The following is a 110,859-nucleotide window of genomic DNA, read 5'->3' on the forward strand; positions in this document are numbered from 1 at the left end:
CGCCAACGGTCCTGCCTGCCCATGCCACCCCACCTCTGACAGATTTCAGCGATCTGATGGATCCACGCCATGCGTGGATGAATCTCCATCGAGTTCGAGTATTTCGACAATTGATCGAAGAGCATCCACGCATGGCGTGGATCTGCCGTGTCGACCAAGGTCGACACCTACCAGCAGCAGCGGAAACTGTCGAAGGCGGGGTGGGTCCGGTTGCGGGAGTGTCCGCGGCATGGATGCCGCGGCCAAGCCCCCATGGACGGGTTTACGGCGTCTCCCGCAGCCGGACCCACCCCGCCATCTCACGGAATGCACGCTGTTGCTGTTGCTGTTGCTGTTGCTTTGGCCTCGGCGGGTGCAGGGCGCAGCCCTGCCGTACGCCTACCCCCTGGCCATTGCCTGCCACCACTGCGACAGCAGCTCCGGCCTGCGCAGGCGCTCCCGCCACCAGCGCAGGGCAGCGCCCTCCTCACCGGTGCGCCAGGCCAGCCAGAAGGTCTCTTCCGGCTTGTGCTCCTCCACCTCACGGATCACCAGCTGGCCGCGCGCCACTGCAGCGCGCGCGCACGGCTCGGGCAGGAAGCCGAAGCCCACGCCTTCGCACTGCAGCTTCAATTTACTGGCCATGTCCGGCACCGTCAGCATCTCCTGCCCCATCAACAGGCCCACCGTGCGCGGCAGCAGCCTGCGCGCCGAATCGGAAACGGCGATCGCGCAATGCTCGACCAGCTGCTCACGGCCCAGCACGCCCTGCACGTTGGCCAACGGATGATCGGGTGCCACCGCGAACACGAACGCCACCGTGCCCAGCGGCTCGACCACATAGCCGCCACCACTGGGCCCTTCGCCCGGCGCGCCGACCAACAGGTCCGCACGGCGGTCGAGCAGGGCCTCCCAGGTGCCGGACAGGGCCTCGCCGATCAACCGCAACCGGGTCGGTGCCTCGGCCTCACGGAATGCGGCGATATCCGGCCCAAGCAGCCAGGTCGGGAACACCGAATCCACCGCCAGGGTCAGTTCGGTCTCCCAACCCGACGCCACCCGGCGCACCCGCAGCTCCAACTCGCGGGCCGCGCGCAGCAGATGCCGGCCTTCGTCCAGCAGCGCGCGCCCGGCCTCGGTCAGCTCTGCACGTGGGCCGACCCGGTCGAACAGCTGCACGCCCAGATCCTCCTCCAGCTTGGCCACGGTATAGGAGATGGTCGAGGGCACCTTGTGCAGGGCCTTGCCGGCGGCGGCAAAGGAGCCACGGCGGTCGATGGCATCCAGGATCTGCAGGGCATCGAGGCTGAGCTTGAGCATTCGAATTTTTCGATGATGGTCGTCAAAACTATCCGTTTTTCAAACCCCGGGCGCAAGCGGATACTTCTCTCCAACGGGGAAACACAGCGGTCACTGGCCCACCCCGCCCCATCGAAACCATCGAACAAGGAGATTCCCTCATGCTGCAGATCCGCAAGAGCGCTACCCGTGGCCTGGCCGAGCATGGCTGGCTGTCCTCGCGCCATACCTTCTCCTTCGCCAACTACTACGACCCCCGTTACGTCAGCTTCGGCCCGTTGCGGGTGATCAACGAAGACAGGGTGATTGGCGGCCAGGGCTTCGGCACCCACGGCCACAGCAACATGGAAATCATCTCCTACGTGCTGGGCGGTGCACTGGAACACAAGGACTCGATGGGCACCGGTTCGGTACTGCGCTACGGCGACGTGCAGCGCATGAGCGCCGGCAGCGGCGTCACCCACAGCGAGTTCAACCACTCCGCCGACGAGACCGTGCATTTCCTGCAGATCTGGATCTTCCCGGACACCGAGAACATCGCGCCGTCCTACGAGGAGACCCACTTCACGCCGGACAGCAAGCGCGGCCAGCTGCGCCTGATCGCTTCGCCGGACGGTGCCGAGGGTTCGCTGCGCATCCACCAGGATGCCCGCATCTTCGCCACCATTCTCGATGGCGGCCAGAAGCTGCATCACGCCCTCGGCAACGGTCGTGGCGCCTATGTGCAGGTGGCGCGTGGCCAGCTGCAGGTCAACGGCATCACCCTGGAAGCCGGTGATGCGCTGCAGGTCAGTGACGAAGCCCAGCTGACCCTGGAAAACGGCAACGACGCCGAAGTGCTGGTGTTCGACCTGCCGCTGTAACGACAACGCCCGCGATGCTGCAGAGCATCGCGGGCGTATGTGTAGAGCCGAGCCCACGCTCGGCTGCGGATTGACAACCAGCCGAGCGTAGGCTCGGCTCTACACGACCCGCGTCAGAACCTGTAATTCAAGCTCAACCGCACATTGCGCGGCTCGCCCCAGGTGTAGGTGCTGTACCAGCTGAAGATCGTGTAGTAGCGCTTGTCCAGCAGGTTGTTGACGTTGAGCGTGGCCGACAGCCGATCATTGAATTCATAGCGTGCCATCGCATCAAGCAGCCAGTACGGCTGGGTGCGATGCACGACCTGCGCGCCGGTGGCCGGGTTGCTGATCTCGCCAAAGGTGGAATCCTGCCAGCGCGCGCCACCGCCCAGCATCAGCCCTTTCCAGTCACCGCGCAGGCGATAGCTGCTGTGGAGGCTGAACTGGCTTTCCGGTTCCAGCGTGGTGACCTTGGCACCGGCCTGGCGGGCGATCTTGTGCGAGAACCCACCCTGCACCTGCCAGCCTTCTGCCAGCTGGCCCGACATCTCAAGCTCGTAGCCCTTGGTCCGCACGCCCATCAGGGCGCGATACGCATCCTGCCCGTCCGGCGTCTTGCCACCGGTGGGCTGGGCGAAGTTGTCCTGGTCGAGCTGGAACAGCGCTGCACTGGCGTTGAAGCGGCCATCGAGGAACTCGGCCTTCAGGCCCATCTCGTAGCTGCGACCCTCCAGCGGATCCAACGCCTTGCCCTGCTCGTCGCGCTGCCCCTGCGGCTTGAAGATGGTGCTGTAGCTGGCGTACACCGAATAGTGCTCGCCGAGGTCATGGACCACGCCGGCATACGGTACGAACACGCCGGTCTCGTGCGTGCCCGGCGAACGATAGCTGGCCAGGCGGCTACCGACGATCAACTTCAGTGGATCGGCGACGTCGAAGCGACCGACCACGTACAGGCCATTCTCGCGGGTCACTTCATTGTTGTCGTAGCTGCGCTGCCATTGCGGCTCGGGAATGTCGCCCTGCCATGCGCGGTAATCGGGCACCTCGGTCGGATAGCCGGACTGCGGCGCGTAGCCGGTATTGGTCCAGCGCTTGCGCGAAGCACTGCCGCCCACCACCAGTTCATGCTCGCGGCCAAACAGGCCGAAATGACCGCTCAGATAGAAGTCGACCGCATTGCTGACGGTCTTGCCGACGTACTTTCCCAGCCACAATGACACGCCTTCGCCGGTAACCGGATCGGGATTGCCACCGGCGGCTCCCGCCAATGCGGCGTCATAGCCGTTGACCTGGTGGTTGATCTGCAGCTTGGCCACCCAGTCGTTGTCGAAGGTGTGCTCCAGCGTGGCAAAGCCGGTGCGCACATACTGGCGCCACCCGCTCCAGCGGGTGCCGTTGTTGAACGAACGCGGCATGTCGTTGAAGTTGCCGGCACTGTCCAGCAGCGGAATACCGCCCCAGGTCGAGCCCTTCGGGTCGCTGTCCATCGCATCGCCGCCTACGGTCAGCAGCGTACGTTCACCCAGATCGGCTTCCAGTACTGCGTAGCCGACCTTGCTGGTGCGCTGGTAGTAATCGAGATTGGAATGCTTGTCCTGCCAAGCGCCCACCGCACGGCCCCGCACGCGCCCATCGGCTGCCAGCGGGCCGCCGACATCGATCTCGGCGCGGTAATCATCCCAGCGCCCCACACCCAGCGTCGCGCTGCCAGCGAAGTCCTTGCCCGGCTTCTTGCGCACCAGGTTGATGGTCGCACCGGGATCGCCCATGCCGGTCAGCAGGCCGGTGGCGCCCTTGAGCACTTCGATGCGGTCGTAGATGGCGGTGTCGCTGAGCGTGTTGCCGGCCGAATAGGCCGAGTCGCGCGACATGGGAATGCCGTCGTACTGGAAGTTCTGCACGGCAAACCCGCGTGCGTAGTACTCGGTGCGTTCGCTGTCATAGGTGACGATGCTGATGCCAGGGGTCACCCGCATCACATCATCGATGCCGTGCAGGCCGAAGTCATCCATCTCGGCGCGGGTGATCACGCTGATGGTCTGCGGCGTCTGCCGCGGCGTCAGCACCAGGCGGGTGGCGGTGGCAATGGTGCCGGGCGTGTAGGCGCCGCTGCCCTCGGTGATGGTGCCGAGCAGGTTGGCAGTGACCTGCACGGTCTGCAGGGTCTGCGAGGCGGGTGCCGGTTTGGCCTTGTCCTCGTCCTGGGTGGACTGGGCAGCGGCGGTGCCGCTGCTCAGTGCAAGCAGTAGCAGGCCTTGGGCCAGTGCATGCGGCAGCGGCAGGCGACGCGGGAACAAGAGCGGAAAACGGACAGGCACAGACAGCACGGCGGGACCTCCACGATAGGGTGGGATCCTCTGGCGGCGGCTTGAGGGAAGAGAGGGGAGCGGCCGGATGGCCGCAGGCGCAGGAGTGTACTCCCCTGCGCCCCGGCTGTCGTGCGGTGTGCTGCGGCGGTCTCAGCCGCCGATGGCGGCGCAGGCCTCCAGGATCAGCGCGGTCACTTCCTTCGGCTGCGAGGCCAGCGAGGCATGGCTGGCATCCAGCTCCAGCAGGCGCTTGGGCTGCATGCGCGTGGCCATGGCCTTCTGGTTGTCCGGCGCGATCATGCGGTCATGGCGGGACAGCTGGTACCAGCTCGGCTGGTGTTTCCACGCCGGGTCGCTGACCGTGTCGCCGAAGGTGCTGGCCAGCGGCGCCTTCTGGGTCACCGCCATCACCCGGCCTTCGTCGTCGCTCAGGTCCTGGCAGAAGCTCTCATGGAACTTGTCCGCACGCAGCCACAGGTAGCCATCGCTGTCCGGTGCCAGGTTCGGCGCCGCTTCCGGCAGGTGCTGCTGGGTGATGCCACCGGGGCTCTCGCCTGCATCAGGCGCGAAGGCAGCGATGTAGACCAGGCCCTTCACGTTGGGCTCGTTACCGGCCTGGCTGATCACCGCGCCGCCGTAGGAGTGGCCGACCAGCAGCACCGGCCCGTCGATCTGCCGGATCATTTTCTGGGTGCGTCCTGCGTCGTCGGCCAGCGAGGTGAGCGGCAGTTCCACCGCCTGCACACGGTCGTGGCCGTTGCGATGCAGTTCCAGGATCACCTTGGCCCAATGTGCGGCCCCGCCCCAGAATCCATGGACGAGGAGGATGGTGGGTGTCGTGCTCATGTACGGGTCTCCGGGAGCGGCCGGCGGGATGCGGGCCGTGCAGCCACTGTCCGTGTGCGGCGTTAATCGCTAGTGACGCAATCGAATCACTGCAATCGTATGCGTCGTTCAATGTCATGCATGGCACTTGCCGATCCGCCCTGAAAACGATTTCATGGAGCCCCCCGGATCTCGCATCGCGCATGACGCCTTCATCCCCACGTGCCCAACAGCACGCTACCCGTGCCGCCTTCTTCATTCCCGGATTCGCCACCGCCGCGTGGGCGCCGATGGTGCCCTATGCCAAGGCCAAGGCCGGGCTGTCCGACGCCAGCCTCGGCGCCGTGCTGCTGTGTCTTGGGCTGGGTTCGTTGCTGGCGATGCCACTGGCAGGTGCACTGACCGGGCGATTGGGTTGCCGCCGGGTGATGGTGATCACCTGCGCGATGATGCTGTGCGCCCTGCCCTTGCTGGTGCTGGCACCCTCGCCGGTGTCGCTGGGCGCGGCACTGTTTGTGTTCGGTGCCGGCGTCGGTGCACTGGATTGTGCGATGAACATGCAGGCGGTGGCGGTCGAGCGCGATGCCGGGCGCGCGATGATGTCCGGCTTCCACGCCTTCTACAGCATCGGTGGATTCGTCGGTGCTGGCTGCATGACCGGGCTGCTGATCCTCGGCACGCCGCTGTGGCTGGCCGCGCTGGTTTCGGTGGTGGCGCTGCTGCTGGTTGCGATGCTGTCGGCGCCGCATTGGCGTCCGCAACGGATCCTGCACGAAGGCCCCTTGCTGGCACTGCCGCATGGCGTGGTGCTGTTCATCGGCGTACTGGCCTTCGTGGTGTTCCTCGCCGAGGGCTCGATGCTGGACTGGAGCGCCGTGTTCCTGGCCGAAGTGCGGCAGGTGCCGCGTGACCAGGCCGGGGCCGGCTTTGCGTTGTTCACCCTGGCGATGACGGCAATGCGCCTGTTCGGTGACGGCATCGTCGAGCACCTCGGCCGCACCCGCACCCTGGTCTTCGGCGGTATCACGGCCGCGGCAGGCTTCACCCTGGCCACGCTTGTGCCCTCGTTTCCGGTGGCGCTGGCCGGCTACGTGCTGGTTGGGCTGGGCTGCGCCAACATCGTGCCGGCGCTGTTCTCGATGGCAGGCCAGCAGCGGGTGATGCCGGAAAGCATCGCCATCACTGCCGTGACCACACTGGGTTACGCCGGCATCCTCGCTGGTCCGGCGGCGATCGGCGCAGTGGCACATGCCACCAGCCTCGGCTTTGCCTTCCTGTGCGTCGCCCTACTGCTGCTGGGCGTAGCCGCCTCCGCCCGCTCACTGGCCCGACGCGTGGCCTGACAGAAAAAGGGGACGGAGGGGATTAAGTCGCATCTGCCCCGAGTGTGCTGCAAACGACTTAATCCCCTCCGTCCCCTTTTTTCAGCCGTGTGCCAGCCATTCGGCCTGGGCCGGCAGCTGTGGGGCTGGGCACGCGCTCTGCGGGTGGTGCTCGTCGCGCGCCATCCAGTCATCGACCACGCCGGCCAGCAGGTCCAGCCGCAGCGGCAGGGTGATGTGGTCCTCTCCACGCATTTCGATGTAGTGCGCGCGCGGGTTGGCCTGCGCAAGCTGCCGGCCCTGGCTGACCGGAATGTGCTGGTCACCCTGACCGTGCAGCAACAGCACGCAGGCGCGGGTATCGGCCAGCGCACGCGCGACGTCGACGCGGTCCAGATCGACATCGATACGGCGGCTGGCGGCGGCGATCACCTGGTTGATGTCCTGGCCCCCATAGCGCCAGCGTGCGTACGACGCCACCGCCTGCGCCTTCAGGCCCTCCGGCTGCAGTCCCATCAGGTGCGGGATCATCGTGCGGATCGCCGCACCGGCATTGGCGAACGATTCCATCGCCACCACGCCGGCCACCTGGTCACCCAGCTTGTCGGCGGTGAACACCGCCGTGGCCGCACCATAGGACACACCGAACAGGTACAGCGGGCCGGTCACTTCGCCGCGCGCGCGCAGCTCGCCGATGACATCGACGACGTCATCCGATTCATAGGTGCCATAGCCGGACGGACCTGCACCGGACTGGCCATGGTTGCGAAGGTCGAGCGTGACCACGCGGTAGCCGGACTCGGCCAGCTGCAGCGACCATGGCAGCATCGAATCACCATTCATCATCCACCCATGCAGCAGCACCACGGTGCCGCGTGGCGCCTGCGCGCGGAACGGCTGTGGCACGGCCAGACTCAGGCCGGTATCAAGAGGCAGGCCGTTCTCATGACGCTGCGGAAGGTAGTGGTACCGCGCGCCGTAGTCGCCGGGGTCGAACACGCGCCAGAAGATCGGCACGCCATCGCGACCCGCTGCGAAGCCATGGCGGTTGGGCAGCCCGGCAATGGCCGCGGCGATGCGCGGGCGATCGAGCAGGGTCGACACGCCGCCTGGCGCGATCAGCCGGTCGGCAAGCGAGGTGGACGAGGCGTTGATCGAGGATGAGCATGCAGCCAGCCACAGGCCGGCGCACGCCAGCAGCAACAGCAGCAAGCGCTTCATGGGCAATCGGGAAAGGATGCGACAGCGTGGCAGGTTAACGACGCGGGCGTAGGCCATCTATCGCGCGTGGATGACGGCTTGATGACAATGCGGGATCGATTCAGGTTGTCACAATGGCGCGATCGACCTCGGCATTGATCCGGATCAATGAATACGCCGGCATGCTTGCCCACAGTGCCCGCATGCGCACCTCGTTCAAGCTCGCCATTGCCCTGGCCGCCACGCTGGCCGCCGCCTATGGCATCGCCCGCAGCACGCCCTACTGGTTCGCACCTCGGCAGGCCGCGCAGGTCGACATCCACGACCCGGCGCTGATCGCACAGGGGCAGTACCTGTCGCGCGCCGCCGACTGTGCGGCCTGCCACACCGCGCCGGGCGGCAAGCCGTTCGCCGGTGGCCTCGGCATGCAGACGCCGATGGGGACGATCTACTCGACCAACATCACCCCCGATCCGGAAACCGGCATCGGCGCCTACGACTACGCCGACTTTGAACGCGCGGTACGTCGCGGCATCCGTCACGATGGCCAGCCGTTGTATCCGGCAATGCCGTACGCCTCGTACGTGATTGCCCGCGACGCCGAGATCAAGGCGCTGTACGCCTATTTCATGGGCTCGGTGCAGCCGGTGAAGCAGGACAACGCCGACAGCACGATTCCATGGCCCGCCAACATGCGCTGGCCTCTGGCATGGTGGCAACTGCTGTTCGCACGCCCACGCAGCTTCAGCCCGGATCCGTCGCTGGACGCCGGCCAGCAGCGTGGTGCCGAACTGGTGGAAGGCCTGGCGCATTGCGGTGCCTGCCACACGCCACGCGGGCTGGCGTTCCAGGAAAAGGCGATGGCCGATGATGGCAGCCGCCAGTTCCTGTCCGGTTCGGTGCTGGAAGGCTGGTACGCGAAGAACCTGCGCAACGAATCGACCGGCCTGGCCAGCTGGAGCGAAGGTGAGATCGTCGATTTCCTGCGCACCGGGCGCACTGATCGATCGGCGGCCTTCGGTGGCATGGCCGACGTGGTCGAGCACAGCACGCAGTACCTGTCCGATGCGGACCTGCTGGCGATGGCGCGCTACCTGAAGCAGCTGCCCGCCCGCGAAGGTCGCAGCGCACAGTGGTCGCCCGGCACCGACACCACCACCGCCGCACTGCGCAGCGGCGACTACCGCGTGGCCGGTTCGCTGGCCTATGCCGAGCACTGCCAGGCCTGCCACCGCGCCGACGGCCGCGGCATGCCTCGCGTCTACCCGGCCCTGGCCGGCAACTCGATCGTGTTCGCTGACGATCCCAGCTCGCTGGTGCAGGTGACCCTGATCGGCGGCCGCACGCCACAGACCCCGCACGACCGCATGGCCTTCACCATGCCAGGCTTCGAGCAGCTGCCGAATGCGCAGCTGGCACAGATCCTGACCTTCATCCGCAGCAGCTGGGGCAATCAGGCCAGCGCAGTGAGCGAGGTCGACGTGGCGCGCATGCGCCGGGTGGTGCGCGACAAGCCGGTGCACTACGTTCCGCAGGAGACCGCACAATGAAGCGTTCGCGCACGCGTTCCCGCCTGCTGATCGGCAGTGCGATCACCGTCGTGCTGCTGGCCGGCGCCGGTACCCTCGCTTACCGTCATCTGTACCCGGATCTGGATGCCGCCGTGACCGGCACGATCGATATCCTCGATGCACAGGGCAAGGTGGTCGGCCACTACCACGCGCCCAGCGCCGAAGAAATCGCCGGGCTCGGCAATGCCGAGTCGGTGATGCTCGGCCGCCGCCTCCTCAACGAGACCGCACGGCTGCTGCCGGACAACGTCGGCAACGATCTGAACTGCAACTCGTGCCATATGGCCGAGGGCAAGCGACCCTTCGGAAACCACTACTTCAACACCGGTGGCGGCGCTTATCCGCGTTACATGCCGCGGCCTGGCAAGGTGATCGGGTTGACCGAACGCATCAATGGCTGCCTGCAGCGTTCGATGAACGGCAAGCCGCTGCCGAAGGACGCGCCACAGATGCGCGCGATGCTCGACTACATGGCGTGGCTAAACAGTGCAGTGCCGGACGGTGCAAAAGTCGCCGCGCCAAGCGAAGGGCCCATCGACAGCACGCTGGCCCCGGATCCGATCCGCGGCCAGGCGCTGTACGCCGCGCAGTGCGCTGCCTGCCACGGCGACAACGGCGAAGGCCGGCGCGACGCCAGTGGTGACATCGCCTTCCCGCCGCTGTGGGGCGACCACAGCTTCAACATCGGCGCCGGCATGGCGCGCCTGTACAAGGCGGCCGGTTTCGTCAAGCACAACATGCCACCGGCAGTGACCCGCGAACCTCCGCTGGGGCAGCAGGTGATGCCCGACCAGGATGCGGTGGACATCGCCAGCTACTTCATCAACCAGCCGCGGCCGGACTTCGCCAACAAGGGCAAGGACTGGCCGCGCGACCCGAAACCCAAGGACGCGCGGTACTGATGCCGGCAGCAGGTGCCGGCCGTCGTACAACACGATTCCTGCATCGCCACGTCATGCCGATGTCATTGGCGCTGCCGACACTCCGGGGTTTCCTCCCTCTGAAGGTCCGGTTTCGATGCGAACGATTGCGCGTTTTCCCCGTGTTTCGCTGCTGGCCCTGCTGATCGCCCCCGCACTGGACGCCCTGGCCGAAGCACCGCAGGGCGAGGCGGCCGAAGCGCGCAGCAGCGATGCCCGCACCCTCGATCAGGTGCAGGTGATCGGGCAGGCCACCAGCTACGCCAAGACATCGGTGCGCGCGGAAACGCTGAACCGGCAGACCGTGATGAGCAGCGTCAACGATGCACTCAACGAGGTGCCCGGCGTGGTGGTCAGCGAAGCCGATGCCACCGGCTCATCGGTGTGGGGCACGCAGATCAGCATGCGTGGCTTTGTCACCAACCGCGACACACAGCAGATCGGCACTACCATCGACGGCCTCCCCAACGGCGGTTCGGGTTACGGCGGCGGCTCGCTGGCCAACCGCTACATCGACATCCTCGACCTGGAAACGGTGGAAGTCAGCCAGGGCACTGCCGATATCTCCTCGCGCTCGAACGAGGCCCTGGGCGGCACGCTCAACTTCCTTACCAGCGACCCGCTGCAGGACAGCCGTCTGCGCTTCGTGGTCGGCGCCGGTGACAACGATGCGCGCAAGTACTACGTGCGCTACGACACCGGCCTGCTCGGCGGCCACACCCGCGCCTGGGTCAGTGCCTCGTCGGCGCGCGTGCATGACTGGATCGATGGCAGCGGCAAGACCAGCAACGACCACATCGCCGGCAAGTTCATCACCGAACTGGATCGCTGGACCCTGACCGGCTACCTGTCCTACAACGATGCCGACGAGCCGGAATACACCAGCGTCTCACCGAAGGGCTTCGCGACCAATCCGGATCGCGACAACCTAGTCGGTACCCTCACCGGCATTCCCTACCTGGACCAGAACTACCGTTCCGGCTCGCGTGCGTTGCGCGAGAACACCTTCGGTTACCTGCGCGCGGCCTTCGACGGTGCCAACGGCTTCAAGGCCTCGGTGGCCGCCTACGGGCACCGCATGCAAGGTCGTGGCGACTGGCTGCCTCCCTATCTGGCGCAGGTCAGCGATGACGGTGCGGGCCGCCCCGAGTCGGAGTACATCGGTGGAAAAACCGTGTACGGCGGCAGCAACCGTGGCCAGATCTTCTTCGTCAATCCCGACGGCAGCGCCGCGCAGCGCCTGGCCAACTGCACGCCGCGGCTGGGCTTCACCGCCGAATACGATCCGAACTGCTACGCCGGCAACGTGCTGGGCGCGCAGTCGTATCGCCACACGCACTACGACAACGACCGCATGGGCGTGACCGCCGACGTCGAGTGGCGGCAGACCTTCGGCACGGTCGACAACACGATCCGTGGCGGTCTGTGGGTGGAGAAGCTGGACCGTTCGGCGCGCCGCGACTGGCATCGCCTGCTCAACGTCGGCCAGGACATCGCCTTCGACCACCAGCCGTACTGGGTACAGTTCGAGGACAAGTACAAGGTTGACGAGCAGATGTACTACGTCGAGGACGTGGCGCGCTTCGGGCCGTTCAGCGCACGCCTGGGCGTGAAGCAGTTCTTCGTCGACCAGTCGCGCCGCCGCGTGATCGGTGCCAGCGAACACGTCAGATCCGATTCCAGGTCCGACCCGCTGCTGTCCACCGGCTTGACCTGGGCACCGGGCGTGGAAGGCATGGAGCTGTTCGCCGGCTTCTCGCAGAACTTCGCCGCGATTCCTTCCGGCGTGCTCGGCGAGACCGACCCGCAGCGCTTCCGCAACGTCGAGCCGGAGACCGCCGACAACATTGAAGTGGGCATGCGCATCAGCCGCTGGCCGCTGACCGCCTCGGTGACCCTGTACAACATCAAGTTCGACAACCGCATCGTCTACCTGCCGGCCGGCTTCGTCAGCGGCATCGACTACCTGGGCGAGACCGACGGCGTCTACGAGAACTTCGGCGGCGTGGAAAGCAACGGCCTGGAAGCGGCGTTCGGCTATGGCTGGGACAACGGCTGGCGCCTCAACGCCGCCTATACCTACAACCGCTCCAAATACCTGGGCAGTGGCGATGCCGCGCGTGATACCCAGCTGGGCATCGTCGACGGCGCCAAGGTGATCGGCCAGCCCGAACAGACCCTCGTCCTGTCGGCGGACTGGCAGGGTGAGAACTGGAACTTCGGCCTGTCCGGCCGTTACCTGGGCACGCGTTATCTCGACGCCGCCAACGTCAACAAGCTGCCGTCGGCCACCGTGTTCAACGCCAACATCGGCTTCGACCTGCAAGGCCTGTCGCCGCGCCTGAAGGGCATGGGCGCCAACCTGGTGGTGAGCAACCTCACCGACAAGCGGTATCTTGCAGGGGTGGACGGCCGCGACAACGCCTTCATCGGCGCTCCGCGCACCGTCGGCATCTCTTTCCGCGTGGACCTGTGAGTGAGCCCGTGACCGATATCGGCCGACGCCGGTTGTTGCAGGCCGGCGTTGCCGCCGGCTTTTCTCCACTGCTGCCCAGCATCGCCCGGGCCGCCGCGATCGCCCCCGCCGCGCAGACGCGCAGCCTGGAAGACCTGCAGCACATCGTGGTGTTCATGCAGGAGAACCGTTCGTTCGACCACTACTTCGGCACGCTGCCAGGGGTACGTGGTTTCGGTGATCGATTCGTGGCCCCCGCGGCGGCACTGCAGGCCGGTGGCAGCACCCGCAGCCTGTGGCTGCAGCCCGATGCCAGCGGCACGCGCGCGATCGCGCCGTTCCCGCTGGATACCGCCGCGCACTTCGGCTACATGCGGGTGGAAGGCACGCCGCATACCTGGCCCGATGCCCATCGGGCGTGGGACCACGGGCGCATGGGGCAATGGCCGAAGGCCAAGCACAACCACTCGATGGGCTACTTCCAGCGCAGCGACCTGCCGTTCCAGTTCGCCCTGGCCGATGCCTTCACGATCTGCGATGCCTACCACTGCGCAATGCAGGCCGGCACCAACCCGAACCGGGTGTTCCTGTGGACCGGCCACAACGATGGGCATGCGCGTGCCGGCGGCCCGGTGATCGCCAATTCGCACGACAACTTTCCCGAACAGGGCGGGTACCCGGCGTCGTACCGCTGGACCAGCTATGTCGAGCGCCTGCAGAGGGGCGGCGTGTCCTGGCAGATCTACCAGGACATGGCCGACAACTTCACCGACAACCCGCTGGCGGGTTTCGAGGCCTTCCGTCAGGCCCACCGCGCGGCGCCAGGGCATGACCCGCAGCTGCGCGCTCGCGGGGTCAGCACGCGGGGCCTGACGCAGCTGCGCCAGGACGTCATTGACGGGCGCCTGCCGCAGGTCAGCTTCATCATCGCCGACGCGGCCGGCAGCGAACATCCCGGCCCGTCCAGCCCGGCACAGGGCGCGGCCTATACCGCACGCGTGCTGGATGCGCTGACCGCCGATCCGGACGTGTGGAGCCGCACCGCCCTGCTGCTGATGTTCGACGAGAACGATGGCTTCTTCGACCACATGCCGCCCCCTGCCCCGCCTTCGCCGGTGGACGGTGGCTGGGCGGGTGTATCCTCGGTCAGCACCGAAGGCGAGTACCACCGGCACCCGGCACCGGGTGACGAAAAGTACGATCTCGCCGAACTGCGCGGGCGCCCGTACGGTCTGGGACCGCGCGTGCCCCTGTACGTGATCTCGCCGTGGAGTCGCGGCGGCTGGGTCGATTCGCAGGTGTACGACCACACCTCGGTCATACGGCTGATCGAGCGCCGCTTTGGCGTGGCCGCACCGGACATCTCGCCGTGGCGCCGCGCGGTCTGCGGCGACCTCAGCACTGCGTTCGACTTTGCCCAGCGCGATACCCGCCCGTTCGTCCGCGGCCTGCCCGACGTGAGTGCGGTTGCCGCACGCGCCGCTGCCTTGCCGGGACGCACCGTGCCCACGCTGCCAGAGGGGCTGAAACCAGCGAAACAGGAAAGCGGTGTACGCCCGGCGCGCGCCCTGCCCTATCGTCCGCAGGCATCGATTGCCGCAGTCGATGCCTTGGGTGTGGATCTGACGCTGTCCTGCGAAGGCGCGGCGGCCGTGCTGCATGTCTACGATCGGCTGCGGCTGGATGCGGTACCACGCCGCTACACGCTGCTGCCAGGTACGCCACTGCGCGAGCGCTGGCCGCTGGACGCCCAGGGCCGCTATGACCTTTGGCTGCTTGGTCCGAACGGCTTCCACCGCCACTTCCAGGGTGCGGTCAAGGCGCCTGCCGTGCAGGCTTCGATCGAGCGCGCGGACGGCCAGCTACGGCTGCAGCTGCGCAATCTGCACAACAGCGCGCAGAATGTGCGGGTGCAGGCCGGCGCCTATGCCGGGCACATGCCGGAGCAGGCGCTGGTGCTGCCGGCGCATGCTGAGGCCACGGTGGCGTGGGACGCGGCGCCCACCGCAGGGTGGTACGACCTGCGCATCGGTGCGGGCGACAGTGCACTGCGACTGGCCGGCCGCGCCGAGGATGGGCGCCCCGGCACCAGTGACCCGGCAATGGGCAGCGAGCCATTGCGGTTCGAGCACGATTGAGGAGCCCTCTGTAGAGCCGAGCCCACGCTCGGCTGCTTCTCGCCCTGGTCGCATTGCCCCGACAAAGCAGCCGAGCATGGGCTCGGCTCTACGCGGCAGATCGGCAGATTCAGGCCTCCTGCAGCCCCGGCCGGCCGTGCTCCACCGCATAGCGTTTCCAGCTCTGCAGCACGCCATTCGGCTGCATCACGGTATCCAGCGTCTTCATGTCGCCGATCCACGCATCGCGGGTGACATCACACAGCACGTAGCCACGCTTGTCGGTGGTCGCCCTCAGAAAGGGGCTGTGCGCTAATTGGTTCCTGGCATACGCATCCACACCCTGACCATCGGCGCCAGAGGTGATCGACGTGGCGAGGAACTCGCTGGAGATCACGCCCGAGTCACGGTGGTCCTGCACCAGATCGCTGGCATAGTGGCGATGCGCGTCGCCGCAGGCGGTCACCACGTTGCCGAAGCCCACCTTCTGGATGTGCTCGAGCAGGCGCCGGCGGCTGTCCAGGTAGCCCGACCACTGGTCATCGGACGACTGCACTACCCCGTCCTTCTCGCGCATGTAATTGCCCAGCGCCACCTGGTGGGCGATGGTATGCCAGCGCGGTGCCGCATCGGACAGGCCGTCGAACAGCCAGCGTTCCTGCTTCGCCCCCACAATGCTGCGCTCCGGCGATTCCACCTCCTCGCGCAGCGTCATGTTCACCTGCTTGCTGCGGTACTGGCGCGTGTCGAGCAGGTGCAGGTCCATCAGCGTGCCGTAGCGTGCGCGCCGGTACATCTGCATGTGGCCGTCGCGCGGGAACGCCGAACGGCGCAGCGGCATGTTCTCGTAGTAGGCCTGGAACGCCTGCGCGCGCCGCAGCAGGAACACTTCGCTGGGCGTATCGTCCTGGTCTTCGGCGCCGGCCCAGTTGTTGTCCACTTCATGGTCGTCAAAGGTGACGAACCAGGGAGCCGATGCATGAGCGGCCTGCAGGTCGGCATCGCTCTTGTACTGGGCGTAGCGGCGGCGGTAATCATCCAGCGTATAGATCTGCGGGCCGACGTGGTTGCGCAGGTTGGTGAACGGCTGGCCGTTCATCTTCCGCAGGCCCGGCTGGCTTTCGCCTTCGTAGATGTAATCGCCGTAGTGGAAGACGAAGTCGAGCGGTTCCTCGGCGATGCGCCGCCACGCGGTGTAGTGGCCTTCTTCGTAGTGCTGGCAACCTGCCACCGCAAAGCGCACGCGATCCACCGCTGCCGTGGCTGCCGGCAGCGTGCGGGTGCAACCGACCGCACTGGCATGGCCACCCACGGTGAAGCGGTACCAGTAGGGCCTTCCGGGCGCCAACCCGTCCAGCTCCACGTGCACCGCGTGGCCGAGTTCGGGATGCGCCATCGCCGCCCCCTGGCGTACCACCCTGCGCATGCCTTCGTCTGCGGCCAGTTGCCATTCGACCAGCATCGGCCGGGTCGGCATGCCGCCGCCGAACACCAGCGGTTCGGTCGCCAGGCGCGTCCACAGCACCATGCCATCGGCCGAGGGATCACCCGAGGCCACGCCCAGGGTGAAGGGTGTGCTGGCAAAGCGCGGCTTGGCCAGCAGGTTGCGCGGGTTCAGCGCGGTGGCATCGGCCTGCGCGGCCAGCGCGTGTGCCGTGCCCATCCAGGCACCGGCAGCGGACAGGCCGGCCAGGGCCAGGAATCGCCTGCGATTGATCGTCTCCACGGCTGTGCCCTCAGTTGTAGATGATGTGGAAGTAGAAGAAGCGGCCGTAGTCGTCGATCTCGGTACGGAAACGCCCGTTCGGACCGGTGCTGTAGGTTGGCTGGGTGTTGAACAGGTTCTTGGCCTCGTACTTCAGCGTCACGTGCTTGCCGACCTTGTGGCTGAAAGCCATGTTGAACGTCAGGTATGGGTCGTAGTACGAATCCAGCCATTCGGTGTCACCGAAGTCGACCAGCATCCGGCTGCGGTAGGTTCCGGACAGGCGCAGCTGGGCGCTCCTCCATGGCATGCGCCAGATCACCGAACCATTGAGCGACCAGTCCGGCTGGTACAGCAGGCGATCCAGGCGACGCTCGGTGCCGTCGCTGATGCGGTAGTTGGTCTGGCCTTCCAGCCGGGTTGCATTGAAGTACATGTCGAAGCGCTGGCGGCCCCACTGCAGATTGCGATTGGCCACCGCGAACTCGACGCCACGAAGCTTCGACTCGTCGGTGTTCATCGGCTGGGTGACCCGGTAGCGGGTGTCCCCCACGTTCTCGAACGTGGTCAGTGTGTAGATATCGTCCTTGATCACCTTGTCGAACAGCGCCACCGAGACCAGGCCGTTGTTGCCGTTGAAGTACAGGTCCCACGCCAGGTCGATGTTGGTGGAACGGCGCGGCTGCAGGTTGGCGTTGCCCTGCTTGATGCTGCAGAAGCCCCTGCCCTCCTCGTCATCGCCACAGCTGGTGCTGGTGGCCTGGGCGATGTTGCTCGGCGTCGGCCGGCCCAGCGTGCGACTGGCGGAAAAGCGCAGGCGCTGCTCCTCGCTCAGCTTGAACGTCGCATTCAAAGACGGCAGCAGGTTGTTGTAGCCACCGCTCGTGTTGCGGAAGGCGGAGGTGTACGTGGTGCCACCATCATCGCTGAACGGGCTGTAGGCATCGAAGCGGGTGTGGTCGTAACGCAGGCCGCCGATCAGCAGCAGCCGGTCCCAGGCGTAGTGAGCGGACACATAGGCATTGGTGATGTCCTCCACGTACTTGTAGTCGCTGGTGAAGTTGGCATTCGGATACGCCGCATTGTTGTTGCCCAGCTTCGGCAGCAGTTCCTCGTTCCACTTGCGGTTGTCGATCAGCGGGAAGCCCGGCACGCTGCCCAGCAGCGTCGACCCCGGGTAAAGGTAGTCGTTGAGCGTGGCGCTGCTCCTGAAGTAGTCGAAGTCGATGTCCTGCCAGATCTTCAGGTGGCGGTACTCGGCACCGGTGGCCAGGCCGAAGCCACGCGCATCGGCGTCGATGTTGTAGCTGAAGTCCGCGCGCAGGTTGTCGATGCTCTCCTTGGCATCGCGCGGAGAGACATAGGCCTGCGCCGGATTGAGCTTGAACGCGGAGCTGGTCAGCAGGCTGGAATCGGAAACCGCCACCGCATTGGGGAAACCGTGGCTGTCGTTTTCGTAGTCGACGAACAGATTGCTCGGGTAGGCGCGCACTCCCCAGTAGACCTGGCTGTTATGGAAGGTCTCTTCGGTGTGGCCACCGCGCAGGGTCAGGCGCGAACGGTCGCCGATGTCCCAGTTGAAGCTGGCGATGGCGCCACGGTTGCTGCGGTCCCAGCGGTCGTGGCGGTTCTTGATGTAGATGCTGTTGATCTGCGTGGTGCCGCTGTCCTCGGTCTGGTTGCGGATCGGAAACTTGGCGTTTCCATACAGATCCGTCTTGTTCATCGTCGAGTTCTCGTAGAACCGGTACGAGTACAGCAACAGCGATGCGTAGAACGGATCATCCGAGGGCTTCCACTCAAGCTTGGCGGAGCCACCGAAGTTGGTGATGAAGTTGGTATAGGTGCCGGTGCTGAAGTTGCCAGGCGCACGCAGGCCGTTCCAGCCCTTGGCCTCGTCCGGACCCGTGGTGCCGTCGGTGAGGTATTTTCCAGCGTCGTTGTAGTAGTAGTTCGACTCCACCCAGCGCTTGACGCTGTTGCGTGAACGCTGCTCATAGCGTGCCACCGCAACGATGCCGAACTCCTGGTCGGCGCCGAACTGGTCGGAGAACACCATCTTGGCGCTCTTGCCGAAATGGCCCAGGGTCTCGTGGTTGCCGCCAGCGCTGCGCTCGACGTTGGTCTCGGCTGTGGAATAGATGCCTGCCACGTCGGCAAACACGTACCTGCCGGACCGGTCGAAGGCACTGCGGCTGATGATGTCGATCACACCGCCGATCGCATCCGGTGCCTGCTCCGCGCTGAAGCTCTTGTAGATGTCGGTACGGGTGCCGATGTCGCTGGGAATCAGCTGCAGGTTGTTCATGCGCTCCCCGGAGCCACTGCCACCCACGCTGGCAATCGCGATGCCATCGATGGTGGTGTAGTTGAGGTTGGCCTGCACGCCGCGTACCGTCACGTAACGTGGCTCACCAGCATCCTCCACCGCACTCAGGCCTGGAGCGGCCATCAGGCTCTCGGCCAGGGTCTCGTCGCCGTAGCTGTCCATCTCGTCGTAGACCACCGAATCCTTGATCACCGGCGACGACTTCTTCTGGTCGATCACCTCGTGCGCGGCAATCACCTTCACCGTATCCAGGGTCGGCGCCACCACCGCTCCGGCCTCGCGCGGCATCGGCGCGGCTGGCTTCGGCGCGTTGCGTGCGGGTGCCGGATCGATGGCGATGACATTGCCATCCACCACGGTGTAGCCCAGGCCGGTACCCGCCAGCAGTGCGTCCAACGCCTGCTTGACGGTGGCGCCACGTGGCACAGCCCCGGCCATGTGCGCTTCACCGCTACCCGAGTACAGGAACTGCACGCCGGAACTGCGCGACAACTGCTCAAGTGCACGGGCCAGCGGTTGCGCCGCGATCGGCGCCGACACGCGGGCTTCAAGGCCATCGGCAGCGGCCGCGGCCGCCATTGGCACGCTGCAGGGAGACAGGGCGAGGATGATCGACAGGTAGAGCGTGTTGCGCATCACGGGTCCTTGGAAGAGAGAAGGCAGCAGGCGCCGCTGCGTGGCTCGGCAGCGGCTTCTTCCAAGTAAGAGCCCGCATCCACCGAAGTGGAGAACGCGGATTCGATGAATTTTTTCTGACAGCCCACCACCGCGCGGGCCTCAGCGACTGCCGACCCGCACTGTGTCGCCTTCGCGCCTCACCACGAAGCGTGGGTCGCGTTCGAGGAAGGCCTGCAGCGCACCGATGCGATGCGCATCGAGGCTGCCGGACAACCGTGCCGATGCCGCGCCTTCGTCCAGCACGCGCACCTGCACCTGGTTGTGCCGGTTGAAGGCAGCTGCCACCTCATCGAGCCGCTCATCGAGGAAGGACACTTTGCGCTGTTGCCAGTCCAGCAGCATCGACAGCGGCATGTCCACTGACTCGACGGCATGGCTTCGCGCATCGACCTGCACCACCCGGCCCTGCTCCAGCTGGGCCAGGCGGTGGGCACCCGCGCCCTGGCTCCAGACCTCGACCTCGCCGGAGACGACGCCGATGCGTGTGCTCTGCAGCCGTCGCGATACATCGAACACCGTGCCGATATCCCGGATCTCCAGGCCGTTCACTTCCACCTCGAACGGACGACGGTCGCGGGCGATGTCGAACGTGGCCTCCCCCTGCAGCAGCTCCACCTTTCGGCTGAACCAGCCCATGCGTACCCGCAGTCGGCTGTCCGCGTTGAGCCGCACCTGGGTCTGGTCGGGCAGCACCAAGTCGCGGAGTTCACCATGCCCGGCACTGTAGAGCTGCTGGGTGGGCATCACCTGCGGAACCAGGCCCACGCCGATCAGGGCAACACAGGCCGCGGCAGAGACCATCCACCAGCGCACGCGACCGCGACGCAGCACGGCGCGGGGCGGCGCGTGCGCACGACCGAACAGCGGCACCACCTTGGCGGCGACCTGCCGCGGTGGCACCAGCGCCTCATCAGCCAACGGCGATTGCAGCGCCTCGCCCACCTGCCGGTGCAACGCGAGCGCGCGCATGTACGCGCGAACATGCTCGGGCGAGCGCTTCATCCAGTCCAGGAACGCGACACGCCCGGCCTTGTCCAGCCCCCCCTCGCGATTGCACAGGAACCAGTGCGCCGCCTCACGTGCGACCTCGTCGTCAGGCCTGCGTGATGGATACCGATTCATGTGAGCTCCCTGGCGCCCAGCGCCTTCCTGCAGGCGTCAAGCCCCTTGCCGATATGCTTGCGCACCATGTGCACCGACACCTGCAGCTGCTGGCTGATTCCCGGGCAGTCCAGCCCGTCGCGGTAGTGCAGCTCCATCACCCGGCGCGTGGTCGCCGGCAACCGCGCGATGGTGCTGCGGATATCGTTCCAGCGCTGCGCACGCTCGAATTCGCGCTCGATGTCTTCTTCGCTTTTCAGCACTTCGGCCAGCAGATCGATGTCTTCCAGCGGCGGCAGCGACGACCTCACGCGGGCGTGCTCGCGCGCCAGGTTGGCCGCCACGGTGAACAGGTAGGCTTCCGGGTTCTCGACCGCGTCGGCATCCTCGCCGGTGCTGCGCAGCAGCCGCAGATAGACCTCCTGCGCCAGGTCTTCGGCATCTTCGCTGGCCGAACCGCGACGCAGGAAGAAGCCACGCAGCAGCCGGCGCCGCAGTTCGTAGCTCTTCTCCCAGATCCTCACGCTGTTCACGGCCGGCCAACCACCCCGAGGCTGGAAAGCCCAGCAGGGTGACCGCCATCGATGACAGTGGCGTTTCAACGACCGGCAGGCAGCCGCTAGAATGCCGCCCCTGCAATGTCCCGGCAGCCGGCACAAGGAGTGCCCAGCAATGAACGCACGCACCGCCATCCACACCTTCAGCAGCCTGCTGTTCCTGCTGCTGGTCGCCCACACCACCGCCTACCAGCAGCAGATGTGGCCGCCCAGCCGGGTCATCCATGTGCATCCGGTGATCGTCGCCCTCGCCTATGCACTGGGTGTGCTCACGCTGCTGCTGTGGATCGGCGGCGGTCGCGTACCAGAACCGGCCCAGCGTCTGGCGCGCTGGCTGCCCATCGTCGCCTGGTGCCTGCTGTGCGTCGGCGTGGCGGTCATCCCGATGTTCCTGCCTGGACTGTACCCAGCCTGATCAGCGGCGGTACGCAGTGCATCCGCGCATGATGCGGCGCCCGGCACCAACCCTTGCTTGCCAGAGACCCAAGGCGGGCCCGCCTATCGAAGCCGCGGTGCCAGGCCTACGCTTGTCTTCTCGGTGGCCGCCACGGTCGCCCTTCGCGTCACGGCATTGCCGTTGCGACCCCGCTCCAGTGCTGTGCGCCCTGATGGTGTTGTCGCTCAGGCAGACGTCCAAACGGCGCCCTCTGGAGACAGTCATGAACCAAGCCCTGATCCCCTTCGATACCGACCCGCTGGAAACGCGGGAGTGGTGTGAATCGCTGGAGGCGGTGATGCAGGCCGGTGGCCGGCCACGCGCGCACTACCTGATCGACCAGCTGAGCGATCTGGACGCGCAATAGCACGGCGACCTGCATACCCGCGCATGGACGGCCTACGTCAATACCATCCCGCCCGAACGCCAGCCGCCCTATCCCGGTGACCTGGCCATCGAGCGCCGCCTGAACGCGATGATCCGCTGGAACGCGATGGTGATGGTGCAGCGTGCTGGATGCAGGACACCGTCGACAAGTACGGCATCGACACTGGCAAGCACGATCCGGCCGCGGTGTAAGGCGGCTGCGTTCACCACGCCCGTTGTGCGAGCCTGGTGAACGCAGCATCGCTACGGCATGCGCTTGAACAGATTGGTCTGCAGGATCGGCGTGCCGTCGTGGCCGTAGAACGCCTTGGTCTCGGTCATCGTCGCCCGGTCATCCGCCACGGTGTAGATGCGGGTGGAGGCGGGCGTCCCGTGATCCACCAACTGCATCACCAGCGTATTCGGGGCCGGCAGTTTCAGGTTTGCCTTGTCCGCGCCGTAGGTGCCGGACAAGGCACCCGGCGTGCCATCCAGCGCCAACGTGCCGTCGGACTTCATGGTCTTGCCGTCGTGCAGGACGATATCCACGTGTGAGCTCCAGCGGCCACCGCCGGCGTCCTTGAACTCCAGCACCACCTGCTTCGGACGCTGCGCCTCGGGTAGTGCCGAGGTCGCGGTGTCCAGCGACCAGCGCCCCAGCAGCGGCGACGGGGACGCTTCCACGGCCAGCGCCGACCCGGCCGGCAGCGAACACGCACACAACAACACAGCGGACAACAGCTTCATACGTTGCTCCGTTCCAGTGAAGAAGGTGCTGCGTGACGCGTTGTGGGGCGCAGCGCTTCGGATCGTGCACAGCATCAGGGCCCCGCACAAGGCAGGGCGCTGAACGCGCGGCAACCTCGTTCGCGCCTCCCGCGATTCAGGTCTAGCGGCAAGGCCTCATCACGTCCTTGTCGATACAAATCGTTACGTTATAACATTTCACTCCTATTTCACGAGTCCTGCCATGCGTCGCCACCTGCTTGCTGCCGCCATCCTGCTCGCTGTCCACACCGCCCACGCTGCGGACGCGCCTACCCTTCCCACCCTCCAGGTCCAGGCCTCCCCGCCCTCGCGCGTCGACAGCCGGGTCACCGTCGACAATCCACAGGCGCAGAACCGTACCCTCGGAAGCCTGCTCGAACATGTCTCCGGCGTGCAGAGCAGCGCCTTCGGGCCGAACGCGGGCGCCCCGGTCATCCGCAGCCTCAGCGGCAACCGCGTGCAGATCCTGCAGGATGGCCAGTCCATTCTCGGCATGAACGCGATCAGCGGCGACATCAACATTCCGTTCGATCCACTGTTCGTGCGCAGCGTCATCGTCAACAAGTCCTCCGATACCGTGCGCTATGGCGGCAATGCGATCGGCGGCAGCGTGGAGATCGATTCGGGCCTCATCCCGCGCCGCATGGAAGACACGGAGCAGTCGATGGAGCTGGTCCTGCGCCAGGGCTTCAATGCCGCCGACGCGCAGGGCTTCCGCATGAACTTCAACAACCAGCGCAACCTCTCGACCAACCTGCAGGTCTCGCGCCAGCGCATCTCGCACTACGACATCCCGGGCAACAGCAAATCCGACGTCTGCAACACCCGCCTGTTCCCGCCGACCGGCGGCGTCAACTCGGCGCTGGCCGACAGCTGCCAGAAAGAGGCGCGCGTCCAGCAGATCTACAACAAGGCCTCGCAGCCGTACATCGACCAGTTCATGACCGAGAACCCGGACTGGGCCGATGGTGACTTTTCGTTCTACACCAACAACCCGACCTCGGTCTGGCAGCGCCGCACCTACATCAATCCGGTCAACCCCGCCTACGTGCCCGGCACACCGTCGTACGTGCAGAAGCAGATCAACAACGATGTCACGCCCGACTACCATCACCGGCTGGGCAACAGCTACGCGCGCAACTCGCAGGTGGCCTTCGGGTCGACGCTGTTTTTCGACCGTGGCTACGTGGGTGTCAGCATCGATGCCAAAGACAGCGAGTACGGCGTGCCGGGCTTCTCGATGCAGAATCTGTCGTTCGGTTCCAACGATGCCGATGGCCTGCCGGTGGGCGTGGTGATCAAGCAGGAACGCTACGCGCTGGAAGCCCTGCTGCGCGATCCGCTGCCGTGGTTCGAACGCGCAGAGCTGCGAGTTTCCAGGCTGGACAACACTTCGGGCGAGCAGCTGGGCAGCACCCGGGCCAATGACTACGACTTCGAAAGCAGCCAGGTCGAACTGCTGCTCAGTCACCTGCGGCTCGGGCCGCTCAGCGGCCTGCTCGGCTTCAGCCACCAGTCGCGACAGGTCACCGGCGGCGGTTCACTGCGCTACCTGCCCGACGTCGACACCCGCAGCAACGCGGTGTTCCTGAAAGAGGCACTGGACGTCGGCTGGGCCACCTTCGATGCAGGTGTGCGCCACGAGCGCATCGACCACGAGCTGCAGCCCAGCCGCTTCAGGACCGCACGCAACGCCGCCAATACCAAGCTGCAGGACCGTTCCTACCGGCTCAACAGCTACAGCGTGGGCTCCCGTGTCGAGCTCGGTCCTCTGTTCGCCGCCAAGGTGCGCTACGCATCCTCGCAGCGCGCACCGGAGATCAACGAGCTGTATGCCAGCAACGCACACTATTCGGTGATGACCCAGGAAGAAGGCAACCAGAACCTCAAGCCGGAGCGCGCGAAGAACCTGGAGCTGACCGGCCTGTTCCACATCGGTGGCTTCGAACTGTCGGCCACTGCTTACCGGATGAAGTACGAGAACTATCTCTACCTCGGCCATTCCGGCCTGCAGACCGCCAACCGTCTGCCGCTCAAGTACTGGAAGCAGACCGACACCACGGTGAAGGGTTTCGAGATCGACGCATCGCAGGCACTTGACCTGGGCCGCTATGGCACGTTGAACATCTCTGCCTTCGCCGATCTGGTGAAGAACAAGGCGGACCACCCCGATCCGCTGCGCGCCCACAACGATGGCGAGTACCTGCCGAACATGCCGACCAACCGCTACGGCGCCAACCTGCAATGGCAGCGCGAAGGCTGGAAGGCGCAGCTGTCGAGCACCTACTACGACACGCAGGAGTACCTCGGCCGCAACGTCAGCGAGGAGATCCCGCTGGATGCGTTCAACCTGGTTGACCTGCAGGTCAGCCGCGAACTGCCGGTGCGCAGCAGCTACATCGCCGGCATGGAAGTGTTCGTCAACGGCAGCAACCTGCTCAATGAGGAAGCGCGTCCACACAACTCGCCACTGAAATACATCGCGCCACTGCCGGGGCGGGGCTTCCAGGTGGGTGTGACGCTAAAGCTCTGAGGAGAGCCTGATTCGGCCACCATCCAGCGATCAATGATCGCTGGATGGCACGCCGGGACCTGCATCCGTGCAAAGAAAAACGCCTGCAGATCGATGATCTGCAGGCGCTTCTTTGTATCTGGCGGAGTGAGAGGGATTCGAACCCTCGATAGAGCTTTTGACCCTATACTCCCTTAGCAGGGGAGCCCCTTCGGCCACTCGGGCATCACTCCGGGGTTTTCTCCGCGTCTGGTGCGTTGCACCTCAGCGGGGCGTGAATCATAACGTTAATCGAGTGCGAAGGTAAAGCGTTATTCGGCAGAATTTTCGCTACCGGTGCCACCGGCTTCATCACCACGCTGGATGCGCTGATAGATCTCTTCGCGATGCACAGCGACGTCCTTCGGCGCGGTGATGCCGATACGCACCTGGTTACCCTTGACGCCAAGCACGGTGACGCTCACCGAGTCTCCGATCATCAGGGTTTCGCCGACGCGGCGAGTCAGGATCAACATTTTTGTAAGTCTCCATGGAACCGTGTGGAAGGGTATCCCCCACCGGCTTGACGCTCCGTCAAGAAGCGCTACCACGACAAAGGGAAAAGATTCGCAATGGTACCGTCAGCCGTCCCGCTCCTACAAGGAGGGGGACGGCCAGGTTCATCACAGGCGGGGGCTGACCCATTCGACGACTGCAGCCAGCGCAGTGGCAAGGGCGGGCCCGTCCTCGCCACCACCCTGGGCGAGGTCCGGGCGTCCGCCGCCCTTGCCCCCGATCTGACCGGCGATATGGGACAACAGTTCCCCGGCCTTGACCTTGCCCATTGCGCTGCCGTTCACGCCTGCGACCAGGGCGGCCTTGCCGTCCTGGGCGCCGGCCAGCACGATCACCGCGTCGCCCAGCTGCTGCTTGAGGCGGTCCATGGCGTCACGCAAGGCCTTGGCGTCGAAGCCCTCCAGGCGGGCGGCCAGCACCTTCACGCCAGCAACCTCGACGGCCTGGCCGGACAGGTCGGCCGTGGCACCCGCAGCAACCTTGGCCTTCACGCCTTCCAGTTCGCGCTCCAGCTGCTTCTGGCGCTGGCCGAGGGCACGGATCTTCTCGACCACGTCGGCAGCGCTGCCACCGAGCAGCTCAGCGGCCTCGGCCAGGCGGGCCTCTTCGGCGTCCACGTAGTCCAGCGCGCCCTGGCCGGTGACGGCCTCGATGCGGCGCACGCCCGCGGAGACGCCACCCTCGGAGGTGATCTTGAACAGGCCGATGTCGCCGGTACGGTTGACGTGGGTGCCACCGCACAGCTCGGTGGAGTAGTCACCCATCTTCAGCACGCGCACCTGCTCACCGTACTTCTCACCGAACAGGGCCATCGCGCCGAAGTCCAGCGCTTCCTGCATGCCCATGGTGTGCACTTCGGCGGCGTTGTTGGCACGCACCTGCTGGTTGACCTTGCGCTCGATCACCGCCAGTTCTTCCGCGCTGATCGGCTGGAAGTGCGAGAAGTCGAAGCGCAGACGGTCCGGCGCGACCAGCGAGCCCTTCTGCTGCACGTGAGTGCCCAGCACTTCGCGCAGCGCGGCGTGCAGCAGGTGGGTGGCCGAGTGGTTGAGGATGGTGGCGCCACGGCGCTCGCCATCGACCTGGCCGGACAGCACGTCGCCGACCTTCAGGCCGCCTTCGGACAGGGTGCCGACGTGGCCATGGAACTGGCCGGCGAACTTCTGGGTGTCTTCCACCACCAGGCGCACGCCGTTGCCGGTCAGCACGCCGGTGTCGCCGACCTGGCCGCCGGACTCGGCGTAGAACGGGGTCTGGTTGGTGATGACGATGACTGCGTCACCCGCATCGGCCGACTGCACCGGACGACCGTCCTTGAGCAGGGCCAGCACGCTCAGGCCGTCGGCCTGCAGGCGGTCATAGCCCAGGAACTGGGTCGGGCTGAGGGTCGCCACCAGCTCGGCTGGCAGGGTCACGCCGCCACCGAACTTGCCGGCCGCGCGCGCGGTCTCGCGCTGCTGCTCCATCGCGGCATCGAAGCCGGCGATGTCGACGGTCAGGTCGCGCTCGCGGGCGATGTCCTGGGTCAGGTCGAGCGGGAAGCCATAGGTGTCATACAGGCGGAAGGCGTCAACGCCCGGGATCACGCCATTGCTGGCCTTGCCGGCCACGTCCTCGAAGATCTTCATGCCGGCATCGAGGGTTTCGGCGAAACGCTCTTCCTCGGCCTGCAGCGCACGGGTGACAGTGTCCACCGCAGCCGGCAGTTCCGGATAGGCCTCGCCCATCTGCTCGACCAGCGTCGGCACGAGCTTGCTGAAGAACGGCTGGCGCACGCCCAGCATCCAGCCGTGGCGCAGGGCGCGGCGGATGATACGGCGCAGCACGTAACCCCGGCCTTCGTTGGACGGCAGCACGCCGTCGACGATCAGGAACGAGCAGGCGCGGATGTGGTCGGCAATCACGCGCAGCGACTTGTTCTCCAGGTCGGCGGTGCCGGTCAGCTCGGAGGCCTTGCGGATCAGCGCCTGGAACAGGTCGATCTCATAGTTGGTGTGCACGTGCTGCAGGATTGCCGCCAGGCGCTCCAGGCCCATGCCGGTATCCACGCACGGCGCCGGCAGTGGCACCAGGGTGCCGTCGGGCTGGCGGTCGAACTGCATGAACACCAGGTTCCAGATTTCGATGAAGCGGTCGCCGTCTTCATCCGGGGAACCCGGGGGGCCACCGGCGATATGGTCACCGTGGTCGTAGAAGATCTCGGTGCACGGGCCGCACGGGCCGGTGTCGGCCATCTGCCAGAAGTTGTCCGAGGCAAACGGTGCGCCCTTGTTGTCGCCGATGCGCACGATGCGCTCTTCCGGTACGCCGACCATGTCGCGCCACAGCTCGTAGGCTTCGTCATCGGTCTGGTAGACGGTGACCAACAGGCGTTCAGCCGGCAGCTTCCAGACCTGGGTCAGCAGTTCCCAGGCCCAGGCGATCGCGTCCTTCTTGAAGTAGTCGCCGAACGACCAGTTGCCCAGCATTTCGAAGAAGGTGTGGTGGCGTGCGGTGTAGCCGACCTGGTCGAGATCGTTGTGCTTGCCGCCCGCGCGCAGGCAGCGCTGCACGTCGGCCGCGCGCACGTAGCTACGCTTCTCCGCGCCAAGGAACACGTCCTTGAACTGCACCATGCCGGAGTTGGTGAACAGCAGGGTCGGATCATTGCCCGGCACCAGCGGCGCCGAGGGCACGATGGTGTGGCCTTTGCCCTTGAAGAATTCAAGGAAGTCGCTGCGGATCTGGGATGTCGTGAATTTGGCGGATGCGTTCATTGGGGGCTGGCAGTCTGCGGGCCGGCGGACCCGGACCACTGGCCGTGTTGGCCAGGGTCGTGAGGGAGCGCCGAAAACCTAAAGGGTATCAGGCCCGGCGCCGCCAGTCTCAGTCATCCGGGTCGTAGCGGGTCGCACGGCGGATGCTGTCGCCGTCGAAGCCCCGTCGGGCCAGCAGATCGGCGGCCTTGCGCCGCTGCGTCAGGTCCTGCGGACCGGCCTCGCCAAAGCGCCGGCGGACCAGATCACGGGCATTTTCCTGCCAGTCGCCATCGTAACTGTCCATCGCCGCGGCAATCGCGGCACTGTCCAGGCCATGGGTGCCCAGCTCGGCGCGGACATGGATCGGGCCATAACCCGTATTGGCGCGCATCCGCACCAGGTTCTCGGCAAAACGGGTGTCGTCCTGCCAGCCCGCTTCGGTCAGCTTGGCGACAGCGGCCTGCGCGGCTTCGTCTTCGATGCCACGGGCGGTCAGCTTGCGGGTGAGTTCCTTGCGCGAGTGCTCGCGGCGGACCAGCAGGCCCAGCGCCCGTTGTACGGGAGTCTGCTCACGCTGCCGGCGCTTGCGGCCGGTAGGAATGTCTTCGGCGTCGGACATCGATGCTCCAAGGGTGGCGCCGTCCTTGGCGCCCTGCCCATCCCTGGGCGATTCGAACCTGCGGGACAGGGCGACGTCACTGACGGCGCCGCCCTGCCCCACAGCAAGCCTTACTCGTCGTCGCCTTCGTCGTCGCCTTCCTCGCGGGCCGCTTCGGCCGGCTGGAATTTCTCACGCAGCTCGGCCTCGAGCTTGGCGGCGACGGTCGGGTTGTCGCGCAGGTAGCCGCGGGCATTGTCCTTGCCCTGGCCAATGCGCTCTTCACCGTAGCTGTACCAGGCGCCGGCCTTCTCGACCAGCTTGGCATCCACGCCCATGTCGATCAGTTCGCCCTCGCGGCTGATGCCTTCGCCGTACAGGATCTCGGTGATGACCTGCTTGAACGGAGGCGCCAGCTTGTTCTTGACGACCTTGATCTTGGTCTGGTTGCCGATGATCTCATCGCCCTTCTTGATCGCACCGATACGGCGGATGTCCAGGCGGACCGAGGCGTAGAACTTCAGCGCGTTGCCGCCGGTGGTGGTTTCCGGGCTCTGGCCCGGCATCATCACGCCGATCTTCATGCGCAGCTGGTTGATGAAGATCACCAGGGTGTTCGAACGCTTGATGTTGCCGGTCAGCTTGCGCAGCGCCTGGCTCATCAGGCGGGCCTGCAGACCCGGCAGCTGGTCACCCATTTCGCCTTCGATTTCGGCCTTCGGGGTCAGCGCGGCGACCGAGTCGACCACCAGGATGTCAACCGAGCCCGAACGGACCAGCATGTCGGCGATTTCCAGCGCCTGCTCACCGGTGTCCGGCTGCGACAACAGCAGGTCGTCCACGTTCACGCCCAGCTTCGCGGCGTAGATCGGGTCAAGCGCGTGCTCGGCATCGATGAAGGCCGCGGTACCGCCCATCTTCTGGCATTCGGCGATGGCCTGCAGAGTCAGGGTGGTCTTGCCCGAGGATTCCGGCCCGTAGATCTCAACGACACGGCCCTTCGGCAGACCGCCAATGCCCAGTGCGATGTCGAGCATCAGCGAACCGGTCGGGATGGCTTCGACGGGCTCGACCACGCGGTCGCCCATGCGCATCACCGAGCCCTTGCCGAACTGCTTCTCGATCTGGCCCAGAGCAGCAGCCAAGGCGCGCTTCTTGTTCTCGTCCATCGTATTGGTCCTTGCAGAGGTCATGTCGTTGGGGGTGCTGTCTTTGGGGGTCTTCTTTGCCATGGGTTCACTTTAAGTCGGACGTATCGCACAGGCTGAGATTCTGCCTGGCGCTCTGAAAAGAATTATCGGACATCCGTACCAACCTCAGTGGAACCAGAGAATCGCCACAAAAGACCGCGGGGTAATGCGCTATGGAGCGGGTCAACGATTGGGCCGAAGCAGGCCGCAATAGAGGCCTTCGATCGCAAAATCCTGGTCCGGCAGCACCTCGATCGGCTTGTAATCAGGATTGCGCGGCAGCAGGCGGATGCGGTCCTTGGCGATCTTCAGCAGCTTGACGGTGATCTCGTCATCGATGCGGGCCACCACGATCTGCCCGGAACGGGCGTCGCGGGTGCGGTGCACGCCGATCAGGTCACCGTCGAAGATGCCCTCATCGATCATCGAGTCGCCCTGCACTTTCAGCAGGTAGTCCGGCGCCGGCGAGAAGAACACCGGGTCCAGCACCACGAAATCGTCGGAGCCGATGTCGGCACCGATCGGCAGGCCGGCAGCGACCCGGCCCAGCACCGGCAAGCGCAGCACGCTGTCCGGAAGGCCCGGCTCGGCCAGCTTTTCGACCGGCGGTGCCTGCACCAGGCGGATGCCGCGAGCCTGGCCCGGGATGCGACGGATCGCACCGGCCTGCTCCAGGGCTTCCAGGTGGTACTGGGCCGCACGCACGCCCTTGAAGCCGAACGCGCGTGCGATTTCAGTCTGCGACGGCGGTGCGCCTTCGCTCTCGATACGCTCGGCGATCAACTGCAGGATCGCCTGCTGGGTGTCGGTCAGGTCCATGGTTAGTAGTATTACTACTAACGCACACAACTGCAAGTGCCGGGTACGACAAACAGGTGATGGGATCTGTAGTGCCGAGCCATGCTCGGCAGTTGGGCCATTGGCCGGGCGGCAAAGGCAAAAGCAAGAGCAGCCGACCAGCGGTCGGCCCTACAGGAATCGCGCAGCGATTCCACGGTTCCGATGGGGAACCGCTGCGGCAAGCACACTATGTGTGCTTGCCGCTCCTCCATATGGAGAACAGGATCCACACGCCGCAGAAGCCGGCGCCGATGAAACCGCACACGCCAAGTGCCAGCAGCCAGCGACTGGAGACCCCGCCAACGCTGTGCATCACGATCGAGGACCCGATGATCAGCGCGGCGGTGACGATACCCATCACCAGCCGGTTCGCTGCCCGATTCACCTGTTCGCCAAAGCCCTGCAGCGCAGTGGTTTCCACCTTCAGCTGGAGGCGGCCGCGGCGTGCCGCCTGGACCAGCTTGCGCAGGTCGCGCGGCAGTTCCCCGGCGAAGTCGACCAGGCCCAGCAGGCTGCGTCGGCCACGCTTGAGCAGCGCCTTGGGCGCATAGCGCTGCAGCACCACCCGTTCCAGGAACGGGCGCGCGGCACTGGCCATGTCGAAATCCGGGTCCAGCTGGCGCCCCATGCCTTCCAGGGTCAGGAAGGCCTTGATCATCAGCGCCAGATCGGCCGGCAGGGTCAGGCTGTAGCTGCGCAGCAGCTGGGTGATATCGCCCAGCATCAGGCCGATGCGCAGGTCCTTCAGCGGCACGCCGCGATACTGGTCGACGAACTGGCTGATGTCGTGCTGCAGGCGGTTCTCGTCCACTTCCACGCCGCCGGCCCAGTCCAGCAGCACATCGGCCACGCTCTGCGGGTCCTGCTCGACCAGCCCGTGCAACAGCTGCGCGACCTGGAAGCGGCGCACTTCGGACAACGCGCCGACCATGCCGAAGTCAATCACGCCGATGCGGCCGTCACGCAGGTAGAAGATGTTGCCGGGGTGCGGGTCGGCGTGGAAGCAGCCGTCCTCCAGCACCATCTTGAGCACGATGCCGGCACCGCGCCGAGCCAGTTCGCGCCGGTCCAGGCCCGCCGCATCGACGCCGGCCAGGTCACGCCCGGGAATGCCGTCGACGAAGTCCTGCACATTCAGGCTTTCACAGGTCCACTGCCAGTGCACGCTGGGGATCAGGATGTCGTCACGGCCGTTGAAGTTGCGTGCGATGCGTTCGGCGTTGCGGCATTCGGCGGCGAAATCCAGCTCGCGTCGCAGCGACACGGTGAACTGCTGCACGACCTCGGCCGGACGATAGCGGCGCAGGTCCGGCAGCCGCGCCTCGACGATTTCGGCCAGGCGCGCCAGCAACCGCAGGTCGGCCTCGACCACGTCGCGGATACCCGGGCGCCGTACCTTCAGCACCACCTCGCGGCCGTCATGCAGGCGCGCGCGATGGGCCTGCGCCAGCGAGGCGGCGGCCATCGGGATTTCATCGAGGAAGGCGAACACGTCTGCAGGCGAGGCGCCCAGGTCGGCCTCCAGCTGCTCGCGGATATCGGCATAGGGCAGCGCGGGTACCGCGTTCTGCAGCTCGGACAGTTCAGCGATCCATTCCGGCGGCAGCAGGTCGACGCGCGTCGCCAGCACCTGACCGAGCTTGACGAAGGTCGGGCCGAGATCCTGCATCGCGCTGCGTACGCGCACCGGCGCGGTCATCCGCAGCAGTTCCTGGCGATCCTCGTTCCAGTGCAGCAGGCGCCCAGCGCGCTCCAGCGTGGTGGCCAGGCCGATGCGCCGCACCACGTCACCGAAACCATAACGGATCAGGACAACCGCAATTTCCTGCAGTCGGCCCAGGTCACGGACCGTGCCCAGCGTTTCCCACATCATGCGTGCTCCGGACGATTACCGGAGCAGCATGTCACAGCTGGGCGTCGATGCCGCGCAATGCCGCCGCCACGGTTTGCCGGCGGATGGCTTCGCGGTCGCCCTCGAACTGGAACAGCTCGGCGCGGGCGTAGCCGCCGCGCCGCTTCCAGCCGATCCAGACGCTGCCGACCGGCTTGCCAGGGCTACCGCCGCCGGGACCGGCGATGCCGGTCACTGCCACCGCGATGCCGGCCCCCGAGTTGACCAGCGCACCGGAAACCATTTCCAGCACGGTTTCGCGGCTGACTGCGCCAAACTGCTCCAGCGTCTGTGCGCGCACGCCGAGCAGGCGCTGCTTGGCTTCGTAGCTGTAGACCACCATGCCGCAGTCGAAGAATGCCGACGAACCTGCGATGTCGGTCATGCACTTTGCAATCCAGCCACCACTGCAGCTTTCAGCGGTCACCAGCTGCAGCGAGGCCTGCTCGAGGCGCTGCCCAAGCGCGGCGGACTGGATATTGAGTTCAGCGTCGGTGGGGATGGACATCGGCATGACGGTGGGGTGAAGAACCTGCACGTTGTACCGCAGATGACAGGCAGATGTCGCGCCCATCCGGGACGGTTGCGCTGCCGGCCGGCGGCCGGCACTCGCCGGCCCTGCCAGGTGCTACCTCACCACTCCGGCAGTTTCTCCGGCAGCAGCGCCCGGATCGGTGCGCCGTCGGCACTGGCGGCCAGCTTCTCGGCTTCGGCAATCGGCAAGTCGACATGCAGCAGCCAGCCTTCCTCATCAGCCTGCTCGCTGCGGATCACTTCCAGCTGGTGCAGGCGCGCGCGCAGGCGGCCGGCATCCGGCGGCAGGCGCAGTTCGCCGGTGACATGCTGCAGGCCCAGGCGCTTGCCCAGCACCGCCTGCAGCAGCTCCAGCCCCCGCCCGTCACGCGCGGAAATCCACACCCGCTCACGACGCGACTCATCCGGGATACCGTCCTGGCCATCGTGGCGCACGTCGGCACCGTCGATGCGGTCGATCTTGTTGAACACCAGCAATTGCGGCAGGTCACCGGCACCGACTGCGGTCAGCACCTCGTCGACCTGGGCGATGCGCTCCTCGCGGTGCGGATCGGCAGCGTCGACCACATGCAGCAGGAAGTCGGCCTCGCGCGCCTCGGACAGGGTCGAGCGGAACGCCGCGACCAGATCATGCGGCAGATCGCGGACGAAACCGACGGTATCGGCCAGCACCACGTTGCCCCCCGGAACCGCAATGCGGCGCACGGTCGGATCCAGCGTTGCGAACAGCTGGTCGGCGGCATAGGCCTCAGCGCCGGTCATGGCGTTGAACAGAGTCGACTTGCCGGCGTTGGTGTAGCCCACCAGGGCCACGCGCGGCAGCTCGCTGCGCACACGCGCACGGCGCATCTGGGTGCGCTGTACTTCGACCTTTTCCAGGCGCTTCTGCAGCTGCTCCACCCGCTTCTGCAGCAGACGGCGGTCAGTTTCCAGCTGGGTTTCACCCGGTCCGCGCAGGCCGATCGAACCGCCGCGCTGGCGCTCCAGATGGGTCCAGCCGCGCACCAGCCGCGTAGCCAGGTGGCGCAGCTGTGCCAGTTCGACCTGCAGCTTGCCTTCGTGGCTGTGCGCACGCTGGGCGAAGATGTCCAGGATCAGGCCGGTGCGGTCGATCACCCGGCGCTCGAGGAAACGTTCCAGGTTGCGTTCCTGGCCCGGGCTCAATGCATGATTGACCAGGATCAGGTCGGCCCCGCTGGCGTCGGCCGCAGCCTTGATCTCGTCCAGCTTGCCGCTGCCTATCAGGGTCGACGGATTCGGACGGTCCAGGCGCGCAGTGATCGTCGCGGCGATGCTGGCCCCGGCCGAGCGGGCCAGATCACCGAATTCTTCGAGCACATCGTCTTCCAGCTTGCCGAAATGGGGCTGGATCAACAGGGCGTGTTCACCCTTTTTCGAGCGGTCAAACATTCACCGCTCCGGTATTACTCGTCTGCTTCATCACCTGCCTGACCGCCTTCACCCGACTGCACGTAACCACCGCCCGGACCGACCTTCACGTTGCGTGCCGGAACGACGGTGGAAATGGCGTGCTTGTAGACCATCTGACTGACCGTGTTGCGCAGCAGGACCACGAACTGGTCGAACGACTCGATCGTGCCCTGCAGCTTGATGCCGTTCACCAGGTACACCGAAACCGGCACGCGTTCGCGCCGCAGTGCGTTCAAGAAAGGATCCTGCAGCGATTGCCCCTTGGACATTGCACACTCCTGATTATTGTTCTTATTGGGTTGCCGACGGTTGCCGCGGCCCCCGAGCCGCCCGCCGACCGATGATGTTACACGGCTGGCGGGGATTCAGCGTGCGACGAAGGTCGACACCGCGCTGGCCAGGCGCTCCCCATCAACATTGGGGTCGAACCAGCGCGCATCAAGCTCGCCGCGCAGCCAGGTCAGCTGGCGCTTGGCCAGTTGCCGGGTGGCGAAGATCGCCTTGTCACGGAAACGGGCGGCATCACCCTCCCCGTCCAGGTACTCCCAGGCCTGCCGATAGCCGACCGCACGCACTGCCGGCAGGTCCAGGGGCGCCTCCACGGCTGCCATTTCCGGCATCGCGCGCAATGCCCGCACCTCGTCGAGGAACCCCTGCCCCAGCATGGCGTCGAAGCGCGCCTCGATGCGCTGGTGCAGAACCGCACGGTCGCGTGGAGCGAGGATCAGCTTGAGGGTGCGCACCGGCAATGGCGCTACGCCCGGCCGGCGCTGCCATTCAGTAATGGGGATACCGGTCAGGCGATAGACCTCCAGCGCCCGCTGGATGCGTTGCGGATCGGTCGCATGGATGCGTGCGGCGGCGGCCGGGTCGACGTTGGCCAGCTCGGCGTGCAGTGCCGCCCAGCCACGCTCGGCCGCCTCGGCGCTGAGCGCTTCGCGCATTGCCGGGTCGGCCTCCGGCATCGGCGACAGGCCCTGCAGCAGCGCCCGGAAGTACAGGCCAGTGCCACCGGCCAGGATCGGCGTCCTGCCACGCGCCGCGATGTCGGCCACGACCCGCCCGGCATCGGCGGCGAACTCGGCCGCCGAGTAGGTCTGCCAGGGGTCACGCAGGTCCAGCAGATGGTGCGGCGCCTGCGCGCGCTCCGTCGCATCGGGCTTGGCCGAACCGATGTCCAGGTGGCGGTACACCAGTGCCGAGTCGACGCTGACGATTTCCCCATCCAGCTGCCGTGCCAGGGCGATCGCAGTGGCGGTCTTGCCACTGGCGGTCGGCCCCATCACGGCGATCGCCAGTGGCCGCCGATCGATACCCATCAGTCTTCGTCCGGCCAGCGGATCGTCGGCGCAGCGTCGGCGCGCGGCGTCGGTACGGCTTGCACCGCCTGCCAGATCTTCAGCGCATCAACTGTGGCCGCCACGTCATGCACGCGTACGATGCGCGCGCCACGCTGGACCGCGATCAGGTGCGCGGCCACCGAGGCCGCTACCCGCTCGGACGGCGTATCGCGACCTGTCAGTTCACCGAGACTGCGCTTGCGCGACAGGCCGGCCAGCATCGGCACGCCCAGTTCCAGAAAGCGCTCCGAACGCGCCAGCAGGGTCATGTTGTGGCCGGTGGTCTTGCCGAAGCCGAAACCGAGGTCGATCAGCAGGTTCTTCCTCGCGATGCCTGCCATCTCGGCAGCGAACAGGCGCTGCACCAGGAAGCCGTGAACCTCGCCGACCACATCGTCGTAGTGCGGATCGGCCTGCATGTGGCCCGGTTCGCCCTGCATGTGCATCAGCACCACCGGCACGCCGGTTTCCGCAGCGGCCTCGAGCGCACCCTCCTGGCGCAGGCCGAAGATGTCGTTGATCATGCCGGCGCCAGCGGCCACGGCCGCGCGCATCACTTCCGGCTTGAAGGTGTCGATGCTGATCGGCACGTGGGTCCGGGCCGCCAGCTGCTCGATCACCGGAATCACCCGGCCCAGCTCCTCCTCGACCGATACCGGCGTGGCGCCCGGGCGGGTCGATTCGCCGCCGATATCGAGAAGGTCCGCGCCCTCCTCGACCAGCTTCAGGCCATGAGCGATTGCGGCCTCGGTGGTGTCGTGCGCGCCGCCATCGGAAAACGAGTCCGGGGTGACGTTGACGATGCCCATGACCTGGGCACGGTCGAGGCGCAGGATGCGGCCGGCGCAATCGAGCTGGGGCGAGGTATCGAACATCGGTAATCCTGCTGGAACAACGGCGGGTAGTTTAGTTCGGCAGGGCGGCGCCCTGCACCCGCCGAGGCAACGGCCACAGCAAAAGCCCAAGCAACAGCAGAAGCTGGTTTCCTGAGGGTAGGCGGGGTGGGTCCGGCTGCGGGAGACGCCGTGAACCCGTCCATGGGGGCTTGGCCGCGGCATCCATGCCGCGGACACTCCCGCAACCGGACCCAACCCGCCTTCGACAGTCTTCCGCGATCTTCAGTAGATCCACGCCATGCGTGGATGCTCTTCGTTCAATTCTCGAGAAATTCGAATTCGATGGAGATTGATCAACGCATGGCGTGGATCTACCGTGTCGACCAAGGTCGACACCCACCAACAGCAGCAGAAATCTGTCAGAGGTGGGGCGGTGTCGGAGGGCGGGGTGTCAGCCGCATGGATGCGGCTGCCAAGCCCCCATGGACGGGTTCACGGCGTCCCCGCCCTCCGACACCGCCCCGCCAAACCACGGAATGTTGCTGTTGCTGTTGCTGCTGAGGTTGCCGGCCAGCGGCCGGCACTACCGCGGGTGCAGGGCGCAGCCCTGCCGATACCCCTCAACGGCGGCGACGCTTGCGGTCCACGTACAGGGTCCTGGCGATGCTCAGCACGATGCCGACCGCGATACCCACCACGCAGCCCAACAGCAGATTGTCGGCTCCGAGGCCCACACCCACGCCGACCACGGTGGCGATGACCATTTCGACGGTGTGGGAAATCGGTTCGGGCTTCGGGGCAGACATGCGGGCTCCAGCGTCAGTTCGGTTCTTCGGAATGGGCCGGTAGCCCGGAAACGACGAAGCCGGGTTGCCCCGGCCTCGTCTGGTGTCACGCGCAGCGGGCCGTCAGTGCGATTCGGCCGGGCCCGCGATCGGCGGCAGCGGGCGGGCGTCGCCGCCCTTGTCGTTGCCACCATCCTTGTTCGACTTGCTCCAGCCAGCCGGCGGCGGCGGATCGCGGCCTTCCATGATGGCGTCGATCTGCGGCGCGTCGATCGTCTCGTACTGCAGCAGCAGCTGGGACATCGCGTGCAACTTGTCCAGGTTGGCCGTCATCAGCTCGGTAGTGCGCGCGTAGGCTTCGTCGAGGATCTTGCGCACCTCCTCATCGATGCGACGCGCGGTGTCGTTGGACACGCTCTTGTGCTGGGTGACCGAACGGCCCAGGAACACCTCGTCATCCTCTTCGCCATAGGCGATCGGGCCGAGCTGGTCGGACAGGCCCCACTTGGTGACCATGTTGCGGGCCATCTTGGTGGCGCGTTCGATGTCGTTGGAAGCGCCCGTGGTGACCTTGTCGGCACCGAAGATCAGCTCCTCGGCCACACGACCACCGTACAGCGAGCACAGCTGCGACTTGATCGCCACGCGGTTCATCGAATACTTGTCGCCCTCCGGCAGGTACATGGTCACGCCCAGCGCACGGCCGCGTGGGATGATCGTGACCTTGTAGACCGGGTCGTGCTCGGGCACCAGGCGGCCGACAATGGCGTGGCCGGCTTCGTGGTAGGCGGTCAGGGTCTTCTCTTCTTCGCTCATGGCCATCGAGCGGCGCTCGGCACCCATCAGGATCTTGTCGCGGGCACGGTCGAAGTGGTCCATGCGGACTTCCTTCTCGTTGCCACGCGCGGCGAACAGGGCCGCCTCGTTGCACAGGTTGGCCAGATCAGCACCGGAGAAGCCCGGGGTACCCCGCGCGATCACCATCGGCTCGACATCGTCGGCGAGCGGCAGCTTGCGCATGTGGACCTTCAGGATGTGCTCGCGACCCTTCACGTCCGGCAGGCCAACCACGACCTGGCGGTCGAAGCGACCCGGGCGCAGCAGCGCCGGGTCCAGCACGTCCGGACGGTTGGTGGCGGCGATCACGATCACGCCTTCACCGCCCTCGAAACCGTCCATTTCGACCAGCAGCTGGTTCAGGGTCTGCTCGCGCTCGTCATGGCCACCGCCCAGGCCGGCGCCACGGTGGCGACCGACGGCGTCGATTTCGTCGATGAAGATGATGCACGGGGCATGCTTCTTGGCCTGCTCGAACATGTCGCGCACGCGGCTGGCGCCGACGCCGACGAACATTTCCACGAAGTCCGAACCGGAGATCGAGAAGAACGGCACCTTGGCTTCGCCGGCGATGGCCTTGGCCAGCAGCGTCTTGCCGGTACCCGGCGGGCCCACCATCAGCACGCCGCGCGGAATCTTGCCACCCAGCTTGGTGAACTTGGACGGGTCGCGCAGGAAGTCGACCAGCTCGCCCACTTCTTCCTTGGCCTCGTCGCAGCCGGCGACGTCGGCGAAGGTGACCTTGATCTGGTCCTCGCCCTGCAGCTTGGCGCGCGACTTGCCGAAGGACATCGCGCCCTTGGCACCGCCGCCACCGCCTTGCATCTGGCGCATGATGAACAACCAGAAGCCGATGATCAGGATGACCGGCAGAAAATTCATCAGGATCGCGCCGAGGGAGATGCCGCTGGACGGCTCCTCCTGCACGATCTCCACGTTCTTGGTGCGCAGCACGTTGATCAGGTCGCGATCGAACGGTGCGGTGATGGTGGATGTCTGCCCGCCGCGGGTGGTGTAGGTCAGCTGGCTGGTGCCGCCGCGCATGTCGCCGCCAAAGGCGACCTTCTGCACGTTGCCGCTGTCCACCTGGTCCAGGAACTGCGAGTACGACGCACCCTGCGCGCCGGCTCCGGAGGACTTCGGCGAGAAGCTCTGGAAGACCACCATCAGCACGACGGCGACGACCACCCATAGCAGGAGGTTCTTGGTCAAGTCGTTCATCCTCATTGGCTCCGGTGTTCCTCTCAGTGCTGGCGTTGCGTGGGGGTCGAACTTGCGTACATTGCGAGCTTACTTCATGTGGGCGCGTTTTCCCTGACCCAAGGCGTACACCTCGGGAGAGCGCTTGCGCGAGGCTTCCGGCTTGCGGATGGAGACCTTGTCGTACCGGCGGCGCATGTCGCGCACGTAGTCGTCAAAGCCCTCGCCCTGGAACAGCTTGATCAGGAATGCCCCACCGGTCTTCAGGTGGTTGTCGGCAAAATCCAGGGCCAGCTCCGCCAGGTGCATCATCCGCGGCTGGTCGACCGCGCCCACACCACTCTTATTGGGGGCCATGTCCGACAGCACAAGGTCTACCGGCTGATCCCCGAGCATGGCTTCAAACTGCGATAGGACCGCTTCTTCCCTGAAGTCACCATGAAGGAACTCCACGCCGGCCAGCGGCGGCATGTCCAGGATGTCCAGGGCCAGCACGCGGCCGGTGTCGCCGATCTGTCTCCTAACCTGCTGAGACCAGCCACCCGGCGCCGCGCCGAGGTCGACCACCACCATGTGCGGCTTCAGCAGCCGGTCACGTTCAAGCAGCTCTTCGAGCTTGTAGGCGGCGCGCGAGCGCATGCCTTCGGCCTGCGCCTTCTTCACGAAGGGGTCGGAGAAGTGTTCCTTGAGCCAGCGCTGGCTGCTTTTGCTGCGGGTAGCCATTGAAAATAGGGGCTGATGGGGTCCTCATGATACCCTGATCGCCCCATTCAACCGTGTTTTCCTGCATGTCCATCGCCCTGACCGCTTCCCAGACCCGTTTCCTGCGCGGCCAAGCCCACGACCTGAAGGCCCTGCTGCAGACCGGCGGCAAGGGTGTGACCCCGGCCTTCATCGCTGAGCTGAACGAAGTGCTGGAGCGCCACGAGCTGGTCAAGGTGAAGGTCGCTGCCGAGGATCGCGACGCCCGTGACGTGATGATCGGCGAGATCGTCGAAGCCACCGAGAGCGCTCTGGTGCAGCGCATCGGCCACGTCGCCGTGCTGTACCGCCCGAGCAGGGAACAGCGCCAGATCGTGCTGCCGCGCGGCTGATCGCCCTACCGTCATGCAGCTGAACCACGAACCGCCCGACTACGCCTACAGCCTGCGCGCCGCCGATGGTCGCTCGGCCAAGGTCAATGACCAGGTGCTGGACGGGAGCTTCTTCCTGACCCCGGACCAGCTGGTCGCGCATTGGCCGGTGGCGAGCGCCGCTGCGTTGCAGCTGGCGGACCTGGAGCCGATCCTGGCGCTGAACCCGGCGCTGATCGTGCTGGGTACCGGTGACCGCCAGGTGTTCCCATCGGCGGTGGTGATGGCCGCCTGCCTGTCACGCGGCATCGGCCTGGAAGTGATGAACAATCCAGCCGCCGCACGCACCTTCAACATCCTGGCAGGCGAAGGCCGCAAGGTCGCGGCTGCTTTCATTCTGGAAGGCTGAGTTCTCGAGTCACCGGTGCCTCCGGCCCCTAGCGGCCTGAAGGCGCGCAGCGGAATGCCGAGAACTCCTGGAGCCGGCCGATCAGGTGGCCGCCCTGCCCCCAGCGGATATCCATGACCTTCCAGTCCCGGTCCTGCCGCTGCAGCAGGACCCGGTCGGTCCATCGATAGTCGCCCACTGCCATGTCGACGCGGATCCAGGTCGCGTCACCCCTCGATTCGGGCATTCCCACCGCGACCGTGTCCGGTCGGTCCGGCGCCAGCAGATACAGGCTCTGGTCGAGCATGTGCGGCTTCTCGTCGTGCGCGGCCAGCGCGGTGCAGGCCCGCTCGTAAGCATGCTGCGCATCGACCGCCGAGCGCAGGGCATCGCCCAGCGACGGCGGGATGGCCGCTTCATCTGAAGCCGGCGCCTGGACTACGGCGTAAAGACGGGTGACCACGTCGCGCGGATCGCTGGCCGCGGTGACCAGCGGCGCGACGATCAGCAAGGCGAGAACGGAAGCAGGACGCAGCATGGGGTACCGGGTCGACTGGGACCGCTCAAGAATGCCGGGTATCCGGTCCGCCGTGAAGGTGAGCCTGCGGCACACAGGATCGCAAACGACCGCTCCGCAGTCGCTGAGTCGAGCACGGCTCTACAGGTCAGGAACGCCAGGCATGGCCCGGCACTCCCTGTTCCAACCGCGTCAACGTGCCGGCAGGTACTGCTGCGGATCGACCGGCTTGCCGTTGTAGCGAATCTCGAAGTGGACCATGTCGCGGTTCGCACCGGTGCGGCCCATTTCGGCGATCTGCTCGCCAGCCTTCACGCTCTGCCCTTCATTGACCAGGCGCTTGCGGTTGTGACCATAGGCGGACAGCCACTGGTCGCTGTGCTTGATGATGATCAGTTCGCCGTAGCCGACCAGGCCGGCACCGGAGTACACCACCACACCGTTGGCGGTTGCCTTGACCGGCTGGCCGCTGGTGCCGGCGATGTCGACGCCCTGCTTGGTCGCGTCACCGGCCACGTAGCGGCCGACGATCGCGCCATCGGCTGGCCAGCGCCAGGCGATGTTGCTCTTCACCGGCCCGACCGGCGCCGGGGCCGGCGCGGTGCTGCCGCCACTGCTGCCAGCCGAACGCGGCGGGGTGACCACCGTGGTCGGCGCACGGCCGCTGGTGGCCCCCTGCGGATACAGGCGGATCACCTGGCCGGGGTAGATGGTCGACGGGTTGTCCAGACGATTCCAGGCAATCAGGTCGGCCGGGGTGATGTCATGGATGCGGGCCAGCGCATAGATGGTGTCGCCCTTGCGCACCACCACGGTCTGCCCGGGCTTGGGTACCGAGGTCTTCGGCGTGGTCACGCCGCCAGCGTTGCCGCCGCCCGGGCGGACCACGGTGGCGGTACCGCAGGCGGCCAGTGTGGAAACCAGCAACGCCAGCGCGCCGATGCGCACTCCCTTGCTCAGACGATCAGGATTCATGCGAACTTCGACCTCCATACAAGCCAGGCGATCAGCACCACCACCAGCACGGTGGCGATCCAGCCCAGCGGTTCAATCCAGCGACGCAGCGCCGCTTCGGCACGCGCACCACCGATACGGATGACCGCGGCCAGCACGAACACGCGCTTGCCACGACCGATCAACATGCTCAACAGGTACTGCGGCATCGGTACGCCGACGATACCCGATGCCCACGTGAAGACCTTCATCGGGATCGGCATGAAGCCGCCCAGCACCAGGAAGGTGAACACCGCCCACGGCGATTCGGCCATCTTCGCCTGCACGGTGGTGATGCCCTGCTCGATCGCCGGAAGCATGCCCAGCGCCTCGAACACCGGCTTGATCGCCTCGAAAGCGTAATGACCCAGCGCGTAACCAACCAGCGCGCCGACCATCGAGCCCGCCAGGCTGAGGGTGGCGAACCACCAGCCACGCTTGGGCTGGGCCACGCACATCGGTGCCAGCATCACTTCCGGCATCACCGGGAAGATGATCGCTTCAAAGAAACTCAGTACCGTCAGGTAGGTCGGCGCGCGTTCGTGCGCCGCCCACTTCATCGCCCGCTCGTACAGCGGCCCGAAAATCTTCATGCAACCCTGCTCCGTGGATTAGTCGAGCATGCCAGACAGCAGCGGCACGAACGTGACCGGCGCCAGCACGCGTTGTTCGATGCTGCCATCGGGCTTGCGGTCCAGCTGCACCAGCGACTGTCCGCCCGGGCCACCCACCGGCGCCACCAGGCGCCCCCCTTCAGCCAGCTGCCCGACCAGTTCATCGACCAGTGCAGGCGCGGCGGCGGTGACCACGATGGCATCGAACGGACCGTGCTCGGCCCATCCGGCGCGACCGTCGTCATGCTTGGTGCGGATGTTCATGCCCAGTGCGCGGAAGCGCTTGCGTGCCTGCCGCAACAGGTCACCGATACGCTCCACGGTGTAGACCTCCAGGCCCAGCGCGCCCAGGATGGCGGCCTGGTAGCCCGAGCCGGTGCCGACTTCCAGTACGCGCTTCGGCGCGACCTGGAGCACCGCCTCGGTCATCCGGGCGACCACCCAGGGCTGCGAGATGGTCTGGCCATGGCCGATCGGCAGCGCGGTGTCCTCATAGGCACGCGAGGCCAGTGCTTCATCGATGAACAGATGGCGCGGCACAACCCGGATTGCGTTCAAGGTGGACTCGTCGACGATGCCAGCTTCGCGCAGGCGATCGACCAGACGGTCACGCACGCGCTGCGAGGTCATGCCGATGCCGACAGCTTCCGGCTGCAGTCGCAGGCGTGGACTCATGCCGGCCGGTCCAGCGCGGCGCTGAGGCCACCCACCCAGCTGGCCACTTTCTCCAGCGCCTGGTAGCGGGTCAGGTCCACCTGGATCGGGGTGATCGAGATGTGGCCGGTGCGCACCGCGTGGAAGTCGGTGCCCGGGCCGGAGTCCTGCTCGCGCCCGGCCGGGCCGATCCAGTACACCTCGTTGCCGCGCGGATCCTTCTGCGCGATGCAGCCTTCGGCACGATGGCGGTTGCCAAGGCGGGTGACCTCGAAGCCCTTGACCTCGCTCCAGGGCAGATCCGGCACGTTGACGTTGAGGATGGTGTCGGCCGGCAGCGGATCGGCCTTGAGCCGGGCCACGATCTCCACTGCGGCGCGCGCGGCGGTGTCGAAGTGCTTCGGATCGTGGTTGCGGGTAACCAGCGAGACCGCCACCGCCGGCAGGCCGAGGAAGCGGCCTTCCATCGCCGCCGAGACGGTGCCGGAATAGATCACGTCGTCGCCGAGGTTGGCGGCGTTGTTGATGCCTGACACGACGATGTCCGGCTCGAATTCAAGCAGGCCGGTCAGCGCCAGGTGCACGCAGTCGGTCGGCGTGCCAGCCACCGAGACGGTGTAATGGTCGATGCGCTTGAGCCGGATCGGCAGGTCCAGGGTCAGCGAGTTGCTGGCACCGGAGCGATCGCGGTCGGGCGCGACCACCGTGACTTCGTGTCCGGCCTCGCGCAGGACCGAAGCAAGCATCCGGATGCCTGCGGCGTCGACACCATCGTCATTACTGACCAGGATTCGCATCTTCGATTTAACCGCTTGATTTTCCAAGAATTCGATTCCGTCACCGTGCAGTGTGGGCGGGACCGTCGTACTCCCCTGCGGAAGCCGTCGACCCTGCAAGGGCATCGTCTATTGTGCCGCATGCGAGCCGCCGGTCCTACCCTGCCGGCGGTCACGGCCGACATCGAACCGTCATAGGCAGACCCGCGCCGGCGGTTTACCCTGTGCGCATGTCGCACCCTGAAGACGAAGATCCGGCCGCGCTGTTCCGTGCGGCCATCGGTGAAGTGACGCCGCTGCGCAAGGATGCCGAACCGGCGCCTGCTGCACCCCGGCCGAAGCCGCGCGCACGCATGGCCGAACGCGACGAGGCCGAAGCCGCGGGCGAGTTTGCGCGGCTGCTGCGCGACAGTACGCCGCTGGAAGCGGGCGACGTGGCCAGCTACCGCCGCGACAACCTGCCACCGCGCCTGTTCCAGCGTCTCAAGCGCGGCCAGTATTCGGTACAGGATGAGCTCGACCTGCACGGCGCCACCGCCGCGCAGGCGGAAACCCTGCTGCGCCAGTTCCTGCTGGAAGCGCATGCACACGAGTATGGCTGCGTGCGCATCATCCACGGCAAGGGCCTGCAGTCCGATGGCGGTGCACCGGTGCTGAAGAACCTGGTTGATCGCCTGCTGCGGCTGCGCAACGACGTGCTGGCGTTTCATTCGGCGCCGACCGGGCAAGGCGGCACCGGCGCGGTGCTGGTGTTGCTGGCGCGGCGTTGACAAAAAGGGGACGGAGGGAATTAAGTCGTTTGTGCCACAAACGACTTAATTCCCTCCGTCCCCTTTTTTCGTCCCCTTCTTCTGTCAGGCCTGCGCGGCGTCTTCGACGGGGCCGAGTTCGTGCAGCACGGCGGTGGCGTAGCAGCCCGGCGGCAACGCGAACGAGAGTTCCAGTACATCACTGGCCAACCACTGATGCTGCAGCAACGCCGGGCGCAGGCGCAGCGCGCGGCGCTCCTGCTTCAGCCGTGCGTCTTCCAGGCCAGCGCGCAGCGCCTTCGATTCCTCGTCGTCCAGCGCGGCCAGCTCCAGCTCACGTGCAGCGTCGGCGCTGCGCAGCTCGCCTTCGCCCCACAGCGGCGCGCTGGGATGGATGTCGAAACGGGCCAGGCGCTCGGCCAGCACGTCGGTGTAGGGTTCGGGGCCGAACACGCTGCGGCTGCCATCGAGCATCCACACTTCACCGTCCAGCGGTTGATCCCAGTTGCCCTGCTCCACGCGCGCGGCGAGCACACGATTGAACAGCGCCGAGCGGGCGGCTGACAGCAGCAGCGAACGCTGGTCCTTGCGCATGCGGCGGCCACCGAACATCGCCAATGCGGCAGGCACGTTGCCGCCGTCGCGGCCGAAGCGCTGCTCGCCAAACCAGTTCGGCAGGCCGCGCCCGGCGATCTGCTGCAGGCGCTCGCTGATCGCCGCAGCATCGCCCTGCACCTCGCGCAGCACCAGCCTGAAGCGGTTGCCGGCCAGTGCACCACGCTGCAGCTTGCGGTTGTGCCAGGTCGCTTCGAGCACTTCGATCTCATCACTGGCCAGCTCGGCCAGATCCGGCGCGACGCGCTTGGGCAGGTGCACGCTGAAACGCTGGGTGGTGACCGCATGCCGATCCTTCATGCCGGCGTAGCTCACCGCCATTTCCGGCAGGCCCGCCCACTTGGCCAGCAGCTTGGCCACATGCACGGTGTTGGCGCCGCGCTTGCGGATGTGCAGCAACAGGTGCTCACCTTCACCGGTGGCCTCGAAGGCCGGCAGTTCATCCACTTGGAAATCGTCCGGCGTGGTGCGGATGCGCGCCGTCAACAGCGGCGCACCAAACGCCAACGGCAGCGGGATCATGCCGCCACCAGCAACACGACCGCCTGCGCGGCGATGCCTTCGCCGCGGCCGGTGAAGCCCAGCTTCTCCGAGGTGGTCGCCTTGACGCTGACCGCGTCCAGCGGCAGCTGCAGCAGCCCACCAATGCGCTCACGCATGGCCAGCGCATGCGGGCCAACCTTCGGCCGCTCGCAGATCACGGTGATGTCGGTGTTGCCAACGCGCCAGCCACGCTCGCGCAGCAGGCTGTCGCAATGGCGCACGAAATCGCTGCTGTCGGCGCCCTTCCAGCGATCATCGCTCGGCGGGAAATGCTGGCCGATATCGCCCAGCGCCAGCGCACCGAGCATGGCATCGCACAGGGCGTGCAGGATCACGTCGCCGTCGCTGTGCGCCAGCACGCCGCAGCTGTGCGGCACGTTCACTCCGCCGAGCATGATGTGATCGCCTTCACCGAAGGCATGGACGTCGTAGCCCTGGCCGATACGGACGGGCGGGAACGGTGCGGTGCTCATGGATGCAGCCCTTGCAGCAGGGCCGCGCGGGCAGTCAGCCGGCGCGGCGGGAAAGTACGAATTCGAACCGGTCCAGATCGGCCGGGGTGGTGACCTTGAAGTTGTCCTCGCTGCCTTCCACCAGCAGCGGGCGCTGGCCCTGGCGCTCCATGGCCATGGCCTCGTCGGTGACTTCAACACCGGCAGCGGCGGCGTCGGACAGCGCGCGGCTGAGCTGGTGGCGGCGGAACAGCTGTGGTGTCAGCGCACGCCACAGCCGCTCGCGCGGTTCGGTGCCATCGATGCCACCGTCGTCGCCCGCACGCTTGAGGGTGTCGCGCACCGGTGCGGCCAGGATCGCCCCGACCGGATCGGCACGCCCGACTTCAAGCAGGCGGCCAAGATCAGCCAGCGACAGGTTGGGTCGCGCGGCGTCGTGGACCAGCACGAATTCGTCGGCGCGCACCGAGTCCGGCAGTGCCTGCAGCCCGGCCAGCACCGAGGCGGCACGGGTCGCGCCACCGATGCAGGTCAGTACCGGTTTGCCGGCCCATTCGCTCCAGCCCGGCCAGTCGCCATCGTCCTGGCCGATCACCACCATTGCGCCGGCCACGGCCGGATGCGCCAGCAGCGCGTCCAGGGTATGGGCGAGCAGGATCTGCCCGCCCGCCTGCAGGTACTGCTTGGGCAGCGGCGCACCAAAGCGGGCGCCACGGCCGGCAGCCGGAACCACCACCCAGATCGCCGCGCTCATGGCACGTCCGCCGGGTGATCGCCGGCCTGGACAGTGACGCCTGCAGCGGGCTGTGCCGGACGGACCGGCGCATCCTCGACCACGCGGTAGAACTTCTCGCCGGGCTTGATCATGCCCAGCTCGCTGCGCGCGCGTTCCTCGATGGCGGACTGGCCTTCCTTGAGGTCCTTCACTTCGGCGGCCAGCGCGTCGTTGCGCTGCTGCAGACCCTCATTGTCCCGCTCCTGGTTGGCGACCTGGGCTTCGAGCATCATCACTTCACCCGAATTGCCCGGACCAAACCAGAAGCGGTACTGCAGCCAGCCCAGCAACAGGGCCAGCACCAGCAGCATCCAGCGCCAGTCGCGCATCGGCTCAGCGCTTCAGCGAAACGAACGCGTCACGACCGGCGTAACGCGCGCCGGCGCCGAGGGCTTCCTCGATGCGCAGCAGCTGGTTGTACTTGGCCACGCGATCGCTGCGGCACAGCGAGCCGGTCTTGATCTGGGTGGCGGTGGTGGCCACGGCGATGTCGGCGATGGTGGTGTCTTCGGTTTCGCCCGACCGGTGCGAGACCACGGCGGCATAGCCGGCGCGGTCGGCCATGGCGATCGCTTCCAGGGTTTCGCTGAGCGTGCCGATCTGGTTGACCTTGATCAGGATCGCGTTGGCGGTGCCCGAGTCGATGCCTTCCTGGAAGATCTTCGGGTTGGTCACGAACAGGTCGTCACCGACCAGCTGCACCTTCTTGCCGATGCGGTCGGTCAGCAGCTTCCAACCCGCCCAGTCGTTCTCGGCCAGGCCATCTTCAATCGTGATGATCGGGTACTGCGCGGCCCAGTCGGCGAGGAAGTCGACGAACTGCTCGGAAGTCAGGCGCTTGTTCTCGCCGACCAGATTGTACTTGCCGTTCTCGAAGAATTCGCTGGAGGCCACGTCCAGGCCCAGCAGTACGTCTTCACCGGCGGTGTAGCCGGCCTTGCCGATCGCTTCGAGGATGGTGTCCAGCGCTTCGACGTTGCTGCGGAAGTCCGGCGCGAAGCCGCCTTCGTCGCCCACCGCCGTGCTCAGGCCGTGGCCCTTCAGCACCGACTTCAGCGAATGGAAGATTTCGGTACCGGCGCGCAATGCTTCGGAGAACGAGGTGAAGCCGACCGGCAGCACCATGAACTCCTGGAAGTCGACGTTGTTGTCGGCATGCGCGCCGCCGTTGATGATGTTCATCATCGGCACCGGCAGCGACGGGGTCACGCCGGTCCGGGCCGCCAGGTACTGCCACAGCGCCTGCTTGCTGGATGCGGCGGCGGCGTGCGCGGCGGCCATCGAAACACCCAGCAGTGCGTTGGCGCCCAGCCGACCCTTGTTCTCGGTGCCGTCCAGATCGATCAGGCGACGGTCGAGGCCGGCCTGGTCGGTGGCTTCAAACCCCTTCAGCGCGGCGGCAATCGTGGTGTTGACGTTGTCAACGGCCTTGCGCACGCCCTTGCCCAGGTAACGGGTCTTGTCGCCATCACGCAGCTCGACCGCTTCCTTGGTGCCGGTCGAGGCGCCGGAGGGAACCGCGGCGCGACCGAACGAACCGTCCTCCAGGATGACTTCGGCTTCCAGCGTGGGGTTGCCACGGCTGTCGAGGATTTCACGGGCGTGGATGCTGCGGATCGTACTCATGGTCGGGCCGGTTACCTGTCTGGAGAGGGGGCGACAAAACGAATGCCGCGTGATTATCCCCGGCTGCCCGCCACTTGCCAAATGGCCTGGGCAGCATCAGCCCCAGCTGGACCCGATCACGATAAGGACCAGCGAGACCAGCATCACCAGCAATGCACCGGCAATCGCCGCAAGGATGGGGCCACGCCGCCGTCGCCAGGCCAACACCATCGCCACCGGGCTGCCGAGAAAGCACAGCACCATCGTGACCAGCGCGCCCAGCAGCCACCACTGCGTGGCCTGCACGCCATTGTTTCCGTCCCCGGGCGGCCGGAAGCCGGCGGTGAAGGCCAACACGCCCACCACCAGGGCCATCCAGGTCAACACGGACAGCGCCAGCGCGATCAGGCCCCAGGGCCAGCCGCGCGCCGATGGGGTCGTATTCATCAAAGCCATCCGTAGAACAGGGTGCCGATCCACAGAGAAAGCAGGATGATCGCCAGCCCTGCCGGTACCTTGCCACGGTTCAATCGCCAGGCCAGCACAGCCGAAGCGACGCACCCTGCGCTGGCCAGCAGCTCTCCGACCACAAGCGCAATGAAATACGCCCGAAGATCGAGCGCGCTGCCGCCATCACCCGGTGGGCGCACTGACGCGGCGCCGATCAGCACCAGGCAGAACAAGCCCACGGTGAACACCGCGGACAGCCCCAGCGCGATCAGGCCCCACGGCCACTGTCTCCAGTGCCGGCGGCGGCGCTGGGTTTCCAGCGCCACCCACGGGTCACGACTCACGCGAAGCGCGAAAAGCCGTGCTTCTTGGTCACCGCGTCGAGTTCCATCAGGGTCTCGAGCAGGGCCTCCATCTGGTCCAGCGGCCACGCGTTGGGACCATCGGACAGCGCCTTTGACGGATCCGGATGGGTTTCGGCGAACAGGCCGGAGATGCCCACCGCCACCGCGGCACGGGCCAGCACCGGCACGTGCTCGCGCTGGCCGCCTGAGCTGGTGCCCTGCCCGCCCGGCAACTGCACCGAGTGGGTGGCGTCGAACACCACCGGGCAACCGGTCTCGCGCATCACCGCCAGCGAACGCATGTCGCTGACCAGGTTGTTGTAGCCGAAGCTGGCACCGCGCTCGCAGACCATGATCTGCTCGTTGCCGGTGGCCTTGGCCTTCTCCACGACCGGCTTCATGTCCCACGGCGCCAGGAACTGGCCCTTCTTGATGTTGACCGGCTTGCCGGCCGAGCACACCTTGCGGATGAAGTCGGTCTGGCGGACCAGGAACGCCGGGGTCTGCAGCACATCCACCACCGAGGCCACTTCGTCCATCGGGGTGTACTCATGGACGTCGGTCAGCACCGGCACGCCGATCTGCTTCTTCACTTCGGCCAGCACCTTCAGGCCCTCTTCCATGCCCGGGCCGCGGAATGCGGTACCCGAAGTGCGGTTGGCCTTGTCGAAGCTGGACTTGAAGATGAAGTTCACACCGAGCCTGTCGGTGATCTCCTTCAGCTTGCCGGCGGTATCGAGCTGCAGCTGCATCGACTCGATCACGCAGGGGCCGGCGATCAGGAACAGGGGCTGGTCCAGCCCGACCTCGAATCCACACAGTTTCATGGCGTTTCCTTGTTGTCCGCAGCACCGGCAAGGCCGGTGCGCTGGGGGTTGAAGCATGCAGGATGGGGGCCGAAGCCCCCATTCACAAGTCAGGCGCGCGCTTCGGAAAGCAGCTTGCCGCCGGCCTTGCGCTCGCGCGCGGCACGGATGAAACCGATGAACAGCGGGTGGCCGTCACGCGGCGTGGACAGGAATTCCGGGTGCGCCTGGCAGGCCAGGAACCACGGGTGGGCATCGCGCGGCAGCTCGACCACTTCCACCAGGGTGTCGTCCATCGACTTGCCGGCGATCACCAGGCCCGCATCTTCCAGCTGGGTGCGGTAACGGTTGTTGAACTCGTAGCGGTGGCGGTGGCGCTCGGCGACCACGTCCTTGCCGTACAGCTCGCGGGCCAGCGTCCCCGGCTTCAGGCGTTGTTCCTGCAGGCCCAGGCGCATGGTGCCGCCGAGGTCGCTCTTGTCGTCACGCTTCTCGACATCGCCGCTGGCGGTGCGCCATTCGGTGATCAGGCCGATCACCGGGTTCGGCGACTGGCGGTCGTTCTCGGTGCTGTTGGCACCTTCCAGGCCCACCACGTTGCGCGCGTAGTCGACCACGGCCGCCTGCATGCCGTAGCAGATGCCGAAGTACGGCACCTGCTGCTCGCGGGCGAACTTCGAGGTCAGCACCTTGCCTTCGAAACCACGGTCACCGAAGCCACCCGGCACCAGGATGCCGTCGACATCGGCCAGTGCAGCCATGTCGGTGCCTTCCAGGTCCTGTGCTTCCAGCCACTTCAGGTTGACCTTGGTGCGCTGGCGCAGGCCGCCGTGCTTGAGTGCTTCGCCGACCGACTTGTAGGCATCCTGGTGATCGACGTACTTGCCGACCACGGCAATGGTCACTTCGTCCAGCGGGTGCAGGGTCGCATCGACCGCGTCTTCCCACATCGACAGGTCGACCGGACCGGCCTTGTCTGCCAGCTTCAGCTGGTTCACCACGATTTCGTCCAGGCCCTGTGCATGCAGGCCAGACGGGATGCGGTACAGCACGTCCACGTCCGGCACGCTGATCACCGCACGCTCGGAAACGTTGGTGAACTGGGCGATCTTGCGGCGCTCCGAATCCGGCACCGCCTGCTCGGAGCGGCACAGCAGGACGTCCGGCTGGATGCCGATCGAGCGCAGTTCCTTCACCGAGTGCTGGGTCGGCTTGGTCTTCAGCTCGCCGGCGGCGCCGATGTACGGCACCAGGGTGAGGTGCATGAACAGCGCCTTCTCCGGGCCACGTTCGGTGCGCACCTGGCGGATCGCCTCCAGGAACGGCAGCGACTCGATGTCGCCAACGGTGCCGCCGATCTCGACCAGTGCCACGTCATAGCCTTCGGTGGCTTCGTCGATGCAGCGACGGATCTCGTCGGTGATGTGCGGAATGACCTGCACGGTCGCGCCCAGGTAGTCGCCGCGGCGCTCCTTGCGGATCACGTTCTCGTAGATGCGGCCGGTGGTGACCGAGTTCTTGCGGCTCAGGCGGGTGCGCACGAAGCGCTCGTAGTGGCCCAGGTCGAGGTCGGTCTCCGCGCCGTCGTCGGTGACATACACCTCACCGTGCTGGAACGGGCTCATGGTGCCCGGGTCGACGTTGATGTACGGGTCGAGCTTCATCATCGTGACCTTCAGGCCACGGGCTTCGAGAATGGCGGCCAGTGACGCAGCGGCAATGCCTTTGCCGAGCGAGGACACCACGCCGCCGGTTACGAAAATCAAGGGAGTCATGGCTGCAAGCATCCTGTCTGGAAATGGAAAACGGCAGCACCACGCGCACCCGGAGGGCGGGCATGGTGCTCAGAGGGGGTTTTCCGGTTCGCTGTGGCAGCGAGGGAGGTGCGGATCCGTGCGGCGGCAGGCGCCGGACGGGAACCATCGTGCGAGGTCGGGGCGGCCGTGCCGGTCAAATCGACCGTCACCTGCGACCCGCCATGCTGGAAGCCACGCTTGGCCGCTCCAGCCCATTCGCAAAGGGTGGACACGCACTTACTCCCGGAAAGCCATAGTTTACAGATTGATGGCCGCCAACCCAAGAGGCTTGTGCGGCCGATCCAACAAAAAACGCCCCGCTGGGCGGGGCGTTTCGGTGCGCAACCCTTGTCGCAAGGGCGGCTGGCAGGCCACGGGATCAGCGCTTCTTGCGCGCTTCCTCTTCCTCTTCCTGCTGCGGGGCCGGCTGGCCCTGCGCCTTCATTTCGGCATTGGCCTGGGCCCGACGCTTGGCCTTGGCATCGGCCTCGGCCTGCGCCTTGTCGGCCTGGTCACCCTGCTGCGGGGCCGGCTGGCCGGCGTTCTGCGCCACCACCAGCGGCACTGCAACGGCGGCAGCGGCCAGGATCGCAATGGTCAGCAACTTCTTCATGAGGTCCTCCTCGCGTTATGGCTTGGACGTTCAGACCCAACGGGGCCGCCGGCGTTCAGATTCCAGCGGCTGCCATTTTACCCCCTCCCCGCCGCCGAGGCTGAACCGCAGGCGTGCAAATTCCCGTGCCAGACCCCACACTTGCCCGTCGCTCCAAGCTTTCGAAGACAGATGAACGCCCGCTATAACGCCGCCGATATTGAAGTCCTGTCCGGCCTTGACCCGGTCAAGCGCCGTCCCGGCATGTATACCGACACCGCGCGCCCGAACCACCTGGCGCAGGAAGTGATCGACAACTCGGTGGACGAAGCCCTCGCCGGCCACGCCCGCTCGATCGAGATCACCCTGTACAAGGACGGCAGCGTGGAGGTCAGCGATGACGGCCGCGGCATGCCGGTGGACATCCACCCGGAAGAGAAGATCCCGGGTGTCGAGCTGATCCTCACCCGCCTGCATGCGGGCGGCAAGTTCAGCAACAACAACTACACCTTCTCCGGCGGCCTGCACGGCGTCGGCGTCAGCGTGGTCAATGCGCTGTCGACCCTGGTGGAGGTGCACATCAAGCGCGACGGTGCCGAACACCGCATCACCTTCCGCAACGGTGACCGTGCCACGCCGCTGGAAGTGGTCGGCAGCGTCGGCAAGAAGAACACCGGTACCCGCGTGCGCTTCTGGCCGGACCCGAAGTACTTCGATACGCCGAAGTTCGCGGTGCGCGCGCTCAAGCACCTGCTGCGCGCCAAGGCCGTGCTGTGCCCGGGCCTGACCGTGAAGCTGACCGATGAAGCCACCGGTGAAGTCGATACCTGGTACTACGAAGACGGCCTGCGCGATTACCTGAAGCTGGAGCTGGGCGAGCGCGAATCGCTGCCGGCCGACCTGTTCGTCGGCAACCTGAAGAAGGACACCGAGGTAGTTGACTGGGCCGTGGCCTGGCTGCCGGAAGGCGAGCTGGTGCAGGAAAGCTACGTCAACCTGATTCCCACCGCGCAGCACGGCACCCATGTCAACGGCCTGCGCACCGGCCTGACCGAAGCGCTGCGCGAGTTCTGCGACTTCCGCAACCTGCTGCCGCGTGGCGTCAAGCTGGCCCCGGAAGACGTATGGGACCGCGTGTCGTTCGTGCTGTCGCTGAAGATGACCGACCCACAGTTCAGCGGCCAGACGAAGGAGCGCCTGTCCTCGCGCCAGGCCGCCGGTTTCGTCGAAGGTGCCGCCCATGATGCGTTCAGCCTGCTGCTGAACCAGAACGTGGAACTGGGCGAGAAGATCGCGCAGATCGCCATCGAGCGTGCCAGCGCGCGCCTGAAGACCGAGAAGCTGGTCGTCCGCAAGAAGATCACCCAGGGCCCGGCCCTGCCCGGCAAGCTGGCAGACTGCATCAGCCAGGACCTGTCGCGCACCGAGCTGTTCCTGGTGGAAGGTGACTCGGCAGGCGGCAGCGCCAAGCAGGCCCGCGACAAGGATTTCCAGGCGATCATGCCGCTGCGTGGCAAGATCCTGAACACCTGGGAAGTCTCGTCCAACAGCGTGCTGGCCTCGGAGGAAGTACACAACCTGGCCATCGCCATCGGCTGCGACCCCGGCAAGGACGACATCAGCGGCCTGCGCTACGGCAAGGTGATCATCCTGGCCGACGCGGACTCCGACGGCCTGCACATCGCAACGCTGCTGACCGCACTGTTCCTGAAGCACTTCCCGGCACTGGTCGATGCCGGCCATGTGTTCGTGGCGATGCCGCCGCTGTTCCGCATCGATGTGGGCAAGCAGGTGTTCTATGCCCTCGATGAGGAAGAAAAGCGCTCGATGCTGGACAAGATCGAGCGCGAGAAGATCAAGGGCGCCATCAACGTCACCCGCTTCAAGGGCCTGGGCGAGATGAACCCGCCGCAGCTGCGCGAGTCGACCATCCACCCGGATACGCGCCGCCTGGTCCAGCTGACCGTGGACGATGGCGAGCAGACCCGCTCGCTGATGGACATGCTGCTGGCCAAGAAGCGCGCGTCCGACCGCAAGGGCTGGCTGGAGTCGAAGGGCGACCTGGCTTCGCTGGAAGTCTGATCCCTCGCGGGGTCGGATCCGTTTCCCGCCGGGAAAGGGATCCGACCCATCCGCCCCGGGCATGCCGCCCCCATCGGCAAACCCGGCGGCGCCATAATGCGCGTCCATCCGTGCGGACCACCGTATTGGCCAGCCACTCGCTGCTGTTCCCCGACCTGCCGCTGCACAGCGCACGGCTGGTCCTGAGCCCGATCCGCCGTGACGACGCCGCCGCGCTGTTCGCGCTGCAGTCCAATCCCGACGTGATGCGCTGGTGGAATCATCCGGCCTGGACGCGACAGGCCGAGGCGCGCGAACAGATCGACGATGATCTCGCCGCCCATGCCATCGGTACCCAGCTGAAGCTGGCCGTGCGCGAATCACTGGAAGGTCCACTGCTGGGCATCTGCGTGGTGTTTGCAGTGGACCGCACTGCAGCCCGCGCCGAGATCGGCTACCTGCTGGCACCGGACCGCCAGGGCCAGGGCTACATGCACGAGGCCCTGCAGCAGGTACTGGCCTACCTGTTCGGCACCCTCCACCTGCATCGCGTGGAAGCCGAGATCGACCCGCGCAACGCACCCTCCGCGCATGTGCTCGAACGCCTGGGCTTCCGCCGCGAGGGAGTGCTGCGCCAGCGCTGGCGCATCCAGGGGGAACTGGCCGACTCGGCCGTCTACGGCCTGCTGGCCGATGACAAAGCGGCAACCGCCCTGTCCGCTTGACCCAAGCTGGCCAGTAGCGGCCGCAACGCCCGGCCATGCCTTTGGACACATACGGCATGGGCGGCCACCGGCCTAGCATCGCAATCCCCTTCCGCTGCCCACCCGGTGCCATGAAGTCCCTGTTGCACACTGCCGCGCTCTGCGTCGGCCTGCTCATCGCCCCAGCCAGCGTGCTGGCCGCGCCTGATGCCGACGCCAAGCCCGATCCGAAAGAAGACAAGACCGAGGCACCTGCGTTGCCCGCAGACGCCTCGGCCCGCCAGAGCATGCGCCTGGCCGGCCGCACCCTGGACTACACCGCCACCGTCGGCACCCTGCCGGTACGCGATGCCAAGGGCAAGGTGATCGCCGACGTGGTGTTTACCGCCTACACGATGCCGGGCAAGGACCGGCCGGTGACCTTCGCGCTCAATGGCGGCCCCGGGGCATCGTCGGTCTACCTCAACATGGGCGCGATCGGGCCCAAGGTGGTGACCTTCGGCTCCGAGGGTGACAGCGCGTCGGCGCCGGCGACGCTGCACGACAACCCCGGCACCTGGCTGGACTTCACCGATCTGGTGTTCATCGATCCGGTCGGCACCGGCTTCAGCCGCGCGCGCATCGGCGACGACGAAGCGAAGAAGGCGCTGTACAACCCCAGCGCCGACATCGAATACCTGTCACGCTCGATCTACGACTGGCTGCTGCGCAACCAGCGCATGGCGTCGCGCAAGTACCTGACCGGCGAGAGCTACGGCGGCTACCGCGGCCCACGCATCACCCACTACCTGCAGACCCGGCTGGGTGTTGCGATGAACGGCCTGGTACTGGTCTCGCCGTACCTGAGCCCGACCCTGGAAGACAACGCCGATGTCTCGCCGATGGCGTGGATGCAGACCCTGCCGTCGATCGCCGCCGCGCACCTGGAGCGCCAGGGCAAGCTGACCGATGCAGCGATGCGCGAAGTAGTGGAATACACCCGTGGCGACTACGCCACCGCGTTGATGAAGGGCCGCAGCGATCCGCAGGCGACCGAGGCAATGCTGCGCCGGGTGACCGAACTGACCGGGCTGGACCCGCAGTTCGTGCGCCGTGCCGGTGGTCGGCTGGAAACCCAGGCCTACCTGCGTGAAGTGTTCCGCGACAAGGGCACGCTGGGCAGCCGCTACGATTCCAACGTAACCGCGTTCGATCCATTCCCGAACGATCCGGAGCAGCGCGCCAACGATCCGCTGCTGGACAGCATCATCGCGCCGACCACCACGGCGATGGTCGACTTCGTGACGCGCGTGGTCGGCTGGAAGGTGGATGCGCGGTACCAGGCGCTGAACTACGACGTGAACCGGCTGTGGGACCGCAATGGCGAGCTGCGCGATGGCGCGGTGACCCAGCTGCGCCAGGCCGTGGCGATCGACCCGCACCTGCAGGTGCTGATCGTGCATGGCTGGAACGACCTGTCGTGCCCGTTCATGGGTTCGATCCTGACCGTGGACCAGATGCCGACGATGGGCAGCAATCCGGACCGGGTGCAGGTGCGCAGTTATCCGGGCGGGCACATGTTCTACAGCCGGGCCGACAGCCAGGCGGCGTTCCGCAGGGATGTGCAGGCGCTGTTCCAACGCAATTGAGGAGGGTCGGCCGGGACTGCGGCCCGGCACCCGCCGGATCAACGGCAACGGCAAGGACCACGGCAAGATCAACTGCAAAAGCGGGCTTCCTGAGGGCTGGCGAGGTGGGGTGGATATGCAGGACACGCCGTAAACCCGTCCATGGGGGCTCGATGGCGCCATCCATGGCGCCAACGGTCCTGCATATCCACCCCACCCCGCCGCTGACAGGTTCCTGCTGCTGTTGGTGGGTGCCGACCGTTGGTCGGCACGCTTGGATACAGAGGAATGATCTGCCATGAAAAAAGCCCGCCGGTATCCGGCGGGCTTTTTCGTTTACCGGGATCAGATCCTTTTCCCGCAGGGAAAGGGCTCTGATCCCAAGGCCGTTGGCATCAGGTCCAGCCGAACATCTCGAACAGCTTCAGGATCAGGTACGCACAGCCGCCGGCGGCCGGGATGGTCAGGATCCAGGCCCAGACAATGCGCTCGATCACGCCGAACTTCAGCGAACGCGGGTTCTTGGCGAAACCGACGCCCATGATCGCGGTGGAGATGCTGTGCGTGGTCGAGACCGGCATGCCAAAGTGGGCCGCCAGGGTCAGGATGGTGGCCGAGCTGGTCTCCGCGGCGAAGCCGTGGATCGGGTGCAGCTTGACCATCTTGTGGCCCAGGGTCTTGATGATCTTCCAGCCACCCGAGGCGGTACCGGCAGCCATCACCACTGCACAGGTCAGTACGATCCACATGGCGATGCCGTCACCGGCGTGCGCGTCCGGGTGCATGAAGGCCAGCCAGGACGGCAGATCGTTCAGTGCGCCGGTGGCTTCGGCACCAATCAGGGTCATCGCGATGATGCCCATGGTCTTCTGCGCGTCGTTGTGGCCGTGGGCGAAGCCCATGTAGGCCGCCGAGGCGATCTGCGCCTTGCCGAAGAAGGCATTGACGATGCGCGGACGGGCCAGGCGGCCGATGGCGCCACCGACCTTGGCCAGGCCGGCGATCAGCGCCCACAGCAGCACCATCACCACGATGCCGAGCAGGAAGCCGGCGATCGGCGAGGTGATCATCGGCACGAACACCTTCCACAGCAGGCCCTTGTTCTGCGCCCAGCTGCCCAGGCGCTCCGACCAGATCAGCGCGTCCCAGTTGTTGTGGGCCGCGGCCAGACCGGCACCGCAGAGGCCACCGATCAGGGCGTGCGAGGACGAGGACGGCAGGCCCTTCCACCAGGTGATCAGGTTCCAGATGATGCCGCCCAGCAGGGCGCACAGGATCACCTGCGGAGTGACCTCGACCACGTTGGTGTTGAGCAGGCCCGAGGCGATGGTCAGCGCCACCGCCGTACCGGTCAGCGCACCGATGAGGTTCATGAAGGCGGCCAGCATCACCGCCCAGCCGGGCGAGAGCACCTTGGTCGCCACTACGGTGGCAATGGAGTTGGCAGTGTCGTGGAAGCCGTTGATGAACTCGAAGACGAGCGCGGCCAGGATCACCACCAGGACAAGGGTCAACATGCGGCGGCGTCCGTCAGCTGTTCTTCAACACGATCTGGTACGCCACCACGCCGGCCTCGCGGCAACGGTCGATGGCCTTTTCCAGGATCTCGAAGAATTCCTTCAGCAGGAACATCTGCAGGTTGTCCAGGCGACCGGAGTAGATGTCGCGGTACAGCTCGAGCATCAGGCGGTCGGCCTCGTTCTCCAGCGAGCGCAGCTTCTCGTTCAGCGCGGTCATCCGGTCCAGGTTCATGTGGCGCAGGTCGGCCACCATCTCCACCACCACGCCGGCGGCCTGTTCCAGCATCGCCGCGCGCGGCGCGAAGTCGATGTGCTCCAGGTGGGTCGTGGCCAGCGAATAGCGATCGGCGAACTTCTCGATCTGCTTCGGAATCTTGTACAGGGCCGAACCCAGCGCTTCGATGTCTTCGCGCTCAATCGGGGTCATGAAGCTGTCGACCAGCGCCTGGCTGATCTTGTCCGAGGCCGCGCGTTCGCGCAGGCGGGCCAGCTTGAAGGCGTCCAGCGCGGGCTGGCGGTCGGCCTCGCGCAGCATGGAATGCAGCGCCTTGGCGGCATCGGAAGCCGCGACGGCAGCCTCATCGAGCAGGGTGTAGAACTGTTTGCCGGAACCGAAAATGGTCTGCAGAGAGAACATTGAGAAACCTGTCAGCCGTCGCGGGAAGGACGGCACCAGAGCGAATTATGACGGCTAGATGACCATCACGGGTATCCCCGCGCCCTTTCTGGGCTCTGGGACCCCCAACCTGAACAGGTGGTTGCCACCCTGCCACGCCCCTTTGCTAAGATGCCAGCGCGCCTCCGGGCGCACCTTATGGACGACGACCCTTATCCCCCTGCGCCGCGCCGGACCCTGTTCCTGAGCGCCTGCCGCCATCGCAAGCACCCGCCCTCCCTGCCACCAACCGGGGACGACGCCCGTGTTTGAAATGATCCTGATTGTCTTTGCGCTGGTTCTGCTGAACGGCTTCTTCGCCATGTCCGAGATGTCGGTCATGACCTCGCGCAAGAGCCGCCTGAAGCAGATGGCCGCCACCTCCAAGCGCGCCGCCAAGGCGCTGGAGCTTTCGGAGAAGCCGGAGAGCTTCCTGTCCACGGTGCAGATCGGCATCACCGTGATCGGCGTACTGACCGGCTACCTCGGTGGTGATGCGATCGGCGACGCGATCGCCGGCTGGCTGCAGGGCCTGATGCCCGGCTTTGCCTACGCGCGCGAAGTAGGCACCGCCCTGGCGGTCTCGCTGATCACCTTCATCACGCTGATCTTCGGCGAACTGGTGCCCAAGCGTCTGGCCCTTACCCGCTCCGAGGCCATTGCCGGCCTGGTCGCGATGCCGATGAGCTGGCTGGCCAGGCTGGCCCTGCCCTTCGTCTGGCTCCTGTCCAAGACCACCCAGCTGGTACTGAAGGTGCTGGGCCTGGGCAAGGACGAGGCCGCGCAGGTGACTGAAGAGGAGATCCGGATGCTGGTGGCCGAGAGCCACGAGGCCGGCGTGATCGACGCCCACGAGCGCGACATGATGAACCGGGTCATGCGCCTGGGCGACCGCACCGCCGACAGCCTGATGACGCCGCGCAACCGCATCGCCTGGCTCGACACCCAGGCCGGGCTGGAGCGCAATCTGGACATCATGGCCGAGCACGAGTTCTCCCGTTACCCGGTGTACCGCGACAACGACATGGACGTGGTCGGCGTGCTGGAGCTGAAATCGCTGGCCACGCGCATGGCGCGCGGCGACAACGCGCTGTTCCAGACCCTGCGCGAACCGCTGTACGTCTCCGAATCGACCCACGCGATGAAGCTGCTGGAGATCTTCCGCGAGGAACAGCAGTCGATGGCGCTGGTGGTGGACGAGTACGGCGAGATCCAGGGCCTGGTGACCATCAGCGACCTGATGGGCGCGGTGGTCGGCCGCCTGCAGGCCGTAGAAAATGCCGACGAGGATGCGCTGGTAGTAACCCGCGAGGACGGTTCGCTGCTCGTGGATGGCTCACTGCCGATCGAAGACCTGCGCGAGCTGATCGGAAGCAACGACCTGCCCGATGCCGAGGACGGCGATTACTACACGCTGGCCGGCATGTGCATCCACTACTTCGGCCGCATCCCGCACGCAGGCGAGTACTTCGACTGGGCCGGCTGGCGCTTCGAGGTGGTCGACCTGGACGGTGCGCGGGTGGACAAGCTGCTGCTGCGCACGTTGTCCGACGAGCAGGCCGATGAGCTCACCGCCTGAGGCCGGCCAGGGCCAGGGCGCTCAGCGCGCGGCCTACCGCAACGAGGGCATCCGCACCCTGCTGGAGATGTTCGCCTCCGGCGATCCCGCCGAGCACATGCCGCTCGGCCAGATCCTCAGCAACCTGCAGCAGAGCGCGTTCGGCGTGTTCCTGTTCGTGGCGATCCTGCCCTCGTTCATCCCGATCCCGGGCATGGGGGGTGCGGTCAGCGGCCCACTGGTGGTCCTGATCGGCCTGCAGATGCTGTGTTGCCTGCGCCGCCCCTGGCTGCCCGGTTTCATTGCCCGACGCGGGCCGAAGCGCGGCACCATGCACCGCTTCCTGGACCGTATCGATCGCCCGTTGCGGCGGCTGGACAGGATGCTGAAGCCACGCCTGCCGCAGCTGCTGACACCGCTGCCCGCACACGCGTTCACTGGCCTGCTGCTGGTGTTGCTGGGCCTGCTGCTGTCGTTGCCGATTCCGTTCACCAACTTCCTGTTCGGCTTCCAGCTGCTGCTGTTCTCGCTGGCGCTACTGGAGCGCGATGGTGCATTGATGCTGTTCAACTGGATCGCAGCGCTGGTGGCGATCGCGTTCTTCGGCTTCAGTTCCGGGCAGCTGGTGGGCTATACAGTGGAACTGTTCCAGCGCTGGTTCTGAAGTGGCATCCGGTAGAGCCGGCCGCTGGCCGGCTGCCACGTTTCCAGGGTTGCCGGCCAGCGGCTGGCACTTCCCGCATCCGGTAGATCCACGCCACGCATGGATGCAGCAATCACCGAAGGTCGACGAATCCGTTGTCCGCCAGCGGTGCCGGATCGTCCTGCACCGCCGACAGCACGAAGCTCAACGCCTTGCCCAGCAAGGTGCCCGGGCCATCCCAGTATTCGGCGCTATCGGCGCGCACGTGGATCAGGCGAAGGTTGGGGTCTTCCTTGCCGGCGGGGAAGAACAGCTTCATCGCCGGCGACCACAGCTCTTCGATCTTCGCGCGATCATCGACAACCCGCGCCCGCCCCGCCACAGACACATAGGTGTTCTTCGATGGCGAGGCATAGGCCACATTGACGCGCGGGTCGAGCGCGATCTCGGCCACCTTCGGGCTGTCGGCGGTGATCACGAACCACAGGTCACCGTCGAAGGCGACCTGCTGGGTGGCCAACGGCCGGCTGTAGAGTCGCCCGTCGACGCCGGTGGTGGTGAACATCGCCACCTCCACGTCCTGGATCAGTTCAGCCAGCTGGGCAATGTGTTCGGCGCGGGTCTCGGCCATGGTGGGGACTCCAGAAGTGGGGAGCCCCCATCAGACGCGGATCGGCCGCAACGGGCCGTGACGCGGTTGTTCAGCCCGCGTGGCGGCCATGCCAGGCGTTCATCGCCAGCTCGAAGGAACGCAGGCGCGCACGATGGTCATACAGGTTGGCAGTAAGCATCAGCTCGTCAGGCTTGTGCCGCTCAACGAAAGCGGCGATACCCTCGGCCACCTGCTGCGGATCGCCCAGCACGGTGCAGGCCAGGGCCCGTTCCACGCCCAGCTTTTCGTGCGGCTCCCAGAAGGCTTCAATGTCGTCGATCGGCGGCGGGATCTTGCCCGGCCGGCCGCGGCGCAGGTTGACGAAACTCTGCTGCTGGCTGGTGAACAGGCGACGCGACTCGGCCTCGCTGTCGCTGGCAACAACGTTCAGGGCCAGCATCGCGTGCGGCTGCTTCAACGTGGCCGAGGGACGGAATTCGCGGCGGTACACCGCCAGCGCTTCGTCCATCACGTCCGGCGCGAAATGCGAGGCGAATGCATACGGCAGGCCCATCGAGGCCGCCATGCGTGCGCCAAACAGGCTTGATCCGAGGATCCAGGTCGGCACCCGCAGGCCACCACCCGGAACGGCCTGCACCGCCTGTCCAGGCTGGACCGGCTCGAAGTAGTGCAGCAGCTCGCGCACGTCCTGCGGGAACTGGTCGGCGCTGTCGAAATAGCGGCGCAGTGCACGTGCGGTCGGCTGATCGGTGCCCGGCGCACGGCCCAGGCCAAGGTCGATGCGGTCCGGATACAGCGAGGCCAGCGTTCCGAACTGCTCGGCCACCTGCAGCGGGGCATGATTGGGCAGCATGATGCCGCCCGCGCCGACCCGGATGCGTTGGGTGCCACCGGCAACATGACCGATCAGCACGGCGGTGGCGGCACTGGCGATGCCGGGCATGTTGTGGTGTTCGGCCAGCCAGTAGCGGCGGTAGCCCAGCGCATCGGCGTGCTGGGCCAGTTCCAGCATGTTGGCGAAGGCGGCAGTGGTGTCACTGCCCTCGCAGACCGGGGCCAGGTCAAGGATCGACAACGGGATCATCAGGCGTTTTTCCGTCACAGGATCACCTTTGCATGGGGGCGGCCGGGCGCAGCGGCCAGTGACGGTGGCGGGATGCTGATTCCCGCAGGGCAGGTTCAGCGCCCACCGCGCTTGGTCCGGTAGAGCCGGCCGCTGGCCGGCGGGCAACGTGCCCTGGCAGCCGGCCAGCGGCCGGCTCTACCGGGCAAGCGTCAGAACGCGCTGGGGCGCGGCTCGGGCAGCGGCTGGTCGACCATCGGCTTCAGCTCGGCATCCAGCGCCACGCGCTCATCGAACACGAAGCAGCGGCCTTCGTAGCCTTCGCCGCCCACCTCCTCGAAGTAGCCGAGGATGCCGCCATCGAGCTGCAGCACATTCTCCATGCCGTCATTGACCATCCACAGCGCGGCCTTCTCGCAGCGGATGCCGCCGGTGCAGAAACTGACCACGGTGCTGTCCCGCAGCGCATCGCGATGCGGCGCCAGCGCCTCGGGCAGGTCGGTGAACTTGCGGATGGGCAACACCAGCGCATCCTTGAAGGTGCCGTACTCCACTTCCTGCAGATTTCGCGTATCGAGCATCACCACCGGCTTGCCGGCATCGTCATGGCCCTGCCGCAGCCAGCGCTGCACGGTGGCAGGATCGACCGACGGTGCGCGCGGATAGTCCAGCGGCTGGCCGTCATCGCGGCGGAAGCTGATGATCTCGTCCTTCACCTTGGCCTTCAGCCGCGCGAACGGCTGATGCTTGCTCAGGCTGGTCTTGACCCGCATGTCGGCGAAACGCGCATCGGCATGCAGCGCTGCATAGAAGCCCTCAACCGCCTCCGGCGCCCCCGCCAGAAACAGGTTCAGTCCCTCGCCCGCCACCAGGATCGTGCCGCGCAGCTGCGCCGTCTCGGCACGGGCCAGCAGCTGGTCGCACAGGGCCTGGGGGGCGTCGATGACGGCGAAATGATAGGCAGCGGTATTGGCGATCATCCCGCCATTTTAGCGCCTCCCGCCCGCGCAGACAGATTCAGGGGTCAGGGCCCTCTGCGGGGCAGAGGGATCCGACCCCGGCAGGTACCCAGAACTTGTCAGAGGCGGGGAGGTGTGGGCAGGCGGGACCGTTGGCGCCATGGGCCCGAGGCATGCCTCGGGCGGGTTGGGCAGGACGCCCAACCCCGGTCTTGCCGTGTGCGCAGGACAGCGCACACGAGCAAGGCGCCATCGAGCCCCCAGGGGTGAGGCGCTTTGCTTGCGAAGCACTGCTTCGCAGGCGCCCGAACGCACAGCCGCCAGCGGCTGGGCCGGACCGCGAAGCGGGGTCTACGGCGTGTCCCGCCTGCCCACACCGCCGCGCCATCCCACGGAAACCAGCTTTTGACGTTGCCGTTGCCTCTGCGGGTGCCGGGTGTAACCCGGCCGCGCCCCCTTACCCCCGCAACAGCACGAACGGCAGCAACACCAGTGCCGCCGCACCGGCCATCGCCAGCAGCACCAGCACCACATAGGCCGGCCGGCGCCGGAACAGGCTGCCGAATGTCTCGGCCGTCCCCTCGCGCAATGCCTGCTCGCGTTCAGCCCGCACGCGCACGCCGCGCGCCGCCTGGTACTCGGCCATCAACGCCTTCGCACGCGGATGATCATCGTCGTCGCGCAGCCACAGGCCACCATTGGAAATGCCCCACGGGCTGGGTTCGGTGCGATACCAGGCGATGCCGTGCTGATCGAGCAGCGTGCAGACATCGGCATATTCGTCGTCGCCGACATTACGCAGATTGAGCAGGAGTTTTGCCATGGCCCCATGATACCCGGCGCCGATGCGCTACCCTTGCCGCCCTCGCCCCGCGCCCTTCTGGAAACGCCCGATGCGCCGCCTGCTGCTTCCCCTGCTGCTGTCCCTCGCCGCCGCTGGCTGCTCGACCGAACCATCCGGCCCGCCGCCCGGCGGCACGCTGACCACCTTCGAGCGGATCGATACCGTGCCCGGCACCGGCGCCGAAGCCATCGCCGGCAGCAAGGTCACGGTGCACTACACCGGCTGGATCTACGACAACCGTACCGAGACCAAGCACGGCAAGACCTTTGACAGCTCCTTCAAGCACGGCGAGCCGTTCACCTTCGCGCTCGGCGCCGGCCAGGTCATCCGCGGCTGGGACGAGGGCGTGGCCGGCATGAAGGTCGGCGGCAAGCGCACGCTGATGATTCCGCCGGACTACGGTTACGGGGACCGCAAGGTCGGCCCGATTCCGGCGGGCTCGTCGCTGGTGTTTGACGTCGAGCTGCTCGATGTCAAACCGTAATCCCGCCATGCCCCATCGGGTGGTGGTCATTGGCGGCGGCCCGGCCGGCCTGTTCGCCGCCGAACGCCTGCGTGCCGCTGGGCTGGAGGTCGACCTGTACGAGGCCAAGGGGTCGCCTGGCCGCAAGTTCCTGATCGCCGGCAAGGGCGGCCTCAACCTCACCCATTCCGATCCGCGGCCGTTGTTCGACAGCCGCTACCGCGAGCAGGCCGCTGTGGTCGGCAGCTGGCTGGACGGCTTCGACGCACAGGCACTGCGTGACTGGGCCAACGGCCTGGGCGTGGAAACCTATGTGGGCAGCTCCGGCCGCGTGTTCCCGGTCGACCGCAAGGCGGCGCCGCTGCTGCGCGGCTGGGTGCGCCGGTTGAAGGAACAGGGCGTGCGCCTGCACGCCAACCACCGTTGGATCGGCTGGAGCGACGACGGCGCCCTGCGCTTTGCCACCGAGGCGGGGGAAATCGATGTGCACCCCGATGCCACGGTACTGGCGATGGGCGGGGGCAGTTGGCCGCAGCTGGGCAGCGACGGCGCCTGGGTCGTGCCACTGCAGGCGCGTGGCGTGGACATCGCGCCGCTGCAGTCAGCCAATTGTGGCTTCGACGTGGACTGGACGCCGTTCTTTGCCCAGCGCAATGCCGGCGCACCATTGAAGCCGGTGGTCGCGCACTGGATCGACCTGGCTGGACAACCGCGGTCGCTGCAGGGCGAGTGCGTGGCCAGCGAATATGGCATTGAAGGCAGTCTGGTCTACGCCTTGGCAGCCGACCTGCGCGAGACCATCAACCGCGATGGCCACGCAATGCTGTGGCTGGACCTGGTGCCGGGTCGCGACGAGGCGCGCCTGCTGGCCGACCTGTCACGTCCGCGCAAGGGCCGGAGCTTCGGCGAGCACCTGCGCCGCCAGGCGGGTCTGGATGCGGTGAAGGCCGCACTCGTGTTCGAGATTCTTGGCAGGGAGGCCGGCAACGACCTGCCGGCTGTGGCCGCCACGCTCAAGCGCCTGCCGCTGCGCCTGCTGCGCCCAAGGCCGATGGCCGAGGTGATCAGCACCGCCGGTGGCGTGCGCCTGGATGCGCTGGATGACGGCCTGATGCTGCGGGCCGTTCCTGGCGTGTTCTGCGCCGGTGAAATGCTGGACTGGGAGGCCCCCACCGGCGGCTACCTGCTGACCGCGTGCTACGCCAGTGGCCGGCGTGCCGCCGAGGGCGTGATCGGTTGGTTGGCGGAGCGGTGACGCCTGCGGGGTAGCGTCGAGCCCATGCTCGACGCCACGTCACCACGGCCTGCGCATGCTCACCGAGGCCAACGCCACACCGCTGGGATGCGCATAGGCTTCCTCACGCACGCTGACAAAGCCCTGCCGTTGATAGAACGGCACGGCATTGAGCGACGCCGACAGCACCACCTCGCGCTCACGATCGGCCATTGCCAACAGGCGCTGCATCAGCGCCTGGCCGATCCCCTCGCCGCCACGATCGGGATTGACAAACAACGCGTCGACTTCATTGGCATCGACATCAAAGACGCCGAAGCCGAGCAGGCCACCCTGCCCGTCCTCGGCCACCACGCATCCGCCCTGCGACAACAGCCGCGCGTACTGCGACGGTGGCGGCGAGGCCGACCACGGTGCAATGACCTCGGGAGGGTAATGGCTGCTGCAGGTTTCGCGCACGCAACGCGTGCGCAGCGCCCACAACATGGCCACGTCATCCATGGTGCCGGTCCTGAACTGCATGACATCTCCTCGTAGAGCCGAGCCCATGCTCGGCTGTTCTTCGTTCCGACCTCGCGATGACTGATCGAAAGGCAGTCAAGCATGGCTTGACTCTACAGAACAGCAGCCGAGCATGGGCTCGGCTCTACAACATCACGCTACCGCGACTTGCTGGCGCGCAGAGCCTGGATCTTCGGCGGCGGCTGGAACGAGTCGCTGCGCGCATCGGCCCAGAAGGCATGGAATACCGCATGGTCGGGCACCTTGTGCAGCAGCTCGCCCGGTTCCAGGTAGCGGTAAAGCGACGCCAGCGAACGGATTTCCACCGGCGACACGCGACGCAGGATGTGCTCCGGCCCCAGCTCGGCCGGATCGTTCAGGCCCGCCGCGCACAACAGTTCCTTCAAGGCATGCAGCGTGTGCTCGTGATAGCTGTACACACGGGTGGCCTTGTCCGGTCCATCCAGATGCTTCCAGCGCGCAGGGTCCTGGGTCGCGATGCCGGTCGGGCATTTGTCGGTGTGGCAGCTCAACGACTGGATGCAGCCCAGCGCGAACATGAAGCCTCGGCCGGCATTGCACCAGTCGGCACCCAGCGCAATGGTGCGCGCGATGTCGAACGCACTGGTGATCTTGCCAGCGGCGCCGATGCGGATGCGCTCGCGCAGGTCCAGGCCGACCAGGGTGTTGTGCACCAGCAGCAGTGCTTCATGCATCGGCACGCCGACATGATCGACGAATTCAGCCGGTGCCGCGCCGGTGCCTCCCTCGGCGCCATCGACCACGATGAAGTCCGGCAGCAGCCCGGTTTCCTGCATCGCCTTGGCGATGCCGAACCATTCCCAGGGGTGGCCGATGGCCAGCTTGAAACCGACCGGCTTGCCACCGGACAACTCGCGCAGCCGGGCCACGAACTGCAACAGTTCGACCGGCGTCGAGAATGCCGAGTGACGCGACGGCGATACGCAGTCCACCCCCATCGGAACACCACGGGTCACCGATATTTCGGCGGTCACCTTTGGTGCCGGCAGCACGCCGCCGTGGCCCGGCTTGGCACCCTGCGACAGCTTGATCTCGATCATCTTGACCTGGTCGTGGGTAGCGTTGGCGACGAAGCGCTCTTCGCTGAAACCACCCTTCTCGTCACGGCAGCCGAAGTAGCCCGAGCCGATTTCCCAGACCAGATCGCCGCCCATCTCGCGGTGGTAGGGCGAAATCGAACCTTCGCCGGTGTCGTGGTAGAAGCCGCCGCGCCGCGCACCTTCGTTCAATGCGCGGATCGCGTTGGCCGAGAGCGAACCGAAGCTCATCGCCGAGATGTTGAACACGCTGGCCGAATAAGGCTTGGCGCAGTTCGGCCCAATCAGCACGCGGAAATCATGCTTGGCGATGGAGGTGGGAGCCAGCGAATGGTTGATCCACTCGTAATCCACCGCATAGGTACTGCGCAGGGTACCGAAGGGCACCGTGTCCATTTCGTTCTTTGCGCGCTGGTAGATCAGCGCACGCTGCTGGCGCGAGAACGGCACGTCCTCCAGGTCGCTCTGCACGAAGTACTGGCGGATTTCCGGGCCGATTGATTCCAGGCCATAGCGGAAATGCGCCATCACCGGATAGTTGCGGCGCAGCGTGCTGCGCTTCTGCAGCAGATCCCAGGTCCCCAGCGCCACCATCGCGGCAGTCAGGCCGACGCCCCAGTACCAGGCCGGCCAGATCGTGGCCAACCACAGGCAGATGGGAAACATCAGGATGGCGAGCAGGTAGACGATATACCGGTGCATGGCGTTCCTTGGTTGCAACTGCCTGCGAGTCTACCGCGCCGGCCATCACCGGCGTTTACAGGCGACCGTCAACCACGTTGCGCGGCCAGGCCGATTTCACGTCGTAGACGATGCCGCCGGGTGCCAGCAGCGCCTGGATTGCGGCGTCATCCATGGCTTTGAATCGGGCATGGGCCACTGCCAGGACTACGGCGTCGTAACTCCCCGCCACCGGCTCGGCCAGCCAGTGCACGCCCGCGTCGGCCAATGCCGCCGGGCCGACCCACGGGTCGCTGACCTCCACCTGTGCGCCGGCATCACGCAGGCGCTGCGCCAGTTCCAGCGCGCGGCTGTTGCGCAGGTCCGGGCAATCCTCCTTGAAGGTCACGCCCAGCACCAGGATACGCGACTGCGCAGGTACGCGGCCACGTTCGGCCAGCATTGCCAGCACACGCGACGCCACATGCTCACCGACGCGGTTGTTGACCTGCCGCGCGGTGTGGATCAGGTCCGGGTGGTAGCCCACGCTCTCGGACTTGTGCAGCAGGTAGTACGGGTCCACGCCGATGCAGTGGCCGCCGACCAGGCCCGGCCGGAATGGCAGGAAGTTCCACTTGCTGCCGGCGGCGTCAAGCACATCCTGGGTGTCGATGCCGAGCCGGTCGAAGATCAGCGCCAGCTCATTGACCAGCGCGATGTTGACGTCACGCTGGATGTTCTCCACCACCTTGGCCGCTTCGGCCACACGCATTGACTGCGCCGGGAAGGTGCCGGCGGCGATGATGCGCTGGTACAGGCCATCAATCACCGCAGCCACTTCCGGTGTCGACCCCGAGGTGATCTTGCGGATATCGGCCAGGCGCCGCTGGCGGTCGCCGGGGCTGACCCGCTCCGGGCTGTAACCACAGTAGAAGTCTTCGTTGAAGCGCAGCCCGGAAAGCTGCTCCAGCAACGGCACGCAGACCTCTTCGGTGGTGCCGGGGTACACCGTGGATTCGTAGATCACCAGGTCACCCGCACGCAGGTGGCTGGCGATCAGCCGCGTTGCCGAACGCAGCGGCTCCAGATCGGGCTGCTCATAGGCGTCGATCGGGGTCGGCACGGTAACGATGTAGACATTGCAGGCATCGAGCAATGCCGGATCGCTGCCGTACTGCAACTGCTGTGCACTGGCCAGCTCATCGGCCTCCATTTCCAGCGTATGGTCCTGGCCGTCGCGGAGCTCGGCGATGCGATCAGCATCGATGTCGAAGCCCAGCGTGGGCCAGTGCCGGCCGAAGGCCACCGCCAGCGGCAGGCCCACGTAGCCCAGCCCGATCACCGCGAAGCGCGGCGACGCTGCTGCCGCAAGCGGCGCGCTCAACGCCGCATCCCATGCAACGGCTGAAATCGCATGCGTACTGCCATGGGCATGGCCGACCTACTCATTCGCTTTGCCACTCCGGGAAGATCCATGCCAGAAAGGCTACAGCCTAACGGCCCGGGTGCCCGGCCGCCAAGGTGGGGTCAGGAGCCCAGTGCGACCGCGGCCGGCTCCAGTTCACCATCGGCGCCGGTCCAGGCCTGCAGCAGGCGCTCGAAGCCACCGCCGCCAAGCACGAAGCCCGGCCATGAGGCGTCGACGATCTGTACCAGCAGTTCTGCCTCAATGCGCCGGGTCCCCATCGACCAGCGCGGGAATGCCCGCTGCGCCACCGGCGCGCGGCACAGCACCTTCAGTTGTCCATGGCTACGCGCATTGGCGATGCGCTGGTACACCGAATCGATGCCATCCTCCGGGCCTTCCAGGTACTGCAGGAAACGGCTGCCATCGAACATCAGCACACCCGTGACACCGGCTACTCGGTTGAATGCGGTGGCATCGGCCAGCAGGCGGTCAAGATCGGTTGTCTGCAGCTCGGCGCGGGCCTCGCTGGCATAGGCAATCGCGTGCAGCGACATCGGGTGGCTCCCCCCTGGGAACGATGCTTTGGACTATGACATGAATGGGAGCGACAGTTAAGCACACCGCCGCTCCACTGCAATCCGGTCGGGATTCCGCAGCTGGGCTACAATCGGCGCCGCGCTGCAGGCCCGGATGGCGAAACTGGTAGACGCATCGGACTTAAAATCCGCCGGGGGCAACCCCATGCCGGTTCGATTCCGGCTCCGGGCACCATCGCACTTTTCACGACGAACGTCAGATCGCACGCGAGTAGCGCGGCTGCTCGCAGGCCGCACGCAGGTACGGGTCGAAGCACATTGCCAGCAGCCGCAGCAACGGCCGTCCAGGCTCGCTGGCGCGCACTACACCGTCACGGTACTCGGCCAGACCGTCCTCCTGCAGCCGCTGCACCGAACGCAGGTCTTCGGCGAAGTACTGCTCGAAATCCACGCCATGGCGCTGGCCCAGCACCGCACCGTCCACTTCGCCCTGGCACATCAGCTGCTGGATCAGTTCTGCGCGCAGCTGGTCGTCGGCGCTGAGCGCCACGCCGCGCCACACCGGCAACTGCCCCTGGTCCACGGCATCCTCCCATGACGGCAGGTCGCGCGGATTCTGGCTGTAGGTGGCACCGATGTGGCTGATCGCACTCACGCCCAGGCCGAGCAGATCGGTATCGGCGTGGGTGGTATAGCCCATGAAATTGCGATGCAGCTGCCCGGCGCGCTGCGCGCGTGACAGATCTTCTTCCGGCAGTGCGAAGTGATCCATGCCGATGTACTGGTAGCCCGCAGTGGAGAGCCTCTCCACCGCCAGGCCCAGCAGCGCCAGCTTGTCTTCCGGCGAAGGCAAGCGGCGTTCGTCGATCTGCTTCTGTGCGCGGAACAGATGCGGCAGGTGTGCGTAGCCGTACACCGCCAGGCGATCCGGGCGCAATGCCAGCACCCGTTCCAGGGTGCGGCCAAACCCTTCCAGGCTCTGTCCCGGCAGCCCATAGATCAGGTCGACGTTGACCGAACGCATGCCGCTGTCGCGGCAGGCCTGCAGGATGTCCAGCGTCTGCTGCACGCCCTGCACGCGGTTGATCGCTTCCTGTACCTGTGGGTCGAAATCCTGCACGCCCAGGCTGGCGCGGTTGAAGCCCAGCCGCGCCAGCATGGCGACATCGCGGGTATCGATGAAGCGCGGATCGAGTTCGATCGAGAAATCGCGCTGCGGTGAATCGCTGAAATCGAAGCGCCGGCGCAACCCTTCCACCAGCGTGGTCATCGCCTCGGCCTCGAGGAAATTCGGCGTGCCACCGCCCAGGTGCAGCTGGATGACTTCACGGCCGTCCTCGAACTGCGGCGCCAGCAGGTCGGCCTCGGCCAGCACGCGCGCGACGTAGCTGTGGCCACGGCCGCGGTCGCGGGTGATCACCCGGTTGCAGCCGCAGTAGAAGCAGGGACTGGAGCAGAACGGTACATGCACGTACAGCGACAGCGCGCGGGCCAGCTGGTTGCTGTCGGCGATTGCCTGGCGCAGCGCCGGCGCATCGAAGCCATCGTGGAAGTGAGGCGCGGTCGGATACGAGGTGTAGCGCGGCCCCGGCCGGTCATGCCGGCGCAGCAGGTCGGGGTCGAAGGTCCAGGCAAGACCGCCGGCGGCGGGTGAGAACGTGTCCATGCCGCCAGCATCGCGCCGGGCGGACGCCACCGCCTTGACCCAGATCAATCGCGGGTGGGGATTTCCAGCACCGGCAGGCCGACCTGCGGCCAGCGCAGCATCTGGTAGCGCTTCCAGAAGGTGTCACCGATGCGCGCGGCCACGTCGTTGGCCAGCGCCTGCATGGGCGGGTTGCCGCACTCGGCGGTGGTGATCCGGAACAGCACCAGCCAGCGGTCGAACAGGTCCTTGTCCAGCTCGATGGCCATGTGCTTGGACATCGGCGAGCCCTTGAAGCGGCGCGTGCCGCGCAGCATTGCCGACCAGAAATCGACCAGCTGCGCCAGATGTTCCGGCCAGTCGTGGACGTGTGCCTCGAACACAGGCCCCAACCGCTCTTCCTCGCGCACGCGTGCATAGAAGTCGTGGACCAGGCGGGTCACTTCCTGCTCAGTGCACAGCCCGGGCGAGGAGACGGGCAGGACAGGCGGCGGTATTGCGTTCATCGGGGCACCCAAAGCTTGCCGGCAGTGTGCCGTAGCCGGCCGGCACCGCCGTTGATCCAGATCAATGTCGGCGCAGTCCGCTGCACCTAGTCTGGCATTCCTGCAGGAAGCATGCCCTGCGGATGCTGCGCCAGCCTCGGCGGAGTATACGCGCCGCCCTCATTCCGACCCGGGACAGCATGAACAGACCCTTTCCCAGCCGCCGCCAGCAGCTGATCCAGCACTGGGGCGCCATCCTCTGGCCCAGCTTCATCGCTGCAGGCCTGGCCAGCGTGGTGTTCTTCGCCTTTGTCGACCCGCTGCGTCTGCAGGCGATCAGCTTTCCGGGTACGGCGATCAGCCGCGAACTGGGCTATACGGCAGGATTCTTCATGTTCTGGTCGGTGACCGCACTGTCCAGCGCGGTCACCTGGTACCTGCAGCGACCGATGCCAAGCGACGACGACGACGAGCTGCCGCTGGGATGAGTACGGCCTGCACCGGAATCCCACGCCGCTGGCATTGGCGCGCCGCGCTCAGCATGCTCTTGCTGGCCTTGTTCTATGCCCTGCCATGGCTGCGCTGGAATGGGCGGCAGGCCCTGCTGCTGGACATCAACGCACGGCGCTTTGACCTGTTTGGCTGGACATTGTGGCCCGGCGATGTTGGCGTGCTGATAGGGTTGCTGGCGGTGCTGGCGGTGGGCCTCGCGCTGCTCACCCACCTCGCCGGCCGCATCTGGTGCGGCCACGCCTGCCCACAGACGCTATGGCGCCGCGCCTTCGACTGGATTGCGCGCGCCATGGCCGGGGCCTTGCCAGCGCCCGCCGTGCGCCCTGCCACCCAGGTGGCATGGGGGCTGCTGTCGCTGTGGACCGGCGTCACGTTCGTCGGTCTGTTCAGCCCGATCGAAGAACTGGTGGCCGCCGCGCCGCATGCCGGCTGGAGCGGCTGGGAAACGTTCTGGGTGCTGTTCTATGCCGCCGCCACCTGGGGCAATGCCGGCTTCCTGCGCGAGCAGGTGTGCCGTTCGCTGTGCCCGTTCGCGCGCCTGCAGCCGCTGCTGACCGATCCGCATACGCCCCGCATGTTGTACGACGCGCGCCGCGGCGAACCGCGCGGCATGCGTCCGTCGGGGCTGGGGGGCGTGCTCGGACGCGGCCGTGGCCTGCTCGACCCGACCACCGCACAGGACTACGTGTTCCGCGCTGCACATCCGCTGCTGGCCGGACCGATGCCCACTTTCAGCGCCGACCGCCTGGGCGACTGCACCGATTGCGCTGCCTGTGTCAGCGCCTGCCCAATGCAACTGGATATCCGCCAGGGACCTCAGGCCGATTGCCTGGCCTGCGGCGCCTGCCTGGAGGCCTGCTCGCGGCAGCAGCACCAGGCCGGTTTCGGCCCGGGGCTGGTGCGCTACTGCAGTCCGCAGGCCATGGCCGGGCAACCGCGGCAATGGTGGCGACCGCGGACCCTGGCACTGCTGTCGATGCTGCTGGCGCTGTTGGCCTGCGGCGCCTGGCGCCTGCTTTGAATCAACGGATCAACGCGGCCCGTTGGCGTGCGGCGGCACCAGCTGCGCACGTCGCACGATGCCCAGCTGCTCGATGATCAGCGCCATTTCATTGGTGACTTCGGTACGCTCGGTCCCCTGCGGGACCAAGCGGTCCAGCACCTGCTGGTAGGTATCCCAGAACGCCGGACCGCATCCGTGTTTGTGATAACTGGCTTCCAGTTCGCGGCGTACCCGTTCAGCCAAGCCATGCATGCCGTATTCCATACGACCTCCGTTGGACTTGTTCTGCATCGTTGACGGTCTACCGACTCACTTGCGAGCTACTGAAAGACTCCCGGGCTTCACGTCCGGTTGATCCCAATTAGTCATAGATTTCACGACAGGTCAATTACATACCGCGACTTTCGCGATCGAAATTATTAATCGTTCACGAAACCACATACGGGGAGACGGGGTGCCCGGATGGGTCGGACCCGACACACTGCCCCGATTTCCCCGGTCCCGCCCTGGTAGGCGCCATTGATGGGCCAGCCCCGTTTCATCGAAGTTTCCAATATTGCTAAGCATACTTAGCAAATGCCGCTTAGGGTGCTATATGCGACAAAAGGCGGCGCAGTTGAGGCTTACTCGCCCTGCGTATCCTCAGTCGCGGGGAACAGGTTGGGATAGCGCTGATGCAGGATGTATTGGCGTAGCGCAGGAATCGGGAAGTTCTTGGGCCATTGCGACACGGCAGATCGGCTTATGCCAAAAAAGCGCGCCAGTTCGGCATCGGTCCGGAAACCCAGCCGGGCGCGTACCTGCCCCTTGCTCCAGAATTCGGTCACGGTCGGTCCTTCTGTTAACCAGACTTATTCTTGGAACAAGGGAACTTTGCGATCCACGCGTTAAGCTGGCTTGCATAGATGAATACTCTCGGCCAACGACTCGCCATTGCCATGAAGAAAGCCGGGCACCCTCGCCCGGCCGATCTGGCCCGCGCCGCCGATTCGACGACGGCAACCATCAGCAACTGGCTCAACGACCATGTCAGCCCCGCCCATGTGAAGGCCGAACAGCTGTTCCGCATCGCCGATGCGGCCAAACTGGACGCGCGTGAACTGCTGTACGGCGTGAGCGGGCTTGGCGTCGGTGAGCGGGGCAATACCTATATTCCCAGCCAAGCCCACCTGGATGTCTGGCAGGACGCCTACGAACTGGTCAGCCATCTGGTGGAGGAGAAGGGATTGCAGATCGACCATCGCCGCCACGCGGCCCTGGACCTGCTGGCCTTCGAACTGCTGATGGACGGCTTCAGCCGCAGCAAGGTCATCCGGGTGCTGACGACCTCGATGACGTGAATGCACTGCCACTGGTAGCATGGTCGCGGATGGGGATGGGGCTCCCCCGATAACCGCCCGAAAGGGCTGATGGCTCCTGCCAGGACGAACCGGTGTTCGTCGATGGCGGGTCGTGCCTGCTGTCGGCGTTCGCCATCGAATCAGCGAACCCGCAACCGAGGCACGTGATGCACGCATTGAACAATTATCTGCTGGTCTTCATCGGCGGCGGGCTCGGCGCCTGCCTTCGCCATGCCTGCAACCTGATCGGTGCGCGGGTGTCAGTCGGCAGCCCATGGCCATGGTCGACCTTCCTGATCAACATCAGCGGTGCACTGCTGATGGGCGTGCTGGTCGAAGCCTTCGCCCTGCGCAATGGCGCCTCGCCGCAGTTGCGCCTTCTGCTGGCCACCGGCGTCCTCGGCGGCTACACCACATTTTCCACCTACGCGCTGGAAATCGGACTGCTGCTGCAGCGCGGCCAGCATGGCCTGGCGGCGCTGTATGCCGGCGGTTCGGTGGCACTGGGCCTGGTCGGCCTGTTCGGTGGCATGAAACTGGCCCGGCTGGTGCTGGGCTGAGGCTCAGCCCGCGCCGGCGCGGGCCTGTCCGCGCCACTCCCGCGGCGACTGTCCGGTATGTGCCTTGAATGCGCGCGACAGTGCGGCTTCGCTGCCATAGCCGACGTCGTCAGCGATCCGCTTCAATGGGCGCCCCTGGCGCAGCGCCTGCTGTGCCAGGCCCACCCGCCAGCCCTGCAGGTACTGGCCCGGGGTAGTGCCCATCGCCTCACGGAAACTGGCAGCAAAGACGCTGCGTGACATGCCGGCGACCTCGGCCAGGTCTTCCAGGGTCCAGGACTGTGCTGGCGCCTCATGCATCGCCACCAGCGCCAGCCGCAGCCGCGGATGCCCCAGCCCGGCAAACAGGCCACCACGCATCTCGCCCCCTTCCATCAGCTGCCGCAGCACCTGGATCATCACCACCTCGAACAGTCGGTTGACCATCGCCGCACGCCCGCAGCGCTGCTCGAAGGCTTCTTCGAACAGCAGCTCCAGCGCTGCGTTGCCGCCGTACAGATCGGCCAGCGGCAGGCATATGAAATCGGGCAACGCCGCGCTGATCGGGTTGAGCCGCCCGCCCTCGAAATGCAGATTGGCGCAGGCCATGTCGGCGCCATGCTGCGGATCGGTACTGAATCGATGCGGCATCGGCCGTGGGTACAGCAGCAGGCTCGGCACCTCGACCTGGACAGTCTGCTGGCCATGGCTGACCTGCAACGGGCCACGTCGCACCAGATGCAGCTGCCCGGCGTCATCCTCGCCCGCCAGCGAGTTGATGCCGCACAGCGCGCCAGCATGGAACACCGAGGCAGTGACCGCAAAGCGTTCAAGCAGAATGGCGAGCCGGTCGACCATAACGGGACCTTGGGTAAAGTAGAAAGAGATCAAGGCGACACATCGTATCGGAATCCTCCCGTAGCGGACGTGATCAATTCCGGGAGCGGGCGCCCCCCAGCCCGCCCTTCCTGCGGCAGTGCAGCGCGCGCAACATTTCGCTGGCATCTATGCTCGGGGTCATTCCCGCATGGAATGACCCCGATGCCCGCCCTGCTTCGATGCGCCCTCGCCCTCGGCCTGCTGCTGCCTTCGACGACCTTGCTGGCGTCAGCGCCAACGGCGGCACGCACGCTGAGCGGCGAGCTGCAGGGCGCGCCGTGGCGCCTGGACGTGCCGGCCTACTGGAACGGTGACCTGGTGATGCTGGCGCACGGCTACGAGCCGGTAGGCATGCCACGTGCTACGCCGATGGCTGCCAATGACGGCACCGCGCCACTGCTGGCGGCAGGCTACGCCGTCGCGCAGAGCGCCTATGCCAGCCAGGGCTGGGCGGTGGCCGATGCGATTACCGACATGGAACGCCTGCGCCGGCATGCAGCGGGTGAACTCCGGCATGTGCGCCACACCTGGCTACTGGGATTCTCGATGGGCGGAGCCGTGACCCTCGCCAGCCTCGAGCGGTTCCCGCAACACTACACCGGTGGCGTGTCGCTATGCGGCGCCAATCTCAGTGGCGAACAGATCGCGAGTGATCTGCTGACCACGCTGGTCGCTTTCGATTACTTCTTTGCCAAGGCCGAAGGCCTGCCTGCTGCGGGACTGGTCTCACGCGAAGCGGCTGCGCTGCCACAGGGCGAACTGTACCAGGGCATCTCCAATGCGCTGCAACGCAGCCCGTCACATGCCGCGTTGCTGGCACAGCGGCTGCAGGTGTCCGCTGATGCACTGGCCGGCACGATCAGCCTGCATGCTCTGGTCCTGCACGAACTGGCCACGCGCAGTGGCGGCATGCCGGTGGGCAACAGAGGTGTGGCTTACAGCGGCTTCGGTGACGACATGGCGTTCAATGCCGGCGTGCAACGTGTCGATGCCGTGCCTGCCGCGCAGGCCGCTGTCCGCAGGGAGCTGGCATTGAGCGGTGCGTTGAGGCGACCGCTGGTGATCCAGTTCAACAACAACGACCCGACGATCGTGCCGCGCATGCAGACGGTGTATCCGCAGACGGCCGCACGGGCCGGCGCCCGTCCGCTGCCACAGGTGCTGCCGCCCGTTGGCGAAGGCCATTGTGGCTTCTCCGGCGCGCAGATCATCGAGGCGTTGAAGGCCGCGCAGCGTTGAGCAATCGCGGCCCGCGCGCAGCTCAGCCGCCCAGCGTGCCCATCGTGAAGGTGTAGCCCGAGCTCATCAGGAATTCGCGCATGCGCATTTCCGCGCGCCGTGGTGAGGCCAGGTTGGCCGGCGCGTACAGGGCATACACCAGGCCCGACCCTTCGATATGCTCGCGGCGCACCCCGCAGCGGGCGGTTTCCGAGGCGATGACCCATCCGTCCTTCAGCCGATCAGGGCCAATGGATTGCCCGTTCTTCAAGCGGAAGGTCAACCAGCGCACATCTGCCGTGACTTTGCTCATTTCCGTTTCGCTCCGTGGCTGGAACGACGCGTGATGTCCTTGCTCGCCATTGCGGCTCCCTGAGACGTGGAACTCGACCATAGCGCCTTTCCATGTCGTGGCCGGCTGAGACTGGCGACCGGGGCGCGGCGAACGGCTGCAGGTGAAGCAGCGCGGCGTCGGAAATGGCGGCCGCAGGGAGCGCCCTGCCGGCGCAGTTCACAGGCAGGGAACCCGACTCACGCAGCGCGGTCGCTGCCCTGGTTCAAGGCGTGCAGCGCATCGGCCAGCGCCTGGATTTCGGCACGCAGGGCCAGCCGCTGCAACCACCGCCCGGGGATTCCGCGCGCACCATGGAATGCACCCGCCAGCTGCCCCGCGATGGCGGCCGTGGTGTCGGCGTCCTCGCCAAGATTGGCCGCCTCGAGTACGACGGCTTCAAAGGTGTCGTGGCGATCAAAGCACCAGAGTGCAGCTTCCAGACTGTCGACAACATAGCCATTGCCACGGATCTGCTCACGCGCGGCACCGCGGTAGCCGCCCGCCGCGATCTGCCGCAGCCGCGCGCTCTCGACAGGGACATTGCTGAGATCCAGCACCGCGTCACGGGTGCCACCTGCCAACGCCCGCTCCAGCGCGACCGCCAGCAAGCGGCACGCCTCCAGGCACTCCTGCGCAGCGTGCGTCGTTCGCGAACTCAGCTCGGCCATTGCCTGCAGGTCGGGAGTCCCGGCGTAGCGCAATGCCACCGGCGCCAAACGCATGATCGAGCCATTGCCAGCGCTGCGTGGGTCGTCACTCCCCGCCAGCGGTTGGCCGTCCTGCAGGAACCGGTCGATGGCAGCCCGCGTTGCCATACCGATATCGAAGCACTCGCCGGTCGCACTCCAGTACCCATGCCGGTACCAGTTGGCGTAGCGGTTCATCTGATCGTGCACATCCAAGGTGTCACAACGCACCAGGCTCTCGGCCAGGCACATCGCCATGGAGGTATCGTCGGTCCATTGCCCCGGCTGCAGCTGGAACGGCCCACCACCCACCATGTCGGTGATCGGTATGAAGCTGCCACGAGGCTTGAACTCCAGCGTGGTACCGACGGCATCGCCGCACGCGAGGCCGAGCAAGGCGCCGCGGAAGTGATCAATCTGGTTCATCACACGAGTGTAGCGCCGCCGCCTCCGCCATGACTGACCGCCAGCCGCGCAACGATCGTGCGAGCGCGAAAGCGATCGCAGCCAACAAAAAAGCCCTGACCGGAGTCAGGGCTTTTCAATTGGAGGCCTCAAGCGGAATCGAACCGCTGTAAACGGATTTGCAATCCGGTGCATAGCCACTCTGCCATGAGGCCAACGTACTGCGCGCCAGGAACATAGCCCTGACAAGACAAAACCCCAAGATGGGGCCTGTCGGAACATGGAGCGGGAAACGAGACTCGAACTCGCGACCTCAACCTTGGCAAGGTTGCGCTCTACCAACTGAGCTATTCCCGCGTAAGCCGACATGCTACCGGAAATCCGGAAAACACACCAGCGATTTCACTTTTCTGACTGCGCGCAAAACCTTGTGGCCCAACGCGCCCCGCCTTGCCGTGGCGGGAGAAAAACAAGGCCCCTACCGGGGCCCTGTAGAATCTGGAGCGGGAAACGAGACTCGAACTCGCGACCTCAACCTTGGCAAGGTTGCGCTCTACCAACTGAGCTATTCCCGCAGATTCCATTCGACCTGCGTCGAAGGAGCGCTATTGTGTCCAAATTCCTTCACGCCGTCAACAGTCTTCACATCATGCGGTCACGGGCGTCCGCACTGGGTTACGCTGCCCCGCCCGGCCCCGTTCGCCCATGCTCCTTCGCGGCACGCCTCTGCTGATCGCCCTGCTGCTGCATCTGCTGGTGGCCCTGCTGTACTGGGCGCTGATTCCGCTGGGAATGAACTGGTATCGCGACCAATTCGGCTTTGCTTCACATCGTGACATCGGACTGGGCATCGCCCAGTTTTATCTGTTCTGGATGTTCGTTGGCGCCCAGCCGCTGATCACGGTGCTACGGCTACTGTTTGCCAAGCTGCTGGTGCTGGCGATTCCCCTAGCGTTCGCGAGTTGGACACTGATGCACAACCATCCGCTGCGCCTGGTGTACTTCACCGTTGGGCCCGGCCTGCTGGCACTGGCCGCAATCGTCATCTCCGCATGGTATGCATCACCCAACCGCCTGCCCGCCGCCATGGACACCGCCCATGCCTGAGCGCTACGTCCGATTTTTCTGGCTGCTGGTCGCACTGACCTGGTTCGCGCTGATCGCTGCGCTGGTCAATGCTGGCTTCACCCCGGACTACTGGCTGCTGCACCACCTGGAAGGCGCCGAGCTACCCTACCCGACCAGCACCGTCATCGTCTTCGCGCTGCTGGGAGCCGTCGAGCTGGTGGTCGCCGCACTGATCGTGCAGCCTTGGAAACTGAAGCGCCTGTGGCTGCGCTTGCTGATCGCGTTAGCGTTGCTGGTGGTGTGGTCGGTGCCGTGGATGCTGTCGGCGATGCATCAGCCACCCGTACACGGCATGCACCTGCTGTGGTTGCTGCTGCTGGATGTGGGACTGCTGTTGGCACTGTGCGTGGTATCGGCAGTGAGCGCATGGCGGGCGCTGAGGCGAGCCTCTTCCAGCACCCCAGACTACCGATAGTCGAAGACGCTGAATCGCGAATGCGAGGCCACGCCCGCGCGCCTCTTTTCAGATTAGTTGCATAGCCTCAAGGTAGATCTATGACAGACAGTATCTGACCCGAGGTCTCCAGCACTGGCAGCGTTCCGATTGACCATGCCCAGCAGTGACCTCCTGCCGAGTCAGGACCGTCCATGCAGCAATCGAGCCTTTTGAGTTCTTCCCCCCTCAGCAACGTAGAAGTTTACGCACTCGAAAACGTGATACCAGCTGCGATTCGCGACCTGCTGATCCGTCGCGGGCGATCAGTCTTCAGAGGCGGCCGGATCCAGCTATGCCATCCGCAGGATCTCGCAATGGTGATGGAGCTGGTGTTACGGCACGATCCGGATCTCGCTCCAGAGGACACACTCGCCTACGCTTACTCTGCGTTCGGCACCATCTACTTCGTGCATACGCAGTACGGTCCGGGCCAGATCGATCTCTTGAGCGGCTCAGTCCTCTGCAGGCGATTGACGGAAGACAGATTCTCGCCAGGTGATATCGGCGGAGATGCAACTTCCGTCTTCCGGCTCCCTGAAGAGAGGTTGGACTTGGTCGACAAAGACGGCAATCCAATGTTCGATGCAGCAGTGCGGGCGCAAGGCCCCTTGGGTGTAGGACATTGCTACGGATTCTTCCCTGCACTCGGATTGGGAGGCGTCGCGCAACTGGACTCACTGCAGGTGGTTGAGGCACCAGTGCACTTCTCGATACTGGCCCAGCTTGTCGAGTTCCAGCTCTTCCGTGAAGCGTCGCATGGCGAACTCGTCGCCGTCATGCGACAACCACCCGTACCGACACCTGAGGAAATTGTTGCTCACCTTTCTCCGGAGTGCCCCTTTCAGGTCGTCCGATACGCCGACATCAAGGGTGAGGTACCGCAGGACTCAACATACGCACCGGAGCACTACGTCTGGGGTGATCCCGATGAGTTGGTTCTTCTGGTTGATGGCGACCTCAAGCTCGACACGCTGGACCTGGACGACCCGCTGGACCCGTGGCGGGAAGAAGATCTTGGCGCGTACATCCGTTTCATCCTGGTTCGCGGCAATGCAGAGATCGCACGCTATGTTCACAGCCTTGAAACCGACGGCGCATGCGGATTGCTTGTCTCGGGCGACCTGACGACAACCAATGCCATCGTCGGCGGACAGGAAATCCGCGTAGGCGGCAACCTGCTGGTACGCGAGCTGTTCTGGGGCGACTACAACCACGGGGAACTGCACGTGGTCGGGAACACCCAGGCAGCGCTTCTCATTCAGACCGACTACTCCATGCAATTCGATGGCTCGGTTGACTGCATGCGTCGGATGGACGACGAAGCCATCACAGACGAGGGAATTGTGCAGATCATCGAACTGGATTGCCTGTGTCGTGAATCCGAGGATCCGGACAGCTTCTGGTCATTGGACGCGGGAGCCATGCTGGAAAGGCTCACTGCCGGAAAGAGCGTCATCCGTGCGGAAGGCCTGTCAGCGCCGGACCCGCTGCTATGCACAGTGAATTTGTTTGGCGACGGCACTATCAGTCCAGACAACTTCCTGCGGATCTGCGCCGAGGACATGCTTCCGATGGATATCTGCGGCTATGATTTCCATCGCGACGGCATCTCATTTCAAGTACGAGCGGACATCGAAGATGCTGGCGCCCGCTCTTACATCCTGCAGATGGAAGACCCATCAAGGAATATCGCCGCACGCTTCGTCATGGAGCGGGTTGAAACACCTGTCGGAATAATTGGTCGCCTCAAGGGACGAAGGCCCGAGACTGGCTGGGGTCTCTGGAATTACATCTGCACTGATGTCAATAGCGACCAGAGCGAATGGGTGCGAGTGGAAGCGCATGAGATCCCGCCCGCCCACGTTGCACTCGTCCTAAAGGCCTGGCAATTCCTGCAGGAAGGGGCGTCCAGCCGCCATTGGACCGCGCAGATCATTCCGGCGAGCGAGATCAAGGATCTTCTTGCGCTGGAGATCTGCAAGCCCTACGACAACTATGACGATGATGACCGTTGCGGATTCTGGGTCGGTCACTGTCATGCGGCGTTTCGCCAACAAGAGCAGGGACCAGATCCGGTGGAGCCCACACTTCGCCTGTCTCGCGAACTGAATCAGCCTGACGGCACGAGCGTGATCGAAAGCTATTACTTCGACATTGAAACCTGCATGGATGGCATTGAGCGCGTCCGAATCCGCCACAAGGCCGACCAGGATCTGGAGGACTCTCCGGCTCAGCTCGATCCCGTTGGAGGGGCTGAACTGGCAGGCGCACTGCGCATCTACAAGCGTGGCGCGAGGGAAATGCGCAGTGCGAATGCTGACCTGCTGAGCGGAGAAGCCCCGTACTTCGCGAGAGATGATGCGTTCGCGATGAACTTCTGGAAGCGGCAGGGCTACCTGACCCAGTAGATGAGATCCTCTTCCCAGCCCCCTGCAGCATCAATAGGCTTCTGGCAGTTCGCACTGGTTGTGTGGCTGCTGCTTGTCTGCGCGCTCATCCATGCCGGCTTCAAGCCAGACTACTGGCAACTGCCCCACATCGAGTCCGGGACACTGCCTTACCCCACAGATTCAGTCATCACCTTCGCTCTGATCATCGCTGTAGAGATCGTCGCGCTGGGCCTGATGCTGCAACCTTGGCGATTCCACCGTTTGTGGCTGCGCATGCTGATCAGCATCCTGCCGTGGCTGGGCTGGACCCTGCTGTGGGGCGCGACGGCCATGCATCAATCTCCCGTGCGCGGCGTGCACGTGCTCTGGTTGCTGGCCGCCAGCGCCATCCTGCTGCTGGCGCTGCTTGTGATCGTGCCGGTCTCCGCCTGCCCTCGGTTACTGCGTTGGCTCAACCGCTGACGGCGCCTACTTCCGGAACTCCACCCGCACGTGCTGGCCGAAGCGCGCCTTGGCTTGCCCGTCGAACTCCAACACGCACTCCACCACCTTGGCCATGCCACGTCCTGCGTCTTCAGGCAGGCGTGCCTGCGCAAACACCGGACTGATGCGCACCACGCGTGCAGGCGGCAGCGTGCCCATGTTCTCCGCACCATCACTGTCCGGCACAACGGTAGCCTTCATGCCCACCTGCACGGCATCGGCGTAGGCGGCGCTCAGTTCGGCACGCACCTGCAGCGGGCGCGCCGGCAACAACGAGATCGCCGGCTTGCCGGCCTGCACGAAGGCGCCGACGCCCGGCACCTGGCCGACCACGGTGCCGGCTTCCGGCGCGCTCAACGACATCTGCTGCAGTCTCAGCTTCGCGTGCTCCAGCTTGTGCTGCGCCATGTCGACCTGCGCACCGGCCACCTCGACATCGGCACGCACACCGGCCAGCTGCTGTTTGGCCGCATCGGCCTGCTGGTTCGAGGACACACCTTCGCTGGCGCCCGTGGACAGGCGGGTGGCGTTGCGTTCCAGTTCGCGCAGCTGCGCCTGGCTGCCCTTCAGGCGGTCATTGGCCAAGGCCAGATCGGCGGTGGCCATTGCCACTTCCTGCTCCAACAGGGCGCCATCCAGCGACAGCAGCAGCTGCCCCTTCTTCACCGTGGCGCCTTCCTTCACCGGCGCTGCAGTGATCGAGCCATCCACCGGCGGCGCCAGTGCGATCAGGCCACCTTCGACGTCAATGATGCCCCGCGCCACGGCGACCTTGCCGGCGGCGGCAGTACCCTCCTTGCCCGAGGGGGCCGATGCAGCGGTGGGCGCTTCCCTGGAACAGGCGCCGAGCAGCAGTGCCGCGGACAGGGCCAGGCTGAGGGGAAGCAGATGCGACGTCTTGGTCATGGGGCGGACTCTACGGTTTCGTTCTGGCGGCGGTCATCACGGACCATGCCGTCTTCCATGGCGATCACCCGATCGGCATGCCGGATCAGGCGCGGATCGTGGCTCACGCACAGCACGGTGGCGCCATGCGCGCGTGCGTAGCGATGCAGGATGTCGATCACGCGCTGACCGTTCTCGGCATCCAGCGCGCTGGTGGGTTCGTCGGCGAAGATCAGCGTTGGCGACTTGGCGAAGGCACGCGCCACCGCCACGCGCTGTTTCTCGCCACCGGACAGCTGCGCCGGGCGCATGTGGCTTCGATGGCCGAGGCCGACTTTTTCCAGCGCCTTGCGGGCCAGCGGCTCGCTTTCGCGATTGCGCATGCCGCGGTAGCCCAGTGGCAGCTGCACCTGCTCCAGCGCGGTCAGTGCCGGGAACAGGTTGAAGCCCTGGAACACGAAGCCGACATGGTGCAGGCGGAAACGCTCCACTTCACTGCGGGTCATGTGGCCCACGTCCTGGCCCAGCGCGTGCACGCGACCGCCATCGGGCGCGGACAGGCCGGACAGCAGCGACAGCAGCGTGCTCTTGCCGCAGCCGGACGGGCCGGATACCAGGGTCAGCTCGCCGGGATAGATGTCCAGCGACAGGCCACGCAGCACCGGCACCTGCACATCACCGGACATGAAGCCTTTTTCCAATGCGTCGGCCTGCAGGGTCGGGGCGACGGTGCGTGCGGAAGTCATCGGCCGGTCCTCAACGCAGCAGCAACGATGGATCGGAGCGGACGACACTGCGCACCGCCATGATGCTGGAGAGCATGGCCATCACCGCCACCAGCGCCACGCAGCCGAGGATCACCATCGGCGTCAGCTGCACCGGTACGCGCTGGGTCTGCGCGATCAGCAGCACCACGGTACTGAACGCCGCCGCCAGCAGCATGCCCACGCCACCGATCAGCAGTGCCTGCTCGAACACCACCCGTGCCAGCGCATAGCGGCCTGCACCGAGTGCATTGAGCGTGGCGTACTCGCGTACCGAGCCGGCCACCACCGAGGCGAACGACTGATTGGTGATCACCGCACCGACGAAGCAGACGATGACGGCCATGAACAACACGGCGATACCTGCGCCGGTATCGAACAGCCAATACTGCTGCGAACGGCTGGCGAACGCCGGCGCGGTCCAGAACTCGACCGGTGTGGCCTGGCCCATCGACGCGGCCAGGCGGTCACGCACGCGGTCGGCCAGTTGCGGCGAGCGCAGGCCCGCCACGAAATAGGTGCTTCCCTCGTGTGGGTCGGTGCCGGCGATGGCGCGCGCGGTGTCCAGCGAGGCCAGTACATTGACACCGCCAAGGCCCCGCAGGCCCGGTTGTGCAGCGACCACGCGCACCGCCTTGCCATTGATCCAGGCACGGTTGTTCTGCAGGTCCACGCCCAGCGTATCCAGATCGGCGCTGTCGACGATCACCGCACCCGGCTCGCGCAGCTGCGCGCGCAGGTTGGCAGGGAGGATGCGCGCGAACATCATCGCATCGTCCCGGGTGGAGATACCGGACAGGTACACCGACACATTGCCGGTGCCCTGCGCGCCGGATCGCCATTCGCCATCGACCCACTCGTAGGGCTCGACGCGGGTGACATCCGGGTCCATGCGCAGATGGCTTTCCACATCCGCGCTGATTGCATGGCCGTAATTGACACTCTGAGTGCCGGGGAAACCGGCCCAGATATCAGCCGAGGACGCTTTCACATAGATCGCAGCGGTACCGAAGATGCCCAGCACCAGTGCGGCCTGCACGATCAACAGCACACCGGCAAAACACATCGCCAGCACCACCGGCAGGAACCGGCGCCACTCATAGGCCAGGGTCTTGCGGGCGAGTGCGATCATTGTGGTTCGCCCTCACCCTCGGCAGGCAGCGGGGCACCGCCGAGGGCGCGGTACAGCGATGCAAAGGCCAGAACGCGGGCACCCTGCGCAGCGATCAGATCAGCCTGCGAGGCGAGTGCGGCGCGTTGCGTGTCGAGTCCATCGAACTCGCTGGACAGACCCAGCTGCACCTGCCGCGCCTGGCGCTTGACCTGCTGCCCGGCGGCGTCGTTGGCCGCGCGCAACGACTGGATGCTGCTGTCCTGCCGCGCCAGGCTGCCCAGCGCGCCTTCCACTTCGCTCACGCCTTCCAGCACCGCCTTGCGGTATCCCAGCAAGGCGGCATCCAGCTGCTTTTCATTGGCATGGAAGCGCGCGCGACGCTGGCCCCAGTCCCATAGCGGAATATCGATGTACGGGCCGATCGACGGGCTCGAATCGGAATTGGAGCGGGCGTTCTGGGTGAGGTTGTACGCGTACAGGATGGAGCCGCCAAGGCTGACCCGTGGATACATCGCTGCGCGCGCCGAACCCTTGCTGGCCGCTGCCTGCATCACCTCTGATTCGGCCAGCAGGATCTGCGGGCGGTGGCGCAGCAGATCCGCAGGGACCTGCTGCAGCGAGAATGCACCGAGCTTCGGCGGCGCGCGGTACGCGCGCCAGGCGGGATCCGGCCCGTCACGCCCCAGCAGCAGCGCCAGCGCGCGAGCCGCGTTGTCCGCATTTTCGCGGGCCTGCGCCGTCGCTGCCCGGGTCGCCGCCTGGCGCGCGCGCAGGCGTTCCAGCTCGCCCGGCTCATCCAGGCGCAGGCGCAGGCGAACCCGTGCCAGTTGTTCGCCGCGATCATCCACGGCCTGCTGTCTGACCAGCAGATCCTGCTGGGCCTGCGCTACGGTCAGATCCAGATAGCTGCGCACCACGTCGGCAATCACCGCCACTTGTGCGGCATTGCGCAACGCCTCGGCATTGCCGGCCGAGGCCTGCGCGCTGAGATGGGCACTCTCGGCGGCGCCGAACAGGCCCAGGTCCCAGATCGCTTCGATGCCTGCATGGAAATAGGTGTCGACCGCGGCGGCGTCCTGTACCTGCTTGGCGCTGGCCGAGATCTCCGGCAGGAAGCGCGAATCCGAGGTGCCGGCGACGATCCGCACTGCCTGCAGGCGCAACGTGGCCTGCTGCAGATCAAGGTTGCCGGCGATGGCTTGATCGACCAGGCCGTCCAGCGCCGGGTCGGCCAGCACCTTCCACCACTGCCTGGCCTCCACCGCCACGCCCTGGCCCTGCGGCACCTGGGTCCAGGTGCTGGGGGTGCGATCAGGCAGGTCCGGAGCCGGCACCGACATGCAACCTGCCAGCGCCAGGCTGGTCAGCAGTGCGCCCGGGCGCAGCAATGCCTGCAGGGAGAGTCCGCGCCCGGTCCTGGGCACTGCCACTGGAGTGATACGCCTGACCACCAGCCCGCCAACGTGTAGAAGGAGCATGAAGGCTACCGTGCGATTGTGGAGCGAACATGGAGAATTGGTCCGAAAACGGTCACAACACGCGTGCGGTTCAGGCAACGCTGCCCCAGTCTTTCACTGCGCTTTCAACGCGTTCCCGGTACAGAACACTGGATGCTTTTCACGGCGCATTGCACATTGCGACGTCTCCCCGGCTCGACGTGCCGCACGCGTGAACATCCTCGCCGCTGGCAGCCAATCGCTTCGATCACGGCGGTGGCTGTCGGTGCATCGTGGTCGCGCTGACCACTCCGCGGGCCTCGAACGCTCGCTGGCGACCCATGGGCGCATCCGGTCCGACAAACGAAAAACGCCCCCTTCCGGGAGCGTTCTTCTTGAATCTGGAGCGGGAAACGAGACTCGAACTCGCGACCTCAACCTTGGCAAGGTTGCGCTCTACCAACTGAGCTATTCCCGCAGATTTCGTTCGACCTGCGTCGAAGGAGCGCTATTGTGTCGATATCGCTGCACGGCGTCAACAGGAATTTTCGCCTGCATTGTGGGGAGGCGTTCAGGCCCCCAGGACCGATACCTCAGGTTCGCAGGCCACGGCGGTGGAAGTAGACCTGCTCGGCGATGCGCCGCGTGGCCGCTGTATGCAGCAGTACATCAAGCGGGCAATCGGCCTGCAGATGATCCATCGCCCAGCGCAGCACGCGCTTGCCATGGAACGCCGGGGCGACCTGACGCGCCACCCGTTCCGCTTCTGGCCCTTGCCCACGCAGATGGCGGGCAATCGCCTCACCGACCGCCCAGCCGTGCCGCCACGAAGAGTGGATGCCCCCGGCGGACAGCGGCGAGACGATGCCTGCCGCGTCGCCGGTCAGGATCAGGCGCTGGCCGGTGATCGGCCCGTCCGGCCGGCCGCAGGGCACCAGGCCGGCGCGGGTGGCCGAGGGGCGCGCCGAAGGCGGAATGTTGACTACACCGCGCACGTGGTCGAGGAAACCCTCAATGTCCGGCGGCCGCACCCGTTGCGGATCGTGACGCAGCGCCAACCCGACCTGCAGACCGCTCGGATTCTGGGCGACCCAGCCGATGTAGCCCGGGGCGTAGCGCTTGCTGACGAAGCAATGCAGCGCATCGCCCTGCACCACCTGCTGACCGGCGAACTCACGTTCTACGCCGTAGAGGTTGTCACGTACCTGGCCGAGGCCGGTGCGCCGGGCCACGCGTGAGCGCGCGCCATCGGCGCCAACCAGATAGGCGCAGCTCCCTGCCCCTTCCACCTGCCAGCCGTCACCGCGGCGACGGGCGTCGGTGAAGGACTGCTGCAGGCGCAGGTCGACGCCGTTCGCGTGCAGTTCGCTGGCCAGCCAGCGCATGACGTTCGGCGTATCGGTGGTGAGGAAGTAATAGCCCTGCGCGGCCAGCAACACGCTGCGCAGGTTCGGCGCATACAGACGCACGTTGGCAACGCGCTTCACGAGGTGCTCGGGCATGCGTCCCAGCCAGGTCTGCTCCATCGCCTCTTTCACCACGATGCCGGTGGTGCGCAGGCGCTCGCCGGGGTCGGCCTTGCGTTCCAGCACGCAGACGCGCAGGCCGTATTGGGCAGCAGCCAGTGCGCAGGCGGCACCGGCGAAACTGGCGCCGACGATGACGACGTCGTGGTCGTAGGCGGAAGAAGCGTGGGGCATTGCTGCATCGCCGTGGAGAGTCGGAGATGCAGCTTCGCTAGCGCGGATGGAGGGGCGATGGAGTGTGGGTGAAGTAGGGATGAAGCATGCAATTTGCCAACGGGAAAACGTCTTCAGTTTCGGGATCGCTTTTCTGCTTCGACTCTTTTCGCATCAACTCATCAGGAAACGCAACTTACTCTCCTGATGCATTCATTCTTACCTGTTCAGCATATTCTGCAACTAGTTGCATGTTTGATCCTACTTCGAGCATCTATAACGAAATGTCGCGATTCCATCGCTCTGGCAGCACTATCGAATGTCACTTCGCACAACCCATTGGGCCTCGACAGGACCTCTCATCTTGGCAACCGGCCGCACCACCCTTTCACTGCTATTGGTTTCGATGGCATTAATCACATCGGGATGCCGGACGGCGGCTGTCATCAGCAAGGAAATTGCACTTTCCACGACCACGCGCGCATCTTCGAGAACATTCAACTTGACAGCCCAACTGCCGGCACAGCTGCACATGACTCTTGTCGCACACTATGCACCACGAGATGCGAAAGATCTGAACTGCAGCGGAGTAACTTCCTTTGTGAGCAACATCCCCGGCCCGAGATCTGTCACAAAGGCATTTCATCTATCCAGCCCGGATGAATCCAAGCCATCACGTGTAGACATCCCCGTGCATTACTCCATCGGAGCTTGCAAACTGCCACTGGAAACGGTCGGACTAACACTCCAGAACGAACCTAGAAAGAGCGCAATCAATTCAGGGGAGTACCGCTTCCATCTACATGTCCGAGATGCAACCGAAGACGCTACTTCCCTGAATGCAGGGATCAAGGAGCTTCGACTCACCCAGCACTGCAAGCAACTCGTTCATCGAAGCAGCTCTTCCAAGGAAGAGTTGAGGAAGTTACTGATCTGCGACGGGAGAAAAGAGGTCAATCTCGATCGTAAGAATCTTAAAGAAGTGAGCGTTCGCCTACACGTTACGCTGGACCCGATCGAAGCTCCTCTCTATCAGAAATGACAAGGATTGTCAGGGAGCGCTACTGATCCACGCACCATGCATCGCAGCCAACGAAGCACCGCGCGCTACGAAAGGACCGCCGCATCAGACTCCGACCTTATGAATCAGCATGAGGACTGCCTCGTCCTGTCGTCTACCTTCTTGATAGATTCAATTTCGCGACCTTCCGTCTGCTTCCGGCCAGTGCAGAACAACACCGAATAGGCCTCTGCTGAGTGCACAGAAGAATTCAGCCTGAACACGTACGCCAAGCCTGGCCGCAGTTCCAACACTCTCTCCTTTCCTCTCAAGGGTTCGACAGCGTATGAGCTGGGCACACGCCCATATGAGAAGCAGTCACCGGGTTTCAGCATCAATGGTGCAGCACCATCCTTCAGTTCAATGCTCCAGACCCCATCGTTCTGATCACTGGCTTCAGACAACGTTGCCCAGCCTATGGGGAAAGGTGATCGGGCCTTTTTCGGAAGGCAGATCGCAGGCCGCCCATCAATAAGGGAAACTTCGGCTTGCTTGTCATATCCCAGAGGAGTCGCATGCGCATTGACGGAAAAAACAAGCATCCCGACGGCAACCAGCGGTCGAATCATCATGGAACTCCGGATGTAGATGAATAAAAGGTTTCGGCGTCCATTCATATCAATGAAGCTGGCATGCCAACGCCCGTCCATTGAGCGATGAGCATTGCGCCGTGCAGTCAAGATGCAGATGGAAAAGCAGCTGAGCGCAAGGGGCCCACCAACACAGCTTCTCCATCAACTCGTACTTTCTTGGTTCTTCCTGGCCCATCACGTCAGCAATGGCAACTGTACCAAGGGGCAAGCCCGGCTGAACTCACTGTGAGAGAGAGGTCGCTTGCGAAAGCGCTACCGATGCTCTGGATATCGCACAACGCCGAGGTCTCTGCCATGTCAGCTGACCATTTGCGACATTCTGCGCAGCTGTCGAGCACTACGATCAATTCATTCAAAGTTGCCTGCGTTGTTCACTCGCCACCGACGTCCACCTTGCATCCAGCCACAACCGTTTCGTGCGGCGACCAACAGGTAGGTGCCGTCCGCAAAGCTGACACCAACGATGACCATGTCGAGATCCCAGGTGGAGAGAGATCGCAGCGTCCACTATCGGGCAGAAGCAACGCCCCCGTTCGAGAACGTTGCTTGCAGGACTTCTTTGCGCCGTCAGGCCACCACAATCCGCAGCGGATCTGCAGACGCCAGGATCTCCGCACGCTCACCCGTGGGCGGATAGATCCATTCGGTGTTGATCCGGGTCCTGAGCGCCTTGACTTCAGCGCCGGACAGCGTTACCTGGCGATCCCAGCCCTCGGTGTAGACAGCACCCCACGGCCGCAGGTCCAGGCAGGTCACGTACTTGGGCTGCGCATACCGAATCATCGCTTCCCCGATCAGGTCAGCCGCGGCGTTGTGTCCGGTGGAGCGCCCCAGGTTCATCGCGTGCTGGCAGGACATCATCGCCACGTTGCCCTCGTCATCGGTGGCGGCATGCGCGCAGTCGCCGGTGGCGAACACCGCGTCGACACTCTTCGCCTTGAGAGTGCGATCCACATGCAGGCGACCCACCGCATCGTGCTAGCCAGGAATCTGAGCATTCAACGCACTGGCACGTGCACCGGCCGTCCAGACAACGGTGGCGGCGTCGATGCGTTCTCCGTTTTCCAACGTCACGCCCTCCGCGTCCACGCGAGCGACGCCCGAGCCCAGACGCCAGGACACACCCAACTCCCTGTGGGCGCTGCGCGCTGTTTGATGGTGCCCCACCCGCTGCGCCAACCGCGGTATGTGCGGCATCCACGCGGTGATGATCAATGCGCAGAAGGCCATGCGCGAAGAACTGGCACGTTCCAACCTGGCCTCGATTGCCGAGGGCGTGCAGGGCAAGGGACGCCCGGCGAGTTTCGCCGGTGATGTGCAGGAGTGGTTCGCGGACCGCCAGGTGGCACGCGAGGAAGCGCGCATCACCGGCATGCGTTGGCGCGCGACGGCGCAGGACAATGGTTGATCTGCGAGGGTACCGCCGCGCATAACGAAAAACGCCCCCTTGCGGGAGCGTTTTTCTTGAATCTGGAGCGGGAAACGAGACTCGAACTCGCGACCTCAACCTTGGCAAGGTTGCGCTCTACCAACTGAGCTATTCCCGCTTGGGATGCGAAATTTTACCTATTCCAAGAATGGCGTCAAGCGCTTTTTTCAGGACCTGCGAGACGCCCAGCACCGCGCTATCCACGCATGACGTGGATCTACCACGGCATCCCCGCAAACGGATGGATCCGCACCATCCGTGGACGCAGCATTTCCAGTACATCCACGCCATGCGTGGATAGCGCATCGATGGGGTCAGAGCCCTTTCCTTCGGAAAGGGATCCGACCCCGGGGATCCGACCCCAGGCTCAGTTGCCCAGCTTCTTCTGCCGTGCACGCTCGCGCGCGGCGCGCTCGTCATCGCGCAGGCTCGGCCAAGCGGCGTGCAGGTACTGCAGGCCCGACCACAGGGTCAGCACCGCGGCAATCGCCAGGGTCCAGTCGCCGATGTGGAACACCGGCCAGCCCATCCAGATGTCTTCCACCGGCACGTTCGGTGCCACCGAATACAGCAGGCACAGCAGCGCGACCATCTGCGCGGTGGTCTTGATCTTGCCGATCATCGCCACGCGCACCTTGGCGCGCTGGCCCAGCTCGGCCATCCACTCTCGCAGCGCCGATACCGCGATCTCGCGGCCGACGATCACCGCCGCCCAGAATGCCATCCACGGCGTCGGATGGCCCTGGACGATCAGGAACAGTGCCACTGCCACCATCAGCTTGTCCGCGACCGGGTCGAGGAAGGCGCCGAAGGCCGACTCCAGCTGGTAACGGCGTGCGATCCAGCCGTCGAGCCAGTCGGTGATCGCGGCCAGGCCGAAGATCGCCGCCGAAGCGAAGTTGGTCCAGGTGTAGGGCAGGTAGAACACCAGCACCAGCACCGGGATCATCACGATCCGCAACAACGTCAGCCAGGTGGGCAGGGTCAACTTCATGCTTGCGTGCTTCTCTCTCTACTCGGCCGCATCAGGCGTGGCCAACCCGTGCAGGTTAGCGTAGATACGTGCCGCGAGGGCGTCATTGATGCCTTCCACCTTGGCGATTTCCGCTTCGCCAGCGGCTTTCAGGCCCACAAGACCGCCGAAATGCTTGAGCAGGCTGGCGCGGCGGCGCGGCCCGATGCCGGGGATATCCTCCAGCTTGCTGGTCATCCGCGCCTTCTGGCGGCGCCCCCTGTGGCCGGTGATGGCAAAGCGATGCGCCTCGTCGCGCACCTGCTGGATGAACTGCAGCGCCGGGTTGGCCGCGCCCGGGCGCAGCTCGCGGCCATCGGGCATCACCAGCGCTTCGTGGCCGGCGCGGCGCTCCACGCCTTTGGCCACGCCCACCAGCAGCACGCCTTCCACGCCCAGGTCGGCCAGCGCGGCCTGCGCCTGCGCCAGCTGGCCGGCACCACCGTCGATCAGCAGTACGTCCGGCAGCACGCCCTGCTCTTCCACCGCACGGCGGAAGCGCCGATCGATGGCCTGGCGCATAGCGGCGTAGTCGTCGCCCGGCTCGATGCCGCTGATGTTGAAGCGGCGGTACTGCGAGCGTACCGGACCGGCGGCGTCGAACACCACGCACGAGGCCACAGTGGCCTCGCCCAGCGTATGGCTGATATCGAAGCACTCGACCCGCTTGACCGGCTCGGCCAGGCCCAGCATCTCGCGCAGTGCATCGCTGCGCGCATGCTGCGCATTGCGGCTGTTGAGTTCAGTGGCCAGGGTCAGCTGCGCGTTGCGGCTGGCCAGCTCCACATAGCCGGCGCGCTCGCCGCGCACGTTCCACTTCAGCTGCACCTTGCGCTCGGCCGAGGCCGACAGCGCCGCGACCAGCAGGTCGGCATCGGGAATCTCGCGATCCAGCAGGATCTCGCGCGGCGGCTCGAATTCGATGTAGTACTGCGAGACGAACGCGGCCAGCACTTCCTCCGGACTCTCCTCGCCGTTGGTACGCGGGAAGAACGGGCGGGTGCCGAGGTTGCGGCCATCGCGGAAAGCCAGCAGCAGCACGCAGGCCTGCGAACCCTGCATGGCCACCGCCAGCACGTCCAGGTCGGCGGCGCGGCCGTCCACGTACTGGCGCGTCTGCATGCTGCGCAGCGAGGAGATCAGGTCGCGCAGGCGCGCGGCCTGCTCGAACTCCAGGGCCTCGCTGGCGGCCTGCATCTGCTCGCCCAGCTCGCGGGTCAGCTCGTCGCTCTTGCCTTCCAGGAACAGCGCAGCACGGCGCACCGATTCGGCGTAGTCCGCGGCCGGCACCAGCTCCACGCAGGGCGCGCTGCAGCGGCCGATCTGGTATTGCAGGCACGGCCGCGAGCGGTTGCGGAACACGCTGTCCTCGCAACTGCGCAGCTTGAACAGCTTGTGCATCAGGTTCAGCGTTTCGCGCACTGCGGTCACGCCCGGATACGGCCCGAAATAGCGGCCGGGAATGGCGCGCGGGCCCCGATGCAGGGCGATGCGCGGCCAGTCCTCGCGGGTCAGCAGCACATGCGGGTAGGTCTTGTCGTCGCGCAGCGAGACGTTGTAGCGCGGCGACAGCGACTTGATCAGCTGATTCTCCAGCAGCAACGCCTCGGCTTCCGAGCGCGTCACGGTCACGTCCATGCGCGTGATCTGCGAGATCATCGACATGATCCGCGCGTTCTTCGGGCTGCCGTTGAAATAGCTGCCGACGCGGTTGCGCAGCGCGCGCGCCTTGCCCACGTACAGCAGGGTGTCGTCGGCCGCGTACATGCGGTACACGCCGGGGGCGGTGCTGAGCTGGGCCGCGAAGGCCTTGCCGTCGAAGGCCGGGGCGGGAACGTCGGTCATTCGCTGATCGGGACTTCGCTGAGCACGCCGCTGTCGGGGTCGAATCGCAGCACGGCGTGGGCGTCGGTCTCGGCGATCCACACCGCACCTGCGCCCACGGCCAGGCCAGCCGGGCCGTGCAGGCGGCGCGGCAGCGGCTGGGTGGTCAGTTCACCGCCGCCCAGGCGCAGCGTGCGCAGGCGACCGTTGCCGGTGTCGGCGATCCACAGCAGCGGGGCGTCCGCGCCCAGTGCGATCGCCTGCGGGAACTGCAGGCTGGCCTGCGCACGCGGGCCGTCTTCACTGCCGAAGCGCCACGGCCCCTGCCCGACCAGTGTCTGCACCAAGTCACCACGCAGTTGCAGTGCACGGATCGAGGATCCCAACGCATCGGCGACGTACAGCACCTGCTGCACCACGGCCAGCGCGGTCGGTTGCGCGAAGGCAGCCAGATGGCCACTGCCATCACGCTCGTCGATGGAACCACTGCCGGCGCGCCATTGCAGGCTGCGCTGGCCCAGGTGGTAGCTCCAGATGCGGTTGTCGCCGGCCATTGCGATGTGCAGCTGGTTGTCGGCGATGGCCAGGCCAACCGGATGGTCCAGCGAGACCTGCCGCGCCTGCGCCACCGGGCCCTCCACCGGCGCGCCGGGTCGCCCGTTGCCGCACAGCGTGTCGACGATGCCGGTCAGCAGATTGATGCGGCGCACGGCATGGTTGCCGGTATCGGCGACGTACAGCGAATCGCGCTCCAGCACCAGCGCCTGCGGGCGGTGGAACGCCGCTTCGGCGAGATTGCCATCCATGAAATCGGCGGTGCCGAGGCCGAACTGACGCAGGATGCGGCCGCCATGGCTGCATTCGAGAATGCGGTGATGACCGCTGTCGGCGATGTACAGACGTTCGGTGCTGACCGCCAGCCCCTGCGGGAAGCGCAGGGCCTGGCGCGGTTCCGGATGCAGTTCGCTACCGCCACGCGGCGGCGCCGAAGGTGCGCCCTGGCACAGCGCGTTCAAGGCGCGCTCCAGTTCACCGGGCGCGCCCTGCCCGACCAGCCGTTGCTGTTCACGGCCCTGCGCGTCCAGCAGCACCATGGTCGGCCAGGCGGTAACGCCGAAGCGGCGCCAGCCATCCCAGTCGGCATCGAGCAGCACGGGCATGGTCAGGCCCTGACGGCGCAGCAGCTTCAGTGCAGCCGTGGCATCGCGTTCGAAATCAAAACGCGGCACCTGCAGCACCAGCGGCTGCAGCTTGCCCGGGTGGCGCGACAGCCATTGGCCGAACTCGGCCAGGCGTTGCGCACTCCAGGCGGAGGCCGCATTGACGAACAGCAGCGCGACCGGCCGGCCGCGCAGTTCGGTCAGGGTGCAGGGGGTGGCATTGAGCCAGGTGGCGAATTCGGGCAGGTCCGGGACGGGCTGGACGTTCATGACCTGATTATGCCGGAGTCGGCGTCATGCAACAGTCGTGCCACCGCACGTTTTGCAGCATCGTCGACCAGCGACCAGACCTGTTCGAAATGATCGCTGCCGCCGGTGTAGGGATCAGGGATGGCTACCCGCCCCTGCCCGCCGGACCAGGGCAGATACAACGCCAGCCGTTCACGCTGGGCCGCCGTCGCCAGGCGCCCGGCATCACGCAGGTTGGCCTCGTCGGCACACAGGATCCAGTCGAAACGTTCGAAATCCACGGCCTGCAGCTGGCGTGCGCGCAGGCCGCCGATGTCCACGCCGTGCCCGGCCGCGCAGGCGATCGCGCGGCGGTCCGGCGGCTCGCCCACGTGCCAGTCGCCCGTGCCGGCCGAATCGACCTGCACCCGCCCGGCCAGCGGCGAGGCATCCAGGCGTGCGCGCAGCGCGCCTTCGGCCATCGGCGAACGGCAGATGTTGCCGAGGCAGACGACCAGCAGCCTCATCGCGCGGCCATCGCCTGCAGCAGCCCCTCGGCGCGCTCCAGGTCCTCGGGCGTATCGATGCCCGGCGGGAACGGCTCGGGCGAGATCGCCACGCTGATCGGGTAGCCCGCTTCCAGCACGCGCAGCTGCTCCAGCGATTCGACCTGCTCCAGCTGGCCCGGCGGCATCGCCGCGAACTGCTGCAGGAAGCCGGCGCGATAGCCATAGATGCCGATGTGGCGCAGCCAGTGATGGCCGTCCGGCAGCGTGTCGCGGCTGCGTGCGAAGCCGTCGCGGTGCCAGGCGATCGGCGCGCGGCTGAAGTACATCGCCTCGTTGCGCACGTTGCGCACCAGCTTCACGACGTTCGGGTCGAACAGGGTGTGCGCGTCCTCGACGGTCGTGGCGAGAGTCGACATCGGCGCAGTGCCAGCGACCAGCGCATCGGCCACCGCGCGGATGCCGGTCGCCGGCGCGAACGGTTCGTCGCCCTGCAGGTTGACCACCACCGTGTCATCGGCCCAGCCGGCAATGCGTGCGCACTCGGCCAGGCGATCGGTGCCCGAGGCATGCGTGGTCGCGGTCATCGCCACCTTCACCTCGGCCAACCCGGACAGCGCATCGGAAATGCGTTGGTCGTCGGTCGCCACCCAGACCTCGCGGGCACCGGCCTGCAGCGCGCGGCGCGCCACATGCAGCACCAGCGGCTCACCGCCCAGCGGGCGCAGCGGCTTGCCCGGCAGCCGCGAGGCGGCAAAGCGGGCCGGAATGGCGACGACGAATTCGGTCATGCGGGCGGTTCTCGGCAGGCTCGTTACAACGGGAATGCGGCCAGCGGCGCGTGAATGCAAGCGCCGCCGCGCCACTCAGTTCGGTCGCAGCTTGTCCAGGCGATCGGTCAACGCCACCCAGAACGCGGCGGGCAACTCGGCGCGCAGCGGAACCGCGTAGTGCCAGTCGTTGCCGAACGCCCGGCATTTCACCGCATCCTTTTCGGTCATCAGTACCGGCAACTGGCTGCCGAAGGACAGGTCCTGCGGCTGGTAGGCCTGGTGGTCGGCGAACGCATGCGGCACCACGCCGATCCCGCGCGCCCGCAGCATGTCGAAGAAGCGCTGTGGATGGGCGATGCCGGCCACCGCGTGCACCCGCTGGCCCTTGAAGTACGCCAGCGGGCGCGCGCGGCCACCGGCCAGCGGCTGCGCACTGTCGATGTGCAGGGACATTGGCCACTGGCCGAAGCCACAGGCCTGTGCCGCGGTCTCCTCATCGGCCTGGCCGAGGTTGACCACGCGGAAATCGCACTCGCTCGCGCGGCTGACCGGCTCGCGCAACGGCCCGGCCGGGATCATCCGGCCATTGCCATAGCGACGCTGGGCATCGACCACTTCGATCTCGATGTCGCGCGCCAGCCGGTAGTGCTGCAAACCGTCGTCGCAGACGATTACATCGCAGCCGGCCTCGATCAGCGCCTTGCCGGCGGCGACACGGTCACGGTCCACGCGCACCGGCACGCCGGTCTTCCAGGCGATCAGCACCGGTTCGTCACCGCCCTTCGCGGTTGGCGTATCGGCCTGCACCCACAGCGGCTTGTCGGCGTCTTCGCGACCATAGCCGCGGCTGGCCACGCCCGGCTTCCAGCCGGCCGCGCGCAGGCGCTCGACCAGGGCAATCGTCAGCGGCGTCTTGCCGGTACCACCGGCGGTGATGTTGCCGACCACGATGACCGGCACCGGCAGCGAGTGGCGCTTGCGCCAGCCACGCCGATAGGCGCGCCGGCGCAGTGCGGTGACACCTGCGTACAGCGGCGCCAGCAGGCGCATCGCCCACGGAACCGGGGTGCCGTCATACCAGTACGGCGGGGTCTGGGTGCCCTTGCCGGCCATCAGTCCTGCCTTTCGCGGAACTGCATGCTGTGCAGATGCTGGTACAGACCGCCCAGTTCGAGCAGCTCCTTGTGCGTGCCGCGTTCAACGATGCGGCCATGATCCATGACCAGTACCTGGTCGGCATGCTCGATGGTCGACAGCCGGTGCGCGATGACCAGCGTGGTGCGTTCGGGCATCAGGCGCTGCAGCGCGTCCTGCACCAGGCGCTCGGATTCGTTGTCCAGCGCCGCAGTGGCTTCGTCGAGGATCAGGATCGGGGCGTCGCGTAGGATCGCGCGGGCAATCGCCAGGCGCTGGCGCTGGCCACCGGACAGCAGCGCGCCATTCTCGCCCACCGGGGTCTGCAGCTGCTGCGGCATGCGTGCGATGAACTCCCACGCGTTGGCGGCCTCGGCCGCCGCGCGGATCTGCTCGTCGGTCGCTTCCATGCCATAGGCGATGTTGGCAGCGATGGTGTCATCGAACAGCATGACCTTCTGCCCGACCATTGCCACCTGCCGGCGCAGGTCGGCCAGCGGGTAGTCGTCCAGTGCCACGCCGTCGAGGGTGATGACACCGCCGCTGGGCTCGTAGAAGCGTGGCACCAGCCGGATCAGGCTGGTCTTGCCACTGCCGGAACGGCCGACAATGGCCGTCACCGTGCCTGGCTTGGCAACGAAGCTGATGTCATCCAGGGCGATGCCGCTGTCCTCGCGGTAACGCAGCATGACGTGGTCGAACGCCAGTTCGCCCCGCACGCGCTGCACGTGTCGCTGCCCCTGGTCGCGCTCCACTGGCATGTCGAGAATGCCGAACAGGCGCTCGGCAGCAGAGACACCGCGCGAAATCGAGGTCTGTACGCTGGTCAGGCGGCGCAGCGATGGAATGATGGCCATCATCGATGTCATCAGGCCCATGAACTGGCCGGCATTGAGCCGGCCCGCCAGGGCCTCGCGGGTCGATACCCAGACGATCACCGCCAGCGCCAGTGCGGCCAGGAACTGCACCACGCTGGAGGCGGCGGCGCGGGTGACCTCGACCTTCATGTTCAGCGCCAGCATGCGGTTGGCCAGGCGCGAGTAGCGCGAGATCTCATGCTGCTGGGTGCCGTGCACCTTCACTTCCTGCTGCGCGGCCAGCGACTGCTCGGCAGTCTGCGCCATGGTGCCCATGCCGTCCTGAATGCCGCGGCTGATGCGGCGGTAGCGCTTGCCCACGTAGGACACGATGCCACCGATCAGCGGCACCACCAGCAGCATTGCCAAGGTCACCTTGACGCTCATCTGCAGCATCACCGCCAGCATCGCGACGATGGTGAGGGTATCGGCCACCACGGTCTTCAGCGCGTCGGCGCTGGCCTGGGTGACCTGCTCGGTATCGAAGTTCAGGCGGCTGACCATCACCGGCGTCGCTTCGGTATCGAAGTGCGACGACGGCAGGTGCAGGTACTTCTGCAGCACCTGCTCACGCAGGTCGCGGACCACGCTGCGGCCAGTCTTGGCCAGCGTGTAGTCACTGACCCAGGTGGCCACGCTACGCATCAGGAACAGGCCGAGGATGGTGAGCGGCAGCACCACGGCCGCGCGCGGCTGCGGGTCGACGAAACCTTCGTTGACCAGCGGCTCCATCAGCTTGGTGAAGTGGTAGCCGGCCAGGGCCTCGACCACCATGGCGATGACCGCGCCCACCATGAACACCCAGTAGGTGCGGGTGTAGCCCAGCAGACGTTTGTAGATCGGCCACACCGGCGCGTGATGGGAACTCATGGACGCACCTCTGGCGCAGTTGCAATGGCGATACGACGGAAACCGAGTTGACCGAGCGCGTCCTGCGCGGTCACCACGGCCTGGTAGGGAGTGCGTGCGTCGGCGCGCAGCAGCACGGGCTGGCTGCGGTCACTGCCGGCCACGGACGCGATGGTCTGCTTGACCGACTCGACGTCGCTGCGCAGCACTTCCTGGTCATTGATGAAATAGCGGCCTTCGGCGTTGATCAGCACGCTGAGCGAACGCGGCGGCTCGTTGTTGGGCTGCTGGCTGGCGGTAGGCAGCTGCACCTGCAGCGTCGAGCGCGCATCGAAGGTGGTGGTGACCACGAAGAAGATGATCAGCACCAGGATGACGTCGATCAGCGGAACCAGATCGATATGCGGCTCATCCTGGGAGCGGTCATTGCCGATACGCATCGATCAGGCCTTCGCCGTCGCGGCGTTGGCCGGTCGCGCCGGCGCGGCCGGGTTCATCACCCCGGGGCGACCGTCGAGCGTGTCCAGCAGGGCACTGGCTTCCTGCTCCATTTCCACCACGTAGCCGTGGATGCGGCCCTTGAAGTAGCGATGGAACATCAGTGCCGGAATGGCCACGATCATGCCCGTGGCGGTGCACACCAGCGCCTTGCCGATACCGCCGGCCAGCTGGTTCACGTCGCCCACCCCATGGTCGAGGATGCCCAGGAACATCTGGATCATGCCGATCACCGTGCCCAGCAGGCCCAGCAGCGGGCCGGCCGAGGCAATGGTGCCCAGCGCGTTGAGGAAACGTTCCATGCGGTGCACCAGGTGGCGGCCGGTGTCCTCGATGCGCTCGCGGATCTGGTCGCGCGGACGATTGCGGGCTTCCAGCGCGGCCGCCAGCAATGCCCCCAGCGGCGAGTTGGCACGCAGGGTCTGCAGGTGCGCCGGGTCAAGCTTGCCGCGTGCGGCCCAGTTGCGCACTTCCTGGCCGAGGCCGGGCGGCAGCACTTCAGTCCGCCGCAGGGACCAGAAACGCTCCAGGATGATCGCCAAAGCCAGTACGCCCAACAGCAGCAGCGGCACCATCGGCCAGCCACCGGCCTTGACCAGTTCCCACACGTTTCAACCCTCCGGCCCAACGGCCGCTTGTTTGATCGGCGATAGGATAACAGCCGACCGCGCCCGCCCAGCGGCATCCCACCACCGGGATGCATGGATACGCTGTTCACGCAGCTGCAGCCCTTGTGCGCCAAGCCATACGCGGATCGCCCCGGACTCCGCAGTGGACACCACCTCGGCTCCCTGCGCCTGCCAGCGCCGGACCACGTCCCGGCGCGGGTGGCCGAAGCGGTTCTGGTGCCCGGCCGAAACCAGCGCCAGCCGGGCTGACACCGCCGCCACCCAGGGCGCGCTGGAGCTGCCGCCGCTGCCATGGTGCGGCACCAGCACCACATCCGCCTTCAGCGCCGCCGGAGACGCCCGCAGCAGCGCCTGTTCGGCCGGGCGGCCGATGTCCCCAGGCAACAGGACCCCACCATGCGCGCTGGCCACGCGCAGCACGCAGCTGTCCTCGTTTTCAGCCCGCTGGCTGCCGGCATCCGGGTGCAGCACCTGGAAGTCGACGCCGTCCCAGCGCCAGCGCAGGCCGCGTTGGCAGCGCCCGGCCCCGGCGATCGCGCTGCCCGGCGGCGCCAACAGGGGCAGCTCCGGCAACTGAAGGCGCAGGCTCGGCAGGTTGCCGGCATGATCGAGATCGTCGTGACTGATCAGCACGCGGTCGGGCCGTGCCTGCCCCAGCGCCCGCAATGACGGAACCAGGACCCGCTCGCTGCCCTCACCCCCGATCGGCGGCCCCACGTCGTACCAGAGCGCATGCCGCGCGGTACGCAGCAATACCGCCGTGCCCTGCCCGACGTCATGCACCAGCAGCTCCAGCTCTCCCTCGGCCGGCCGCTCGCGCAACGGCCACAGCAGCGGCAGGCACAGCAGGAGGCCAGCCAGCCCGCCCCCGGCGCCGCGTGGCAGCAGCCACCAGAACACGCCCAGCAGCGCCGCCGGCACTGCCCAGGCCGGTGCCTCGGCCAACCACCACATCGCCTGTGGATGCGCCGCCAGTGGCTGCAGGGCCTGCCAGCTGGTTTCGAACAACCACGCCGCTGCGCGCCACGCCCAGCGCCCGGCGCCGTCATGCAGCACCTGCAGGGCGGTGCCGAGCAGCGACAAGGGCACCACCAGCAATGTCCACCACGGAATGACCGGCAGGTTCACCAGCGGCCCCAGCCAGGCGGTGCCACCGAACAAGGCGATGCCCAGCGGCAACAGGCCGACGCTGGCCACCCCTTGTGCGGCCAGGAACCCGCGCAGGTTGGCGACCACCCCACGCGGACGTCCCTGCGGCAGGCACCAGACCAGCCACAGGACGCCGCCGAAGCTGAGCCAGAAGCCCGCGGACAGCACTGACAGGGGCGCCGGCAGCAGCAGCGCCAGCGCCGCCAGTGCAAGCCCCTGCACGAGACCCAGTGGGCGCCGCCCGCTACGCGCCAGCGCCACCAGCCCGATCATCAGTGCAGTGCGCACGGTCGGCAATTCACCGCCGGCCAGCACCGCATAGCCCGCTGCGGACAGGGCCGCGGCGCAGGCCGCCGCCTGGGGGCGTGGCCAATGCCGGGCCAGCAGCGGGCACAGCCACCACAGCCCTCGACACAGCAACGCCCCCAGCCCGGCCACCACCCCGACATGGAATCCGGAAATGGCCACCAGATGGGTCAGGCCCAGCGCCCGCAGCTGATCCCAATCGGCGTCGGACAGGCCACGCGTATCGCCCAAGGCAAGTGCCTGCACGAAGCGCGCAGCTGGATGGGCCACCTGCACGGCGATGGCGGCGCTGGTGCGTTCACGCCATGCCGGCAGGCCATGCGCGGCTTGAAGCTCGCGCGCGCTGGCCGGCGCCCGCACCGTGCCGTTGCCGGACACGCCGCGCAGCAGCGCATGGCGTTCACCGTCGAAACCACCGGGATTGATCCGCGAACGCGGCGCCCGCACGCGCAGGGCCAGATGCCACTGCGCGCCGGCCAGGACCTGATGGCGCCCACGCCCGGCGTCGGTGCCATCAGCGGCACGCCAGGCATCGTTCCACGTGACCTGCAGGCGCTTGCCGCGCAGCGATGGCAGTTCGCTGCTCTCGCTGACCTGCAGCAGGAAGCGGGTGTGCGCGGCTCCATGGTCCGGCAGATCGATGACCCGTCCACTGACCACCACATCCCGTGCTGGCTGGCCTGGCGGCAGCTGTTCCTGCATTGCCCAGTGCCCATGCATCGCCGTCCATCCGGCGCCCAGCAGCACGACCGCGGGCAGGCGCCCCCGCCAGCGCAGGCCCCACCCCGCCATGCCAAGCACGATCATCACCGTGCTGACCCACAGCGGCGGCAGCCGCGGCAGCTGCACGCAGGCCAGCGCCCCCAGTGTCAGCGCCGCAGCGGCGCCACTGCCCAGCAAGGGAGACGGGGAAAGCTGGACGGCCATGGGTCCAGCCTGCCGCTACCGGCGGCAGCTTGCCTATCGGGACTTGCCCCGCAAACGCGTCAGCGCCGGACGCTACCGCGATGGAAATTGACCCGGAAGCTTGCGCCGCCTCCCGCAGCCTCACCGACACTGACCGAGCCACCGTGGTGCTGCACGATCTCCTTCACCAGGTGCAGGCCCAGGCCACTGCCGCTGCCCGCCGCGCGCAGGCGATGGAACGGCTCGAAGATCGCCTCGCGGTCGCTCACTGGAATGCCCGCGCCCTGATCGCTGACTTCCAGCAAGCCACGCGTATCCAACCGCACGCAGATGGTGCCACGGCCACCACCATGCACGATCGCGTTGTGCACCAGGTTGGCAATCACCCGCCCCAGCGCCAGACTGTCGCCGTGGATCCACACCGGCGATTCCGGCGCGTCCACTTCGAATCCATAGCCGGCGCCGACCACCAACGGCGCCAGGTCCGCGGCGGCCTCACGCACCAGCAGCGCCAGGTCCAGCCGCTGCAATGCGCCGACATTGCGGTCAAGGCGCTGCAGATCGAGCAGGTGCTCGGCAACATTGCCCAGCCGCGCCACGTCGGTCAGCAACTGCGATTTCAACTCACCCTGTGGCAGCTGCGCCAGGCGCGCCTGCACCACGGCGATCGGCACGCGCAGCTCGTGCGCCGCGTCGGCGAGGAACTTGTCGCGCGCGGCGTAGCCCTGCTGCACCTTGTCGATGGCATCGTTGAACGCCTCCACCAGCGGCGCCACTTCCGTGGAGACCAGCCGCGCATCCAGCCGAGCACCGGGCTGGCCGATGTCCAGTTCCTTGGCCTGCTGCGCAGAACGGCGCACACCGCGCATGGCACGGTGGATCACGGTCGGCATCACCAGCAGGGTGACCACGATCAGTGGCAGGAAGAACCACAGGCCGATCAGGCGCAGCACCATCAGCGCGCCATCCAGCAGCCCGCCCTTGGGCGCGCCACCGACCATCACGGTGATGCGGCGCCCGTCCTCGTTGCGGATCATCACCCGCGCCACGTCCAGGTAAGGGGGCACCAGCGAGCCCAGTTCCGTGGCGCCCACGGTCGGCAGCCGCGCGAGCATCGGCGCGTGGATGGCTGGGATGGTGCCGCGCTCGAGCCACATGCCCTTGTCATCCACCGCGGCGAACCAGAGATTTCCCCCGGCGTTGGCATCGAGCTTGTCCCAGCGCGCCTGGTCCAGCACCAGGCGCCCGCCTTCGCTGTGCACCGCCTTGGCCACCGCCTCGGCAACGAACATGTCCATGCCCCAGGAGTCCTTGTCACCCCAGGTCAGGATCAACGCGACCACCGCGAACAGCACGGTGAAGGCCTGCGCCAGGAAGAGGCGCCAAGCCAGGCCAAGGGTGATCGAACGGATCGGACGGGCCATCTCAGGCCTCCGCCAGCAGGTAGCCGACGCCGCGGATCACGTGGATCTCCACCCCCGCCCTGGCCTGCTGCAGCGCTTTGCGCAGCTTGGAGATATGCGCATCGAGCGCATTGGATTGGATCTCATCATCGAACCCGTACACTGCAGCCTCCAGGGCACTGCGGGTAACCGTGCGGCCCTGCCGCATCGCCAACGCCTGCAGCACCAGCACCTGCCGACGTGGCAATGCCAGGGGCTGGCCCTCCACCTGTGCCTGCAGCGATTCGAAATCGAACTCGAGCCGCCCCAGCCGCAGGCTCGGCGTCACCATCGCCGAAGGCCTGCGCGATACCGCGCGGATGCGTGCCATCAGTTCCTCGATCGCCACCGGCTTGACCAGATAGTCATCGGCACCGACGTCCAGGCCTTCGACCTTGTCCGACAGCGTCCCCTTGGCGGTGAGCATGATCACCGCCAGGTTCGGCCGCAGCGCACGCGCCGTCGCGACGAATCCGGCGCCATCGCCATCGGGCAGCTGGCGATCGAGCAGCAGCAGCTGGTGCACCGGTTCGCGCAAGGCGAGCGCGGCCTCGGCCAGGCTGCCGACCACATCGGCGACCACGCCCTGCCGCTCCAGGCCGGATTGCAGGGCGCGGGACAGATCAGGATCGTCTTCGACCAGGAGGATGCGCATCAGGGACTCGTCAACCGGAAACGCTGCCGATCATAGTGCCTGGCGCCGTGATTTTGCGCCCATGCATGCCGAACGCGCGGGCGCAATGTTCTGACAATGTTGCCCCGTCACCATGCGCAGCCATCCCCTGCAACGTGGCTGATCGATGCCGTCGCTGTCCCCGCACCTGCTGCGCCCGCTACTGCTCACCACGGCCCTCGGCGTGCCGTTGCTCGCCCACGCTGCCGGGCAGAACCCCGGCGTGCAGGCCGGCATCAGCGCTGGCGCGACCTCCGGTGCGTACGCGCACTATGACGTCAAACCGCTGGTGGTACCGGCCATCGCCTGGCAGGGCGAGCGCTTCTTCGCCAGCCCCGGTTCACTTGGCATGTACCTCTACAAGGATCAGGGGTGGCGGCTGTCGGCGGCGGTCACGCCCTACACCCTGCGCTTCAAGACCGGCGACGTGAATGATGCTCAGCTGCGCCGCCTGCACAGCCGGCAGATGTCGGCCATGGCGGGCATCAACGGTGAGTACAGTGCCGACTGGGGCATGGTCGAGGCCAGCGTGATGCGGGACGTGACCGGCCATGGCGGTGGTATCGAGTCGCGCCTGCATTACAGCCATCCGATCCAGGCAGGCCGCTTCACCTGGGTGCCGCGGGTGGGTGTCGTGCATTCCAGTGCACGGCTGCTCGACTACTACTACGGCATCAGTGACGAAGAGGCACTGCGCTCAGGCCTTGCCAGCTACCGTCCGGGTAGTGCCACCTCACCGAGTCTGCAGATCGCGGTCAGCACGCCACTGGGCATGAAGTGGCGCGCGACCGGCGTGGTGGCCAACCAGTGGTTCGGCGATGCAGTGAAGGACAGCCCGATGGCACGACGCGGCACGCAGACCTCGGCCTTCATTTCCCTGATGCGCTCGTTCTGAACGAGCGCCCCCGCTACGGACAAGGACCCCCATGGCCTCCGTCTTCCCCACCGCAGACGCTCACGCGATCCTGCGTGCACCGGACCTGGACAGCGCAGAACGCGCCTATCTGGGACTGATGCCCGACCTTGAACATGTGAATGCACTGGCCCGCCGTGCAGTGGGCCTGTCACGCGTTGCCGACGCGGCACGCGGCTATGCGTTGTCGATGACTCTGGTCGGACTGCGCCTGCAGGAGCTGGAGATGGGCGAGCCAACGGCCAGGGAACATCGCCAGGCCACCCTGCGCAGCCTGCGCCAGGCCTTCAGCGCCTGACAGCACCCGCACAGGCACTGCCGCCGCACCAGCGGCAGCGGGAGTCATCGGGTCAGCAGGTCCCGCCACCCGGCAGGCCCGGCGCGGCAGCGTCGTTCAGCGCAGCGTGGTCCACGCCAGCAGCGCGCTCAGGATTGCGACCCAGATCACTGCCTTGAACGTGCCTTCCAGCATGTTGCCGCCGAACAGGCGTTCCAGGAGCGGATTGGGCCTGGACACCGGGACGTGATCACTCATGCGGCAGTTCCTTGCAGTAATTGCGCAGTTGCGCAGTAGCGCCGAGTCTACGCCTGCGCGGCCCGGATTCATCGCCATCTGCCTGCCTTTGGCGGCCCAATCCCCGCCTTCGTCGCAGGCCGGCTGCGGTGCCCGGCCGACCATGCCAGTCTGCACGCACTTTCCCGCTGGAGCACCGTGCCATGCCGATGCTTGCCCTGATCCTGCTGTTCTCCAGCCTGTTCGGCGACGGCTGCGGGCCCACCGAGGATGCCCTGCGCAGCCAGATCCTGCGCACCGAGGATCGGCAGGCCATGCATGAAGCGCAGCCCCTTCAGCTCTATCACCTGCGCCAGGACCGCGTGCTGCGGCTGGGCAGCCAGCAATCGCCAGACGACACTGGCGCCAGCCCTCATCCTGCGCTGGCCCGGGTAGGTGTGGCGCAGCTGTGGGAACGCGTCGACGGCCACTGGCGCATCCAGCGTTCGATCAGCATTACCCACTGATTTCATGCCACTGAACCGGCACGGATGCAGCTTCGCGGGAACGCCAGGCTCCCCGGAACGAAAAAAGCCGGCCCCGGGGCCGGCTTTCATCGTTTCACCACTTCACCGGCAACGCCGGGAGCAGGTGGTGGGCGGTACAGGGTTCGAACCTGTGACCCCTACCATGTCAAGGTAGTGCTCTACCGCTGAGCTAACCGCCCATCTTGTTCTTGCCGCCCGAAGGCTGGCCTTGTTACGTAAAAACCCGGCGCCAGGGCCGGGCTTTGCAGTTCACGACAGCCCTCTTTCGAGGACTTCGTGGTGGGCGGTACAGGGTTCGAACCTGTGACCCCTACCATGTCAAGGTAGTGCTCTACCGCTGAGCTAACCGCCCGTTTTGCTTCTGCATTTCCGCGATTGCGTCGGTGCAGGCCGCGTATATTACGGATGCGGGCCGTGAAGCGCAACACTTTTGTGAAGATGATGCTGCACTGCCACGTTCAGCCCAGGCTGGCTTCCTTCAGCTGCCGGATCTGGTCACGCACCCGTGCGGCATCTTCGAATTCCAGGTCCTTGGCGTGCTGGTACATCTGTTGTTCCAGCGCCTTGAGACGGGTCGCCAGCTGCGCCGGAGA

General features: G+C 66.1%; 108 protein-coding genes, 9 tRNA genes, 1 pseudogene and 1 riboswitch (1 of these 119 only partly in view). Of the genes and pseudogenes, 34 read left to right on the forward strand and 84 right to left on the reverse strand.

The window, feature by feature from the left end; all coding sequences use genetic code 11:
• Window positions 1-378 precede the first annotated feature (378 nt).
• Complete coding sequence (locus AC10QF_RS00005; RefSeq protein ID WP_494541535.1) at window positions 379-1,299, reverse strand: LysR substrate-binding domain-containing protein; 921 nt, start codon at window positions 1,297-1,299, stop codon at window positions 379-381.
• Between the two features lie 140 nt (window positions 1,300-1,439).
• Between AC10QF_RS00005 and AC10QF_RS00010 the strand changes: the two genes are divergently transcribed.
• A complete protein-coding gene (locus tag AC10QF_RS00010; RefSeq protein WP_069137896.1) occupies window positions 1,440-2,141 on the forward strand; it encodes a pirin family protein in 702 nt (233 codons plus the stop codon).
• Between the two features lie 113 nt (window positions 2,142-2,254).
• Here AC10QF_RS00010 and AC10QF_RS00015 read toward each other — a convergent pair whose 3' ends face one another.
• Entirely contained in the window at window positions 2,255-4,453 is a 2,199-nt protein-coding gene (locus AC10QF_RS00015; RefSeq protein WP_494541536.1) for a TonB-dependent siderophore receptor, read from the reverse strand.
• A gap of 132 nt (window positions 4,454-4,585) precedes the next feature.
• Entirely contained in the window at window positions 4,586-5,281 is a 696-nt protein-coding gene (locus AC10QF_RS00020; protein WP_069137898.1) for an alpha/beta hydrolase, read from the reverse strand.
• A gap of 182 nt (window positions 5,282-5,463) precedes the next feature.
• Here AC10QF_RS00020 and AC10QF_RS00025 point away from each other — a divergent pair, with 182 nt between their 5' ends.
• The gene (locus AC10QF_RS00025; protein ID WP_138953701.1) at window positions 5,464-6,603 is read left to right on the forward strand and encodes an MFS transporter; all 1,140 of its coding nucleotides are present in this window, start codon (window positions 5,464-5,466) and stop codon (window positions 6,601-6,603) included.
• A gap of 81 nt (window positions 6,604-6,684) precedes the next feature.
• On the opposite strand, the gene AC10QF_RS00030 is transcribed toward AC10QF_RS00025, so the two are convergent.
• A complete protein-coding gene (locus AC10QF_RS00030; protein WP_005416104.1) occupies window positions 6,685-7,803 on the reverse strand; it encodes an alpha/beta hydrolase in 1,119 nt (372 codons plus the stop codon).
• Window positions 7,804-7,985: 182 nt separating this feature from the next.
• On the opposite strand from AC10QF_RS00030, the gene AC10QF_RS00035 reads away from it, so the two are divergent.
• From AC10QF_RS00035 to AC10QF_RS00050, 4 genes are all read left to right on the forward strand, one after another.
• The gene (locus AC10QF_RS00035) at window positions 7,986-9,332 is read left to right on the forward strand and encodes a c-type cytochrome (protein WP_494541700.1); all 1,347 of its coding nucleotides are present in this window, start codon (window positions 7,986-7,988) and stop codon (window positions 9,330-9,332) included.
• Window positions 9,329-10,255, forward strand: coding sequence for a c-type cytochrome (locus tag AC10QF_RS00040; protein WP_472958895.1), 927 nt, complete (start codon window positions 9,329-9,331; stop codon window positions 10,253-10,255). The genes AC10QF_RS00035 and AC10QF_RS00040 overlap by 4 nt, the downstream gene beginning before the upstream one ends.
• Before the next feature lie 115 nt (window positions 10,256-10,370).
• A complete protein-coding gene (locus tag AC10QF_RS00045; protein ID WP_494541537.1) occupies window positions 10,371-12,749 on the forward strand; it encodes a TonB-dependent receptor domain-containing protein in 2,379 nt (792 codons plus the stop codon).
• Window positions 12,750-12,757: 8 nt separating this feature from the next.
• Window positions 12,758-14,866 (forward strand): phosphocholine-specific phospholipase C, encoded by a 2,109-nt coding sequence (locus tag AC10QF_RS00050; protein ID WP_494541538.1) that lies wholly within the window; start codon window positions 12,758-12,760, stop codon window positions 14,864-14,866.
• A gap of 109 nt (window positions 14,867-14,975) precedes the next feature.
• On the opposite strand, the gene AC10QF_RS00055 is transcribed toward AC10QF_RS00050, so the two are convergent.
• The 4 genes from AC10QF_RS00055 to AC10QF_RS00070 form a co-directional block, all read right to left on the reverse strand.
• Complete coding sequence (locus AC10QF_RS00055) at window positions 14,976-16,571, reverse strand: alkaline phosphatase D family protein (RefSeq protein ID WP_494541539.1); 1,596 nt, start codon at window positions 16,569-16,571, stop codon at window positions 14,976-14,978.
• A 10-nt stretch (window positions 16,572-16,581) separates the two neighbouring features.
• Entirely contained in the window at window positions 16,582-19,515 is a 2,934-nt protein-coding gene (locus AC10QF_RS00060; protein ID WP_494541540.1) for a TonB-dependent receptor, read from the reverse strand.
• A gap of 141 nt (window positions 19,516-19,656) precedes the next feature.
• Entirely contained in the window at window positions 19,657-20,679 is a 1,023-nt protein-coding gene (locus AC10QF_RS00065; protein WP_494541541.1) for a FecR family protein, read from the reverse strand.
• Complete coding sequence (locus AC10QF_RS00070) at window positions 20,676-21,191, reverse strand: RNA polymerase sigma factor (RefSeq protein WP_005416095.1); 516 nt, start codon at window positions 21,189-21,191, stop codon at window positions 20,676-20,678. The genes AC10QF_RS00065 and AC10QF_RS00070 overlap by 4 nt, the downstream gene beginning before the upstream one ends.
• A gap of 139 nt (window positions 21,192-21,330) precedes the next feature.
• Here AC10QF_RS00070 and AC10QF_RS00075 point away from each other — a divergent pair, with 139 nt between their 5' ends.
• Together AC10QF_RS00075 and aceE are read left to right on the forward strand one after the other, a co-directional pair.
• Complete coding sequence (locus AC10QF_RS00075; RefSeq protein ID WP_065179451.1) at window positions 21,331-21,630, forward strand: hypothetical protein; 300 nt, start codon at window positions 21,331-21,333, stop codon at window positions 21,628-21,630.
• A 244-nt stretch (window positions 21,631-21,874) separates the two neighbouring features.
• Window positions 21,875-22,168 (forward strand): annotated as a pseudogene (aceE, locus tag AC10QF_RS00080) (pyruvate dehydrogenase (acetyl-transferring), homodimeric type); the annotation flags it as partial.
• A gap of 113 nt (window positions 22,169-22,281) precedes the next feature.
• Here the strand turns inward: aceE and AC10QF_RS00085 are convergent.
• Complete coding sequence (locus AC10QF_RS00085; protein ID WP_005416092.1) at window positions 22,282-22,764, reverse strand: hypothetical protein; 483 nt, start codon at window positions 22,762-22,764, stop codon at window positions 22,282-22,284.
• A gap of 223 nt (window positions 22,765-22,987) precedes the next feature.
• On the opposite strand from AC10QF_RS00085, the gene AC10QF_RS00090 reads away from it, so the two are divergent.
• Complete coding sequence (locus AC10QF_RS00090; RefSeq protein ID WP_494541542.1) at window positions 22,988-25,318, forward strand: TonB-dependent receptor; 2,331 nt, start codon at window positions 22,988-22,990, stop codon at window positions 25,316-25,318.
• Between the two features lie 119 nt (window positions 25,319-25,437).
• Here the strand turns inward: AC10QF_RS00090 and AC10QF_RS00095 are convergent.
• The 15 genes from AC10QF_RS00095 to rlmE all read right to left on the reverse strand — a co-directional run bounded on the left by AC10QF_RS00095 (window position 25,438) and on the right by rlmE (window position 40,795).
• A tRNA-Ser gene (locus AC10QF_RS00095) sits at window positions 25,438-25,530 on the reverse strand.
• 78 nt (window positions 25,531-25,608) lie between these two features.
• Window positions 25,609-25,812: a carbon storage regulator CsrA gene (csrA, locus tag AC10QF_RS00100; protein WP_004152909.1), complete on the reverse strand. Its 204-nt coding sequence runs from the start codon at window positions 25,810-25,812 to the stop codon at window positions 25,609-25,611.
• Between the two features lie 147 nt (window positions 25,813-25,959).
• Window positions 25,960-28,608, reverse strand: coding sequence for an alanine--tRNA ligase (gene alaS / locus AC10QF_RS00105; protein ID WP_069137908.1), 2,649 nt, complete (start codon window positions 28,606-28,608; stop codon window positions 25,960-25,962).
• A gap of 109 nt (window positions 28,609-28,717) precedes the next feature.
• Window positions 28,718-29,209 carry a recombination regulator RecX gene (recX, locus tag AC10QF_RS00110; protein ID WP_005416047.1) on the reverse strand — a complete coding sequence of 164 codons (492 nt, stop codon included), beginning with the start codon at window positions 29,207-29,209 and terminating at the stop codon, window positions 28,718-28,720.
• 110 nt (window positions 29,210-29,319) lie between these two features.
• Window positions 29,320-30,357 carry a recombinase RecA gene (gene recA / locus AC10QF_RS00115; protein ID WP_005416046.1) on the reverse strand — a complete coding sequence of 346 codons (1,038 nt, stop codon included), beginning with the start codon at window positions 30,355-30,357 and terminating at the stop codon, window positions 29,320-29,322.
• Between the two features lie 204 nt (window positions 30,358-30,561).
• Window positions 30,562-31,197 carry a transcriptional repressor LexA gene (gene lexA / locus AC10QF_RS00120; protein ID WP_494541543.1) on the reverse strand — a complete coding sequence of 212 codons (636 nt, stop codon included), beginning with the start codon at window positions 31,195-31,197 and terminating at the stop codon, window positions 30,562-30,564.
• Window positions 31,198-31,405: 208 nt separating this feature from the next.
• A complete protein-coding gene (gene ubiB, locus AC10QF_RS00125; RefSeq protein ID WP_053499129.1) occupies window positions 31,406-33,088 on the reverse strand; it encodes a 2-polyprenylphenol 6-hydroxylase in 1,683 nt (560 codons plus the stop codon).
• 34 nt (window positions 33,089-33,122) lie between these two features.
• Window positions 33,123-33,617 carry a CinA family protein gene (locus tag AC10QF_RS00130; protein ID WP_005416043.1) on the reverse strand — a complete coding sequence of 165 codons (495 nt, stop codon included), beginning with the start codon at window positions 33,615-33,617 and terminating at the stop codon, window positions 33,123-33,125.
• A 125-nt stretch (window positions 33,618-33,742) separates the two neighbouring features.
• Window positions 33,743-35,053, reverse strand: a complete 1,311-nt coding sequence (hflX, locus tag AC10QF_RS00135) for a ribosome rescue GTPase HflX (protein WP_005416042.1) — start codon at window positions 35,051-35,053, stop codon at window positions 33,743-33,745.
• A gap of 14 nt (window positions 35,054-35,067) precedes the next feature.
• A complete protein-coding gene (gene hfq, locus AC10QF_RS00140) occupies window positions 35,068-35,343 on the reverse strand; it encodes an RNA chaperone Hfq (protein ID WP_004152891.1) in 276 nt (91 codons plus the stop codon).
• A 96-nt stretch (window positions 35,344-35,439) separates the two neighbouring features.
• On the reverse strand, window positions 35,440-36,393 hold the full coding sequence (gene miaA, locus AC10QF_RS00145) for a tRNA (adenosine(37)-N6)-dimethylallyltransferase MiaA (RefSeq protein ID WP_494541544.1): 954 nt from the start codon (window positions 36,391-36,393) through the stop codon (window positions 35,440-35,442).
• A complete protein-coding gene (folP, locus tag AC10QF_RS00150; protein ID WP_053499100.1) occupies window positions 36,393-37,289 on the reverse strand; it encodes a dihydropteroate synthase in 897 nt (298 codons plus the stop codon). The genes miaA and folP overlap by 1 nt, the downstream gene beginning before the upstream one ends.
• Before the next feature lie 581 nt (window positions 37,290-37,870).
• Window positions 37,871-38,056: a hypothetical protein gene (locus AC10QF_RS00155; RefSeq protein WP_065179301.1), complete on the reverse strand. Its 186-nt coding sequence runs from the start codon at window positions 38,054-38,056 to the stop codon at window positions 37,871-37,873.
• A gap of 102 nt (window positions 38,057-38,158) precedes the next feature.
• Complete coding sequence (ftsH, locus tag AC10QF_RS00160; protein ID WP_005416038.1) at window positions 38,159-40,093, reverse strand: ATP-dependent zinc metalloprotease FtsH; 1,935 nt, start codon at window positions 40,091-40,093, stop codon at window positions 38,159-38,161.
• A gap of 69 nt (window positions 40,094-40,162) precedes the next feature.
• On the reverse strand, window positions 40,163-40,795 hold the full coding sequence (gene rlmE / locus AC10QF_RS00165; protein ID WP_005409014.1) for a 23S rRNA (uridine(2552)-2'-O)-methyltransferase RlmE: 633 nt from the start codon (window positions 40,793-40,795) through the stop codon (window positions 40,163-40,165).
• Window positions 40,796-40,860: 65 nt separating this feature from the next.
• Between rlmE and yhbY the strand changes: the two genes are divergently transcribed.
• Window positions 40,861-41,166 carry a ribosome assembly RNA-binding protein YhbY gene (yhbY, locus tag AC10QF_RS00170; RefSeq protein WP_005416037.1) on the forward strand — a complete coding sequence of 102 codons (306 nt, stop codon included), beginning with the start codon at window positions 40,861-40,863 and terminating at the stop codon, window positions 41,164-41,166.
• A 13-nt stretch (window positions 41,167-41,179) separates the two neighbouring features.
• Entirely contained in the window at window positions 41,180-41,554 is a 375-nt protein-coding gene (locus AC10QF_RS00175) for an Mth938-like domain-containing protein (RefSeq protein ID WP_005416036.1), read from the forward strand.
• Between the two features lie 28 nt (window positions 41,555-41,582).
• Here AC10QF_RS00175 and AC10QF_RS00180 read toward each other — a convergent pair whose 3' ends face one another.
• From AC10QF_RS00180 to surE, 5 genes are all read right to left on the reverse strand, one after another.
• Window positions 41,583-42,071, reverse strand: coding sequence for a hypothetical protein (locus AC10QF_RS00180; protein ID WP_065179302.1), 489 nt, complete (start codon window positions 42,069-42,071; stop codon window positions 41,583-41,585).
• A gap of 171 nt (window positions 42,072-42,242) precedes the next feature.
• Window positions 42,243-43,025 carry a peptidoglycan DD-metalloendopeptidase family protein gene (locus tag AC10QF_RS00185; protein WP_005416034.1) on the reverse strand — a complete coding sequence of 261 codons (783 nt, stop codon included), beginning with the start codon at window positions 43,023-43,025 and terminating at the stop codon, window positions 42,243-42,245.
• Complete coding sequence (locus tag AC10QF_RS00190) at window positions 43,022-43,636, reverse strand: YqaA family protein (RefSeq protein ID WP_005416033.1); 615 nt, start codon at window positions 43,634-43,636, stop codon at window positions 43,022-43,024. The genes AC10QF_RS00185 and AC10QF_RS00190 overlap by 4 nt, the downstream gene beginning before the upstream one ends.
• An 18-nt stretch (window positions 43,637-43,654) precedes the next feature.
• The gene (locus AC10QF_RS00195; RefSeq protein ID WP_005416032.1) at window positions 43,655-44,332 is read right to left on the reverse strand and encodes a protein-L-isoaspartate(D-aspartate) O-methyltransferase; all 678 of its coding nucleotides are present in this window, start codon (window positions 44,330-44,332) and stop codon (window positions 43,655-43,657) included.
• Window positions 44,329-45,108: a 5'/3'-nucleotidase SurE gene (gene surE, locus AC10QF_RS00200; protein ID WP_005416031.1), complete on the reverse strand. Its 780-nt coding sequence runs from the start codon at window positions 45,106-45,108 to the stop codon at window positions 44,329-44,331. Before surE ends, AC10QF_RS00195 begins: the two co-directional genes overlap by 4 nt.
• 209 nt (window positions 45,109-45,317) lie before the next feature.
• Between surE and AC10QF_RS00205 the strand changes: the two genes are divergently transcribed.
• Complete coding sequence (locus tag AC10QF_RS00205) at window positions 45,318-45,857, forward strand: Smr/MutS family protein (protein WP_005409007.1); 540 nt, start codon at window positions 45,318-45,320, stop codon at window positions 45,855-45,857.
• A gap of 84 nt (window positions 45,858-45,941) precedes the next feature.
• On the opposite strand, the gene truD is transcribed toward AC10QF_RS00205, so the two are convergent.
• The 10 genes from truD to AC10QF_RS00255 form a co-directional block, all read right to left on the reverse strand.
• The gene (gene truD / locus AC10QF_RS00210) at window positions 45,942-46,973 is read right to left on the reverse strand and encodes a tRNA pseudouridine(13) synthase TruD (RefSeq protein ID WP_065179303.1); all 1,032 of its coding nucleotides are present in this window, start codon (window positions 46,971-46,973) and stop codon (window positions 45,942-45,944) included.
• Complete coding sequence (gene ispF / locus AC10QF_RS00215; protein ID WP_005409005.1) at window positions 46,970-47,467, reverse strand: 2-C-methyl-D-erythritol 2,4-cyclodiphosphate synthase; 498 nt, start codon at window positions 47,465-47,467, stop codon at window positions 46,970-46,972. The genes truD and ispF overlap by 4 nt, the downstream gene beginning before the upstream one ends.
• A gap of 34 nt (window positions 47,468-47,501) precedes the next feature.
• Window positions 47,502-48,200: a 2-C-methyl-D-erythritol 4-phosphate cytidylyltransferase gene (gene ispD, locus AC10QF_RS00220; RefSeq protein WP_005416029.1), complete on the reverse strand. Its 699-nt coding sequence runs from the start codon at window positions 48,198-48,200 to the stop codon at window positions 47,502-47,504.
• A complete protein-coding gene (gene ftsB / locus AC10QF_RS00225) occupies window positions 48,197-48,550 on the reverse strand; it encodes a cell division protein FtsB (protein WP_005416028.1) in 354 nt (117 codons plus the stop codon). Before ftsB ends, ispD begins: the two co-directional genes overlap by 4 nt.
• Window positions 48,551-48,554: 4 nt before the next feature.
• Complete coding sequence (gene eno / locus AC10QF_RS00230) at window positions 48,555-49,847, reverse strand: phosphopyruvate hydratase (protein WP_053500065.1); 1,293 nt, start codon at window positions 49,845-49,847, stop codon at window positions 48,555-48,557.
• A gap of 96 nt (window positions 49,848-49,943) precedes the next feature.
• Window positions 49,944-50,273: a hypothetical protein gene (locus AC10QF_RS00235; RefSeq protein WP_005416026.1), complete on the reverse strand. Its 330-nt coding sequence runs from the start codon at window positions 50,271-50,273 to the stop codon at window positions 49,944-49,946.
• Window positions 50,273-50,620 carry a hypothetical protein gene (locus AC10QF_RS00240; RefSeq protein ID WP_005416025.1) on the reverse strand — a complete coding sequence of 116 codons (348 nt, stop codon included), beginning with the start codon at window positions 50,618-50,620 and terminating at the stop codon, window positions 50,273-50,275. The genes AC10QF_RS00235 and AC10QF_RS00240 overlap by 1 nt, the downstream gene beginning before the upstream one ends.
• Window positions 50,617-51,447, reverse strand: coding sequence for a 3-deoxy-8-phosphooctulonate synthase (gene kdsA, locus AC10QF_RS00245; protein WP_005416024.1), 831 nt, complete (start codon window positions 51,445-51,447; stop codon window positions 50,617-50,619). The genes AC10QF_RS00240 and kdsA overlap by 4 nt, the downstream gene beginning before the upstream one ends.
• An 89-nt stretch (window positions 51,448-51,536) precedes the next feature.
• Window positions 51,537-53,201: a CTP synthase gene (pyrG, locus tag AC10QF_RS00250; RefSeq protein ID WP_005416023.1), complete on the reverse strand. Its 1,665-nt coding sequence runs from the start codon at window positions 53,199-53,201 to the stop codon at window positions 51,537-51,539.
• 400 nt (window positions 53,202-53,601) lie between these two features.
• Window positions 53,602-53,835: a hypothetical protein gene (locus AC10QF_RS00255; RefSeq protein WP_005416022.1), complete on the reverse strand. Its 234-nt coding sequence runs from the start codon at window positions 53,833-53,835 to the stop codon at window positions 53,602-53,604.
• Window positions 53,836-54,006: 171 nt separating this feature from the next.
• Here AC10QF_RS00255 and parE point away from each other — a divergent pair, with 171 nt between their 5' ends.
• The 3 genes from parE to AC10QF_RS00270 all read left to right on the forward strand — a co-directional run bounded on the left by parE (window position 54,007) and on the right by AC10QF_RS00270 (window position 58,207).
• Complete coding sequence (parE, locus tag AC10QF_RS00260) at window positions 54,007-55,896, forward strand: DNA topoisomerase IV subunit B (protein ID WP_005416021.1); 1,890 nt, start codon at window positions 54,007-54,009, stop codon at window positions 55,894-55,896.
• Between the two features lie 125 nt (window positions 55,897-56,021).
• Window positions 56,022-56,600 carry a GNAT family N-acetyltransferase gene (locus AC10QF_RS00265; protein WP_065179306.1) on the forward strand — a complete coding sequence of 193 codons (579 nt, stop codon included), beginning with the start codon at window positions 56,022-56,024 and terminating at the stop codon, window positions 56,598-56,600.
• A 110-nt stretch (window positions 56,601-56,710) separates the two neighbouring features.
• Window positions 56,711-58,207, forward strand: a complete 1,497-nt coding sequence (locus tag AC10QF_RS00270) for a S10 family peptidase (protein ID WP_494541545.1) — start codon at window positions 56,711-56,713, stop codon at window positions 58,205-58,207.
• A 374-nt stretch (window positions 58,208-58,581) separates the two neighbouring features.
• Here the strand turns inward: AC10QF_RS00270 and AC10QF_RS00275 are convergent, their stop codons facing one another.
• Window positions 58,582-59,703 (reverse strand): inorganic phosphate transporter, encoded by a 1,122-nt coding sequence (locus tag AC10QF_RS00275; protein WP_005416018.1) that lies wholly within the window; start codon window positions 59,701-59,703, stop codon window positions 58,582-58,584.
• Window positions 59,704-59,716: 13 nt separating this feature from the next.
• Window positions 59,717-60,343, reverse strand: coding sequence for a DUF47 domain-containing protein (locus tag AC10QF_RS00280; RefSeq protein ID WP_004152833.1), 627 nt, complete (start codon window positions 60,341-60,343; stop codon window positions 59,717-59,719).
• A gap of 292 nt (window positions 60,344-60,635) precedes the next feature.
• Between AC10QF_RS00280 and AC10QF_RS00285 the strand changes: the two genes are divergently transcribed.
• Together AC10QF_RS00285 and AC10QF_RS00290 are read left to right on the forward strand one after the other, a co-directional pair.
• On the forward strand, window positions 60,636-61,940 hold the full coding sequence (locus AC10QF_RS00285) for a hemolysin family protein (protein ID WP_005416017.1): 1,305 nt from the start codon (window positions 60,636-60,638) through the stop codon (window positions 61,938-61,940).
• Window positions 61,924-62,583 carry an exopolysaccharide biosynthesis protein gene (locus tag AC10QF_RS00290; protein ID WP_019658891.1) on the forward strand — a complete coding sequence of 220 codons (660 nt, stop codon included), beginning with the start codon at window positions 61,924-61,926 and terminating at the stop codon, window positions 62,581-62,583. Before AC10QF_RS00285 ends, AC10QF_RS00290 begins: the two co-directional genes overlap by 17 nt.
• A gap of 112 nt (window positions 62,584-62,695) precedes the next feature.
• Here AC10QF_RS00290 and AC10QF_RS00295 read toward each other — a convergent pair whose 3' ends face one another.
• The 4 genes from AC10QF_RS00295 to AC10QF_RS00310 form a co-directional block, all read right to left on the reverse strand.
• On the reverse strand, window positions 62,696-63,193 hold the full coding sequence (locus tag AC10QF_RS00295) for a pyridoxamine 5'-phosphate oxidase family protein (RefSeq protein WP_065195800.1): 498 nt from the start codon (window positions 63,191-63,193) through the stop codon (window positions 62,696-62,698).
• Window positions 63,194-63,263: 70 nt separating this feature from the next.
• Window positions 63,264-64,259 carry an LLM class flavin-dependent oxidoreductase gene (locus tag AC10QF_RS00300; RefSeq protein WP_065195799.1) on the reverse strand — a complete coding sequence of 332 codons (996 nt, stop codon included), beginning with the start codon at window positions 64,257-64,259 and terminating at the stop codon, window positions 63,264-63,266.
• A gap of 191 nt (window positions 64,260-64,450) precedes the next feature.
• Window positions 64,451-65,218: a sulfurtransferase gene (locus AC10QF_RS00305; protein ID WP_346607896.1), complete on the reverse strand. Its 768-nt coding sequence runs from the start codon at window positions 65,216-65,218 to the stop codon at window positions 64,451-64,453.
• Window positions 65,219-65,654: 436 nt separating this feature from the next.
• On the reverse strand, window positions 65,655-66,020 hold the full coding sequence (locus tag AC10QF_RS00310; RefSeq protein ID WP_111174728.1) for a DUF6164 family protein: 366 nt from the start codon (window positions 66,018-66,020) through the stop codon (window positions 65,655-65,657).
• 70 nt (window positions 66,021-66,090) lie between these two features.
• Here AC10QF_RS00310 and AC10QF_RS00315 point away from each other — a divergent pair, with 70 nt between their 5' ends.
• Together AC10QF_RS00315 and AC10QF_RS00320 are read left to right on the forward strand one after the other, a co-directional pair.
• Window positions 66,091-66,525, forward strand: a complete 435-nt coding sequence (locus tag AC10QF_RS00315; RefSeq protein ID WP_005416011.1) for an FKBP-type peptidyl-prolyl cis-trans isomerase — start codon at window positions 66,091-66,093, stop codon at window positions 66,523-66,525.
• Window positions 66,512-67,759, forward strand: coding sequence for a TIGR03862 family flavoprotein (locus AC10QF_RS00320; RefSeq protein WP_494541546.1), 1,248 nt, complete (start codon window positions 66,512-66,514; stop codon window positions 67,757-67,759). Before AC10QF_RS00315 ends, AC10QF_RS00320 begins: the two co-directional genes overlap by 14 nt.
• A 39-nt stretch (window positions 67,760-67,798) precedes the next feature.
• On the opposite strand, the gene AC10QF_RS00325 is transcribed toward AC10QF_RS00320, so the two are convergent.
• The 4 genes from AC10QF_RS00325 to AC10QF_RS00340 form a co-directional block, all read right to left on the reverse strand.
• Window positions 67,799-68,260, reverse strand: coding sequence for a GNAT family N-acetyltransferase (locus tag AC10QF_RS00325; RefSeq protein WP_069137921.1), 462 nt, complete (start codon window positions 68,258-68,260; stop codon window positions 67,799-67,801).
• Between the two features lie 137 nt (window positions 68,261-68,397).
• The gene (locus tag AC10QF_RS00330) at window positions 68,398-70,020 is read right to left on the reverse strand and encodes an FMN-binding glutamate synthase family protein (RefSeq protein ID WP_069137922.1); all 1,623 of its coding nucleotides are present in this window, start codon (window positions 70,018-70,020) and stop codon (window positions 68,398-68,400) included.
• Between the two features lie 55 nt (window positions 70,021-70,075).
• Window positions 70,076-71,362, reverse strand: a complete 1,287-nt coding sequence (locus tag AC10QF_RS00335; RefSeq protein WP_494541547.1) for a nucleotide sugar dehydrogenase — start codon at window positions 71,360-71,362, stop codon at window positions 70,076-70,078.
• 143 nt (window positions 71,363-71,505) lie between these two features.
• A complete protein-coding gene (locus AC10QF_RS00340; protein ID WP_494541548.1) occupies window positions 71,506-71,940 on the reverse strand; it encodes a BLUF domain-containing protein in 435 nt (144 codons plus the stop codon).
• Window positions 71,941-72,070: 130 nt separating this feature from the next.
• On the opposite strand from AC10QF_RS00340, the gene AC10QF_RS00345 reads away from it, so the two are divergent.
• Window positions 72,071-72,157, forward strand: a tRNA-Leu gene (locus AC10QF_RS00345).
• Window positions 72,158-72,178: 21 nt separating this feature from the next.
• Here the strand turns inward: AC10QF_RS00345 and hemN are convergent.
• Both hemN and AC10QF_RS00355 read right to left on the reverse strand, forming a co-directional pair.
• Window positions 72,179-73,588 (reverse strand): oxygen-independent coproporphyrinogen III oxidase, encoded by a 1,410-nt coding sequence (gene hemN / locus AC10QF_RS00350; RefSeq protein ID WP_053500383.1) that lies wholly within the window; start codon window positions 73,586-73,588, stop codon window positions 72,179-72,181.
• A gap of 44 nt (window positions 73,589-73,632) precedes the next feature.
• Entirely contained in the window at window positions 73,633-74,073 is a 441-nt protein-coding gene (locus AC10QF_RS00355; RefSeq protein WP_111177877.1) for a group III truncated hemoglobin, read from the reverse strand.
• A gap of 179 nt (window positions 74,074-74,252) precedes the next feature.
• Between AC10QF_RS00355 and AC10QF_RS00360 the strand changes: the two genes are divergently transcribed.
• A complete protein-coding gene (locus tag AC10QF_RS00360; protein WP_494541549.1) occupies window positions 74,253-74,540 on the forward strand; it encodes a hypothetical protein in 288 nt (95 codons plus the stop codon).
• Entirely contained in the window at window positions 74,537-75,586 is a 1,050-nt protein-coding gene (locus tag AC10QF_RS00365) for a 4Fe-4S dicluster domain-containing protein (RefSeq protein ID WP_494541550.1), read from the forward strand. Before AC10QF_RS00360 ends, AC10QF_RS00365 begins: the two co-directional genes overlap by 4 nt.
• Window positions 75,587-75,595: 9 nt before the next feature.
• On the opposite strand, the gene AC10QF_RS00370 is transcribed toward AC10QF_RS00365, so the two are convergent.
• Together AC10QF_RS00370 and AC10QF_RS00375 are read right to left on the reverse strand one after the other, a co-directional pair.
• The gene (locus AC10QF_RS00370) at window positions 75,596-75,832 is read right to left on the reverse strand and encodes a hypothetical protein (RefSeq protein WP_005416001.1); all 237 of its coding nucleotides are present in this window, start codon (window positions 75,830-75,832) and stop codon (window positions 75,596-75,598) included.
• A gap of 359 nt (window positions 75,833-76,191) precedes the next feature.
• Entirely contained in the window at window positions 76,192-76,395 is a 204-nt protein-coding gene (locus AC10QF_RS00375) for a helix-turn-helix domain-containing protein (protein ID WP_005416000.1), read from the reverse strand.
• A gap of 111 nt (window positions 76,396-76,506) precedes the next feature.
• Between AC10QF_RS00375 and AC10QF_RS00380 the strand changes: the two genes are divergently transcribed.
• On the forward strand, window positions 76,507-76,908 hold the full coding sequence (locus AC10QF_RS00380; RefSeq protein ID WP_061478466.1) for a helix-turn-helix domain-containing protein: 402 nt from the start codon (window positions 76,507-76,509) through the stop codon (window positions 76,906-76,908).
• 22 nt (window positions 76,909-76,930) lie between these two features.
• Window positions 76,931-76,994: riboswitch (Fluoride riboswitch) on the forward strand.
• 81 nt (window positions 76,995-77,075) lie between these two features.
• Window positions 77,076-77,468, forward strand: a complete 393-nt coding sequence (gene crcB / locus AC10QF_RS00385) for a fluoride efflux transporter CrcB (protein ID WP_111174724.1) — start codon at window positions 77,076-77,078, stop codon at window positions 77,466-77,468.
• A 3-nt stretch (window positions 77,469-77,471) separates the two neighbouring features.
• Here the strand turns inward: crcB and AC10QF_RS00390 are convergent, their stop codons facing one another.
• On the reverse strand, window positions 77,472-78,305 hold the full coding sequence (locus AC10QF_RS00390; RefSeq protein ID WP_005415997.1) for an AraC family transcriptional regulator: 834 nt from the start codon (window positions 78,303-78,305) through the stop codon (window positions 77,472-77,474).
• Between the two features lie 183 nt (window positions 78,306-78,488).
• Between AC10QF_RS00390 and AC10QF_RS00395 the strand changes: the two genes are divergently transcribed.
• Entirely contained in the window at window positions 78,489-79,565 is a 1,077-nt protein-coding gene (locus AC10QF_RS00395) for an alpha/beta hydrolase family protein (protein WP_069137926.1), read from the forward strand.
• Between the two features lie 22 nt (window positions 79,566-79,587).
• On the opposite strand, the gene AC10QF_RS00400 is transcribed toward AC10QF_RS00395, so the two are convergent.
• The 5 genes from AC10QF_RS00400 to AC10QF_RS00420 form a co-directional block, all read right to left on the reverse strand.
• The gene (locus AC10QF_RS00400) at window positions 79,588-79,857 is read right to left on the reverse strand and encodes a hypothetical protein (RefSeq protein ID WP_005415995.1); all 270 of its coding nucleotides are present in this window, start codon (window positions 79,855-79,857) and stop codon (window positions 79,588-79,590) included.
• Between the two features lie 218 nt (window positions 79,858-80,075).
• The gene (locus AC10QF_RS00405; protein ID WP_138953675.1) at window positions 80,076-80,990 is read right to left on the reverse strand and encodes an ADP-ribosylglycohydrolase family protein; all 915 of its coding nucleotides are present in this window, start codon (window positions 80,988-80,990) and stop codon (window positions 80,076-80,078) included.
• 120 nt (window positions 80,991-81,110) lie between these two features.
• Window positions 81,111-81,184, reverse strand: a tRNA-Cys gene (locus AC10QF_RS00410).
• A gap of 66 nt (window positions 81,185-81,250) precedes the next feature.
• Window positions 81,251-81,326, reverse strand: a tRNA-Gly gene (locus tag AC10QF_RS00415).
• A 142-nt stretch (window positions 81,327-81,468) separates the two neighbouring features.
• Window positions 81,469-81,544, reverse strand: a tRNA-Gly gene (locus AC10QF_RS00420).
• A 130-nt stretch (window positions 81,545-81,674) separates the two neighbouring features.
• On the opposite strand from AC10QF_RS00420, the gene AC10QF_RS00425 reads away from it, so the two are divergent.
• From AC10QF_RS00425 to AC10QF_RS00440, 4 genes are all read left to right on the forward strand, one after another.
• A complete protein-coding gene (locus tag AC10QF_RS00425) occupies window positions 81,675-82,076 on the forward strand; it encodes a hypothetical protein (RefSeq protein ID WP_494541551.1) in 402 nt (133 codons plus the stop codon).
• Complete coding sequence (locus tag AC10QF_RS00430) at window positions 82,069-82,512, forward strand: hypothetical protein (protein WP_069137929.1); 444 nt, start codon at window positions 82,069-82,071, stop codon at window positions 82,510-82,512. The genes AC10QF_RS00425 and AC10QF_RS00430 overlap by 8 nt, the downstream gene beginning before the upstream one ends.
• A 173-nt stretch (window positions 82,513-82,685) precedes the next feature.
• Window positions 82,686-84,941 (forward strand): T6SS immunity protein Tdi1 domain-containing protein, encoded by a 2,256-nt coding sequence (locus AC10QF_RS00435; RefSeq protein WP_494541552.1) that lies wholly within the window; start codon window positions 82,686-82,688, stop codon window positions 84,939-84,941.
• A gap of 60 nt (window positions 84,942-85,001) precedes the next feature.
• Window positions 85,002-85,385, forward strand: coding sequence for a hypothetical protein (locus AC10QF_RS00440; protein ID WP_258391629.1), 384 nt, complete (start codon window positions 85,002-85,004; stop codon window positions 85,383-85,385).
• 6 nt (window positions 85,386-85,391) lie between these two features.
• Here AC10QF_RS00440 and AC10QF_RS00445 read toward each other — a convergent pair whose 3' ends face one another.
• The 6 genes from AC10QF_RS00445 to AC10QF_RS00470 all read right to left on the reverse strand — a co-directional run bounded on the left by AC10QF_RS00445 (window position 85,392) and on the right by AC10QF_RS00470 (window position 91,305).
• Window positions 85,392-86,312, reverse strand: coding sequence for an HlyD family secretion protein (locus tag AC10QF_RS00445; RefSeq protein WP_494541553.1), 921 nt, complete (start codon window positions 86,310-86,312; stop codon window positions 85,392-85,394).
• Entirely contained in the window at window positions 86,309-87,037 is a 729-nt protein-coding gene (locus tag AC10QF_RS00450) for an ABC transporter ATP-binding protein (RefSeq protein ID WP_111176998.1), read from the reverse strand. Before AC10QF_RS00450 ends, AC10QF_RS00445 begins: the two co-directional genes overlap by 4 nt.
• Before the next feature lie 10 nt (window positions 87,038-87,047).
• Window positions 87,048-88,187 (reverse strand): ABC transporter permease, encoded by a 1,140-nt coding sequence (locus AC10QF_RS00455; RefSeq protein ID WP_069137934.1) that lies wholly within the window; start codon window positions 88,185-88,187, stop codon window positions 87,048-87,050.
• Window positions 88,184-89,647, reverse strand: a complete 1,464-nt coding sequence (locus tag AC10QF_RS00460) for a TolC family protein (protein ID WP_138952802.1) — start codon at window positions 89,645-89,647, stop codon at window positions 88,184-88,186. Before AC10QF_RS00460 ends, AC10QF_RS00455 begins: the two co-directional genes overlap by 4 nt.
• A 360-nt stretch (window positions 89,648-90,007) precedes the next feature.
• A tRNA-Gly gene (locus AC10QF_RS00465) sits at window positions 90,008-90,083 on the reverse strand.
• A 115-nt stretch (window positions 90,084-90,198) separates the two neighbouring features.
• Window positions 90,199-91,305, reverse strand: a complete 1,107-nt coding sequence (locus AC10QF_RS00470) for an NAD(P)/FAD-dependent oxidoreductase (RefSeq protein WP_494541554.1) — start codon at window positions 91,303-91,305, stop codon at window positions 90,199-90,201.
• Window positions 91,306-91,648: 343 nt separating this feature from the next.
• Here AC10QF_RS00470 and AC10QF_RS00475 point away from each other — a divergent pair, with 343 nt between their 5' ends.
• Entirely contained in the window at window positions 91,649-92,326 is a 678-nt protein-coding gene (locus AC10QF_RS00475; RefSeq protein WP_146257481.1) for a hypothetical protein, read from the forward strand.
• Window positions 92,327-92,430: 104 nt separating this feature from the next.
• Here AC10QF_RS00475 and AC10QF_RS00480 read toward each other — a convergent pair whose 3' ends face one another.
• Entirely contained in the window at window positions 92,431-92,913 is a 483-nt protein-coding gene (locus AC10QF_RS00480; protein ID WP_146205507.1) for a hypothetical protein, read from the reverse strand.
• Between the two features lie 591 nt (window positions 92,914-93,504).
• Window positions 93,505-93,906 carry a hypothetical protein gene (locus AC10QF_RS00485; RefSeq protein ID WP_494541555.1) on the reverse strand — a complete coding sequence of 134 codons (402 nt, stop codon included), beginning with the start codon at window positions 93,904-93,906 and terminating at the stop codon, window positions 93,505-93,507.
• A gap of 217 nt (window positions 93,907-94,123) precedes the next feature.
• Here AC10QF_RS00485 and AC10QF_RS00490 point away from each other — a divergent pair, with 217 nt between their 5' ends.
• Window positions 94,124-94,345: a helix-turn-helix domain-containing protein gene (locus AC10QF_RS00490; RefSeq protein WP_111177004.1), complete on the forward strand. Its 222-nt coding sequence runs from the start codon at window positions 94,124-94,126 to the stop codon at window positions 94,343-94,345.
• 63 nt (window positions 94,346-94,408) lie between these two features.
• Here the strand turns inward: AC10QF_RS00490 and AC10QF_RS00495 are convergent.
• The 13 genes from AC10QF_RS00495 to AC10QF_RS00555 form a co-directional block, all read right to left on the reverse strand.
• Window positions 94,409-94,484: transfer RNA gene (locus tag AC10QF_RS00495), tRNA-Gly, on the reverse strand.
• A 249-nt stretch (window positions 94,485-94,733) separates the two neighbouring features.
• The gene (gene pgsA / locus AC10QF_RS00500; RefSeq protein WP_005412825.1) at window positions 94,734-95,360 is read right to left on the reverse strand and encodes a CDP-diacylglycerol--glycerol-3-phosphate 3-phosphatidyltransferase; all 627 of its coding nucleotides are present in this window, start codon (window positions 95,358-95,360) and stop codon (window positions 94,734-94,736) included.
• A gap of 18 nt (window positions 95,361-95,378) precedes the next feature.
• Window positions 95,379-97,223, reverse strand: coding sequence for an excinuclease ABC subunit UvrC (gene uvrC, locus AC10QF_RS00505; protein WP_069137937.1), 1,845 nt, complete (start codon window positions 97,221-97,223; stop codon window positions 95,379-95,381).
• On the reverse strand, window positions 97,220-98,632 hold the full coding sequence (locus AC10QF_RS00510) for an NHL repeat containing protein (RefSeq protein WP_005415983.1): 1,413 nt from the start codon (window positions 98,630-98,632) through the stop codon (window positions 97,220-97,222). The genes uvrC and AC10QF_RS00510 overlap by 4 nt, the downstream gene beginning before the upstream one ends.
• A complete protein-coding gene (locus tag AC10QF_RS00515) occupies window positions 98,629-99,117 on the reverse strand; it encodes a low molecular weight protein-tyrosine-phosphatase (protein WP_065177369.1) in 489 nt (162 codons plus the stop codon). The genes AC10QF_RS00510 and AC10QF_RS00515 overlap by 4 nt, the downstream gene beginning before the upstream one ends.
• Entirely contained in the window at window positions 99,114-99,887 is a 774-nt protein-coding gene (gene kdsB / locus AC10QF_RS00520; RefSeq protein WP_053500516.1) for a 3-deoxy-manno-octulosonate cytidylyltransferase, read from the reverse strand. The genes AC10QF_RS00515 and kdsB overlap by 4 nt, the downstream gene beginning before the upstream one ends.
• Before the next feature lie 75 nt (window positions 99,888-99,962).
• Complete coding sequence (lpxK, locus tag AC10QF_RS00525; RefSeq protein WP_065177370.1) at window positions 99,963-100,982, reverse strand: tetraacyldisaccharide 4'-kinase; 1,020 nt, start codon at window positions 100,980-100,982, stop codon at window positions 99,963-99,965.
• Window positions 100,982-102,730 (reverse strand): lipid A export permease/ATP-binding protein MsbA, encoded by a 1,749-nt coding sequence (gene msbA, locus AC10QF_RS00530; protein ID WP_494541556.1) that lies wholly within the window; start codon window positions 102,728-102,730, stop codon window positions 100,982-100,984. Before msbA ends, lpxK begins: the two co-directional genes overlap by 1 nt.
• The gene (locus AC10QF_RS00535; protein ID WP_005415977.1) at window positions 102,727-103,149 is read right to left on the reverse strand and encodes an ExbD/TolR family protein; all 423 of its coding nucleotides are present in this window, start codon (window positions 103,147-103,149) and stop codon (window positions 102,727-102,729) included. The genes msbA and AC10QF_RS00535 overlap by 4 nt, the downstream gene beginning before the upstream one ends.
• A 3-nt stretch (window positions 103,150-103,152) precedes the next feature.
• Complete coding sequence (locus tag AC10QF_RS00540) at window positions 103,153-103,815, reverse strand: MotA/TolQ/ExbB proton channel family protein (protein ID WP_005415976.1); 663 nt, start codon at window positions 103,813-103,815, stop codon at window positions 103,153-103,155.
• Window positions 103,816-103,818: 3 nt separating this feature from the next.
• Complete coding sequence (locus AC10QF_RS00545; RefSeq protein WP_494541557.1) at window positions 103,819-106,218, reverse strand: DNA internalization-related competence protein ComEC/Rec2; 2,400 nt, start codon at window positions 106,216-106,218, stop codon at window positions 103,819-103,821.
• Between the two features lie 59 nt (window positions 106,219-106,277).
• Complete coding sequence (locus AC10QF_RS00550; protein ID WP_494541558.1) at window positions 106,278-107,621, reverse strand: sensor histidine kinase; 1,344 nt, start codon at window positions 107,619-107,621, stop codon at window positions 106,278-106,280.
• A gap of 1 nt (window position 107,622) precedes the next feature.
• Window positions 107,623-108,294: a response regulator transcription factor gene (locus AC10QF_RS00555; RefSeq protein WP_329845910.1), complete on the reverse strand. Its 672-nt coding sequence runs from the start codon at window positions 108,292-108,294 to the stop codon at window positions 107,623-107,625.
• Between the two features lie 145 nt (window positions 108,295-108,439).
• Between AC10QF_RS00555 and AC10QF_RS00560 the strand changes: the two genes are divergently transcribed.
• On the forward strand, window positions 108,440-109,207 hold the full coding sequence (locus tag AC10QF_RS00560; protein ID WP_005415972.1) for a MipA/OmpV family protein: 768 nt from the start codon (window positions 108,440-108,442) through the stop codon (window positions 109,205-109,207).
• Between the two features lie 31 nt (window positions 109,208-109,238).
• On the forward strand, window positions 109,239-109,523 hold the full coding sequence (locus AC10QF_RS00565) for a hypothetical protein (RefSeq protein WP_005415971.1): 285 nt from the start codon (window positions 109,239-109,241) through the stop codon (window positions 109,521-109,523).
• A gap of 96 nt (window positions 109,524-109,619) precedes the next feature.
• On the opposite strand, the gene AC10QF_RS00570 is transcribed toward AC10QF_RS00565, so the two are convergent.
• On the reverse strand, window positions 109,620-109,760 hold the full coding sequence (locus tag AC10QF_RS00570; protein WP_005415970.1) for a hypothetical protein: 141 nt from the start codon (window positions 109,758-109,760) through the stop codon (window positions 109,620-109,622).
• Between the two features lie 182 nt (window positions 109,761-109,942).
• Between AC10QF_RS00570 and AC10QF_RS00575 the strand changes: the two genes are divergently transcribed.
• On the forward strand, window positions 109,943-110,245 hold the full coding sequence (locus AC10QF_RS00575) for a hypothetical protein (RefSeq protein ID WP_069137942.1): 303 nt from the start codon (window positions 109,943-109,945) through the stop codon (window positions 110,243-110,245).
• A 125-nt stretch (window positions 110,246-110,370) separates the two neighbouring features.
• On the opposite strand, the gene AC10QF_RS00580 is transcribed toward AC10QF_RS00575, so the two are convergent.
• The 3 genes from AC10QF_RS00580 to uvrB all read right to left on the reverse strand — a co-directional run.
• Window positions 110,371-110,445, reverse strand: a tRNA-Val gene (locus tag AC10QF_RS00580).
• A gap of 98 nt (window positions 110,446-110,543) precedes the next feature.
• A tRNA-Val gene (locus AC10QF_RS00585) sits at window positions 110,544-110,618 on the reverse strand.
• A 106-nt stretch (window positions 110,619-110,724) separates the two neighbouring features.
• Window positions 110,725-110,859, reverse strand: the end of a protein-coding gene (gene uvrB / locus AC10QF_RS00590; RefSeq protein ID WP_005415968.1) for an excinuclease ABC subunit UvrB. 1,890 nt of this gene lie beyond the right edge of the window; 135 of the gene's 2,025 nt are visible here — the last part of the coding sequence; the start codon falls outside the window, past its right edge — the gene reads right to left on this strand; it ends in the stop codon at window positions 110,725-110,727.

The sequence above is a fragment of the Stenotrophomonas maltophilia complex sp. Om-AH-Sm3 genome, assembly GCF_059337855.1.

What these genes read in the sequence shown, in the direction of transcription:
- AC10QF_RS00060 (WP_494541540.1), bottom strand. Translation starts at nt 19,515, where the DNA reads ATGCGCAACACGCTCTACCTGTCGATCATCCTCGCCCTGTCTCCCTGC.
- kdsA (WP_005416024.1), bottom strand. Translation starts at nt 51,447, where the DNA reads ATGAAACTGTGTGGATTCGAGGTCGGGCTGGACCAGCCCCTGTTCCTG.
- AC10QF_RS00255 (WP_005416022.1), bottom strand. Translation starts at nt 53,835, where the DNA reads ATGAAGAAGTTGCTGACCATTGCGATCCTGGCCGCTGCCGCCGTTGCA.
- AC10QF_RS00535 (WP_005415977.1), bottom strand. Translation starts at nt 103,149, where the DNA reads ATGCGTATCGGCAATGACCGCTCCCAGGATGAGCCGCATATCGATCTG.
- AC10QF_RS00155 (WP_065179301.1), bottom strand. Translation starts at nt 38,056, where the DNA reads ATGTCTGCCCCGAAGCCCGAACCGATTTCCCACACCGTCGAAATGGTC.
- lexA (WP_494541543.1), bottom strand. Translation starts at nt 31,197, where the DNA reads ATGGACCTGACCGACACCCAGCAGGCGATCCTGCAGTTGATCGCCGAG.
- AC10QF_RS00405 (WP_138953675.1), bottom strand. Translation starts at nt 80,990, where the DNA reads ATGAACCAGATTGATCACTTCCGCGGCGCCTTGCTCGGCCTCGCGTGC.
- AC10QF_RS00270 (WP_494541545.1), top strand. Translation starts at nt 56,711, where the DNA reads ATGAAGTCCCTGTTGCACACTGCCGCGCTCTGCGTCGGCCTGCTCATC.
- AC10QF_RS00360 (WP_494541549.1), top strand. Translation starts at nt 74,253, where the DNA reads ATGAACAGACCCTTTCCCAGCCGCCGCCAGCAGCTGATCCAGCACTGG.
- AC10QF_RS00455 (WP_069137934.1), bottom strand. Translation starts at nt 88,187, where the DNA reads ATGATCGCACTCGCCCGCAAGACCCTGGCCTATGAGTGGCGCCGGTTC.
- eno (WP_053500065.1), bottom strand. Translation starts at nt 49,847, where the DNA reads ATGAGTACGATCCGCAGCATCCACGCCCGTGAAATCCTCGACAGCCGT.
- AC10QF_RS00020 (WP_069137898.1), bottom strand. Translation starts at nt 5,281, where the DNA reads ATGAGCACGACACCCACCATCCTCCTCGTCCATGGATTCTGGGGCGGG.
- AC10QF_RS00290 (WP_019658891.1), top strand. Translation starts at nt 61,924, where the DNA reads ATGAGCTCACCGCCTGAGGCCGGCCAGGGCCAGGGCGCTCAGCGCGCG.
- pyrG (WP_005416023.1), bottom strand. Translation starts at nt 53,201, where the DNA reads ATGACTCCCTTGATTTTCGTAACCGGCGGCGTGGTGTCCTCGCTCGGC.
- lpxK (WP_065177370.1), bottom strand. Translation starts at nt 100,982, where the DNA reads ATGGCCGGCAAGGGCACCCAGACCCCGCCGTACTGGTATGACGGCACC.
- surE (WP_005416031.1), bottom strand. Translation starts at nt 45,108, where the DNA reads ATGCGAATCCTGGTCAGTAATGACGATGGTGTCGACGCCGCAGGCATC.
- AC10QF_RS00570 (WP_005415970.1), bottom strand. Translation starts at nt 109,760, where the DNA reads ATGAGTGATCACGTCCCGGTGTCCAGGCCCAATCCGCTCCTGGAACGC.
- AC10QF_RS00560 (WP_005415972.1), top strand. Translation starts at nt 108,440, where the DNA reads ATGCCGTCGCTGTCCCCGCACCTGCTGCGCCCGCTACTGCTCACCACG.
- AC10QF_RS00425 (WP_494541551.1), top strand. Translation starts at nt 81,675, where the DNA reads ATGCTCCTTCGCGGCACGCCTCTGCTGATCGCCCTGCTGCTGCATCTG.
- AC10QF_RS00340 (WP_494541548.1), bottom strand. Translation starts at nt 71,940, where the DNA reads ATGTCGCTGCACGCGATTGCCTATGCCAGCGAGGCCCGCGCCGAGCTG.
- rlmE (WP_005409014.1), bottom strand. Translation starts at nt 40,795, where the DNA reads ATGGCTACCCGCAGCAAAAGCAGCCAGCGCTGGCTCAAGGAACACTTC.
- AC10QF_RS00480 (WP_146205507.1), bottom strand. Translation starts at nt 92,913, where the DNA reads ATGATTCGACCGCTGGTTGCCGTCGGGATGCTTGTTTTTTCCGTCAAT.
- hfq (WP_004152891.1), bottom strand. Translation starts at nt 35,343, where the DNA reads ATGTCCAAGGGGCAATCGCTGCAGGATCCTTTCTTGAACGCACTGCGG.
- AC10QF_RS00550 (WP_494541558.1), bottom strand. Translation starts at nt 107,621, where the DNA reads ATGGCCCGTCCGATCCGTTCGATCACCCTTGGCCTGGCTTGGCGCCTC.
- AC10QF_RS00030 (WP_005416104.1), bottom strand. Translation starts at nt 7,803, where the DNA reads ATGAAGCGCTTGCTGCTGTTGCTGCTGGCGTGCGCCGGCCTGTGGCTG.
- AC10QF_RS00545 (WP_494541557.1), bottom strand. Translation starts at nt 106,218, where the DNA reads ATGGCCGTCCAGCTTTCCCCGTCTCCCTTGCTGGGCAGTGGCGCCGCT.
- AC10QF_RS00175 (WP_005416036.1), top strand. Translation starts at nt 41,180, where the DNA reads ATGCAGCTGAACCACGAACCGCCCGACTACGCCTACAGCCTGCGCGCC.
- AC10QF_RS00510 (WP_005415983.1), bottom strand. Translation starts at nt 98,632, where the DNA reads ATGAACGTCCAGCCCGTCCCGGACCTGCCCGAATTCGCCACCTGGCTC.
- AC10QF_RS00320 (WP_494541546.1), top strand. Translation starts at nt 66,512, where the DNA reads ATGTCAAACCGTAATCCCGCCATGCCCCATCGGGTGGTGGTCATTGGC.
- AC10QF_RS00205 (WP_005409007.1), top strand. Translation starts at nt 45,318, where the DNA reads ATGTCGCACCCTGAAGACGAAGATCCGGCCGCGCTGTTCCGTGCGGCC.
- AC10QF_RS00235 (WP_005416026.1), bottom strand. Translation starts at nt 50,273, where the DNA reads ATGAATACGACCCCATCGGCGCGCGGCTGGCCCTGGGGCCTGATCGCG.
- AC10QF_RS00195 (WP_005416032.1), bottom strand. Translation starts at nt 44,332, where the DNA reads ATGAGTCCACGCCTGCGACTGCAGCCGGAAGCTGTCGGCATCGGCATG.
- AC10QF_RS00285 (WP_005416017.1), top strand. Translation starts at nt 60,636, where the DNA reads ATGATCCTGATTGTCTTTGCGCTGGTTCTGCTGAACGGCTTCTTCGCC.
- AC10QF_RS00395 (WP_069137926.1), top strand. Translation starts at nt 78,489, where the DNA reads ATGCCCGCCCTGCTTCGATGCGCCCTCGCCCTCGGCCTGCTGCTGCCT.
- AC10QF_RS00430 (WP_069137929.1), top strand. Translation starts at nt 82,069, where the DNA reads ATGCCTGAGCGCTACGTCCGATTTTTCTGGCTGCTGGTCGCACTGACC.
- AC10QF_RS00325 (WP_069137921.1), bottom strand. Translation starts at nt 68,260, where the DNA reads ATGCAGTTCAGGACCGGCACCATGGATGACGTGGCCATGTTGTGGGCG.
- AC10QF_RS00130 (WP_005416043.1), bottom strand. Translation starts at nt 33,617, where the DNA reads ATGTCCATCCCCACCGACGCTGAACTCAATATCCAGTCCGCCGCGCTT.
- AC10QF_RS00315 (WP_005416011.1), top strand. Translation starts at nt 66,091, where the DNA reads ATGCGCCGCCTGCTGCTTCCCCTGCTGCTGTCCCTCGCCGCCGCTGGC.
- ftsB (WP_005416028.1), bottom strand. Translation starts at nt 48,550, where the DNA reads ATGCGCGACTGGCGCTGGATGCTGCTGGTGCTGGCCCTGTTGCTGGGC.
- AC10QF_RS00490 (WP_111177004.1), top strand. Translation starts at nt 94,124, where the DNA reads ATGTGCGGCATCCACGCGGTGATGATCAATGCGCAGAAGGCCATGCGC.
- AC10QF_RS00435 (WP_494541552.1), top strand. Translation starts at nt 82,686, where the DNA reads ATGCAGCAATCGAGCCTTTTGAGTTCTTCCCCCCTCAGCAACGTAGAA.
- AC10QF_RS00280 (WP_004152833.1), bottom strand. Translation starts at nt 60,343, where the DNA reads ATGTTCTCTCTGCAGACCATTTTCGGTTCCGGCAAACAGTTCTACACC.
- AC10QF_RS00310 (WP_111174728.1), bottom strand. Translation starts at nt 66,020, where the DNA reads ATGGCAAAACTCCTGCTCAATCTGCGTAATGTCGGCGACGACGAATAT.
- folP (WP_053499100.1), bottom strand. Translation starts at nt 37,289, where the DNA reads ATGTTCGATACCTCGCCCCAGCTCGATTGCGCCGGCCGCATCCTGCGC.
- AC10QF_RS00190 (WP_005416033.1), bottom strand. Translation starts at nt 43,636, where the DNA reads ATGAAGATTTTCGGGCCGCTGTACGAGCGGGCGATGAAGTGGGCGGCG.
- AC10QF_RS00300 (WP_065195799.1), bottom strand. Translation starts at nt 64,259, where the DNA reads ATGATCCCGTTGTCGATCCTTGACCTGGCCCCGGTCTGCGAGGGCAGT.
- parE (WP_005416021.1), top strand. Translation starts at nt 54,007, where the DNA reads ATGAACGCCCGCTATAACGCCGCCGATATTGAAGTCCTGTCCGGCCTT.
- truD (WP_065179303.1), bottom strand. Translation starts at nt 46,973, where the DNA reads ATGATCCCGCTGCCGTTGGCGTTTGGTGCGCCGCTGTTGACGGCGCGC.
- AC10QF_RS00010 (WP_069137896.1), top strand. Translation starts at nt 1,440, where the DNA reads ATGCTGCAGATCCGCAAGAGCGCTACCCGTGGCCTGGCCGAGCATGGC.
- AC10QF_RS00390 (WP_005415997.1), bottom strand. Translation starts at nt 78,305, where the DNA reads ATGGTCGACCGGCTCGCCATTCTGCTTGAACGCTTTGCGGTCACTGCC.
- AC10QF_RS00180 (WP_065179302.1), bottom strand. Translation starts at nt 42,071, where the DNA reads ATGCTGCGTCCTGCTTCCGTTCTCGCCTTGCTGATCGTCGCGCCGCTG.
- AC10QF_RS00085 (WP_005416092.1), bottom strand. Translation starts at nt 22,764, where the DNA reads ATGAAGCTGTTGTCCGCTGTGTTGTTGTGTGCGTGTTCGCTGCCGGCC.
- AC10QF_RS00555 (WP_329845910.1), bottom strand. Translation starts at nt 108,294, where the DNA reads ATGCGCATCCTCCTGGTCGAAGACGATCCTGATCTGTCCCGCGCCCTG.
- msbA (WP_494541556.1), bottom strand. Translation starts at nt 102,730, where the DNA reads ATGAGTTCCCATCACGCGCCGGTGTGGCCGATCTACAAACGTCTGCTG.
- AC10QF_RS00330 (WP_069137922.1), bottom strand. Translation starts at nt 70,020, where the DNA reads ATGCACCGGTATATCGTCTACCTGCTCGCCATCCTGATGTTTCCCATC.
- yhbY (WP_005416037.1), top strand. Translation starts at nt 40,861, where the DNA reads ATGTCCATCGCCCTGACCGCTTCCCAGACCCGTTTCCTGCGCGGCCAA.
- hflX (WP_005416042.1), bottom strand. Translation starts at nt 35,053, where the DNA reads ATGTTTGACCGCTCGAAAAAGGGTGAACACGCCCTGTTGATCCAGCCC.
- recA (WP_005416046.1), bottom strand. Translation starts at nt 30,357, where the DNA reads ATGGACGAGAACAAGAAGCGCGCCTTGGCTGCTGCTCTGGGCCAGATC.
- AC10QF_RS00515 (WP_065177369.1), bottom strand. Translation starts at nt 99,117, where the DNA reads ATGAGGCTGCTGGTCGTCTGCCTCGGCAACATCTGCCGTTCGCCGATG.
- kdsB (WP_053500516.1), bottom strand. Translation starts at nt 99,887, where the DNA reads ATGACCGAATTCGTCGTCGCCATTCCGGCCCGCTTTGCCGCCTCGCGG.
- pgsA (WP_005412825.1), bottom strand. Translation starts at nt 95,360, where the DNA reads ATGAAGTTGACCCTGCCCACCTGGCTGACGTTGTTGCGGATCGTGATG.
- ispD (WP_005416029.1), bottom strand. Translation starts at nt 48,200, where the DNA reads ATGAGCGCGGCGATCTGGGTGGTGGTTCCGGCTGCCGGCCGTGGCGCC.
- AC10QF_RS00075 (WP_065179451.1), top strand. Translation starts at nt 21,331, where the DNA reads ATGAACGCACGCACCGCCATCCACACCTTCAGCAGCCTGCTGTTCCTG.
- AC10QF_RS00460 (WP_138952802.1), bottom strand. Translation starts at nt 89,647, where the DNA reads ATGCTCCTTCTACACGTTGGCGGGCTGGTGGTCAGGCGTATCACTCCA.
- uvrC (WP_069137937.1), bottom strand. Translation starts at nt 97,223, where the DNA reads ATGACCGACGTTCCCGCCCCGGCCTTCGACGGCAAGGCCTTCGCGGCC.
- recX (WP_005416047.1), bottom strand. Translation starts at nt 29,209, where the DNA reads ATGTCCGACGCCGAAGACATTCCTACCGGCCGCAAGCGCCGGCAGCGT.
- crcB (WP_111174724.1), top strand. Translation starts at nt 77,076, where the DNA reads ATGCACGCATTGAACAATTATCTGCTGGTCTTCATCGGCGGCGGGCTC.
- AC10QF_RS00380 (WP_061478466.1), top strand. Translation starts at nt 76,507, where the DNA reads ATGAAGAAAGCCGGGCACCCTCGCCCGGCCGATCTGGCCCGCGCCGCC.
- AC10QF_RS00185 (WP_005416034.1), bottom strand. Translation starts at nt 43,025, where the DNA reads ATGAATCCTGATCGTCTGAGCAAGGGAGTGCGCATCGGCGCGCTGGCG.
- AC10QF_RS00400 (WP_005415995.1), bottom strand. Translation starts at nt 79,857, where the DNA reads ATGAGCAAAGTCACGGCAGATGTGCGCTGGTTGACCTTCCGCTTGAAG.
- AC10QF_RS00045 (WP_494541537.1), top strand. Translation starts at nt 10,371, where the DNA reads ATGCGAACGATTGCGCGTTTTCCCCGTGTTTCGCTGCTGGCCCTGCTG.
- AC10QF_RS00450 (WP_111176998.1), bottom strand. Translation starts at nt 87,037, where the DNA reads ATGACTTCCGCACGCACCGTCGCCCCGACCCTGCAGGCCGACGCATTG.
- AC10QF_RS00090 (WP_494541542.1), top strand. Translation starts at nt 22,988, where the DNA reads ATGCGTCGCCACCTGCTTGCTGCCGCCATCCTGCTCGCTGTCCACACC.
- ftsH (WP_005416038.1), bottom strand. Translation starts at nt 40,093, where the DNA reads ATGAACGACTTGACCAAGAACCTCCTGCTATGGGTGGTCGTCGCCGTC.
- AC10QF_RS00355 (WP_111177877.1), bottom strand. Translation starts at nt 74,073, where the DNA reads ATGAACGCAATACCGCCGCCTGTCCTGCCCGTCTCCTCGCCCGGGCTG.
- AC10QF_RS00065 (WP_494541541.1), bottom strand. Translation starts at nt 20,679, where the DNA reads ATGAATCGGTATCCATCACGCAGGCCTGACGACGAGGTCGCACGTGAG.
- AC10QF_RS00305 (WP_346607896.1), bottom strand. Translation starts at nt 65,218, where the DNA reads ATGATCGCCAATACCGCTGCCTATCATTTCGCCGTCATCGACGCCCCC.
- AC10QF_RS00445 (WP_494541553.1), bottom strand. Translation starts at nt 86,312, where the DNA reads ATGACCAAGACGTCGCATCTGCTTCCCCTCAGCCTGGCCCTGTCCGCG.
- alaS (WP_069137908.1), bottom strand. Translation starts at nt 28,608, where the DNA reads ATGAACGCATCCGCCAAATTCACGACATCCCAGATCCGCAGCGACTTC.
- AC10QF_RS00275 (WP_005416018.1), bottom strand. Translation starts at nt 59,703, where the DNA reads ATGTTGACCCTTGTCCTGGTGGTGATCCTGGCCGCGCTCGTCTTCGAG.
- csrA (WP_004152909.1), bottom strand. Translation starts at nt 25,812, where the DNA reads ATGTTGATCCTGACTCGCCGCGTCGGCGAAACCCTGATGATCGGAGAC.
- AC10QF_RS00040 (WP_472958895.1), top strand. Translation starts at nt 9,329, where the DNA reads ATGAAGCGTTCGCGCACGCGTTCCCGCCTGCTGATCGGCAGTGCGATC.
- AC10QF_RS00025 (WP_138953701.1), top strand. Translation starts at nt 5,464, where the DNA reads ATGACGCCTTCATCCCCACGTGCCCAACAGCACGCTACCCGTGCCGCC.
- AC10QF_RS00370 (WP_005416001.1), bottom strand. Translation starts at nt 75,832, where the DNA reads ATGGAATACGGCATGCATGGCTTGGCTGAACGGGTACGCCGCGAACTG.
- hemN (WP_053500383.1), bottom strand. Translation starts at nt 73,588, where the DNA reads ATGGACACGTTCTCACCCGCCGCCGGCGGTCTTGCCTGGACCTTCGAC.
- AC10QF_RS00295 (WP_065195800.1), bottom strand. Translation starts at nt 63,193, where the DNA reads ATGGCCGAGACCCGCGCCGAACACATTGCCCAGCTGGCTGAACTGATC.
- AC10QF_RS00005 (WP_494541535.1), bottom strand. Translation starts at nt 1,299, where the DNA reads ATGCTCAAGCTCAGCCTCGATGCCCTGCAGATCCTGGATGCCATCGAC.
- ubiB (WP_053499129.1), bottom strand. Translation starts at nt 33,088, where the DNA reads ATGTGGGAAACGCTGGGCACGGTCCGTGACCTGGGCCGACTGCAGGAA.
- AC10QF_RS00575 (WP_069137942.1), top strand. Translation starts at nt 109,943, where the DNA reads ATGCCGATGCTTGCCCTGATCCTGCTGTTCTCCAGCCTGTTCGGCGAC.
- AC10QF_RS00565 (WP_005415971.1), top strand. Translation starts at nt 109,239, where the DNA reads ATGGCCTCCGTCTTCCCCACCGCAGACGCTCACGCGATCCTGCGTGCA.
- AC10QF_RS00365 (WP_494541550.1), top strand. Translation starts at nt 74,537, where the DNA reads ATGAGTACGGCCTGCACCGGAATCCCACGCCGCTGGCATTGGCGCGCC.
- AC10QF_RS00035 (WP_494541700.1), top strand. Translation starts at nt 7,986, where the DNA reads ATGCGCACCTCGTTCAAGCTCGCCATTGCCCTGGCCGCCACGCTGGCC.
- ispF (WP_005409005.1), bottom strand. Translation starts at nt 47,467, where the DNA reads ATGAGCACCGCACCGTTCCCGCCCGTCCGTATCGGCCAGGGCTACGAC.
- miaA (WP_494541544.1), bottom strand. Translation starts at nt 36,393, where the DNA reads ATGGGTATCGATCGGCGGCCACTGGCGATCGCCGTGATGGGGCCGACC.
- AC10QF_RS00470 (WP_494541554.1), bottom strand. Translation starts at nt 91,305, where the DNA reads ATGCCCCACGCTTCTTCCGCCTACGACCACGACGTCGTCATCGTCGGC.